We start from the raw sequence: 114,012 nt of genomic DNA on the forward strand, positions 1-114,012 counted from the left end.
CGACATGTACGCTGGTGTTGCCATGGGAGGTGCTCCTTGCGGATAAAGTTAGGGTGCCCGGGAGGCGAAATCGCCCGGTGGGTGGCTGACTGTTATCAAGGAGCGTGCCAGCTTTTGGTGCGTCCCCGGGAGCCGGGGACTTCACCGCTCTGGCTCGCGGGCTTGGGCGTTTTTTGAACAGCGATGAAGGCAAAAGTGCGCAACTTCTTGCGCAGTACTGCGCAAGAAGTTGCGCACTCGGCTACAGGCGACGGTAACCGGGGGCTGTAGCGAAATCAGGCGGCGATTTCGCGAAACAAGTGCGCAAGAAGTTGCGCACAATGGCACATGGCTACCGTGCCTGCAGATCATCTAAACCCGAAATGGCTAATCCATCGCCCCTTTTTGCCATTGCGTCACTGGCACGCCACCCTCCGATTCCTTGAAAGTCCCTGTCCAGAGCCCACCCCGTTTAATACCGGAAGGCCAGAGCGCGGCAAACCGTCTTATAAATGAAACACCGCCCTCAGCTATACTCCCCCGCATTTCGACCCGCCCCGAGGACTGACTGTGAAGAACTGGACGTTGCGCCAACGCATTTTGGCGAGCTTTGCGGTGATTATCGCCATCATGCTGCTTATGGTGGTCGTCTCGTATTCGCGGCTGCTGAAGATCGAAGCCAGTGAAAACAGCGTGCGTGACGACGCGATTCCCGGCGTCTATTACAGCTCGATGATTCGTGGCGCGTGGGTCGACAGTTACCTGCAGACCCAGGAACTGCTGGGCCTCAAGGAGGGGCAGGGCGTCAGCAGTGAAGATGCGGCCGATTACAAGGCTTTCGAATCCCGGCTTCAGGAACAGATGGCCAATTACCGTGGCACGGTGGTGACGGACGAGGACAAGCTCGAATTCGCGGCGTTCGAGAAATATCACGACGCCTATCTGAAAATTCAGGATGCGGTGCTCGATCTGCACAAACGCAATCTGGAAGCCGACGCCGTCAAGCTGTTCCACGAACAACTGACTCCGACCTGGTACTCGGGCCGGATGAAGCTCAACGACATCATTGGCGAGAACAAGAAAGTCGCTGACAAGGCCATGGCCAACATTGATGAGGCCGTGGCGGCGGCCAAGGTCAGCATGTTCGTCTCGCTGCTGGTGGCCGTGCTGGCCGCCGGGTTCTGCGGTCTGCTGCTGATGCGCGCGATCATGGCGCCGATGAACCGCATCGTGCAGATCCTCGACATCATGCGCACCGGCGATCTGAGCAGCCGCTTGAACCTCGACCGCAAGGACGAGTTCGGTGCCGTGGAAACTGGCTTCAACGACATGATGACCGAGCTCACTTCGCTGGTGTCCCAGGCCCAGCGCTCGTCGGTGCAGGTCACCACCTCGGTGACCGAGATTGCGGCCACTTCCAAACAACAGCAAGCCACCGCCACCGAAACCGCTGCGACCACCACTGAAATCGGCGCGACGTCTCGCGAGATCGCGGCGACCTCTCGCGACCTTGTACGCACGATGACTGAAGTCTCCACCGCCGCCGATCAGGCCTCGGTGCTGGCCGGTTCCGGGCAGCAAGGTTTGGCGCGCATGGAAGACACCATGCATTCGGTGATGGGCGCAGCGGATCTGGTGAACGCCAAACTGGCGATCCTCAACGAGAAGGCCGGCAACATCAATCAGGTGGTCGTCACCATCGTCAAGGTCGCCGACCAGACCAACCTGCTGTCCCTGAACGCCGCGATTGAAGCGGAGAAGGCTGGTGAATATGGCCGTGGTTTCGCGGTGGTCGCCACTGAAGTGCGGCGTCTGGCGGATCAGACGGCTGTCGCCACGTATGACATCGAGCAGATGGTCCGCGAGATCCAGTCGGCGGTGTCCGCCGGGGTGATGGGCATGGACAAGTTCTCCGAGGAAGTGCGTCGCGGCATGGCCGAAGTGCAGCAGGTCGGCGAGCAGCTGTCGCAGATCATCCATCAAGTGCAGGCGCTGGCGCCGCGGGTGTTGATGGTCAACGAGGGCATGCAGGCTCAGGCCACCGGCGCCGAGCAGATCAACCACGCGCTGGTGCAGCTGGGTGATGCCAGCAGCCAGACGGTCGAGTCGTTGCGTCAGGCCAGTTTCGCCATTGACGAACTGAGCCAGGTGGCCGTGGGCCTGCGCAGCGGCGTTTCGCGATTCAAAGTCTGATGAGCGAAATCACCGCCAAACGCAGCGCTGCACCGGTGGCGAAGCAGGCGTTGTTCCTGCTGTTTCGCATCGGCAGCGAACGCTACGCCTTGCGCGCTACGGAAGTGGCCGAAGTGCTGCCGCGCCTGCCGTTGAAGCCGATTGCACGGGCGCCGCACTGGGTGGCGGGGGTGTTCGCCTATCGCGGCACGGTGGTGCCGGTGATCGACCTCAGTGCCCTGACGTTCGGCCATCCTGCGGAAGCGCGCACCAGCACGCGTCTGGTGCTGGTGCATTACCGCGCGGACGACTCGCAACCCTCGCAATGGCTGGGGCTGATCCTCGAACAGGCCACCGATACCCTGCGCTGCAACCCGGATGATTTTCAGCCGTACGGCCTCGACAATCGTCAGGCGCCGTACCTCGGCCCGGTGCGTGAAGACGCGCAAGGGCTGGTGCAGTGGGTGCGGGTCAACGACTTGCTCGACGAGTCGGTGCGTACACTGCTGTTCCCGACACCGCCGCTGGATCCGGCGCGGCTTGAGGAGCAGCCATGAGCAGCGACCAGCGCTTCTTCGACTTCCTCAAGGAACGCATCGGCCTCGATGTCGCCTCGGTCGGGCCGGCGATCATCGAACGGGCTGTGCGCCAGCGCATCACCCTGTCGCAAACGGTGAATGCCAATGAGTACTGGCAGACCCTGCAAGGCTCGCGGGATGAACAGCAGGCGCTGATCGAAGCGGTGATCGTCCCCGAGACCTGGTTTTTCCGTTACCCGGAATCCTTCGCCACCCTCGGCAAACTGGCGCGCAAACGCCTGGGCGAGCTGAACAACATGCGTGCGCTGCGCATCCTCAGCCTGCCGTGTTCCACCGGGGAAGAACCCTATTCGATTGCCATGGCCTTGCTCGATGCGGGCCTCAAGCCCCATCAGTTCAAGGTCGATGGCATGGACGTCAGCCCCTTGTCGGTGGACAAGGCGCGGCGTGCGCTGTACGGCAAGAACTCGTTTCGCGGTCAGGAGCTGGACTTTCGTGAGCGGCATTTTTTCGCCGAGAACGAGGGTTATCGAGTAAATGAAATCGTCCGCGAGCAGGTTCGCTTGCATGTCGGCAACGTGCTCGATCCGTCATTGCTGGTCAACGAGCCGCCGTTCGATTTCGTGTTCTGCCGCAACCTGCTGATCTATTTCGATCAGCCGACCCAGCAGCAGGTATTCGCGGTGCTGAAGCGCCTGACCCATGTCGATGGCGTGCTGTTTATCGGCCCGGCCGAGGGTAGTCTGCTTGGGCGGTTGGGCATGCGCTCGATCGGGATTCCACAGTCCTTTGCTTTCAGCCGTCACAGCGATCCACAACCCGAACCGTTGCCGGCGCCGACCGCGATTCCGCTGCCGTTACCTGTGCGCCAACCGCTGCGCAGCACGCCACCACCGCCGGTGCGCAACCGTCCGTTTGCTGGCGTGACGCCGTTGCCCGCGACGGCTAAAAGCACCAACCCCGACGCCGCGACCTTGCTGGCCAACATCGCCGCCCTGGCCAACGAAGGCAGAAGTGCCGAGGCCCGGGCCGCGTGCGAACAGTATTTGCGCAGCCATGAGCCGGTGGCCCAGGTGTTCTACTGGCTCGGCCTGCTGAGCGATGTCGCCGGCAGCGCGCTCGAAGCCCAGGGCTTTTACCGCAAAGCGCTGTACCTCGAACCGCAACACCCCGAAGCCTTGATGCACCTGGCTGCGTTGCTGCAGGCCCAGGGCGACACGGCCGGCGCCAGACGATTGCAGGAGCGCGCCGCCCGCAGCGACCGCACCGCCGACAGTGAGCGTAAACGATGATCCCGTCCGACACCTTGAACGTCACCCACGAAGACGCCCGGGCCATCGACGATTGCTGGAACCGCATCGGCATCCACGGCGACAAGTCCTGTCCGCTGCTGGACGAGCACATCCATTGCCGCAATTGCTCGGTGTATTCCGCCGCCGCCACGCGTCTGCTCGACCGATATGCGTTGCAGCAGGACGAGCGCGACCCGGTGGCGACCCAGGTGGAAACCGAGCTGAAGACCCGTTCGCTGCTGATGTTCCGCCTCGGTGAAGAATGGCTCGGCCTGGCCACCCGCAGTCTGGTGGAGGTCGCGCCGTTGCAGGCGATTCACTCGCTGCCGCACCAGCGCTCCCGGGCCTTGCTCGGCGTGGCGAACGTGCGCGGTGCGCTGGTGGCCTGTCTGTCGCTGGTCGAACTGCTCGACCTCGACAGCAACGCGGCCCCGGTGACCGGCGCGCGGATCATGCCGCGCATGCTGATCATCTCGGCCCAGGGCGGGCCGGTGGTGGTGCCGGTCGACGAAGTCGACGGGATTCACGCCATCGACGAGCGAATTCTCGATGCCGCGTCGCGGTCTGGCGCACAGACCAGCGCCAAATACACCCGAGGCGTGCTGCCTTTCAAAGGTCGCAGCCTGCGTTGGCTGGATGAAGAACAGCTGTTGTCCGCCGTGTCCCGGAGCCTCACATGACCCCCGAGCAAATGCGCGACGCCTCCTTGCTCGAGCTGTTCAGTCTCGAAGCCGAAGCCCAGACCCAGGTGCTCAGCGCCGGGCTGCTGGCGCTGGAGCGCAACCCGACCCAGGCCGATCAGCTCGAATCGTGCATGCGTGCGGCGCACTCGTTGAAAGGCGCGGCGCGGATCGTTGGCATCGACAGCGGAGTCAGCGTCGCCCATGTGATGGAAGATTGTCTGGTCAGCGCCCAGGAAGGGCGATTGTTCCTGCGCCCCGAGCATATCGACGCGCTGTTGCAGGGCACCGATCTGTTGATGCGCATCGCCACTCCGGCCAACGGCCCTCAACCGGCGGACATCGAGGCTTACGTGGCGTTGATGGGCGGTTTGCTCGACCCGACGGCACCGACCGTGGTGCCCGCCGCTCCGAGTGCGCCACCGATGGCCGAGTTGCAGCTTCAGCCACCGCCGGGGGTTGAGCCGGCGCCGGTTGAAATTCCGGTCGAGGTTGCCGAGCCGGAACCCGCGCCTCGCAAGAGCAAACGCACCACCGAAGGTGGCGAGCGGGTGCTTCGGGTCACCGCCGAACGCCTGAACAGCCTGCTCGATCTGTCGAGCAAATCCCTGGTGGAAACCCAGCGCCTCAAGCCGCACCTGGCCACGATGCAGCGCCTCAAACGCATGCAGAACAACGGCCTGCGGGCGCTGGAAAGTCTCAACGTTCATCTCAAGGAACATGCCCTGAGCCTTGAGGCTCAAGAGGCGCTGGAAGACGCGCGTCGTTTGCTCGCCGAATCCCAGCAACTGCTGGCAGAGAAAAACGCCGAACTCGACGAGTTTGCCTGGCAGGCAAGTCAGCGCGCACAAGTGCTCTACGACACCGCGCTGGCCTGCCGCATGCGGCCGTTCGCCGATGTGCTGTCCGGGCAAGTGCGGATGGTGCGCGACCTCGGTCGCAGCCTCGGCAAACAGGTGCGGCTGGAGATCGAGGGCGAGAAGACTCAGGTCGACCGTGATGTGCTGGAAAAACTCGAAGCACCGCTCACGCACCTGCTGCGCAACGCGGTCGATCACGGCATCGAAACCCCGGAAGAACGCCTGCTCAAAGGCAAGTCCGAGGAAGGCCTGATCCGTCTGCGCGCCTCGCATCAGGCCGGTCTGCTGGTGCTGGAACTGAGCGACGACGGCAATGGTGTGGATCTGGAAAAGGTCCGCCGCAGCATCGTCGAACGTCAGTTGTCGCCCGCGGAAACCGCCGCCCAGTTGAGTGAAGAGGAACTGCTGACCTTCCTGTTTCTGCCGGGTTTCAGCCTGCGGGACAAGGTTACCGAAGTGTCGGGTCGTGGCGTCGGTCTCGATGCTGTTCAGCACATGGTCCGCCAGTTGCGCGGTGCGGTGGTGCTGGAGCAGACGGCGGGCGAGGGCAGTCGTTTCTATCTCGAAGTGCCGCTGACCCTGTCGGTGGTGCGCAGCCTGGTGGTGGAGGTCGGCGACGAGGCCTACGCCTTCCCGCTGGCGCACATCGAGCGCATGTGCGATCTGGCGCCGGAGGACATCGTGCAGGTCGAAGGGCGCCAGCATTTCTGGCACGAAGGCCGGCATGTCGGGCTCGTCGCGGCCAGTCAGTTATTGCAACGTCCGGCCAGCCAGAACAGCGGCGAGACCCTGAAAGTCGTGGTGATCCGCGAGCGCGATGCGATCTACGGCGTGGCGGTCGAGCGTTTCATCGGCGAGCGCACGCTGGTGGTGCTGCCACTGGACGAACGGCTGGGCAAGGTGCAGGACATTTCCGCCGGGGCCTTGCTCGACGATGGCTCGGTGGTGCTGATCGTCGATGTTGAAGACATGCTGCGTTCGGTGGACAAACTGCTCAATACCGGGCGTCTGGAGCGTATTGCCCGTCACGGTAATCAGGCCGCGGAAGCCGCGCGCAAACGGATTCTGGTGGTCGACGATTCGCTCACCGTGCGCGAGCTGCAACGCAAGCTGCTGCTCAATCGCGGCTACGACGTGGCCGTTGCGGTGGACGGCATGGACGGCTGGAACGCCCTGCGCTCCGAGGATTTCGATCTGTTGATCACCGACATTGACATGCCGCGCATGGACGGCATCGAACTGGTCTCGCTGCTGCGCCGCGACAACCGTCTGCAATCGCTGCCGGTGATGGTGGTGTCGTACAAGGATCGCGAGGAAGACCGCCGCCGTGGACTGGACGCCGGCGCCGACTATTATCTGGCCAAGGCCAGTTTTCATGACGACGCCCTGCTCGACGCGGTGGTTGAGCTCATCGGAGGAGCGCGGGCATGAAGATCGCAATCGTCAACGACATGCCCCTGGCGGTGGAGGCCCTGCGCCGGGCGCTGGCTTTCGAGCCGGCGCATCAGGTGGTGTGGGTCGCCAGCAACGGCGCCGAAGCGGTGCGCCTGTGCGCCGAAAACACCCCTGACCTGATCCTGATGGACCTGATCATGCCAGTGATGGATGGCGTCGAGGCCACCCGCCGGATCATGGCCGAGAGCCCGTGCGCGATCGTCATCGTCACCGTGGACCGCCAGCAGAACGTGCACCGGGTGTTCGAAGCCATGGGCCACGGCGCGCTGGATGTGGTCGATACCCCGGCCATCGGCGGCGGCAATCCTCAGGAAGCGGCGGCGCCACTGCTGCGCAAAATCCTCAATATCGGCTGGCTGATCGGCGAGAAAACCGCCCGCTCACGCCCGGCACCTGCGACACCACGCAGTACCGCCTCGCGCCAGCGGCTGGTGGCGATCGGCTCTTCGGCCGGTGGCCCGGCGGCGCTGGAAGTCTTGCTCAAAGGCCTGCCGCGCCACTTTTCGGCGGCCATCGTGCTGGTGCAGCATGTCGACCAGGTGTTTGCCGCCGGCATGGCTGAATGGCTGGCCAGCGCCAGCGGCCTGGACGTGCGTCTGGCCCGCGAAGGCGAGCCGCCGCAGGCCGGCGCGGTGCTGCTGGCCGGCACCAACCACCATATTCGTTTGCTCAAGAACGGCACGCTGGCCTACACCGCCGAGCCGGTCAACGAGATCTACCGCCCCTCGATCGACGTGTTTTTCGAAAGCGTCGCCAGTTACTGGAACGGTGACGCAGTAGGGGTTTTATTGACAGGGATGGGACGCGACGGGGCGCAAGGGCTTAAGCTCATGCGTCAACAGGGCTATCTGACCATCGCGCAGGATCAGCAAAGCAGTGCGGTGTACGGCATGCCCAAGGCTGCCGCAGCCATCGACGCGGCCGTAGAAATCCGTCCACTGGAAAAGATAGCGCCACGATTGCTGGAGATTTTCCCCAAATGAACACATCCATCCGCAATCCTGGCCCCCGCAGCACTCAGGTGACCGCCCATGAATGACTTACAGATCGATGACATCAAAACCGACGAGAACGCCGCCATGGTGTTGTTGGTGGACGATCAGGCGATGATCGGCGAAGCCGTGCGCCGTGGGCTGTCGAATGAGGAGAACATCGACTTCCACTTCTGCTCCGACCCGCATCTTGCCGTGGCACATGCGGTGCGGATCAAGCCGACCGTGATCCTGCAGGATCTGGTGATGCCCGGCCTCGACGGCCTGAGTCTGGTGCGCGAATACCGCAATCACCCGGCGACCAAGGACATTCCGATCATCGTTCTGTCGACCAAGGAAGACCCGCTGATCAAGAGCGCGGCGTTCTCCGCCGGGGCCAACGATTACCTGGTGAAACTGCCGGACAACATCGAGCTGGTGGCGCGCATCCGCTATCACTCGCGCTCCTACATGACGTTGCTGCAACGGGACGCGGCCTATCGCGCGTTGCGGGTCAGCCAGCAGCAATTGCTCGACACCAACCTCGTCCTGCAACGGCTGATGAACTCCGACGGCCTGACCGGGCTGTCCAACCGCCGGCACTTCGACGAATACCTGGAACTGGAATGGCGTCGTTCGTTGCGCGACCAGAGCCAGTTGTCGTTGCTGATGATCGACGTCGATTACTTCAAGTCCTACAACGACACCTTCGGCCACGTTGAAGGTGACGAGGCCTTGCGCAAGGTCGCCACGGCAATCCGCGAGGCCAGTGCCCGGCCGTCCGATCTGCCGGCGCGTTATGGCGGCGAAGAATTTGCGCTGGTGCTGCCGAACACTTCGCCTGGCGGGGCCCGACTGGTGGCGGAAAAGCTGCGCCAGACGGTCGCGGCGCTGAAGATTCCGCACAATGCCCCAGCCGAAGGCTCGAGCCTGACCATCAGCATCGGCCTGGCGACCATGGTGCCGGAGTCGGGCAGCGACTGCCGGTTGCTGATCTCGGCGGCGGACCGTGGCCTGTACCTGGCCAAGAACAACGGGCGCAATCAGGTGGGGATCGAATGAACCATCGGGTTCATTCGCCTCAAGAGCCGCCAGACGGGCTGCCGTGACAGCTTGATTACGTTATACTCGCCGGCTTTCAAAAGTTCGCCAACGAGTGCTGCCCGTCATGGAAATCAACCCGATCCTGAACACCATCAAGGACCTGTCCGAGCGCTCCGAAACTATTCGGGGGTATCTTTGACTACGATCAAAAGCATGAGCGTCTGATCGAAGTCAATCGCGAGCTTGAAGATCCTGCAGTCTGGAACAAACCTGAATACGCCCAGGAACTGGGCCGCGAGCGCGCTGCGCTGGCGCAGATCGTCGATACCCTCGACGAACTGAACGGTGGCCTGGCCGATTGCCGCGAGCTGCTGGACATGGCCGTTGAAGAGAACGACGAGGGCGCGGTCAACGACGTCGTCGAAGTCCTTCAAGGTCTCGAAGAGTCCCTGTCCAAGCTCGAATTCCGCCGTATGTTCAGCCACGAGATGGACCCGAACAACGCCTACCTGGACATCCAGGCCGGTTCCGGCGGCACCGAAGCCCAGGACTGGGCCAACATCCTGCTGCGCATGTACCTGCGCTGGGCCGACAAACGCGGTTTCGACGCGACCATCATGGAGCTGTCGGCCGGTGAAGTCGCCGGGATCAAGGGTGCGACCGTGCACATCAAGGGCGAATACGCCTTTGGCTGGCTGCGTACCGAGATCGGCGTGCACCGTCTGGTGCGCAAGAGCCCGTTCGACTCCGGCAACCGTCGCCATACCTCGTTCTCCGCGGTTTTCGTCTCGCCAGAGATCGACGACAAGGTGGAAATCGAAATCAACCCGGCAGACCTGCGGATCGACACCTATCGTTCCTCCGGTGCCGGTGGTCAGCACGTAAACACCACCGACTCGGCCGTACGTATCACCCACGTACCGACCAACACCGTGGTGAGCTGCCAGAACGAACGTTCCCAGCACGCCAACAAGGACACCGCCATGAAAATGCTGCGGGCCAAGTTGTACGAGCAGGAAATGCAGAAGCGCAACGCGGCGTCCCAGGCGCTGGAAGACACCAAGTCGGATATCGGCTGGGGTCACCAGATCCGTTCGTACGTGCTCGATGCGTCGCGGATCAAGGATCTGCGCACCAACATCGAACGCAGTGACTGCGACAAGGTGCTCGACGGCGACATCGACGAATACCTGGAAGCCAGCCTGAAATCGGGCCTGTAAGAAACGCAATACAGGATCGGCTGATTCAACTCGATCTCTGTAGGAGCCAGCCTGCTGGCGATCCCCGGGCCGAAAGGCCCGGGGGCAACGAACCTGTGATGGAATATTTAAAGACATGAGCGACCAACAACTCGACCAGGCCCTGCAACAGGAAGAAAACTCCCTGATCGCCCTGCGCAAGGAAAAGCTTGCTGCCGAGCGCGCCAAGGGCAATGCCTTCCCGAACGACTTCCGCCGCGAAAACTACTGCGAAGCACTGCAGAAACAGTACGCGGACAAGACCAAGGAAGAGCTGGCAGAGGCGGCGATCCCGGTCAAGGTTGCAGGTCGCATCATGCTCAACCGTGGCTCGTTCATGGTGATCCAGGACATGACCGGTCGCATCCAGGTCTACGTCAACCGCAAGACCCTGTCCGAAGAAACCCTGGCCGCGGTGAAAACCTGGGACATGGGTGACATCATCGCCGCCGAAGGCACCCTGGCCCGTTCCGGCAAGGGCGACCTGTACGTCGAGATGACCAGCGTGCGCCTGCTGACCAAATCCCTGCGCCCGCTGCCGGACAAGCACCACGGCCTGACCGACACCGAACAGCGTTACCGTCAGCGCTACGTTGACCTGATCGTCAACGAAGACGTGCGTCAGACCTTCCGCGTCCGTTCGCAAGTAATCGCGCACATCCGCAGCTTCCTGATGAAGCGCGACTTCCTCGAAGTCGAAACGCCGATGCTGCAGACCATTCCTGGCGGCGCCGCGGCCAAGCCGTTCGAAACCCACCACAACGCGCTGGACATGGAAATGTTCCTGCGTATCGCGCCAGAGCTGTACCTCAAGCGTCTGGTGGTTGGTGGCTTCGAAAAAGTGTTCGAGATCAACCGCAACTTCCGTAACGAAGGCGTTTCGACTCGTCACAACCCTGAATTCACCATGTTGGAGTTCTACCAGGCTTACGCCGACTACGAAGACAACATGGACCTGACCGAAGAACTGTTCCGTGAACTGGCGCAGTTGGTTCTGGGCAGCACTGACGTGCCGTACGGCGACAAGGTGTTCCACTTCGGCGAGCCGTTCGTACGCCTGTCGGTGTTCGACTCGATCCTCAAGTACAACCCCGAGCTGACCGCCGATGACCTGAACGACATCGACAAGGCGCGCGCCATCGCCAAGAAGGCCGGCGCCAAGGTGCTGGGTTTCGAAGGTCTGGGCAAGCTGCAGGTGATGATTTTCGAAGAGCTGGTCGAGCACAAGCTGGAACAGCCGCACTTCATTACCCAGTATCCGTTCGAAGTGTCGCCGCTGGCCCGTCGCAACGACGACAACCCGAACGTCACCGACCGCTTCGAGCTGTTCATCGGCGGCCGTGAAATCGCCAACGCCTACTCCGAGCTGAACGACGCGGAAGACCAGGCCGAGCGCTTCATGGCGCAGGTGGCCGACAAGGACGCCGGCGACGACGAAGCCATGCACTACGACGCCGACTTCGTTCGTGCGCTGGAGTACGGCATGCCGCCAACGGCCGGCGAAGGTATCGGCATCGACCGTCTGGTGATGCTGCTGACCAACTCCCCGTCGATCCGCGACGTGATCCTGTTCCCGCACATGCGGCCACAAGCGTAAGTGTTTCAATAAAAAAGCCGCCTGAAATGGGCGGCTTTTTATTGCCTGTCTGGTACAAACGTATCAAATGGTTAATTTTGAAGAAAACAACAGAGGTATGCCTGTCGTGATCGGTGCAATGGCTCAAGAGGGTGCAGCGGGAATCGCCACTGCGGTCGCTGAAAGTGTTCAGTACCAGGGCCGCAAGGCCAGCCGGCAGGGCAGTGAACAGCGTCGACAGGACATTCTCGATGCGGCGATGCGCATTGTCGTACGCGACGGCGTACGCGCCGTGCGTCACCGTGCGGTGGCGGCCGAGGCCGGTGTGCCGCTGTCGGCCACCACGTATTACTTCAAGGACATCGATGACCTGCTCACCGATACCTTCGCCCAGTACGTCGAACGCAGTGCGGCCTACATGGCCAAGCTGTGGATCAACAACGAAGGCCTGCTGCGCGAAATGGTGGTCAGCGGTGACGGCAGCCCGGAGTCGCGCTCACAACTGGCCGACGATATCGCGCGGTTGATGGCTGATTACGTGCATCGGCAACTGGTCAACCGTCGCGAGCATTTGATGGCCGAGCAGGCGTTCCGTCAGGAGGCGCTGCTCAACCCGCGTCTGGCGGAATTGGTGCGTTCCCATCAGCAGATTCTGTTGCAGGGCACCTGCCAGTTGTTCCAGGTATTGGGCTCGCGCGAGCCGCAGCAGGATGCCAAGGTGTTGACGGCGATTATCGGACGGATGGAATATCAGGGCCTGCTCAACGACGCCGAGCCTTTGGCTGAAGAGGACATGCTCGGCATTCTGACGCGCTATATGCACCTGGTACTCGCGTCGGTGTAATTCTCGACCCTGATCGTTCCCTCGCTCTGCGTGGGAATGCCGCCATGGACGCTCCGCGTCCACTGTGACGCAGAACGTCACTGTATGCATTCCCACGCAGAGCGTAGGAACGATCAGAAGAAACGGGTGTTCAAGGGAGTGTCGAATGAAAGCCTGGCGTGGCGTGCTGATCGCCTTGTCGTTCCTGCTGCTCAGCGGTTGTCTGGTGACCTTCCGCGAGCCGCTGCCCGCCAGTGAACCGGCGCCCAAGGGCTTGCTCGGCAAATGGTCGAGCACCAATGCCTGGGGCGAGCCGATGAATCTGGAGCTGACGCGCCTGGGCAACGATCGCTATCAGGCGGTTGCGTACTTCAAGGCCAAACCCCGCGAGCGTGAAGCCTATCCGTTCACGGTGTCGCGCCACGGCAACCGCTGGTATCTGTCGGCGAAGGTGCCGGCGCAATACGGCGGGCACTTCACCATCGCCGGCTTCGAGATCACCGACAAGCGCGAACTGGTGATCTACAACCTCGACCTCGAACAGATCAACCAGGCCATCGCCCAGAAGACCCTCGACGGCCAGGGCTTCCAGACCGATGACGGCGAGGGCGTGCAGGTCGACAGCCCGCTTGAAAAGGTCTTTGCTTACCTCGACGACCCGGCCAATTCCGACGTTTTCGTCGAAGCGGCGCGCTATCAGCATCAGGCCAAAGCCAAATAATTCAGTTCGTCACGTTTTCTACAGGAGTTTCGGGTGGACGATTACCAGCAGACGATACGCATTCTGTCCGATCGCATAGTGCTGGCGCAGACGCCGATCCGCGTGCTCGACGCGGTCAAGTGGGACGAGAACATCCGCAAGGGTTTCCTCAAGGCCAAGGGCAAGGAATTGCCGGCGGTGGATCGCGACTACTACCTCAACCGGCCGCTGTCCTTTGATTCGAGCAAGGTCAAGCTGGAGTTCCAGAACATCGAGCGGGATATCACCCGCCAGCTCGGCCAGTTCAACCCGGTTGGCCAGATCATGCGCCGCATGTGCAAGGAATACCGAATGGTGGTACGCATGCTCGAAGCGCGCGGCACCGAGGATTTCGGCCTGATTTCCCAGGAACTGTACGGCGCCGCGTCCGACGCGTTCCACGCCGGTGACCCGACCCTGGCCGACCTCGGCCTGATGATGTCGGACTATCTGAACAACATCGATGGGCGTGGCGACCTGAAGGACGAACCGAAGACCCTTACCGCCAAGGACGCCGTTCACCTGTTGCAAACCCGCCTGAACAAGGTGTTCGGCGAGGCTGAAGAAACCATCCGCGTGTTCGAGTCCGACGGTATCGTCGCCGATGCGGCGGCGGGTGCCGACTACATCAAGATCCGCACCGACGCGATGTTCAACGACCGCGACGTGCGCGCGCTGGAAGTCCACGAAGGCCTGGTGCACGTCGGCACCACGCTCAACGGCTTGAACCAGCCGATCTGCACCTTCCTGTCCAAGGGCCCGCCCTCGTCGACGGTGACTCAGGAAGGTCTGGCGATCCTGATGGAAATCATCACCTTCGCCTCCTACCCGAGCCGCCTGCGCAAACTGACCAACCGCACCCGCGCCATTCACATGGTCGAGGAGGGCGCGGACTTCCTGCAGATTTTCGAGTTCTTCCGCGAGCAGGGCTTCGAGATGGCGGAAAGCTACGGCAACGCCAGTCGGGTTTTCCGTGGCTCGACGCCGACCGGTCTGCCATTCACCAAAGACTTGTCCTACCTCAAGGGCTTCATCATGGTTTACAACTACATTCAGTTGGCCGTGCGCAAGGGCAAGCTCGAGCAGATCCCGTTGCTGTTCTGCGGCAAGACTACGCTGGAGGACATGCGAACCCTGCGTCAGCTGGTGGACGAAGGCCTGGTGGTGCCGCCCAAGTACCTGCCGGACCAGTTCCGCGACATGAACGCGCTGTCGGCGTGGATGTGCTTCTCCAACTTCCTCAACCACTTGAGCCTGGACCGGATCGAGGCCGATTACTCCAACATCCTGTAGGCCCATTGATCATTCCCGCGCTGCGCGCGGGAATCCGAACCCTGCGAGGTTTCACCGGATGAGAATCCTCGGCATCCTTTGCCTGCTCCTGACCCTCGGCGGTTGCAGCTCCTTGCTGTTCTACCCCGAACCGGGTCAGATCTTCACCCCGGAAAAGGCCAAACTCGAATACCGCACCGTCACCCTGACCACCGCCGACGGCCTCAAGCTGAATGCCTGGTGGCTGCCGGCCAAACCCGGGGTCGAGGTCAAGGGTACGGTCCTGCACCTGCACGGCAACGGCGGGAATCTGCCGATGCACCTGGGCGGAAGCTGGTGGTTGCCGAAAAACGGCTATCAAGTGCTGCTGGTGGACTATCGCGGTTACGGCTTGTCCGAGGGCGAACCGAGCCTGCCGGCGATCTATCAGGACATCGATGCCGCCTTCGCCTGGCTGGACAAGGCGCCTGAGGTCAAAGGCAAACCGCTGGTGCTGCTGGGCCAGAGTCTCGGCGGCGCGATGGCGGTGCATTGGCTGGTGCAACATCCGGAAAGACAAAAACAGCTCAAGGCGCTGGTACTCGACGGCGTGCCCGCCAGTTACCGCAGCGTCGGCCAATACGCCCTCAGCACCTCTTGGCTGACATGGCCGTTTCAGGTGCCGCTGTCGTGGCTGGTGCCGGATGGCGACAGTGCGATCAACGCGATGCCGCAGCTCAACGGCGTGCCGAAACTGATCTTCCACAGCCTCGACGATCCGCTGGTGCCCCTTTCCAACGGCATCCGTCTGTATCAAGCTGCGCCGCCACCGCGCGTGCTGCAACTGACTCGTGGCGGCCATGTGCAGACCTTCGGCGATCCGGTCTGGCGTCAGGTGATGCTGCGTTACCTCGACGACCCCGAACACTTCAACGGCCTGCGCCGCCTCGGCGAGATCCCGAATTATCCGACACCCCCGAATTCTGAAGACGAACCACCAGAGAGTCCGCAATGAGTGAAGAACGTAACGCCATCCCGCTGATCATCACCGGCATCTGCAGCATCCTCGGCACCGTCGGTGCCCTGTGGTACTACGGCTACCTGCACTTCGCCAAACCCGAGGATGCGTTGCTGCTCAACGAATTCACCATGCTCAAGACCGTTCCCGGCGAAGACTACAAAGTTTCCCTGACCCCGGCGCCGCAAGTGGCGCAGTGCATCGATGGCGTGCTGGTGCTGTTCGACACCGAACAGAAAGGCCTGACCGGGGTGCTGGTCAACAGTCAGAAAAAGGCTGTGCGCTGCATGGGCCAAGAGACGCCGCAGAAGCTCGAAGAGTAAATGTGCGACGGACAAAAAAGCCCCGCCTGATCAAATCAGGCGGGGCTTTTCATTTACCGCTCAGCGAATCAGTGCGTGGTCGAGCTCACGGCCGAACGCGGTACCACTGGCTGGTTGTCGTTGGAAATGGTCACTTCCACTCGACGGTTCATCGCACGGCCCGAGACGGAGGTGTTATCCGCTACCGGGTATTCCTTGCCGTAACCTTGAGCGACGATGCGCGATGGGTCGACGCCCATCTTGATCAGTGCAACCTGCACCGAGGTCGCGCGGCGCTCGGACAGCGACTGGTTGTAGCTCGCAGTACCGGTGCTGTCGGTGTAGCCCTCGACGATCACTTTGCGATCAGGGTTTTCCTGAAGGAATTGCGCCAGTTTGTTGATGTTCACCAGACCGCTGGATTTCAGGTCGGCCTTGTTGGTGGCAAACAGCACGTCACCGAAGGTCACCAAAGTACCGCGATCGGTCTGCTTGGCGTTGAGGCTGTCCTGCAGCTGTTTGATCTGCTGATCGCGAGCGTCCAGGCGGGCCTGGGCACGTTGGGCGGCGGCGTTCTTCAAATTGGCTTCAGCGGTACGCAGAGCGATGGTCTGCTTGGCCACTTCCACGCGCTGGTTGGTCAGATAGGCCAGCTGGTCGACCTTGTGCTGGTCTTCCTTGTCCAGATAAGCCTTGTCGGCCTTGTCCAGGTAATCACTGGCATCCTTGGTTTCCAGCGCCGCGACTTTGCTGGCCTGCGGGTTGGCCTGCAGCCCGGCGTAGTTGGTGCGCGCCTGTTCCAGGTTCGGGTTCGGCGGCGTCGAGCAGGCAGCCAGGGCAACGCTTGCGGCCAGGAGAGCGGGGATCATCAGTTGTTTACGCATAATCGTTCGTCCTTTCTATCGATAAGAGTTTCAGCCTTGCGGTCGGGATGCGCGCTTACTGCACGGTGCGCTGACTTTCCTGACGCAGTTCCTGAACACCTTTCTGGGAATCCTTCACAGCTTGTTCGGCTTTCATCGCCTGAGCCTTGCGTTCAGCGACGCGGGCGTCCCACTCGGCCTGTTCGGCGAGGGTGCGGGCCTCATCATATTTCTTGTCGTGCATGGCGATTTCGGCTTGCTTCAGCTTGTCCTGAGCCTGCTTCATCTCCACGGCGGCGAACTCGGTACCGCCGGCGCTGACCGCGCTGTTGACCGCCGATTGAGTCACGGCGTACTGCTCGGTCGGTGGATTGCCAGCGCAACCGGCCAGCACGAAGCTGGTGCCGATGGCGAGAGCGGCCAGTTTCAGACCGCGCAGGTGGGAAAACGAGGTTTGGGTCTTCATGGTCTTCAACTCCATTGGTTAACTCCTTGAAAGCTTCGAAATCCATCCTGGTAGCGGAGCCGCAACCTTCATGTGCAAGTGCGTTTTGAAACGCTCGTTCCAGGCGTGGTTACCTGTTCCGACCGAAGGCATTTTTCAAAAGTTCAGAAAAGATGGCCCATCGCCAAAAAAAACTTTGACCGAACGGACAGGGCTCTAAACCGGGAACTTTGGCGGGGGAGAATGGTACGCGCGGGCGAAAAATGGCGTAAAAGCGGAGGGGAAATACAGTCCCTGTGGGAGCTGGCTTGCCAGCGATGAGGCCATCCAATTCAACCCGTTTGCGGCTGAACTGACGCCATCGAGGGCAAACCGTTTCCCACAGTTTTGAGGGGTCAGGGATCAGTGTTTTTGCTTGCCGGCAGCCGCCGACAAGTCGTGCAGATGACGCCGCGACAACGCGAGAAAACGCGGGGTCGGGCCGACATCTTCATACAGCGGATCGCCTTCCTCGTCAGTGGCGACCACGGTCGAACCTTTCACATACGGCAGGCTCGCTTCGAACTCTTCGAGGGCGGCGCCGATCAGCTCGCCGAGCAGTTCTTCGGCGTGGCGTTTGGGGTACATCTCGGCGATCGCCGCCAGCCGTGCGGCAGCTTCCACATCCAGATGAATCGTGTAGCCGGTATCGGTCAGGCGACCCTTGGCGGTTTCTTCCCAATGCTGGGCGAGTTCACGGATTTTCATAAAAACCTCATGTCGCGCCTGCTCATGGCAGGTCTTGGTGAGTGTCCGGCGTCAGCCGGCGGCAAGCCGTTGTGGGGCTTACCCTTGAGACTAGCTTCAACCCTCAAGGTTTAAAGTCCCTTCGTCGTCTGCTTGTAAGAAGCGTCCCAGAGCGGCACTCTCTGTTCATCCACTCACTTGCGATCCGTCACCGATTACTGCTGGAGAGATGCTGATGACCGATATTGATGCACGCTTGCGCGAAGACGTTCACCTGCTCGGTGAGCTGTTGGGCAACACCATTCGTGACCAGTACGGCGAGGCGTTTCTCGACAAGATCGAGCAGATCCGCAAGGGCGCCAAGGCTGATCGGCGCGGCTCGATGGACGCCGAACTCAGCGCCAGCCTCAATCAATTGAGCGAAGACGAACTGCTGCCGGTGGCGCGGGCCTTCAACCAGTTTCTCAACCTGGCGAACATCGCCGAGCAGTACCAGCTCATCCATCGCCGCGAAGAGACCCAGGCCGCGCCGTTCGAGTCCCGCGTACTGCCGGAATTGCTCGCCCGCCTGCGCAACGAAGGGCACAGCGCCGAATCCCTGGCCCGGCAACTGGCGCGGCTGGAAATCGAACTGGTACTGACCGCGCACCCGACCGAAGTGGCGCGGCGCACGCTGATCCAGAAGTACGACGCGATCGCCGCGCAACTGGCGGCGCAGGATCATCGCGACCTGACTACGGCCGAGCGCGAGCAGATTCACAACACCCTGCAACGTTTGATCGCCGAAGCCTGGCACACCGAAGAAATCCGCCGCACCCGACCAACCCCGGTGGACGAAGCCAAGTGGGGTTTTGCGGTGATCGAACACTCGCTGTGGCAGGCGATTCCCCACCATATGCGCAAGGCCGATCAGGCGCTGTTCGCCGCCACTGGCCTGCGTTTGCCGCTGGAAGCTGCGCCGATCCGCTTCGCTTCGTGGATGGGCGGCGACCGCGACGGCAACCCGAACGTGACCGCTGCCGTGACCCGCGAAGTGCTGTTGCTGGCGCGCTGGATGGCGGCGGATCTGTACCTGCGTGATGTCGATCACCTGGCCGCCGAACTGTCGATGCAGCAGGCCAGCGAGGCGCTCAAGGCCAGGGCCGGGGACAGTGCCGAGCCGTATCGTGCGGTGCTCAAGCAATTGCGCGAAAGGCTGCGCGCCACGCGTAACTGGGCCCATGCATCGCTGACCGCCACCACGCCGGCCCCGGTTGATGTGCTGCACAACAATCGCGACCTGCTCGATCCGCTGGAGCTGTGTTTCAACTCGCTGCACGAATGCGGCATGGGCGTGATCGCCGACGGGCCATTGCTCGATTGCCTGCGTCGGGCCGTGACGTTCGGCCTGTTCCTGGTGCGCCTCGATGTGCGTCAGGACTCGTCCCGCCACAGCGCGGCCATGAGCGAAATCACCGATTACCTCGGCCTCGGCAAGTACGAGGAGTGGGACGAAGAACAGCGCATCAGCTTCCTGACCCGCGAACTGCAAAACCGTCGGCCGTTGCTGCCGGCGCATTTCAAACCCTCGGCCGATACCGCCGAAGTGCTCGCCACCTGCAAGGAAATCGCCGCCGCGCCGGGCGCTTCGCTGGGCTCCTACGTGATCTCCATGGCCGGTGCCGCTTCCGATGTGCTGGCGGTGCAATTGCTGCTCAAGGAGTCCGGCGTACTGCGGCCGATGCGCGTGGTGCCGCTGTTCGAAACCCTCGCCGACCTCGACAACGCAGGACCTGTGATCGAACGTCTGTTGCTGCTGCCGGGTTACCGCGCGCGGCTGCAAGGCCCGCAGGAAGTGATGATCGGCTATTCCGACTCGGCCAAGGACGCTGGCACCACCGCGGCGGCGTGGGCGCAGTACCGGGCGCAGGAGCGGCTGGTGGAAATCTGCCGCGAGCAGCAAGTCGAACTGCTGCTGTTCCACGGTCGCGGTGGCACCGTGGGCCGTGGCGGCGGCCCGGCGCACGCGGCGATCCTGTCGCAGCCGCCGGGTTCGGTGGCCGGACGTTTCCGCACCACCGAGCAGGGGGAAATGATTCGATTCAAATTCGGCCTGCCGGACATCGCCGAGCAAAACCTCAATCTTTATCTGGCGGCAGTGCTGGAAGCGACCCTGTTGCCACCGCCGCCACCGACCCCCGAATGGCGGCATTTGATGGATGAACTGGCCGCTGACGGTGTCGCCGCTTACCGTGCGGTGGTGCGGGAAAATCCGCAGTTCGTCGAGTATTTCCGCCAGTCGACGCCGGAGCAGGAGTTGGGCCGCTTGCCATTGGGCAGCCGTCCGGCCAAGCGCCGCGCTGGCGGGATCGAAAGCCTGCGGGCGATTCCGTGGATCTTCGGCTGGACCCAGACCCGCCTGATGCTGCCGGCCTGGCTCGGCTGGGAAACCGCATTGAGCAAGGCCCTGGAGCGCGGCGAAGGCGAATTGCTCGGGCAGATGCGCGAGCAGTGGCCGTTCTTCCGCACGCGCATCGACATGCTGGAAATGGTGCTGGCCAAGGCCGACGCCGATATCGCGCTGTCCTACGACGAGCGTCTGGTGGAGTCGGACTTGCTGCCTTTGGGTGTGCACTTACGCGACCTATTGTCGCAGGCGTGTTCCGTCGTCCTCGGCCTGACCGGTCAGTCGCAGCTACTGGCACATAGCCCGGACACCCTGGAATTCATCCGTCTGCGCAACACCTACCTCGACCCGCTGCATCTATTGCAGGCCGAGTTGCTGGCGCGTTCGCGGCAGCAGAATGTCGAGCAGGGCAGCCCGGTGGAACAGGCGTTGCTGGTGTCTGTGGCGGGGATTGCCGCCGGTTTGCGAAATACCGGCTAAGGTTTTCTGCGTGGGGCGGGGCACCCGGGGCGAACCTCGGGTGCCGTTTATTGACTGTAGGAAAAATGCGGTCAGGCGACAGTTAATGATGGGGTTGCGACTTGGGGAACCGCGTCGCAAGGTCGCGGCGGGCGCCGGTTTCTCCGACTTTTGGCGTCTTGTGTGGGCGCAGCCTGCTGTGTATCTTGATCAGCCTTTGGCCGTTTGGGCGGCCACGACCCGTTTTATGAGATTGGCCCCACGAGGCGAATCCGTTGTTTTTTATATAAAAAATTGAGGAGCACATCGATGCGCGTCATTCTGCTGGGAGCTCCCGGGGCCGGTAAAGGTACTCAGGCTAAGTTCATCACCGAGAAATTCGGCATTCCGCAAATCTCCACCGGCGACATGCTGCGTGCTGCGGTCAAGGCCGGCACCGAGCTGGGCATCAAGGCCAAGAGCATCATGGATGCCGGCGGCCTGGTGTCGGATGACCTGATCATCGCGCTGGTCAAGGACCGTATAGCTCAGGCTGACTGCGCCAACGGTTTCCTGTTCGATGGCTTCCCGCGCACCATTCCTCAGGCTGAAGCGCTGGTGACTGCCGGTGTCGAGCTGGACGCCGTGGTCGAAATCGCCGTTGAAGACGAAGAAATCGTTCAGCGTATCGCCGGTCGTCGCGTTCACGAGGCCAGCGGCCGCGTTTACCACATCGTCTACAACCCGCCGAAAATTGCCGGTAAAGACGACATCACCGGCGAAGAGCTGGTACAGCGCAAGGACGACACCGAAGAAACCGTGCGTCATCGCCTGTCGGTCTACCACTCGCAGACCAAGCCGCTGGTGGAGTTCTACCAGAACCTGTCCGCCAAGAACGGTGGCAAGCCGAAGTACAGCCATATCCCTGGCGTCGGTTCGGTTGAAGCGATCACCGCCAAGGTGCTTGAAGCGCTGAGCTGAAAAACCTGATCCGCTGCATCATCCACGGCCCGCTTGCGGGCCGTAGTTGTTTATACTGGCGCACTTTTCCCCACCTGATTTACGGACACATCGATGAGCACCTTGCTGGCCCTGGACACCGCGACTGAAGCTTGCTCCGTTGCCTTGCTGCATGACGGCAAGGTCACGAGCCATTACGAGGTGATCCCGCGCCTGCATGCGCAGAAACTGCTGCCGATGATCCAGCAACTGCTCGCCGACGCCGGCACCACCCTGCAAGCGGTGGACGCCATCGCCTTCGGTCGTGGCCCGGGCGCATTCACCGGCGTGCGGATTGCCATCGGCGTAGTGCAAGGCCTGGCGTTTGCACTGGATCGCCCGGTATTGCCGGTGTCGAACCTGGCGGTGCTGGCGCAACGGGCTTACCGCGAGCACGGCGTGAGCCAGGTCGCGGCCGCCATCGATGCGCGGATGGATGAGGTGTATTGGGGCTGCTATCGCGAGACGGCCGGGGAGATGCGTCTGGTCGGCACCGAGGCGGTGCTGCCGCCGGAAGTCGCCGCATTGCCGGACGATGCTTCGGGTGACTGGTTCGGTGCCGGCACTGGCTGGGGTTATGGCGAGCGTATCGCGGTGAATCTGAGCGGTTCCGATGCGGGCATGCTGCCCCATGCCGAAGACCTGCTGACCCTCGCGCGATTTGCCTGGGAGCGTGGCGAAGCGATTCCGGCAGATGACGCCCAGCCGGTTTACCTGCGCGACAAAGTGGCCACCCCGAAAGCCCGCTGAGGCCATTTACCCTGTGGCATTCGCCACAGGGTTCTGCCGTTCCTGCCAATCGTCCGTTTCTAACCCCGCGCTTTAAACCTTTTGTCTTTTATGTGTTCTAGTTATCACTCGGCGATTTGCTAAGTCGGTCAGGTGCCGCTAAATTGCCATCATTGATACCGAGCATGACTTTATGCGTATAGACGGCGTTTCCACTCATTCCTACCCCATCAAGCGCAAGCCTCGCAAAGGCAATCCGGCGCTGGATGAGTCCGTCGACGATATCGACGGCGAGCTGGAATTCCCGACCGAAGAGCAACTGGCTGCCCGTGCCGCCAAAGCCACCGCCCAACGCCTGAGCAATCTGCCCGCCCGTCAACAAGACATGATTTATCACCGCGCGATGAAGAAAAGCGTGGCCATGGCCCTGGCCAGCTACCTGAGCACCGCCGGTTTTGTCGATTGGGATGCAGACGTGCTGGGCCTCGATCTGTACATCTGATGGAACTGCCTTACTACCTCGGTTGCCCGTCCTGGAGCGAAAACGCCTGGCGCGAGTATCTGTATCCGGTAGACGCCAAGACCTCCGATTTCCTCGGACTCTATTCGCAAGTATTCAACGCTGTTGAAGGCAACACGACCTTCTACGCCAGCCCGTCGCCCGTCACCGTGCAGCGCTGGTCCGAGGTGATGCCGGAGCACTTTCGTTTCACCGCCAAGTTTCCCGGTGATATCAGCCACAGCGGCGACTTGCGCGATCAACTGACCGCCGCTGAAACCTTCCTCCAGTTACTCAAGCCGCTCGGTGAGCGCGTCTCGCCAATGTGGCTGCAACTGTCGAAAAGCTTCACGCCGCATCGCTTGCCGGAGCTCGCCGCGTTCATCGATGCGCTGGATTGTCCGCTGGCGGTGGAAGTGCGCCACGAACAATTCTTCGCCAAGGGCGAGAGTGAGCGACTGCTCAATCGGCTGCTGCTGGATCGCGGCGTGGAGCGCATCTGTCTCGATCCCCGCGCGTTGTTCAGTTGCCTGTCGACCGAGTCGTCGGTGATCCACGCCCAATCGAAAAAGCCCCGCGTACCGACGCGTCCGGCAGCATTCACTCAATTCCCGCAGGTGCGCTTCATTGGCCATCCGGAGCTTGAGGCCAACGATCCGTTTCTGGTGCCGTGGGTGGCGAAGATCGCCGAGTGGATCGAAGAGGGGCGCACGCCGTACATCTTCCTGCACACCGCCGACAACATTCTTGCGGCGAAACTGGCGCAACGTTTTCACGCACAACTGATGCAACGTTTGCCTGGCCTGCGACCCTTGCCTGAGCTATACAGAGAACCCGCCGCCGAGCAACTTGGCCTGCTCTGAGGCGGATTTCTTTCCTGCCCTGGAGCCTGCCGATGGACGCCCAAGCCCGTCAACAACAAGCCCGTAAAGCCGAAACCTTCAAAGCCCTGCACGAACGCTCCGGGATATTCGTGATTCCCAATCCCTGGGATGCCGGTTCCGCGAAGATGCTCGCCAGTCTCGGCTATCAGGCGCAGGCGACCACCAGCGCCGGTTATGCATTTTCTCAGGGCAGAGCCGATGGCGGTCTGAGTCTCGACGATACGCTGGCCAATGTCCGGGCGATTGTCGCGGCCACGGATTTGCCGGTGGCGGTGGATCTGGAAAACGGCTTCGCCGACGCCCCGGCCGAATCGGCACAAAGTCTGATCCGCGCAGCCGAGGCGGGCGCCGTGGGTGGCTCGATCGAAGATGCCACCGGCCGGGAAGACTCGCCGATCTACTGCTTCGAACACGCGGTGGCGCGGATCGAAGCCGCCGTCGCTGCGGTGCGCACCTTGCCGTTTCCCTTCACTCTGACGGCCCGTGCGGAAAACTATCTGCACGGCAATCCCGATCTCAACGACACCATCCGCCGCTTGCAGGCCTTTGCCGAAGCCGGCGCCGACGTGCTGTACGCGCCGGGCCTGCGCACCGCCGAAGAAGTCCTGGCGGTGGTGCGCGCGGTGGCGCCGAAACCGGTCAATGTGTTGATGTCCGGCGGCTTGAAACTGACCGTGCAGCAGCTGGAAGAAATGGGCGTGAAGCGCATCAGCACCGGTTCGGCGCTGGCCCTGGCGGCGTTCGGCGAGTTTTTCCGCGCGGCGGAAGAGATCCAGCAATCCGGCACGTTCACCTTCACCTCCCGCTCGATGCCGTACGCAAAGGCCAATCAATTCTTCAAGGGATAAGCATGGGGCGCTGGCTGCTGTTGGCAGGGCTGCTAATCATCGGTGGCAGCCTGATCGGCGTCTGGCGCGGCTGGCTCGATGTGCCGCCGCAGTGGAACCCGTGGGCGCCGCTGGACGTGCAGGCGACGCCCAACTGGCTCACGGGCTACAAGTTGATGCGCCTGCGCAGCGATCCGGCCTTGTGCGAGCAGGCATTGGGTAGCTCCGGCCTGCGGGTTTCGCCACAGGCCGACAGCCCCGATGCCAAATGCCCGCTGATCGGCGCCTTGCGCGTGCAGGGCGGCGGGGTGGGGCTCAGCAGCAGCTTTCTCGCCAGTTGTCCCTTGGCCGTGGCGTTTGCGATGTTCGAGCGCCATACGCTGCAACCGGCGGCGCAGCAGGTCTACGGTCAATCGGTGGCTCGGGTCGATCACCTCGGCAGTTTCGCCTGCCGCAACGTCTACAACCGTGAGAACGGCGCGCTCAGCCGCCATGCCAGTGCCGATGCGCTGGACATCGCCGGCTTCCGCCTGGCTGATGGTCGCGCGATCAGCGTACTCAAGGACTGGCCGAAGCAAAATCAGGACGCGCAGTTTCTACGTCAGGTGCGCGACGGTGCCTGCGATGCGTTCAGTGTGGTGTTGAGTCCGGACTACAACACCGCCCATCGCAATCACTTTCATGTCGATGTCGGGCGCTGGAGCGTGTGTCGCTGAGGGATCAGGCGGCGATGCGCAGGTTCTGCTGAACGATCGGGCGCACCCAGCCGTTATCGAAGTCCAGGGCTTTCTGCTGCTCGACGATTTCTTCCGGTGGGAACGGCGGGTACGGCTGCAGCAGATCCAGATCGAATTCGGCAATCGGCAGGTACAGCGGTTTTTTCTGCGGGGCAGGGCCTGGCTCCGGAATCGGCTGGCCGTTGTTGATCACGACCGGACGAACCCAGCTGCTGTCGAAATCCTGCTGCTTTTGCTGAGTCTTGATTTCTTCTGCCGGGAACGGAGGGTACGGCTCGGCCAGTGTCATGTCGATTTCGGCGATCGGCAGAAACAGCGGCTCCGGCGGACGCACCTCGGTTTCAACCACATCGCATTCGCGCTGGCTGACGATGTGCGCGTGCAGTTCGCTGCCGACGGTCGGTTCTTCAGGGCTTTCCAGGTCAACCGGTGGGAACGTGCCACAGGCCGGCACCACATCACTCGATTGCTCGGCCAGTGCCTGGGCAAAAAAATCCTGCCACAGGTGGCTGACGCCGCCCAATGCTTGAGTGTTATGACGGCTGAAATCGCCTGTGGGCGAAATGTAGCCAATCGATGTGGGAAGAATGCCTGACATTTTTTTCGGTTGACGCTCAGCTCTGGCAAAATGCGCGTTGATTGGGTTATCGGCGGTTTTTGCCGATCCTTAACTTTTTTGAGCGTGTTTTCCATGATTGAGCAACCCGCGGCCTGCCGCATCCATGTCGAGGCCCTCGGCCCGACGTTCGAAGCGCAGGCCGAGCAGTGGGCGCAGCGCCTGAACCTGCCGTTGCAGGTAGCTGATGGCGAGTTTGCCCTGCAGGTCGGCGAGCAGGGTTTGCAGCTGCAACAGCTGGGGCCGGATGCGCCGGGTCCGGTGCGGGTCGACTTCGTCGAGGGCGGTGCGGCCCATCGCCGGTTGTACGGCGGTGGCAGCGGGCAGATGATCGCCAAGGCGGTCGGCATCGCCCAAGGCGTGCGTCCACGGGTGCTGGATGCCACGGCAGGGCTGGGCAAGGATGCGTTCGTGCTGGCCAGTCTCGGTTGCGAGATGAACCTGATCGAGCGCCAGCCATTGATCGGCGCGTTGCTGGAAGATGGTCTGGCCCGTGCGGCTGAAGACTTCGAGGTGGAGCCGATCGTGGCACGGATGAAGCTGCTCAAGGGCAACTCCATCGAGGTGATGCGCAATTGGGAGGGCGAGCCGCCGCAGGTGATCTACCTCGACCCGATGTTCCCGCACCGTGAGAAAACCGCGCTGGTGAAGAAGGAAATGCGCCTGTTCCGCCCGCTGGTAGGCGATGATCCGGATGCACCGGCGTTGCTGGAAGCGGCGTTGGCGCTGGCCACGCACCGGGTGGTGGTCAAGCGCCCGCGCAAGGCGCCGTGCATCGAAGGGCCGAAGCCGAGTCATGCGCTGGACGGCAAATCCAGCCGCTATGACATCTACCCGAAGAAAGCGCTCAAGGCCTGAGCCGTCGCATAAGAAAATCCCACGCATGGCGTGGGATTTTTGTTTTCAGGGTCGAAAGGCCCGCATGAACAGCCCGACCACTTCCTGCACATGACTTTCCGCCGCCTCGCCGGTCAGCGGCTCACCGCAGCCGTACAACAGGCGAAAATTCCCGGCGCCCTTTATCAGGCAAAAGAAGTGCTCGGCGGCGTTGTGCGGGTTGTCGATGCTCAGCACGCCGGTTTCGTGGATCCGCCGCAGCAAACGTTCCATGCCCTGCACCATGCGCTGAGGGCCGGCCTCGAAGAAGATCAGTGACAGGTTGGGATCCTGACTGCCCAAGGCCATGATCAGACGATGCAGGTTCACCGATTCATCGCTGTTGATCAGGTGGTGAAAGCCTCGCGCAATGTTCAGCAACACATTTTCCACCGCGATGCCGTCCGGCAATTCGAAAAACAGTGGCGGCAATTGCTCCTCGCATTTGGCCACCACGGCGGCGGAGAACAGCGTCTCCTTGCCGTTGAAATGGCTGTAGACCGTCAGCTTCGACACGCCAGCCTCGGCGGCCACCGCGTCCATGCTGGTGTTGGCATAGCCATGACTCAGAAACAGGATTTTCGCCGCCTCGAGGATCGCCTGGCGCTTGGCCGGATCCTTCGGGCGGCCGGGGCCGTTTGGAGCTGAAAGATTGTTCGACATTCTTCGCTTTTAATACTGGACTGGTGAGTTTGCTATTAATAACATACCGGCCAGTATAATTATTCCAAGCCTCCTTAGCGAAAGGTCCTTCACCATGTTCCGCCATGCGTTGTCCTTTGCGGTGCCAGTCAGTCTGGCTTTTTTATTGTCGGCGTGTGGCAAGGAAGAGGTGACGCAAGTCAACGTGCGACCGGCCATGGTGGTGCAGCCAGAGCCTTCGGCGCAGGCGATGGAAAGTTATCCGGGCGAGGTTCGCGCCCGCTACGAACCCGATCTGGCGTTCCGCATCGGCGGCAAAGTCAGCCGACGACTGGTCGAGGAAGGCCAGCGCGTGAAGGCCGACCAACCACTCGCCGAACTCGATCCGCAAGATGTACGCCTGCAACTGGAAGCCACCCGGGCCCAGGTCGCGGCCGCCGAAGCCAACCTGAACCTGGTGCGCGCCGAGCGTGACCGCTACAAGACCCTGATGGAACGGCAGATGGTCAGCCGCTCGGCCTACGACAATGCCGAGAACCTCTACCGCTCCGGCGAAGCCCGCCTCAAACAGATCAAAGCCGAATTCAACGTCTCGACCAATCAGGCCAGTTACGCCGTGCTGCGTGCGCCTCAGGATGGTGTGGTCGCCAAACGCTCGGTAGAAGTCGGGCAAGTGGTCGCCGCCGGGCAAACCGTTTTCACCCTCGCCACTGACGGCGAGCGGGAAGTGCTGATCAGCCTGCCGGAGCAGAGCTTCGGCCGCTTCAAGGTCGGCCAACCCGTCTCGGTGGAGCTGTGGACGCAACAGAACCAGCGCTTCGCCGGGCAGATCCGTGAGCTGTCGCCGGCCGCCGATCCGAAATCCCGCACCTTCGCTGCACGCATTTCGTTCACCTCCGGCAAGGTTCCGGCAGAACTGGGCCAGAGCGCGCGGGTCTTCGTGCAGACCGCAGATGTCATCCCGCTGTCGGTGCCGCTCTCGGCGCTGACGGCCGAAAACGGCGCGACCTACGTCTGGGTCGTCAGCGCCAACAACACCCTGAAAAAGACCCCGGTGCGCACCGGCCCTTTCGGTGAGAAAACCGTGCCGGTGCTCGAAGGCCTGAACGCCAGCGACTGGGTGGTCGCCGCTGGTGTGCATGTGCTGCTGGAAGGGCAGCAGGTGCGTCCGGTGGATCGCTCCAACCGCGTGGTCAATCTGGCGGACAAGGAGTAATCCCCGATGGGTTTCAATCTTTCCGCCTGGGCGCTGCGCAATCGCCAGATCGTACTGTTCCTGATGCTTTTGCTGGCGATCGTCGGCGCCTTGTCCTACACCAAGCTCGGCCAGAGTGAAGACCCGCCGTTCACCTTCAAGGCGATGGTTATTCAGACCCGTTGGCCCGGCGCCACGGCTCAGGAAGTCTCGCGTCAGGTTACCGAACGCATCGAAAAGAAACTGATGGAAACCGGCGAGTACGAGCGCATCGTTTCGTTCTCCCGCCCCGGCGAATCCCAGGTCACGTTCATTGCCCGCGACTCGATGCATTCGGTGGAGATTCCGGATCTCTGGTATCAGGTGCGCAAGAAAGTCAGCGACATTCGCCAGACCTTGCCGCCGGGGATTCAGGGGCCGTTTTTCAACGATGAGTTCGGCACCACTTTCGGCAATATCTATGCGCTGACCGGCGACGGTTTCGACTACGCGGTGCTCAAGGATTACGCCGACCGCATCCAGATCCAGCTGCAACGGGTCAAGGACGTGGGCAAGGTCGATCTGCTCGGTTTGCAGGACGAGAAGGTCTGGGTCGAATTGTCCAACGTCAAACTCGCCACCCTCGGCTTGCCGCTGGCAGCCGTGCAGCAGGCGCTGGAGGAACAGAACACGGTTTCCACCGCAGGGTTTTTCGAAACCGGCAGCGAGCGTTTGCAACTGCGGGTGTCGGGGAATTTTCAGACAGTCGACGAGATCAAGAACTTCCCGATCCGGGTCGGGGATCGTACGTTCCGCATCTCCGATGTTGCCGATGTGCGGCGCGGTTTCAACGATCCCCCGGCGCCGCGCATGCGCTTCATGGGCGAGGATGCGATCGGCCTGGCGGTGGCGATGAAGGACGGCGGCGACATTCTGGTGCTGGGCAAGGCTCTGGAAATCGAGTTCGCCCGGATCCAGAAAAACCTGCCGGCCGGCATGCAATTGCGCAAGGTCTCCGATCAGCCCGCAGCTGTGAAAACCGGCGTCGGCGAGTTCGTCCAGGTGCTGGTCGAAGCGCTGGCCATCGTGTTGCTGGTGAGCTTCTTTTCCCTCGGCGTGCGCACCGGCATGGTGGTGGCGCTGACCATTCCGCTGGTGCTGGCGATGACGTTCGCCTGCATGTATTACCTCGGCATCGGCCTGCACAAGATTTCCCTCGGTGCGTTGGTACTGGCGCTGGGTTTGTTGGTGGACGACGCGATCATCGCCGTGGAAATGATGGCGATCAAAATGGAGCAGGGTTTCGACCGGATCAAGGCTGCCAGTTATGCCTGGACCAGCACCGCGTTCCCGATGCTCACCGGTACGCTGATTACGGCCGCAGGCTTCCTGCCGATTGCCACGGCGCAGTCCGGCACCGGCGAATATACCCGCTCGATCTTCCAGGTGGTGACCATCGCCTTGCTCGCATCCTGGGTAGCGGCGGTGGTGTTCGTGCCGTATCTGGGGGAAAAACTCCTGCCGGATCTGGCGAAAATTCATGCGGCCAAACATGGTGCGGCTGACGGCCAAACCGATCCCTATGGCACGCCGTTCTACCAACGGGTGCGGCGTCTGGTGGAGTGGTGCGTACGTCGGCGCAAAACCGTGATCGTGCTCACCGTGCTGCTGTTCGTGGCGTCGGTGGCGTTGTTCCGGTTTGTGCCGCAGCAGTTCTTCCCGGCTTCCGGGCGACTGGAGTTGATGGTCGATCTGAAGCTTGCCGAAGGCGCCTCGCTGGCCAATACCACGGGTGAGGTCAAACGGCTGGAAGCGATGCTCAAGGATCACGCCGGCATCGATAACTACGTCGCTTACGTCGGCACCGGTTCGCCGCGTTTCTACCTGCCGCTGGATCAACAGCTGCCGGCGGCTAGCTTCGCCCAGTTCGTCGTGCTGGCGAAAACCATTGAGGAGCGCGAAGCGCTGCGCACGTGGCTGATCGACACCTTGAACGAGCAGTTCCCGTCCCTGCGCTCGCGGGTCACGCGTCTGGAAAACGGCCCGCCGGTTGGCTATCCGGTGCAGTTCCGCGTCACCGGCGAGCACATTGAGGAAGTGCGTGCACTGGCCCGGAAAGTCGCGGCCAAGGTGCGCGAGAACCCGCATGTGGTGAACGTGCATCTGGACTGGGAAGAGCCGAGCAAGGTCGTGTACCTGAACATCGATCAGGATCGCGCCCGGGCGTTGGGCGTGAGCACGGCGAATCTGGCGAAATTCCTCCAGAGTTCGCTGACCGGTTCCAGCGTCAGCCAGTACCGCGAGGACAACGAACTGATCGAAATCCTCCTGCGCGGCACCGTGCACGAGCGCACCGAGCTGTCGTTGCTGCCGAGTCTGGCGGTGCCGACCGACAACGGTCGCAGCGTCGCGCTGTCGCAGATTGCCACGCTGGAATATGGCTTCGAGGAAGGCATCATCTGGCACCGCAATCGCCTGCCGAACGTGACCGTGCGCGCCGACATCTATGGCAAGGAGCAGCCGGCGACGCTGGTGAAGCAGATCATGCCGACGCTTGATCCGATTCGTGCCGAATTGCCGGACGGCTATTTGCTGGATGTCGGCGGTACGGTGGAGGATTCGGAGCGTGGGCAGAAGTCGGTGAACGCCGGGGTGCCGATGTTCATTGTCGTGGTGCTGACGTTGCTGATGGTGCAGTTGCGCAGTTTTTCGCGCACGGCGATGGTGTTTCTGACCGCACCGCTGGGGTTGATCGGGGTGACGCTGTTTCTGCTGGTGTTCCGTCAGCCGTTCGGGTTTGTGGCGATGCTCGGGACGATCGCGCTGTCGGGGATGATCATGCGTAACTCGGTGATTCTGGTGGATCAGATCGAGCAGGATATCGCCGCCGGGCTCAAGCCGTGGCAGGCGATAATCGAGGCGACTGTGCGGCGGTTCCGGCCGATTGTGTTGACGGCTTTGGCGGCGGTGTTGGCGATGATTCCGCTTTCTCGCAGTGTGTTTTTTGGGCCGATGGCGGTGGCGATTATGGGGGGGTTGATTGTTGCTACTGCTTTGACGCTTTTGTTTTTGCCGGCGTTGTATGCGGCTTGGTTCAGGGTGCGTAAGGAGGCTTGAGGCTCTTTGAGCGTGGCGGCCTTTGGGCCGACCAGGCTCTGGGTGTTTTGGGTACATATCCGTTGCAGCGGTAACGGCTTCTTATGGTTCCGCCCTTACGGCGGGTCACTTTTGCAGACGCCCAAAAGTAACCAAAACGCTGGGCCCCGGCGTTCGGCCCCTCGCTGGGGCTCGGGGTTCCTTCGTTCCGGGATTCATCCGGGGGCATCGCCTCCGGTTTGCTTCGCTGCACCTCCTCTCGATGTGTTCGACTTCGTCGAACGGCGCTACGCGCCTACCCCCGGATAAATCCCTCCACTCAGCCGGCCGAAGGGGCCGGCACGTCAAGAGCGGTACTCGAGCTAACGCTCATCGTGTTGAGTGGGGTGGCTATGCCACATTTTTGGGGAGCACGTTTCAACTGTGGGAGCTAGCTTGCTAGCGATGGGGGGCTGGGGGCACCCCATTTCTTTTGGGAGCAAGCAGCTTTGTAGGACCTTGCGCCGTCTCCTACGTTTTTTTCAGACGGCTCCGATATTGAGTCGCTGTGTTGGCGGTGCTGTACTCGAGGCTGTTTTTCAGCCTTGTTTGAGTCAGCGTTGATGAAGAAACCGCCGGTATTGAAGGGTCGGGCCGATCCAGTCTTTGAGTTGTTGATGCGCGCGCCTCACAAGCAGCGTCTGGCGGATTATCTTGCGTTGCTCAAGCCGCTGGATGATCAGGGGCGGTATCTGCCTTTTGAGGATTTGCGGTATCGCTGGGCCAGCGGGCTGGATTCGCGTTTGTGTTGGGCGTTGGTCAAGAAGGCGCGGGTCGCTCAGTACATTCATCTTCTGCCTTTGGGGGAACCGGCGCAGTGGGGGAAGTTTGTGCCGACGCCCACCGCGCAGAAGGCACTTTCAGTGGTTGATCGGCAAACTACGACGGCGTCGCTGGAGTACATGACCAGCCAGATAGGCGAGCGGGCGCATTTCAGTTATTTGCTTAACGGTCTGATCGAGGATGAGGCGATCAGCAGCAGTCAGTTGGAGGGCGCCGCGACCACTACCCGTGTGGCCAAGGACATGCTCAAGCAACGGCGTCAGCCGCGTACGCCGGATGAGCGGATGGTCATGGGTAATTACCGGATGATGAATTTCGCCTGGGAAAAACGTTACGAGCCATTGAGCGTGGAGTTGATAGCGTCGATCCATCGAGTCGGTGTCGAAGGTATTGATGACGAGCGGTATGACCCCGGGCTTTTCAGGACCAACGATGAAGTGGTGGTGCAGGATGGCGAAGGGAATACCGTGCACACGCCTCCGCCTGCCGCCGGATTGGGGAGGCGGCTGGATTTGCTCTCGCAGTGGATCAATCAATCACAGGGCTCACCTCGGCAAAAAAACTACCTGCATCCGCTGATCAAGGCGATCACGCTGCACTTTGCCCTGGGTTACGAACATCCGTTTCGCGACGGTAACGGGCGGGTCGCCAGGGCGCTGTTTTACTGGTTCATGTTCAAGCATGATTTTTCGGCCTTCCGTTATATCGCGATCAGTCTTTTACTGCGCAACGCGCCGGTGAAGTACGGGCGGTCGTATTTGCACAGCGAAGCCGATGAGCTCGATCTGACGTACTTCATCGAGTTTCAGTGTTCGGTGATTCTGCGGGCGGTGGAGGGGTTTACCGAGGTGTATCGCAAGAGTGTGGCGTACAGCGAAAACTTCGAGCACTGGCTGACCTGTTCGGGCTTTTTTGATCGGCTGACAGAGCGGCAGCGAGCGATTTATCAGGTGGCCAGAAGTGGGGTGGCGAAGGAGTTCACGGCGGGGAACGTCAAGGAGCAACTTGGTTGTGCCTACAACACAGCGGTGTCGGCGTTGAGCGGGTTGGTTGAACTGCAGGTTTTCGAGAAGAAGAAAATGGGGCGCGAGTGGGTGTACTTTTTACGTGTATCTGCTGGTGGCGGATTGAACAACGGGAGTGAGACAGCTCACTCCCGTGCCGTGTCGGCTTAGAGCGTACCAAACACTTTTTTCGCCAGACTCGTCGCTGCAGCGGCCGGGTTCTTGCGGATGGTTTCTTCCTGTTTGCCGATCATTTCGAACAGGCCGTTGAGCGCTTGTTCGGTCACGTAGCTTTCGATGTTGGCGCTCTTCGCATCCACCACGCCGAAGGTCGCGGCCTGGCCGGCGAAGGCGTTGTATTTCTGGGCTACGCCGACTTTGTCGGTCGCCTGTTTGACGATGGGCAGGAACTTGGTGCGGATCTGTTCGCGGCTGGATTTGTCCAGGTATTGGGTGGCGGAGTCGTTGCCGCCGCTGAGGATGCCTTTGGCGTCTTCCACGCTCATTTTCTTCACGGCGTCGACGAGGATCGGCTGGGCCTGGGTGACGGCGGTTTCCGCGGCCTTGTTCATGGCGGTTTCCAGTTCTTCAACTTGAGCGCCCATGCCGAAGGCTTTCATCTTGCCGGCGACTTTGCCGAGTTTGCCCGGCAGTTCGATTTTCACGTCCGGATTGTTGCTGAAGCCGCCCGGGGTGCCGAGTTGTTTGACGGCCAGTTGCGCGCCTTGGGTCAGGGCATCCTTGAGGCCGCCGGTGGCGTCGCCTTGCGACAGGTCGCTGAGGGACAGAGCCAGTGCGTTGGCGGAGATCATCAGGCCCGCGCACAGGCCGGCGAAGCGAAGGGTAGGGCGGAGCATGGCGGCTTCCTTGTTCGGAGAGGGTTAGCGGGCGGCGTCGACGCGGATCTTCAGCGGCTGCGGATCCTTGCCATCGAGCTGCACGGCATGGTTTTCGGTGGTGATGAACATCAGCTCGCCGTTGACTTCGATGCGTGCGCTGACCGAGTAGCGGTGGCCGGGTTTGACCTGGGCCGGATCGTAGCTCAAGTGGAACGGCAGCGGCACCTGGCCTTTGACCGGGCCTTTCTGTTCGTCGAGTACCACGGCCGGAGCGTCGGCCAGCGAAACGTCCTGCAGGCTCACGCTCAAGGTCGCACTGGGCGGCAGGGCGATGCGTTGCAGGTAGAACACTTCGCCGTCGAGGCTGACTTTGCCGGCCGGTGAGGTCGACTGGCAGGCGCTGAGCAGGGTGACGGCGGCAAGAAGGGAAAGTTTTTTCATCGGAGATCTCCGTATCGACGGCGCCAGAAGAAGCCTGGCGCCTGTAGGAATTTAGTCGCTTTGCACAGGGGCGGCGGGCTGATCGGCCGCATCTTCGCTGCGATGCAGTGCCACCTGACGGATCGACAGGCGAATCTCCGCTGGCAGCACCCGTTTGGCTGCGCCCTCCGCCAGTTCGCCGAGCAGTTCGTGGTAGCTCAACTTGCCGGCTTCGTCGCGACGCAACACGTCGAGGTCGAGCATGGTCTGGATGAAGTGGCGGAACAGGCTCTTGTCGAAGAATTCCGGGGCGTTGAGGCCATGCAGGATCGACAGGCGCTGGGCCATCACTGTGCACAGGTCTTCCAGCTCTTCGGCGCTGACAGTGTTCTGGCCTGCGTTGAGCAGCAGGGAAACGGTCATGTAGAAGCGTTGCAGGGTCTGGGCGATGCTCTTCGACAGCAGGGTCAGCAGCACAAAATGCCGCGAGCTCGGTGCCGGGCGCAGGTACACCTCTTTCTCGAAACGCAGCAGGCCTTGTTCGACGAACGCTTCCAGCCACTGATCGATCACCGCATCCAGTTCGTCCAGGGGCCAGCGGATGAACAGTTCCGATTGCAGGTACGGATACAGCGCGCGGGTGTAGCGCAGGATCTGTTCGCGGCTCATGCGCGAAGTGCTCTGGAAGAAACTCGCCAGCAGCGCCGGCAGGGCGAAGATGTGCAGCACGTTGTTGCGGTAGTAGGTCATCAGGACGGCGTTCTGCTCGTCCAGATACAGAATCTTGCCCAGCGCATCGTTCTGCTCGGACAGCAGATCCATGTCCTTCACGTGTTCGATCAGCGCCCGGCCATCGCCTTCCGGCAAGGTGGTATGCGGCGAGTACGGAACCTTGCGCAGCAATGCCAGATACAGATCCAGCACTCGCGCCATGGCGCGATCATCGAGTGCCAGGCGAGTGGTCGACAGCAGCGCCAGCGCCACCAGGTTGACCGGGTTGATCGCTGCGGCTTCGTTGAGATGCTGCGCGACTTTCTCGCCGAGACGGTTGGTGGTTTCGTTGAGCCAGGCCGGCTTGTACTGCGGGCCGAGTTCCTGCTGGCGCCAGTCCGGCTGTTCGCTGTCGAGGAATTCCGCGAGTTTGATCGGCTCGCCGAAGTTCACCGCCACCTGGCCGAAACGCTGCTTGAGCGCGCCGATGACTTTGAAGATGTCGAAGATCGATTCTTTCTTCTTGCTCGCGCCACGCAGTTCACCAAGGTAGGTGCGGCCTTCGAGCACGCGCTCATAACCGATGTACACCGGCACGAACACGATCGGCATCCGCGACGAACGCAGGAAACTGCGCATGGTGATCGCGAGCATCCCGGTTTTCGGTTGCAGCATGCGCCCGGTACGCGAGCGGCCGCCTTCGACGAAGTACTCGACCGGGAAGCCTTTGGTGAACAAGGTGTGCAGGTATTCGTTGAACACCGAGGTGTACAGCGGATTGCCCTTGAACGTGCGGCGCATGAAGAACGCACCGCCACGGCGCAGCAGGCTGCCGATCACCGGCATGTTCAGGTTAATCCCGGCGGCGATGTGCGGCGGGGTCAGGCCGTTGCGAAACAGCAGGTACGACAGCAGCAGGTAGTCGATGTGGCTGCGGTGGCACGGCACGTAGATCACTTCGTGACCCTGGGCGACCTTCTGCACGCCTTCGATGTGGTTGACCTTGATCCCGTCGTAGATCTTGTTCCAGAACCAGCTCAGCACCACTTCCAGAAAACGGATCGCGGTATAGGTGTAATCCGAGGCGATCTCGTTGCCGTAGCGCAGGGCCTGGGCCTTGGCTTTTTCCGGGGAGATGTTTTCGCGCTCGGCTTCGTCGAGGATCGCTTGCTTGACCAGCGGCTGGTTGAGCAGGCCTTTGACCAGGTTACGGCGGTGGGAAATGTCCGGGCCGATCACCGCAGCCTTGAGGTTGCGGAAGTGCACCCGCAGGATTCGCTGGGCCATGCGCACGGTGCGTTCGTGGCCCTTGTTGTGCTCGATCAGTTCCCGCAGGTGGATCGGTGCGGAGAATTGCACGCGGGTCTTGCGCCCCAGAATCATGATGCTCAGCAGGCGACGCAGGCGCCCGGTGACGGCCCAGCTGTCGGCGAACAGCAGTTTCCACGGGCTGTTTTCGCTGTCCGGTGATTGGCCCCAGAACACGCTGACCGGAATGATCTGCGCGTCTTCGGCAGCGTTCTGGCTCAGGGCGCTGACCAGTCGGGTCAGGGTCGGCGGCGCACCGCGTTTGTCCTGGCGGCCGAGCCAGTCCGGATCCGGCGTCAGGTAGAAAAACGCCGCGGGTTCGATCAGTGAACCCACGGACACCGGCAGCACCGGGCGCGGCAGGCCGGCCTTGGTGCACTCGGTGTCGACCACCGCCAGATCAGTCAGCGATGGGTTTTGCAGGACGTAGAACACCGGACGACTGCGGTCGAGGTTGAGGGTGAACGACGACTGGTTGATCGTCTCGGAGCGAACCCAGAGATACAACAGTCGGCGCAAGGTGCCAAACACAAGACGGCGGAACGGGGAACGGGTCATACGGCTTCTGCGTGAGTGGATAAACCGAGCGTTTGCTCGGGCGGTCGATAGTGTGCCGGATTCATGGAAAATCGGCAAAAAAGCGGCGAAGTAATCTCCTGTTGAGAGTTTTGCCGCCTGTCATATACTCGGCGATCTGTCGCCGGGGCCCTTTTATGGACGTCGGACGCAGGCTGACGTTCCTCAAAGGCTTTCCTGCGAAAAGCCTGTTCAATAATAAAAAAGGAGTATGAACAGATGGCAACACGTGAAACCGGCAACGTGAAGTGGTTCAACGACGCCAAGGGCTACGGCTTCATTCAGCGCGAAGACGGGGTGGACGTGTTCGTGCACTACCGCGCGATCCGTGGCGAAGGCCACCGTTCGCTGACCGAGGGTCAGCAGGTTGAATACGCGGTGGTGGAGGGGCAGAAGGGGTTGCAGGCTGAAGACGTTGTAGGCCTGTAACGCAAATCTTCAGAACACCAAAAGCACTGTGGGAGCGAGCTTGCTCGCGATGGGGTCCTTTCAGTCAACATTGATGTTGAATGTCCGACCGCAATCGCGAGCAAGCTCGCTCCCACAGGTTTTGTGCATTGTCTGTTACGCAGTTTTCCAGGTGATTTCTTCTTCACCATCGGCGCTGATCCGGATCCAGCGATCCGCCGTCTCTTCACCTTCTTCCTCGACCCACGTCCCCGGTGCGCAGCGCACTTCGACGTTCAGCGCGGCAAAGGCTGCGCGGGCGCAGGCGATGTCGTCGTCCCATGGGGTCGCATCACTTTCCAGATACAGGCTGTTCCACTTGCCCACGGCTTTCGGCAGCCAGGTCACCGGGATGTTGCCGGCCTTGCACTTGTAAGTCTGGCCTTTCTGTACCCAGTCGCTGCACGGGCCGAGCGCGGCGCCCAGCCAGGCGGAAATGGCCTTGTGGTCGACGTCGGCGTCTTTCAGGTAAATCTCGATGTCCGGTTGGCGCATGGATGTCCTCACTGCGGGTCTGAAAAATCCATTCGCGGATTTAGCCGGCCCCGGGTCGTTGCCCGAGACCAAAAGTTATTGAAGAACGAAATAATCGTAGCGCATCGAGACAGTGGTCACGAACGGCTCTGGCTGTTCGATCACCGCCGCGCGGCGCTCGGCACTGGCGCGCCAGCCGTGGGGTGTCATCGCCAGCAGGTTGGCGCGATCCTCGGGCTTGTCCAGCGTCAGCTTGAATTCCAGGGTTTCACTGTGCGCCAGCGCCATGCCTTCCGGCACCAGGGCCAGATGCTTGTCGTCGGTGTATTCGCGCACTTCGTCGTACAGGCGTTCGCGCAGTTCCATCAGATGGCCGCTGGTCGGGCCGACTTTCATCAGGCCGCCGCCGACGCTGAGCAGGCGCTTGGCTTCTTCCCAGTCCAGTGGACTGAAGACACTGGCCAGAAACTGGCAGCTGCCGGAAGCCAGTGGCACTCGGGCCATGCTCGCAATCAACCATGTCAGCGAAGGATTGCGTTTGCAGGCGCGTTTGACCGCTTCCTTCGAGATGTCCAGTGCGTAACCGTCAGCGTCCGGCAAAGCCTCGGCGATCTGCGCGGTGTAGTAACCCTCGCCACAACCGATATCGACCCAGCGCGCCGGCGCATAACCCGCCGCCAGCTCCGCCAGGCGCTTGGCCACCGGCGCGTAATGCCCGGCGTTCAAAAAGTCGCGGCGGGCCTCGACCATCGCCTGATTGTCGCCTGGGTCGCGGCTGTTCTTGTGCTGCACTGGCAGCAGGTTCAGGTAACCCTGACGCGCGCGGTCAAAGCGGTGGCCGGCGGGGCAGACCACGCCGTTGTCCACCGCGTTCAGCGGTTCACTGCAGATCGGGCACGCAAGCATCAGGCGAGCAACTTGATCAGGGTCTGGTAGTAGATCTCGGTCAGCACGTCGAGATCGGCCGCCAGTACGCGCTCGTTGACCTGGTGGATGGTCGCGTTGACCGGGCCCAGCTCAACAACCTGCGTACCCATGGTCGCGATGAAACGACCGTCGGAGGTGCCGCCGCTGGTGGATGCCTTGGTCTCGCGGCCGGTGATGTCCTTGATGCTCGAAGACACCGCGTCGAGCAGTGCGCCCGGTTCGGTGAGGAACGGCAGACCGGACAGCGCCCAGTCGATGTGCCAGTCCAGGCCGTGCTTGTCGAGGATGTCGGCGACGCGTTTCTGCAGGCCTTCGACGGTCGATTCGGTGGAGAAACGGAAGTTGAACACCGCCACCAGGTCGCCCGGAATCACGTTGGTCGCGCCGGTGCCGGAGTTGACGTTGGAAATCTGGAAACTGGTCGGCGGGAAGAAATCGTTGCCGTGATCCCAGTGCTCGGCAGCCAGCTCGGCCAGGGCCGGGGCGGCGAGGTGGATCGGGTTCTTCGCCAGGTGCGGATAGGCCACGTGGCCCTGCACGCCGCGCACGGTCAATTTGGCGCCGAGGGAGCCGCGACGACCGTTCTTCACCACGTCGCCCACCAGCGTGGTGCTCGACGGTTCGCCGACGATGCACCAGTCCAGACGCTCGTTACGGGCTGCCAGACGCTCGACCACGGCCTTGGTGCCGTGATGCGCCGGGCCTTCTTCGTCGCTGGTGATCAGGAACGCGACCTTGCCCTTGTGATCCGGGTAGTCGGCGACAAAACGCTCGGCGGCGACGGTCATCGAAGCCAGGCTGCCTTTCATGTCCGCCGCGCCACGACCGCAAAGCATGCCGTGCTCGTCGATCACCGCGTTGAACGGGTCGATCTGCCAGGCAGTCACCGGGCCGGTCGGCACCACGTCGGTGTGACCGGCGAAGCACAGCACCGGGCCGTCGCCTTTACCGTGAGTCGCCCAGAAGTTATCTACATCTTCGATGCGCATCGGTTCCAGCTGGAAACCGGCATCGCCCAGGCGCTGCATCATCTGCTTCTGGCAATCGGCGTCGACCGGCGTCACGGACGGACGGCGGATCAGGTCGATGGCGAGTTGGAGGGTCGGCGAAAGGTCGGCGTGGGCCGTCATGGAAAACTCCGAAAGCTGGGGGGCAAGGCGCGCAAAATGGCGGTTATCTTAAAGCAAAACGGCGACCATTGGCCGCCGTTTAGTGCATCCGGAAGGATTTAGACCACCGGTGCCGGTTCAGGCGCAGCCGCAGGTTTTGGCAGCGACGACAGGAACGCCATGATCAGCGCCGCCACGTACGGCAGCGACTGTACCAGCAGCATGGCCACCCAGAAGCGCATGTCGTTGCTCGGAATGCCCTGCACCAGGAAGATCCCCAGCGCCGCGCCCCACAACAGCAGCATGATGAACAGCTCTTCCCGGGCCTCGGAAATCGCCACCCAGAAACCATGGTTGTCGGCGTTTTTCGGGGTGCGGAAGAACGGAATGCTGCTGGTGAAGAAGCCGTACAGCACCGCTTTGGCGATGGTGTGCGACAACGCCAGTCCGGCCAGGGCCGCGCAGAACGCATCCTTGAGGTTCACGCCCACGGCGCGACGGTAGAGGAAGATGATCTTGCCGACCTTGAACACGAACAGCGCCAGCGGCGGGATCGCGAAAATCAGCAGCGGCGGATCGACCCGTTGCGGCACGATGATCATCGCCGCCGACCACAACAGCGCGCCGACGGTGAAGAAGATGTTCATGCCGTCCGCGACCCACGGCAGCCAGCCGGCGAGGAAGTGGTAACGCTGGCCGCGAGTCAGCTCGGTGTCCTTGCCGCGCAGCAGGCTGCGGGTGTGACGCTTGATGATCTGGATCGCACCGTAGGCCCAGCGGAAACGCTGCTTCTTGAAGTCGATGAAGGTGTCCGGCATCAGACCCTTGCCGTAACTGTCGTGGTAATACGCCGCCGACAGGCCTTTCTCGAATACCCGCAGACCGAGCTCGGCGTCTTCACAGATGCACCAGTCGGCCCAGCCCAGTTCTTCCAGAACCGAGCGACGGGTCATGGTCATGGTGCCGTGCTGGATGATCGCGTCACGGTCGTTGCGGGTGACCATGCCGATGTGGAAGAAGCCTTTGTATTCGGCGTAGCAAAGCTTCTTGAAGGTGCTTTCGTTCTGGTCGCGATAGTCCTGTGGCGACTGCACCACGGCGATTTTCGGATCGGCGAAGTGCGGCACCATATGCTTGAGCCAGTTCGGGTGCACGCAGTAGTCCGAGTCGATCACCGCGATCACTTCGGCGTCCTGGGCGGTGTGCGGGATCAGGTAGTTCAGCGCACCGCCCTTGAAACCGGCCAGGGGCGAGACGTGGAAGAACTTGAAGCGCGGGCCGAGGGTTTCGCAGTAGTCGCGCACCGGTTCCCAGACCGCCGGGTCTTTGGTGTTGTTGTCGATGATCAGGACTTCGAAGTCCGGATAGTCGAGGTTGGCCAGGGCGTTGAGGGTCTGTTTGACCATCTCCGGCGGCTCGTTGTAGCAGGGCACGTGGATCGAGACTTTCGGGCGGTAGTCCGAATCGCCGACCACCGGCAGGAATTCACGGCGACGCTTGTGAATCCACACCGCTTCGGCCAGTTCGTGGGCCTCGGTCAGCAACACGATGAACACCCCGAGCGCACCGAGCGCCAGCAGGAAACCCACTGTCAGGCTGAACCACGTGCTGTATTGCTGGCTGTAGTCGTAGCCGATCCACACCAGCACCGAACCGCACAGGAACGCGATAAAGGTCAGGAAGGTACGGCCGCGCTGACGCAGGGCCGAGCCGTCGATCATCAGCAGCGTCAGCGACAACAGCGCCAGCACCACCGAACCGATGGCCAGCACGCGCCATTGCGGGATCGCCACCACCGGGCCTTCGAAGTTGAATTTCTGCTGGCGCGCGGCGTTGAACACGCCCCAGTAAGCGCCGACCGAACCTTCGTCACTCGCCTTCCACGGCTGGTCGAACGCTTCGATCACGAAGTAGTTGAAGCCCTGGCGGTTGAGTTTGTTGACCAGCGTGCGCAGGTAGATCGCCTGATCCGCCGGCGACGCATCGGCGCCACCGCGCATGCGGCCGTTGCTCGGCCAGCCCACTTCGGACAGCAGCAGCGGTTTTTTCGGGAACATCTTTTTCAGGTCGCGGGCGCGGTCGAAAACGAACTGCCCGGCCTTGTCCACCGGAATGAATTCCCAGTACGGCAGCACGTGCGCGGCGATCAGGTCGACGTGCTTGGCCAGCTCCGGGTGCTCTTCCCAGACGTGCCACTGTTCGGAGGTGGTCACCGGCACTTTCACGGCCGCGCGCACGCGGTCGAGCAACACGCTGAGTTCCTGGGCAGTGATTTCCTTGCGGAAGATCGCTTCGTTACCGACCACCACGCGAACCACGCTGCGCGAAGTGTTGGCCAGCTCGATGGCGCGGGTGATTTCCCGCTCGTTGCGCTCCTGGTCGGGGCTGATCCAGATCCCCAGGGTCACGCGCAGGCCGAATTCTTCCGCCAGTTTCGGGATGTCCTGCAGGGAGCCGTCGACCGAGTAGATGCGGATGTTGTCCGTCAGCTTGCTCATGATCTCCAGGTCGCGGCGCATTTCATCGTCGGACGGATACTGATCCTTCTGTGGGAACTGTCCTTGCTGGAATGGTGAATAGGAAAAACCGGAGATCTGCTCCGGCCAGTTCGGCGCGGAGACGGGGCGGTTGATCAGCGCCCAAAAACCGGTGAACAGGGCGGCGATTGCCAGAACCACCACCAGGTTGAGTCCAAATTTACGCGATGACATAGCTGTGTCGGGTTCCAAAGGCTGTGGAACGGAGGGTCGGCTGGTTGACGCCAAGAGGGCGCGCATCCTACACCGGCAGTTCGCCAAGTCCTACAAGAGACAGGGAAATGCCGGACGTTGGGCAATCCAACCTGACTTAAGTTCTTTCGTTTCAGTGTGTAAGACAAATCTTTGTTACGTGCAGCTTTAATTAAAGCAGGCGCGTTCGCCGTTCATAGCGCAAAGATGCTCTTGGCCGCCGACGGCCCTATAATGCGCGCCGGTTTTTAGGGTAATGGTCATGAGTACAGAAGATCCGCGGTTTGCAGGCATCGCCCGTTTGTATGGCATCGAGGGCCTCGAACGCCTGCGCGCAGCCCACGTGGCGATTGTCGGCGTTGGCGGCGTCGGCTCCTGGGCGGCGGAAGCCATGGCCCGTTGCGGGGTGGGCGAGATTTCGCTGTTCGACCTCGACGACGTCTGCGTCAGCAACGCCAACCGTCAGTTGCATGCGCTGGACAGCACCGTCGGCAAGCCCAAGGTGGAGGTGATGGCCGAGCGTCTGCGCGGGATCAACCCGGACTGCAAGGTGCACGCCGTGGCGGACTTCGTCACCCGCGACACCATGGCCGAATACATCACGCCGAACATCGACTGCGTGATCGACTGCATCGATGCGGTCAACGCCAAGGCTGCGCTGATCGCCTGGTGCAAACGGCGCAAAATCCAGATCATCACCACCGGCGGCGCCGGCGGGCAGATCGATCCGACGCTGATTCAGGTCTGCGACCTCAACCGTACGTTCAATGATCCTTTGGCCTCGAAAGTGCGCTCGACGCTGCGCCGCGACTACGGCTTCTCGCGTACCGTGACCCGCCATTACAGCGTGCCGTGCGTGTTCTCCACCGAACAGCTGCGCTATCCGAAACCGGACGGCAGCATTTGCCTGCAGAAGAGTTTTGTCGGCGACGGTGTGAAGCTGGACTGCGCCGGCGGGTTTGGCGCGGTGATGATGGTGACGGCGACGTTCGGCATGGTCGCGGCGACCAAGGCGGTGGACAAGATTGTGGCGGGCGTTCGGCGCCCGGCGGATCGGGTCAAGCCTCAGGCCTGACCAGTGACCGATCGTTCCCACGCTCTACGTCGCCGATCGTTCCCACGTCGAGGCGTCGAACCGTCTGCGTGGGAATGCCTCATTGGACGCTCTGCGTCCGCTTCGGCATGGGACGCAGAGCGTCCCGGGCTGCATTCCCACGCGGAGCGTGGGAACGATCAGTTCGGGGCGAGTTCACGCATCCGCTGCAACACGGCATTCAGGCCATTGCTGCGCGACGGCGACAACTGCCGCGATAGCCCCAACTGATTGAACCAGTCCGGCAGGTCCAACTGTTGCAACTCGCCAGCGGTCAAACCGTTGACCCGCAACAGCAACAACGCCACCAACCCGCGAATCATCCGTGCATCGCTGCTCGCCGCGAATTGCCAGCGGTCGTCGCGCAATTCGCCAACCAGCCACACCTGACTTTCACAGCCGCGCACTCGATTGGCCTCGCACTTGTCCGCATCGCTCAACGGCGGCAGACGATCGCCAAACTGCATCAACAATCGCGCCCGCTGTTCCCAGCCGGCGGCGTTCTGAAATGTTTGCAGCGCCTCGGCGGCCTCGACCGGCAGGCTCATCGCAACAACTCCAGCGCCTGATCCAGCGCTTCAAAGAACCGCTCCAGATCCTCGGAATCGTTGTACAGCGCCAGCGACACACGAATAGCCCCGGCCAGTTCGAAACGCTTGAGCAGCGGCATCGCACAGTGATGCCCGGCACGTACGGCGATGCCCTGTTCGGTCAGCAAGTGCGCCAGATCGGCGTTATGCACACCCTCCACGACAAAACTCGCCAGCGCCAATTGCGGCTTGCCCAACAGACGAATGCCATTGCGGGCGGCGAGGCCACGTAACAGGTAATCGTGCAGCGCCGCTTCGTGGGCGGACACCGCGTCCTGATCCAGACCGGCCAGATAGTCGAGGGTCGCACCAAGTCCGATCACACTGGCAATCGGCGGCGTTCCCGCTTCGAATCCCAAGGGAGCGGGGCGGAAACGCGCGTCGTGGTAATTGGCTTCCAGCACCATCTCACCACCGAATTGCCACGGGCGCAGTTGTTCGAGCGCTGCGTTGCGCCCGAACAGCACGCCGAGGCCATCGGGGCCGTACAACTTGTGGCTGGAAAACACGTAAAAGTCGCAACCAAGGGCCTGGACGTCATGCCGACCGTGGACCACACCTTGAGCGCCATCGACCACGGTCAGCGCGTTGTGTGCCTTGGCCATCGCCAGCAGCGCCGGCAATGGTTGCCATGCACCAAGCACGTTGGACAACTGGCTGACCGCCAGCAAGCGAGTGCGCGGGCCAATCAGGTGAACGGCAGCGGCGAGGTCGATCACACCGTCATCGTCCAGCGGCAGGATTATCAGCTTCAAGTCGCGACGTTGTGCCAGTTGCTGCCAAGGCAGCAGGTTGGCGTGATGCTCCAGGGCGCTGATGACAATTTCATCGCCCGGATGGAAAAGATGTTCCAGGCCATAAGCCAGGAGATTCAGCGCACTGGTGGCGCCGTGGGTGAAGATGATCTGCCCGCTGTCACCGGCATTCAGCCACTGGGCGACCTTCAGGCGGCTGTCCTCGAACGCCTGCGTGGCGTGGGCGCCGGGCAGATGCTGGGCACGATGCACGTTGGCCGCGCCATTGGCGTAGTAATGCGCCAGCGCGTCGAGCAGGGCCTGGGGTTTTTGCGTGGTGGCGGCGTTGTCCAGGTAAGTCTGGTCTTGCCGTTGCAGGGCGGCGATGGCCGGGAAGTCGGCGCGCCAGGGGGAGGGAATCATCACGGTTTCAAGCCCTGGTGAAGATGGGCGGGTTAACGCCGAACCCTGTGGGAGCGGGCTTGCCCGCGATGGCGATCTTTCGAACGCCATGGCAAACAGGCCGGCTCCCTCAGGTGAGCTTCTGGCGCTTAGTTGTGAGCGTGCAGTGCTTCGTTCAGTTCGATCGCCGATTTGTGGGTCTTGCATTCCACAGCGCCGGTTTCCGAATTGCGACGGAACAGCAGGTCGGTCTGACCAGCCAGTTCACGGGCCTTGACCACTTTGACCAGTTTGTTGTGCTCGTCCAGCAGCGCCACCTTGGTGCCGGCGGTCACGTACAGGCCCGACTCGACGGTGTTGCGGTCGCCCAACGGGATACCGATACCGGCGTTGGCACCGATCAGGCAGCCTTCGCCGACCTTGATCACGATGTTGCCGCCGCCCGACAGGGTGCCCATGGTCGAGCAGCCGCCGCCCAGGTCCGAACCCTTGCCGACGAATACGCCAGCGGAAACGCGGCCTTCGATCATGCCCGGGCCTTCGGTGCCGGCGTTGAAGTTGATGAAACCTTCGTGCATCACGGTGGTGCCTTCGCCCACGTAGGCGCCCAGACGCAGACGCGCCGCGTCAGCGATACGCACGCCGGCCGGTACTACGTAGTCGGTCATTTTCGGGAATTTGTCCACCGAGAACACTTCCAGCAGCTCGCCGCGCAGACGGGCTTCGAGTTGCAACTCGGCCAGTTCGCTCAGGTCGATCGCGCCCTGGCTGGTCCAGGCCACGTTCGGCAGCAGCGGGAAGATCCCGGCCAGGCTCACGCCGTGCGGCTTGACCAGACGATGGGACAGCAGGTGCAGCTTCAGGTAAGCCTCAGGGGTCGAGGTCAGTTGCGCGTCTTCGGCCAGCAGGGTGGCGACCAGCGGCTTGTGGCTTTCAGCCAGACGGGTCAGCAGCTTGCCTTGTACCGCGTCGATGCCTTTCACGGCTTCGGCCAGTTGGGCGGCTTGTGCGGTGGTGAAGGTGATCGCCTGGTTGCCTTCGGTGTAGCCGAGGATCGGTGCAACAGCGGCAACCAGTTCGGCCGAAGGGTTCAACAGCGGCTGGGCGTAGAACACTTCCAGCCAAGCACCTTGACGGTTCTGGGTGCCGACGCCGAAGGCAATACTGAACAGGGAGTTGGACATGTGAATACCTCTACAAAAAGTGACGGGCTGCTTACTTGAGGGCGGCCGCGTAGATATCTGGCTTGAAGCCAATCAGGGTTCGGTCACCGAGATCGAGCACCGGGCGCTTGATCATCGAGGGTTGAGCGAGCATCAGTTCGATGGCTTTCGACTGGTCGAGATCGGCTTTGCGTTCGTCGTCGAGTTTGCGAAAGGTCGTGCCTGCGCGGTTCAACACCGTTTGCCAGCCATGTTCGTCGCACCATTGGGTCAGGTGCTCACGGTCAATGCCGGCGGTCTTGTAATCGTGGAAGTCATAGCTGACAGCGTGTTCATCGAGCCAGGTGCGCGCCTTTTTCATGGTGTCGCAGGCTTTGATGCCGAAAAGGTGCAACGTTTTGCTTGAAACGGTCAAGGAATTGCCCCCTTTACAGGTGCTGGAAAAAAATGGTGTCGGATTATGCCATGACCAGACGGTTTCGCGGCGCCGAGGTTGCTTTTACGGAGGGGGCCTGCGACATAGGTGCAACGGTCAGCCACAGCCTAAGCGGCTAATATGGCAGTTCAACGCTGTCGATTGTCCGGGATTTCCGCTTTATGCAAACCGCTTATACCGTCCTGATCCTGCTGATGCTGGTCAGTGTCTCGCGCCTGGTAGGACGGGTGATTCCGCTGCCGCTGCCACTGGTACAGATCGCCGCCGGCGCCTTGCTGGCCTGGCCGACCCTCGGCCTGCACGTGGCCCTCGATCCTGAACTGTTCCTGTTTCTGTTCCTGCCGCCGCTGCTGTTTTCCGATGGCTGGCGCATGCCCAAGCGCGAATTGTGGCGCCTTCGCGGGCCGGTGCTGACGCTGGCAGTCGGGTTGGTGCTGTTTACCGTGGTCGGCGCCGGTTACTTCATTCATTGGCTGCTGCCGACGATTCCTTTACCGGTGGCCTTTGCGCTGGCGGCGGTGCTGTCGCCGACGGATGCCGTGGCGGTTTCGGCCATCGCGCAAAACCGTTTGCCGACGCCGCTGATGCACATGCTGCAAGGCGAGGCGTTGATGAATGATGCCTCGGGCCTGGTGACATTCAAATTCGCCTTGGTTGCCGCGGTGACCGGTGCGTTTTCCCTGGCCAATGCCAGTCTGACCTTCGTGCTGGTGGCAGTCGGCGGGTTGGCGGTCGGTGTGGCACTGAGCTGGCTGGTCGGCCGGTTGCGCGCCTGGATGATCGCCCGGGGCTGGGACGATCCGGCGACCCACGTGGTGTTCATGTTGCTGCTGCCGTTTGCCGCTTACGTGCTGGCCGAACGGCTTGGCGCGTCGGGCATCCTTTCGGCAGTGGCGGCGGGGATGATGCAGAGCTGGCTCGATCTGCTGCCGCGCCAGACCAGCACGCGTTTGCTCAACCGCAGTGTCTGGTCGTTACTGGAATTCGCCTTCAATGGCCTGATCTTCCTGCTGCTGGGGCTGCAACTTCCGGACATCATCAAAGCGGTGGTCAGCCACGAGACCTCGTTGTGGCCGACCCTGTTCTATCGCTGTCTCGATGTGGTGGCGATCTTCCTGGCGCTTGTACTGTTGCGTTTCATCTGGGTACAGAGCATCTGGCGCCTGTCGGTGTTGCTGCGCCGCCTGCGGGGCAAGGGAGATCTGACGCAAGTGCCGACCGCCCGTTCCTGCTGGCTGCTGACCGTCGGTGGCGTACGCGGTGCGGTGACCCTGGCAGGCGTGATGTCGGTGCCGATGCTGATGGGCAGCGAGGCGTTCCCCGAGCGCGATCTGCTGATCTTCATCGCCGCCGGGGTGATCCTGTTGTCGCTGGTGGCGGCGTGCATTGCGCTGCCGTTGCTGTTGCGCGGCATCGAAAAGAGCCCGGACGACAAACGCCGTCAGGAAGTGCGCGACGCCTGGCGCAAGACGGCGGAAGCAGCGATTCATGCGCTGGAGACCGAAGAGGTCAACCCGCAGGATGCCGCGCAAGCCGCGCTGGCAGCGGAGCTCAAGGCCCGGATCATGTCCGAGTATCGTCATCAACTGGAGGTGTTCAACGATTCGGCCGAAGCCCAGGCGCTGGCGTTCCAGATGGATCTGCTGGAGCGCCGCCTGCGACTCAAGGCGCTGCGCGCGCAACGCCTCGAGTTGTACAGCCTCAGCCGTCAGCACCAGATCGGTGATGATGTGTTGCGTGAAGTGTTGGGCGAGCTCGACTTGAGTGAGGCCAACCTGGGACAGGTCAAATAGGCAAAGCGTTACCTGGGATAGAGCAATCTCATCAGGCGTTTGTCTTTCTTGCTGATCGTGCGGTTGATCGGCACCTCCCAGTTGCCCACCGTCAAGGTGTTGGCCACGGGGTGGTGCATGATCGACCTGCGGTCGTAGGCGGTGTAGATCGCGTCCAGCGTGTCGAAGGAAGCGAACAGGTTTCTGTCGACCTGCTCCTCGGTCAGCGGGTTCATCTCGCGATTTTTGTAGAACTCGTACACCTTCGGTTTATCCCACGGAATTTTTGCCTGTGGGTGTTGGTGTTCATGCAGCGCGCCCAGCGCATGACCGAACTCGTGCATCACGATCACTTCAAAGTCCTGGTGATCCGGCTTTACGCCCAGGTTCATGGTCGGATAGTCCGGATGAATCAGCAGCGCATCGGTGCCGAGCATCGAACTGTTGTCGTTGTTTTTAGTAGCGATGCGGATGTCGCCCAACAGGTCATCGACGAATTCAAACGTGAGGTTGATGTACGGCAACCACTGGCTGGCGGCATCGATGATCTTCTTCTTGTGATCGGTATCGGGCGCGTCCATGAAGGCGATTTTCAGTGTGCGGCCGTTAGCCCACAGTTTTGAGTAGTTGACGACGGAGCGCTTGCGGCGAGTGCCGGTCGCGGTGCCGGCATTGGCCGGGTTTTCGTTGATGGCGGCTATATACGCCGCCTGATCGTCGGGCCATTGGTTGAGTTGGCAATCGAGCAGTTCTGTCATTTTCACTTCTTCCATGAAGTCAAAGATCGGTTTTTAGTAAGGCGCAGCGAATGGCGCCGCTCAAGACTAACGTCTGGCGGGCGGGGGAGTGGGGTAGAAAAGAAGGGGAACTGTTACGTGATATTTGACCACCCGTGCCGGATTGCCCGGCACGGGCGTTCAGGCATTACTTGTGGCGCAGGACGAAATCGCGGATGCGCTCGGCAGCCTCGACGCATTCCGCCAGCGGCGCAACCAGCGCCATGCGCACGCGCCCGGCACCCGGATTGACGCCATCGACGTCACGGGACAGGTACGAACCCGGCACCACGGTCACGTGTTCTTCGGCAAACAGATCGCGGCAGAACGCGGCATCGTCGCCTTGCACATTCGGCCACAGGTAGAAGCTGCCATCCGGACGCTGCACATCCATCACCGGGCTGAGGATCGCCAGTACGGCATCGAACTTCTCGCGATACAGCGCTCGGTTGGCGCGCACGTGCACTTCGTCATTCCACGCGGCGACGCTGGCCAGTTGGGTCTGAACCGGCATCGCGCAGCCGTGGTAGGTGCGGTACAGCAGGAAACCTTTGAGGATGTCGGCATCGCCGGCAACGAAACCGGAGCGCAGGCCCGGCAGGTTCGAACGCTTGGACAGGCTGTGAAACACCACGCAGCGTTTGAAATCCTTGCGACCCAGTTCGGCACAGGCGCTGAGCAGGCCCGGCGGCGGAGTCTGTTCGTCGAAGTACAGCTCGCTGTAGCACTCGTCGGCGGCGATAACGAAATCATATTCGTCGGCCAGGGCAATGAGCTTTTTCAGCACGTCGACCGGGATCAGCGCGCCGGTCGGGTTGCCTGGCGAGCACAGGAACAGGATCTGGCAGCGTTTCCAGATGTCCGGCGAAACCGCGTCGAAATCCGGGTTGAAGCCGTTCTCGTCCAGGCACGGCAGGTAATGCGGCTTGGCGCCGGCGAGGAACGCCGCGCCTTCGTAGATCTGATAGAACGGGTTCGGGCTGACGACCAAGGCGTCATCGCCACGGTTGACCACGGTCTGGGTGAAGGCGAACAGCGCTTCACGGGTGCCGTTGACCGGTAGCACGTTGCGCGCCGGGTCGATCCAGCCGCTCGGCACGCTGAAGCGACGCTCGCACCAGGCGGCGATGGCTTCGCGCAGGGCCGGAACGCCGAGGGTGGTCGGGTACACCGCCATCTGATCCAGATTGTTCGCCAGCGCCTCGGCGACAAAGCTTGGCGAGCGATGCTTCGGTTCGCCGATGGACAGCGCGATCGGGCGTTTGTCCGGGTTTGGCGTGACGCTGCCGAGCAGGGCGCGGAGCTTTTCGAACGGGTAGGGCTGAAGCTGGGACAGAGCGTTGTTCATCGGTGCGGGATCTCGTGCAAAGCGGTTGAATCCGGGCGCGCAATCAAATGCTGATGCGCGACAGTTTGATATCGGGTTCCTGATTGACGCTCAGCTGTTCGACGATGGCATCCTGCAAACGGCTGCACAGCAGCGGGTCGGACAGCGGTTGATTGTGGGCGTCGGTGATGAAGAACACGTCTTCCACCCGCTCGCCCAGGGTGGCGATCTTGGCGTTCTGCAGCGACAGGTCGAATTCGAGGAAAATCCCGCCGACCCGTGCCAGCAGGCCCGGGCGATCGGGTGCCGTGAGTTCCAGCACCGTCACCGGGCGCTGGGCATCGTTGTGGATCGTCACCTGCGGGGCGAACGCGAAATGCTTGAGCTGGCGCGGCACCCGACGCTGGATGATCGTCGGGTAGTCGGCCGGGTTGCGCAGGGCTTCGGTCAGGCCGTCGCGAATCTGCTTGACCCGGACCGGATTGTCGCCGATCGAGTCGCCATCGGTGTCGAGCACGATGTAGGTGTCGAGGGTGAACTGGCTGCTGGACGTGATGACCCGGGCGTCGTGAATGTTCAGGTTGAGCTGGTCCATCGCCGCCACGGTCACGGCGAAGAAGTCGTGCTGGTCCGGCGCGTAGATGAAGATCTGCGTGCCGCCCTCGAACTCGCGCTGGGTGGTTTCCTTGATCAGCACCAGCGGACCGCCGTCGGCCGGTTGCTGAAGGATGGCGTCGGTGTGCCAGGCCACGTCGCCGGCGGTGTGGCGCAGGAAGTAGTCATCGCCCAGTTGCGCCCACAATTGCTCGACGTCATCCGGATCGGTGCCGCCGCGCACCAGAATGTCCAGTGCCGCACTCTGGGTCTGGCGGATCTGCTCTTCGCGATCCACCGGATTCTCCAGGCCACGGCGCAGGGCGCGCTTGGTCTCGGTGTAGAGCTGGCGCAGCAGGCTGGCGCGCCACGAGTTCCACAGAGTCGGGTTGGTCGCGTTGATGTCGGCCACGGTCAGCACGTACAGGTAGTCGAGACGGGTTTCGTCACCGACCGCCAGCGCGAAGTCGTGGATTACCTGCGGGTCGGACAGGTCCTTGCGCTGGGCGGTGGTCGACATCACCAGGTGGTTTTGCACCAGCCACACGATCAGGCGGCTGTCCCACACCGGCAGCTGGTGACGCTGGCAGAACGCCTCGGCATCCACCGCGCCGATCTCCGAGTGATCGCCATGCCGGCCCTTGCCGATGTCGTGGTACAGGCCGGCCATATAAATCAGTTCAGGCTTGGGCAGTTTCGCCATGAGCTTGGCGGCCAGCGGGAATTTCTCCGACACCTGCGTGTACTGCAACTTGCGCAGGTGTTTGATCAGGTTCAGCGTGTGCGCATCGACCGTATAGATGTGGAACAGGTCGTGCTGCATCTGCCCGACGATGAAGCCGAACTCCGGCAGGTAGCGCCCGAGAATGCCGTAGCGGTTCATTCGCCGCAGGTTGCGGTGGATGCCGATCTTGCACTTGAACAGCTCGATGAACAGGCTGGTATTGCGGATGTCGTTGCGGAAGTTGTCGTCGATCAGGTGGCGGTTTTCCCGCAGCAGACGAATCGTGTCGGCGCGTACACCTTTGATTTCCGGCTGCTGGGCCATCAGCACGAAAATCTCGAGCATGGCAAACGGCGTGCGGCGGAATACGTTGTCGTTGCGAGCTTCGATGTAGCCGTCGTGCAGTTGGAAACGCGAGTTGATCGGCTGCGGCGGTGCTTCGTCTTCCGGGGCGAGGATGACTTCCTCGAAGTGCTGGATGATCAGGTCGCTGAGCTGGGCGATGCTCATCACCACCCGGAAATACTGCTGCATGAAGTTTTCGACGGCCTGTTTGGCGTCGTCACCTTCAAAACCCAGCAGCCCGGCGATGGTGCGCTGGTGATCGAACAGCAGGCGGTCCTCGGAGCGACCGGCGAGCATGTGCAGGGCGTAACGCACCTTCCAGAGGAATTCCTGAGAGGAGGCCAGCAAGGTGTTTTCGCTCTCGACCAGAAAGCCTTCGCCGGCCAGGGCGCGCAGGTTCAGGGTGCCGTACTGACGACGGGCCACCCACAGAATCGTCTGAATATCCCGTAGTCCGCCAGGCGAGCCTTTAACGTTGGGTTCCAGGTTGTATTCGGTGTCGTTGTATTTGTGGTGGCGAGCCTTCTGCTCGGCGCGCTTGGCCAGGAAGAAATCCTTGCTCGGCCACATGTGCTCAGTGCTGGTGACATCAAGCATGCGCTGGCGCAGGCGCTCGGGGCCGCAGATGGTGCGGCTTTCCATCAGGTTGGTGACCACCGTCAGGTCGGCGCGGGCCTCTTCGGCGCATTCGTCGACGGAGCGAACGCTCTGACCGACTTCCAGGCCGATGTCCCACAGCAGCGTCAGAAAACGCTCGATGGAATCGCGGAAAATTTCGTGGTCGGCGCTGTCCAGCAGGATCAGCAGGTCGATGTCGGAATAGGGGTGCAATTCGCCGCGACCGTAGCCGCCGACCGCGACCAGCGCGATGTCGGCGTCTTCGCTCCAGTCGAACTGGTCCCAGGCCTTTTGCAGGATGTTGTCGACGAACCAGGCCCGGTCTTCGATCAGCCGTCGGATATCGCGACCGGCCCGAAAACGTGCATCGAGCACCTCGCGGGCCTGGCGGATCGCCTTTTTGAACGCCGCGATGGGACTCGCTTTCAGGGCCAGTTCAGCCTGGAACTGGCCGCGGTCGAAGAGTTCGGGATCCACCTGCGGCATCGATTGGCTTTCCTTCTATAGGCTGGGAACGGTGTCTGGATCAGGCCGAGATGCGCGGGATGGTGTCGTCGCTGCGCAGGGTGAAAATCTCGTAGCCGGTGTCGGTGACAAGCAAAGTGTGTTCCCACTGCGCCGACAGCTTGCGATCCTTGGTGATCGCGGTCCAGCCGTCGCCCAGTACTTTGGTGTCGGCCTTGCCCTGGTTGATCATCGGCTCGATGGTGAAGGTCATGCCGGCCTTCAGTTCCATGCCGGTGCCGGCGCGGCCGTAGTGCAGGATCTGCGGTTCTTCGTGGAACACCTTGCCGATGCCATGGCCGCAGAACTCACGCACTACCGAGAAGCCGTTCTTTTCAGCGTGCTTCTGGATGATTTCGCCGATGTCGCCGAGGCGGCAGCCGGGTTTGACGATTTCGATCGCCTTGTACATGCATTCCTGGGTGACCTGCGACAGGCGCTCGGCCCAGACCGGCACGGTGCCGACGTGGAACATGCGGCTGGTGTCGCCGTGATAGCCGTCCTTGATCACGGTGACGTCGATGTTCAGGGTGTCGCCGTTTTTCAGCGGCTTGTCGTTCGGGATACCGTGGCAGACCACGTGGTTGATCGAGGTGCAGATCGACTTCGGGTAGCCCTTGTAGTTGAGCGGGGCAGGGATGGCCTGCTGCACGTTGACGATATAGTCGTGGCAGATCTGGTTCAGCTCATCGGTGGTCACGCCCGGCTTGACGTGTTCGGCAATCATTTCCAGCACATCGGCGGCCAGTTTGCCGGCGACACGCATGCCAGCGATGTCCTCGGGGGTTTTGAGGGTGACGGTCATACAGACTCTCTCTGCGCTCGGCGGCGCTTGCTGATACGAACAGGGGCGCGGCTGTTGGTTTGGCGGCCCCGAAAAACGCGATTCTAACAGACCAAAGGCGCAAATCCGCGCCTGCGTGCATCGCTTCTCTCTATACAATGCGGTGCATTATCCCGATTCCAAGGGCCTGGCGCGCATGTCCCTGACGCGATTGCAGATTCCGGGTTCCGTTTGCGTCGTCCCTGTGGTATAAAATGCGCCGCTTTCCGGGGATAGCTCCGGGAGCATTAACCCACACACGTGTCGACACGATGGCCTGGGTGCCTTTGATCCTCGGATCAATGGTTGGTCATTGGGATACGTGGAGGCCCAACCCGACTTATCAAGGAACTATCATGTCCCAAGTCAACATGCGCGATATGCTGAAGGCCGGTGTGCACTTCGGTCACCAAACCCGTTACTGGAATCCGAAAATGGGTAAATACATTTTCGGCGCGCGTAACAAGATTCACATCATCAACCTTGAAAAAACCCTGCCAATGTTCAACGAAGCTCTGACTTTCGTAGAGCGTCTGGCCCAGGGCAAAAACAAGATTCTGTTCGTCGGCACCAAGCGTTCCGCTGGCAAGATCGTTGCTGAAGAAGCAGCACGTTGCGGTTCGCCGTACGTCGATCACCGCTGGTTGGGCGGCATGCTGACCAACTTCAAGACCATCCGTGCTTCCATCAAGCGTCTGCGTGACCTTGAAGTACAAGCCGAAGACGGTACTTTCGCCAAGCTGACCAAGAAAGAAGCGCTGATGCGCACTCGCGATCTTGAGAAGCTGGATCGCTCCCTGGGCGGCATCAAGGACATGGGCGGTCTGCCAGACGCACTGTTCGTGATCGACGTTGACCACGAGCGCATCGCGATCACCGAAGCCAACAAGCTGGGCATCCCGGTCATCGGCGTTGTCGATACCAACAGCAGCCCGGAAGGCGTTGACTACATCATCCCAGGCAACGATGACGCAATCCGCGCTATCCAGCTGTACATGGGTTCGATGGCTGACGCAGTCATCCGCGGTCGCAACAACGTTGCTGGCGGTACTGTAGAATTCGCAGCTGAAGAAACTCAGGCTGCAGCTGAGTAATTGACGCCCTGGCGTTGACTCAGTAAGCAAAAAGGGGGCTTGGCCCCCTTTTTGCCACCTCGAAAACCATTTGTCGGCAGCGCAGCTACAGCATCTGTAACGTGCAGCGGCTACAAGGTGTCTCGGGAAGAATTGAACGCCCGTTCGATCGGGTGGAATGGTTGAAAACCTATCCAAGAGGAATTTGAAAATGGCAGCAATTACTGCAGCGTTGGTCAAAGAACTGCGCGAGCGTACCGGCGAAGGCATGATGGATTGCAAGAAAGCCCTGGAAAAGGCTGGCGGCGACATCGAAAAAGCCATTGATGACATGCGTGCTTCGGGCGCGATCAAGGCTGCCAAGAAAGCTGGCAACGTTGCCGCTGAAGGCGCTATCGCAATCAAGGACGACGGCAAGGCTGCCGTTCTGATCGAAGTCAACTCGCAGACCGACTTCCTGGCTCTGCAGGACGACTTCAAAAACTTCGTTGCTGCCAGCGTTGACAAAGCATTCGCTGACAAGCTGACCGACGCAGCTCCGCTGATCGCTGCTCAAGAAGCCGCTCGCGAAGCACTGGTTGCCAAAGTAGGCGAGAACGTCAACATCCGTCGCCTGGTGCGCGTAGAAGGCGACGTAGTCGGCACCTACCTGCACGGCAACAAGATCGGTGTTGCTGTTGTCCTGAAAGGCGGCGACGTCGAGCTGGCCAAAGACATCGCAATGCACGTTGCTGCAAGCAACCCTGAGTTCCTGCTGCCTTCGCAAGTCTCCGACGAAGCGATCGAGCGTGAAAAAGCTGTGTTCCTGCAGCTGAACGAAGAAAAAATCAAAGGCAAGCCAGAAAACATTGTTGAGAACATGGTCAAAGGCCGTATCAGCAAGTTCCTGGCAGAAGCAAGCCTGGTTGAGCAGGCGTTCGTCAAGAACCCTGAAATCAAGGTTGGCGAGCTGGCCAAGAAAGGCGGCGCTGAAATCGTTTCCTTCACCTACTTCAAAGTAGGCGAAGGCATCGAGAAGCCGGTCGACAACTTCGCTGAAGAAGTTGCTGCCCAGCTGGCTGCCGCCAAGCAATAAGACGGTTTTTCAACTGTCGCCCGAAAGAGGCTGCCCGCTCACGCGCGCAGCCTCTTTTCAGATAGGGTTACCAATTTTTAATTGGTTTCCCCTTGGAACTGACTTACAAAGCCATGTTCCGATGGCGCTGAAGCAGCGCCAAGCTAGAGTGAACGCCAGCTGTAAACAGCTCGCAAAGAATTTTTAAAATACGCCGCAGGAGAGATTCGCAATGGCTCAGCAGGGCAGTGGTTATCAGGCTCGCTATAAACGCATTCTACTCAAGCTTAGCGGCGAGGCCCTGATGGGCTCGGAAGAGTTCGGGATCGATCCTAAGGTGCTGGATCGCATGGCGCTGGAAGTCGGCCAGCTGGTCGGTATCGGCGTCCAGGTTGGTCTGGTGATTGGCGGTGGCAACCTGTTCCGCGGTGAAGCGCTGAGCAAGGCCGGCATGGATCGGGTCACGGGCGACCACATGGGCATGCTGGCCACTGTGATGAACGCCCTGGCCATGCGCGATGCGCTGGAACGTGCCAATATCTCGGCGATCGTGATGTCGGCCATCTCCATGGTCGGTGTGACCGATCACTATGACCGTCGCAAGGCCATGCGCCACCTGAACTCCAAGGACGTGGTGATCTTCGCGGCCGGTACCGGCAATCCGTTCTTTACCACGGATTCGGCAGCCTGCCTGCGCGCCATTGAAATCGACGCCGATGTCGTGCTCAAGGCGACCAAGGTCGATGGCGTCTACACCGCTGACCCGTTCAAAGACCCGCATGCCGAGAAGTTCGATCATCTGACTTACGATGAAGTACTGGATCGCAAGCTGGGCGTAATGGATCTGACGGCCATCTGCCTGTGCCGCGATCACAAGATGCCGCTGCGCGTATTTAACATGAACAAGCCCGGCGCCCTGCTGAACATCGTGCATGGTGGCGCAGAAGGGACTTTGATCGAGGAAGGCCAACAATGATCAACGAAATCAAGAAAGACGCCCAAGCGCGTATGCAGAAATCCCTGGAGTCTCTGAACCACGCGTTCGGTCAGATTCGTACCGGCAAGGCTCACCCGAGCATCCTCGGCAGTGTCATGGTGCCTTACTACGGCACTGATACTCCGCTGAGCGGCGTTGCCAACGTCACCGTGAAAGACTCGCGCACCCTGCAGGTCGTGGCGTTCGAGCGCAACATGCTCGCTGCTGTCGACAAGGCAATCCAAAGCGCTGGTCTGAACCTCAACCCGACCAACCTGGGTGAGTTGCTGTTGATCCCTATGCCGGCCCTCACCGAGGAAACGCGTAAAGGCTTCACCAAGCAGGCGCGTAGCGCTGCTGAAGACGCGCGTGTTGCCGTGCGCAATATTCGTCGTGATGCCTTGGGCGAGCTCAAGAAACTGGTCAAGGACAAGGAAATCAGCGAAGACGAAGAGCGTCGTGCCATCGCTGATATCGATAAGCTGACCAAAGAATCCGAGGCCCAGATCACCAAGGCCACGGACGAGAAAGAAAAAGACCTGATGGCCGTATAAGGGTCGAGTTTTAAATGGACAAGACCAAGCAGACTGCGCCGTCCGCGGTGCCGCGCCATGTCGCGATCATCATGGATGGCAATAATCGCTGGGCGAAAAAACGCTTCATGCCGGGTGTCGCCGGGCATAAGGCGGGCGTAGACGCTGTGCGGGCGGTGATCGAGGTGTGTGCCGAGGCCAAGGTCGAGGTGCTCACCCTGTTCGCCTTTTCCAGTGAAAACTGGCAGCGCCCGGCCGATGAGGTCAGCGCCTTGATGGATCTGTTCTTCAAGGCGTTGCGTCGCGAGGCAAAGCGCCTGAATGACAACAACATCAGTCTGCGCATCATCGGTGACCGTACGCGGTTCCATCCGGAGCTTCAGGCCGCCATGCGTGAAGCGGAAGCGATGACCGCCGGTGCCAACCGTTTCATCCTGCAGATCGCCGCCAACTACGGCGGTCAGTGGGACATTGCGCAAGCGGCGCAGCGTCTGGCGCGTGAAGTTCAGGCTGGTCATCTGCGGCCGGAAGACATCACGCCGGATCTGCTGCAGACCTGCCTGGTTACCGGTGATCTGCCGTTGCCCGACTTGTGCATCCGCACCGGCGGCGAGCACCGCATCAGCAATTTCCTCTTGTGGCAGCTGGCTTACGCCGAGCTGTACTTCTCCGACCTGTTCTGGCCGGACTTCAAACACGAAGCCATGCGCAATGCGCTGGCCGATTTCGCTTTGCGCCAGCGCCGCTTCGGTAAAACGAGCGAGCAGGTCGAAGCTGGAGCCCGGGTTTAATGCTTAAACAACGCATCATCACTGCACTGATTCTGCTGCCGATCGCCCTGGGCGGTTTTTTCCTGCTCGAGGGTTCCGGTTTTGCTCTGTTCATCGGGCTGGTCGTAAGTCTGGGCGCCTGGGAATGGGCGCGTCTGGCCGGCTTCACCGCACAGGCATTTCGTGTCGGCTACGCGGCGGTGGTCGCGCTGATGCTGTTCGTCATGTACATCCTGCCGGGGCTGGCGCCTTGGGTGTTGGGTGCTTCGGTGATCTGGTGGGCATTGGCGACCTGGCTGGTGCTGACTTACCCGCGCTCCAGCGAGCATTGGTCCAGCGCCGCCGCCAAGCTGGTGATCGGTCTGTTGATTCTGTTGCCTGCCTGGCAAGGTTTGGTGCAGATCAAGCAGTATCCGCTGGGCAACTGGCTGATCATGGCGGTGATGGTGCTGGTGTGGGGCGCTGATATCGGTGCCTATTTCTCCGGTCGCGCGTTCGGCAAGCGCAAGCTGGCGCCGCAAGTCAGTCCCGGCAAAAGCTGGGAGGGCGTGTATGGCGGTCTGGCGCTGAGCCTGGTCATCACCACCCTGGTCGCGCTGGTCCGTGACTGGACGGTGGCACAACTGTTCAAGGGCTTGATCGGCGCTGCGGTGATCGTCTTCATCTCGGTGGTGGGTGACCTGACCGAAAGCATGTTCAAGCGTCAGTCCGGCATCAAGGACAGCAGTAATCTGCTGCCCGGTCATGGTGGTGTACTGGATCGCATCGACAGCCTGACGGCGGCGATCCCGGTCTTCGCGGTGCTGTTGTGGATGGCGGCGTCGTGAGTCGCCCACAGCAGATTACCGTCCTGGGGGCGACCGGTTCGATCGGTCTGAGCACCCTGGATGTCATCGCCCGGCATCCGGAGCGTTATCAGGCTTTCGCCCTGAGCGGTTTTACCCGTCTGAGCGAACTGTTTGCCCTGTGTGTTCGCCATCTCCCGAAATATGCGGTAGTGCCGGAAGCCGGCGCTGCCCGCAGCCTGCAGGACGATTTGCGTGCTGCGGGCCTGTCGACGCAGGTGCTGGTCGGCGAAGAAGGCTTGTGCCAGGTCGCTGCTGCACCGGAGGTGGATGCTGTCATGGCCGCCATCGTCGGCGCTGCCGGCTTGCGCCCGACTTTGGCGGCAGTTGAGGCGGGCAAGAAGATTCTTCTGGCCAACAAGGAAGCGCTGGTCATGTCCGGCGCCTTGTTCATGCAGGCCGTGCGCAAGAGCGGTTCGGTCCTGTTGCCGATCGATAGCGAGCACAACGCGATTTTCCAGTGCATGCCACAGGACTTTGCTCGCGGGTTGAGCAACGTTGGGGTCCGCCGGATTTTGCTCACGGCCTCTGGTGGCCCTTTCCGGCAGACGCCGATGGCCGAGCTGGCACATGTTTCACCCGATCAGGCGTGTGCGCACCCGAACTGGTCGATGGGTCGCAAGATCTCGGTCGATTCGGCCAGCATGATGAACAAAGGGCTCGAATTGATCGAGGCCTGCTGGTTGTTCGATGCCAAGCCATCGCAAGTCGAGGTGGTGATTCATCCGCAGAGCGTGATTCATTCGCTGGTCGATTACGTGGACGGTTCGGTGCTGGCGCAGTTGGGCAATCCCGACATGCGCACGCCGATTGCCAACGCCCTGGCCTGGCCTGAGCGCATTGACTCGGGCGTGGCGCCGCTGGATCTGTTCGCTGTAGCACGCCTGGATTTCGAAGCACCCGACGAAGAGCGCTTCCCGTGCCTGCGTCTGGCGCGCCAGGCTGCCGAGGCGGGAAACAGCGCCCCGGCCATGCTCAATGCGGCGAATGAAGTGGCGGTCGCCGCGTTTCTCGACGGACGGGTTCGCTACCTGGAAATCGCGAGTATCATCGAGGAAGTCTTGAACCTCGAACCTGTGGTGGCCCTGGACAATCTCGATGCGGTGTTCACCGCTGACGCGACTGCCCGGACATTGGCCGGGCAGTGGTTAAGTCGTCACGGCCGATAGGTCTTGCAACACATGGCTTCACGCGGCACTGGACAGGATTGCGGAGAAAGTAGATGAGCGCGCTCTATATGATTGCCGGCACCCTGATCGCTTTGGGTGTGCTGGTCACCTTTCACGAATTCGGCCATTTCTGGGTCGCGCGTCGCTGTGGCGTGAAGGTTCTGCGTTTCTCCGTGGGCTTCGGCATGCCGCTGCTGCGCTGGCACGATAAGCAGGGCACTGAGTTCGTGGTCGCGGCCATTCCGCTGGGTGGCTACGTCAAGATGCTCGACGAGCGCGAGGGCGAAGTACCGGCCGATCAGCTTCATCAATCATTCAATCGCAAGTCCGTTCGTCAACGCATCGCGATCGTCGCCGCCGGTCCTGTGGCCAACTTTCTGCTTGCGCTGGTGTTCTTCTGGGTGCTGGCCATGCTCGGCAGCGAGCAGATTCGCCCGGTCATCGGTTCGGTGGAGTCCGGCAGCATCGCTGCAACGGCCGGACTGAGCGCCGGTCAGGAAATCGTCGCGATCGACGGTGAGCCGACCTCGGGCTGGGCGGCAGTCAACCTGCAACTGGTGCGACGTCTCGGGGAAAGCGGTTCCTTGCAGGTGCTGGTGCGCGAGCAGGGCTCTACGGCTGATACGCCTCGTGAACTGGCACTCGATAAATGGCTCAAGGGGGCTGACGAGCCGGATCCGATTCGCTCTCTCGGCATTCGCCCTTGGCGTCCGGCATTGCCGCCAGTGCTGGCCGAACTCGACCCGAAAGGTCCGGCCCAGGCAGCCGGGCTGAAAACCGGCGATCGTCTGCTGACGCTCGATGGCAAGGCGCTGGATGACTGGCAGCAGGTGGTCGACACCGTTCGTACGCGTCCTGATACCAAAATCGTGCTGCGCGTCGAGCGCGACGGTGTTCCAATCGACGTCCCTGTCACACTGGCCGCGCGGGGCGAGAAGAAGTCACCAAGCGGTTACCTGGGCGCGGGCGTGAAGGCTGTCGACTGGCCGCCGGAGATGATCCGCGAGGTCAGTTACGGGCCTTTGGCAGCAATTGGCGAGGGTGCCCGTCGTACCTGGACCATGAGCGTCCTGACGCTGGATTCACTGAAGAAAATGCTCTTCGGCGAGCTCTCGGTAAAAAACTTGAGTGGACCGATAACCATTGCTAAAGTGGCGGGCGCTTCTGCCCAGTCGGGCGTCGCTGATTTCCTGAATTTCCTTGCTTATCTGAGTATTAGCCTGGGGGTTCTGAATTTGCTGCCCATTCCTGTACTGGATGGGGGGCATTTGTTGTTTTATCTGATCGAGTGGGCGCGTGGTCGTCCCTTGTCGGATCGGGTGCAAGGTTGGGGGATACAGATCGGTATCAGTTTGGTGGTCGGGGTGATGTTGCTTGCTCTGGTCAACGATCTGGGTCGACTGTAACGCTTCGCTGAATTGCGAATCTGCCGCATTTTGCGGCAGTTTGTTTATTGCCAGTTGGAATAAGAAAGGACTTCATGAAACGTCTGCTGCTAACTGCGGTTCTCACCGTATTGATGATCGCCGAAGTTCACGCCGAGTCCTTCACTATCTCTGATATTCGCGTCAATGGCCTCCAGCGGGTCTCCGCGGGTAGCGTCTTTGGTGCCTTGCCGTTGAACGTCGGCGAGCAGGCGGATGATCGTCGCCTGGTGGAATCCACTCGTGCGTTGTTCAAAACCGGTTTCTTTCAAGATATCCAGCTGGGCCGCGAAGGCAACGTTCTGGTGATCACCGTCGTCGAACGTCCCTCGGTCGCCAGCATCGAGATTGAAGGCAACAAGGCGATCTCCACCGAAGACCTGATGAAAGGCCTCAAGCAATCCGGTCTGGCCGAAGGCGAGATCTTCCAGCGCGCGACCCTCGAAGGCGTGCGTAACGAGCTGCAACGTCAATACGTTGCACAAGGTCGTTACTCGGCTACCGTCGATACCGAAGTGGTTTCGCAGCCGCGCAACCGTGTCGGCCTGAAAGTGAAGATCAACGAAGGCACCGTTGCTGCCATTCAGCACATCAACGTGGTTGGCAACACGGTTTTCCCCGAAGAAGACCTGACCGACCTGTTCGAACTGAAAACCACCAACTGGCTGTCGTTCTTCAAGAACGATGACAAGTACGCCCGTGAAAAACTGTCCGGTGACCTGGAGCGTCTGCGTTCCTACTACCTGGACCGCGGCTATATCAACATGGATATCGCTTCGACCCAGGTGTCCATCACCCCGGACAAGAAGCACGTCTACATCACCGTCAACGTCAACGAAGGCGAGAAGTACACCGTTCGTGACGTCAAACTCAGCGGTGACCTGAAGGTTCCTGAAGACCAGGTCAAGTCGCTGTTGCTGGTGCAGAAAGGCCAGGTGTTCTCGCGCAAGCTGATGACCACCACCTCCGAACTGATCACCCGTCGTCTGGGTAACGAGGGTTACACCTTCGCCAACGTCAACGGCGTACCGCAACCGCACGACGAAGATCACACCGTCGATATCCTGTTTGCTGTCGATCCAGGCAAGCGTGCCTACGTCAATCGCATCAATTTCCGTGGCAACACCAAGTCCGAGGACGAAGTGCTGCGTCGTGAAATGCGTCAAATGGAAGGTGGCTGGGCTTCGACCTACCTGATCGACCAGTCCAAGACCCGTCTGGAGCGTCTGGGCTTCTTTAAAGAAGTCAACGTCGAAACCCCGGCCGTGCCAGGTGTCGACGACCAGGTTGACGTGAACTACAGCGTTGAAGAGCAGGCTTCCGGTTCGATCACCGCCAGCGTCGGTTTCGCCCAGAGCGCCGGTCTGATCCTCGGTGGTTCGATCACCCAGAACAACTTCCTCGGTACCGGTAACCGCGTCAGCGTCGGCCTGACCCGCAGCGAATACCAGAGCCGCTACAACTTCGGCTACGTTGACCCCTACTGGACCGCCGATGGCGTGAGCCTGGGTTACAACGCGTTCTACCGTACCACCGACTACAAAGACCTCGACGTCGATGTGGCGAGCTATGCGGTAGACAGCCTGGGCGCCGGCGTGAACGTGGGCTACCCGATCAGCGAGACTTCGCGTCTGACCTTTGGTCTGTCCGTTCAACAGGACGAGATCAAGACCGGTACCTACACCGTTGACGAGATTTTCGACTTCGTTAACAGGGAAGGCGACAAGTACCTGAACTTCAAGGCCTCGGCCGGCTGGTCCGAGTCCACCTTGAACAAAGGTGTACTGCCGACCCGTGGTCGCTCCCAGAGCCTGACGCTGGAAACTACCGTTCCAGGCAGCGATCTGTCGTTCTTCAAGCTCGATTACCGCGGTCAGCTGTTCCAGCCGATCACCGATAACTACACTCTGCGCCTGCACACTGAACTGGGCTATGGCGACGGTTACGGTTCGACCGACGGCTTGCCGTTCTATGAAAACTACTATGCTGGTGGTTTCAACTCGGTGCGTGGCTTCAAGGACAGCACCCTTGGCCCGCGAAGCACGCCAAGTACGGGGAGTAACCCGGGCACGGCGAGAGACCCGGACCAGGATCCGCTGCCGTTCGGTGGTAACGTCCTGATCCAGGGCGGTGTCGAGGTTCTGTTCCCGCTCCCGTTCGTCAAGGATCAGCGTTCGCTGCGTACTTCGGTATTCTGGGATGTCGGTAACGTGTTCGACTCCAAGTGTTCCGATACTACGAACGCCAACGGTACGAAGTCGAATACCCAATGCAACGACATCAGTCTTAGCAACATGGCCAGCTCCGTCGGTGTCGGCGTGACCTGGGTCACCGCACTGGGTCCGCTGAGTTTTGCACTGGCTATGCCGATCAAGAAACCGGATGACGCTGAAACTCAAGTGTTCCAATTCTCCCTCGGTCAGACGTTCTAAGCGTTTGACCCAAGATAACGACAATGGATTTTGTAGGAGTGCATCGTGCGTAAGTTGACTCAATTGGTTCTCCTGGCCTCCGTACTGGTGGCAGGCCCGGCATTTGCCGACATGAAAATCGCCGTTCTGAACTATCAGATGGCGCTGCTGGAATCCGACGCGGCCAAGAAGTACGCCGTGGATGCCGAGAAGAAATTCGGCCCTCAACTGACCAAGCTCAAGACCCTGGAAAGCAGCGCCAAGGGCATTCAGGATCGCCTGATGGCCGGTGGCGACAAGATGCAGCAAGGCGAGCGCGAGCGTCTGGAGCTTGAGTTCAAGCAAAAGGCTCGTGACTTCCAGTTCCAGTCCAAGGAACTGAACGAAGCCAAGGCCGTTGCCGACCGCGAAATGCTCAAGCAACTGAAGCCGAAGCTGGATAGCGCAGTGGAAGAAGTCATCAAGAAAGGTGGTTTTGACCTGGTGTTCGAGCGTGGCGCAGTGATCGATGTCAAACCTCAGTACGACATCACGCGCCAGGTTATCGAGCGCATGAATCAGCTGAAGTAACCCATGACCGTGACTATCAAGCTCGGCCAGTTGGCCGAGTTCCTCGGCGCCACCCTGAGTGGCGACCCCGAGAAGCAAATCACTGGGCTAGCCACCTTGCAGGAGGCTGGCCCAGCTCAGTTGAGCTTTCTGGCAAACCCCCAATACCGTAAATACCTGGCAGGCTCGCAAGCCGCAGCCCTGTTGCTCAAGGCTGCCGACGCGGAAGGTTATGCCGGTGATGCGTTGGTGGTGCCGGATCCTTACCTGGCTTACGCGCGCATTTCCCATCTGTTCGATCCAAAGCCCAAGGCAACTGCCGGCGTTCATCCAACAGCGGTGATTGCCGAGGATGCCGTGGTTGATCCGAGCGCCAGTGTCGGTCCCTTCGTGGTGATCGAAGCCGGGGCTCGAATCGGTGCAGGCGTGACACTCGGCGCGCATTGCGTTGTCGGTGCCCGCAGCGAAATCGGCGAGGGCGGCTGGCTGGCCCCGCGGGTCACGCTGTATCACGATGTGCGGATCGGCAAGCGTGTGGTGATCCAGTCCGGTGCTGTGCTCGGCGGTGAAGGCTTCGGCTTTGCCAACGAGAAGGGCATCTGGCAAAAGATCGCCCAGATCGGTGGCGTGACCATCGGCGACGATGTGGAGATCGGCGTGAATACCGCCATCGACCGCGGTGCGTTGGCCGATACCGTGATCGGCAATGGCGTGAAGCTCGACAACCAGATTCAGATCGCCCACAACGTGCAGGTCGGTGACCACACCGCCATGGCGGCGTGCGTGGGGATTTCCGGCAGCACCAAAATCGGCAAGCACTGCATGCTCGCCGGCGGTGTTGGCCTGGTAGGGCACATCGATATTTGCGACAACGTATTCCTGACCGGGATGACCATGGTGACCCACTCGATTACCGAGCCGGGTGCCTATTCTTCCGGCACAGCTATGCAACCTGCGGCCGAATGGCGCAAAAGCGCGGCCCGTATTCGTCAGCTCGATGACATCGCGCGACGTTTGAAACAGCTGGAAAAGCGGTCCGGGGAAGTGACCCCCGACGGTAATGCTTCATCTGAAGGCTGATACCATTTCCATATCAAGTGTGCACAGCCTCTGGACTGCCTCCTTGATTTGCTAGAGGAGTGCGCGTCAGTCGCGCTCCCAATCTTTACATAGGCTTCCCCCCGAAATGATGGACATCAACGAGATTCGCGAATACCTGCCTCACCGTTACCCGTTCCTGCTGGTGGACCGGGTAGTGGAGCTGGATACGGAAGGCAAGCGCATTCGCGCCTACAAGAATGTCAGCATCAACGAACCGTTCTTCAATGGTCACTTCCCTGCGCACCCGATCATGCCGGGCGTGCTGATCATCGAAGCCATGGCTCAGGCTGCCGGGATCCTCGGTTTCAAGATGCTTGACGTGAAACCGGCCGACGGCACCCTTTACTACTTCGTCGGTTCCGACAAGCTGCGCTTCCGCCAGCCAGTGCTGCCGGGTGATCAGTTGATCCTTGAAGCCAAGTTCATCAGTTGCAAGCGTCAGATCTGGAAGTTCGAATGCCAGGCTTCGGTCGATGGCAAACCGGTCTGCTCGGCTGAAATCATTTGTGCGGAACGCAAGCTATGAGTTTGATTGACCCTCGCGCAATCATCGATCCGTCGGCCGTCCTGGCTGATGGCGTCGAGGTCGGCCCGTGGTCGATCATCGGTGCAGGTGTGGAAATCGGCGAGGGAACGGTCATCGGGCCACACGTGATCCTCAAAGGTCCGACCCGTATCGGCAGGCACAATCGCATCTACCAGTTTTCCTCTGTAGGCGAAGACACGCCGGACCTGAAATACAAGGGCGAAGAAACGCGCCTGGTGATCGGTGACCATAATGTCATCCGTGAAGGCGTGACGATTCACCGTGGCACCGTGCAGGATCGTTCCGAAACGACCTTGGGTGATCACAACCTGATCATGGCCTATGCCCACATCGGACATGACAGCGTCATCGGCAACCACTGCATCCTGGTCAACAACACCGCGTTGGCCGGCCATGTGCACGTTGATGACTGGGCGATCCTGTCCGGTTTCACCCTGGTGCATCAGTATTGCCACATTGGCGCCCACAGCTTTTCCGGTATGGGCACGGCCATCGGCAAGGATGTTCCGGCGTTCGTCACTGTATTTGGCAACCCGGCCGAAGCGCGCAGCATGAACTTCGAGGGCATGCGCCGTCGCGGTTTCAGCGAAGACGCCATTCACGCCCTGCGCCGTGCATACAAAACGGTGTATCGCCAGGGACTGACTGTCGAGCAGGCGCTGGCCGAACTCGCCGAACCGTCCGCCCAGTTCCCGGAAGTCGCGGTGTTCCGTGACTCCATTCAGTCGTCGTCTCGCGGCATCACCCGCTGATCATGGCCAATCTTCGTATTGCGCTGGTGGCGGGGGAGGCTTCCGGTGACATTCTGGGTGCCGGTCTCATGCGTGCGCTCAAGGCACAGCATCCCGCGGTGGAGTTCATCGGTGTCGGCGGTCCGCTGATGCAGGCCGAAGGCCTGACTTCCTATTTTCCGATGGAGCGTCTGTCGGTCATGGGGTTGGTTGAGGTCCTGGGGCGGTTGCGTGAGCTGCTCAAGCGCCGCAAGGACCTGATTGCTACCCTGATTGCCGAGAAGCCAGACGTATTCATCGGTATCGACGCGCCGGACTTCAACCTCAATATCGAACTCAAGCTACGTCAGGCCGGAATCAAGACCGTGCATTACGTCAGCCCGTCGGTGTGGGCGTGGCGGCAGAAGCGGGTCTTGAAGATCCGCGAAGGCTGCGACCTGATGCTTACGCTGCTGCCGTTCGAAGCCAGATTCTACGAAGAGAAGGGCGTACCGGTGCGGTTCGTCGGCCATACGCTGGCCGACACCATTCCGCTGGAGGCTGATCGCTCTGCTGCGCGCGCCGAACTCGGTTTGCCGGATGGTCCGCTGGTGGCTTTGATGCCCGGCAGCCGGGGCGGTGAAGTCAGTCGTCTGGGGGCGCTGTTCCTCGATACTGCCCAGCGCGTGCGGGCCATGCGCCCAGGCGTGCGTTTCGTCATACCGTGCGCCAACCCCGAGCGTCGTGCCCAGCTCGAAGAGCTGCTGGCCGGCCGCGACCTGCCGGTGACCCTGCTCGATGGCAAATCCCATCTGGCGCTGGCGGCGTGCAATGCGGTCCTGATCGCGTCGGGTACGGCAACCCTTGAAGCGCTGTTGTACAAGCGCCCGATGGTCGTGGCCTATCGTCTTGCTCCGCTGACGTTCTGGATTCTCAAACGCATGGTCAAGAGCCCGTACGTGTCCCTGCCGAACCTGTTGGCCCAACGATTGCTGGTCCCGGAATTGTTGCAGGATGATGCGACGGTCGAGGCGCTTGCCCAGACCCTGTCGCCGTTGATCGACGGTGGCGAAGAGCAGACCCGCGGCTTCGACGAGATCCACCGCACCCTGCGCCTGGACGCTTCCAATCAGGCGGCTGACGCCGTTCTGAACCTGATCGGTCAAACACGATGAGCAAGACAAGCATGCAGATGGGCCTGGATTTCACCTTGGTCGCCGAAGTCGAAGAGCTGGTCGCCGGCGTCGATGAAGTCGGTCGCGGCCCGTTGTGCGGCGCGGTCGTTACGGCAGCGGTGATCCTCGATCCGAACCGTCCGATTCTCGGCCTCAACGATTCGAAGAAACTTACCGAAGCCAAGCGCGAAAAGCTCTACGACGAAATCTGCGAGAAGGCGCTGAGCTGGTGCATCGCCCGCGCCGAAGTCGAAGAAATCGACGAACTGAACATCCTTCACGCCACCATGCTGGCGATGCAGCGCGCGGTCGCTGGCCTGCATATCCAGCCGAAACTGGCAATGATCGACGGCAACCGCTGCCCGAAACTGCCGATGCGTTCCGAAGCGGTGGTGCAGGGCGACGGCAAGGTGCCGGCGATTGCAGCGGCATCGATTCTGGCCAAGGTCAGCCGCGACCGCGAGATGGCGGCGTTCGAATTGATCTACCCGGGTTACGGCATCGGCGGCCATAAAGGCTATCCGACCCCCGTTCATCTGGAAGCGCTGTCACGCCTCGGGCCGACGCCGATTCACCGGCGTTCTTTTGCCCCGGTACGGCAGGCTTATGAAGCACTGGAAGGTCTCGCGCAGGTTTAGCGGCGAGGCTGATGTTTTGTTCGGGGCCCGGTACAATCCGGGCCTTGTTGTCTCTATGTAACTGGACAGGATCACTATGCCGGCTTCATTCGTTCATCTACGCCTGCACACTGAATACTCCCTGGTCGACGGGCTGGTGCGGATCAAACCGCTGGTCAAGGCCCTGACCGGCATGGGCATGCCGGCCGTTGCGGTGACCGACCAGAACAACATGTGTTCGCTGGTCAAATTCTATAAAAACACCATGGGTGCCGGGATCAAGCCGATCTGCGGCGCCGACCTGTGGCTGTCGAACAAGGACCCGGACGGGCCGCTGAGCCGGATCAGCCTGCTGGTCATGAATGCCCAGGGCTATCGCAACCTGACCGAGCTGATTTCCCGTGGCTTCATCGACGGTCAGCGTAACGGCATGGTCATCATCGAGCGCGAGTGGGTCGCCGAGGCCAACGAAGGCCTGATCATGCTGTCCGCCGCGAAAGAAGGCGAGATCGGTATGGCCATGATCGGCGGCAACCCCGCCGAAGCCGAGGCGCTGGCCCGCGAATGGATGGCGGTGTTCCCGGATCGTTTCTATCTGGAAATTCAGCGTACCAACCGTCCGAACGACGAAGAACAGTTGCACGGTGCCGTGGCCCTTGCCGACAAGCTCGGCGCGCCGTTGGTAGCTACGAACGACGTACGCTTCATCAAGCAGGAAGACTTCGCCGCCCACGAAACCCGTGTCTGCATCGGTGAGGGCCGGGCCCTCGACGACCCACGGCGATCCAAGAACTACAGCGACCAGCAGTACCTGAAAAGCGCCGAGGAAATGGCCGAGCTGTTCAGCGACCTGCCCGATGCGATCGAGAACACCGTCGAGATCGCCAAGCGCTGCAACATCGACGTGAAGCTGGGCAAGCACTTCCTGCCCGACTATCCAATTCCCGATGGCATGACCATTGACGAATATTTCCGCAAGGTCTCGTTCGATGGTCTGGAAGAGCGCCTCAGCGTGCTGCTGCCCAAGGACACCACCGAGGACTACGAGGCCAAGCGTCAGGTCTACGTCGACCGGCTGAATTTCGAGCTGGATATCATCATCCAGATGGGGTTCCCCGGTTACTTCCTGATCGTGATGGACTTTATCCAGTGGGCCAAGAACAACGGTGTTCCGGTGGGCCCAGGCCGGGGGTCGGGTGCCGGATCGCTGGTGGCCTATGTACAGAAGATCACCGACCTCGACCCGCTGGAATATGACCTGCTGTTCGAACGTTTCCTCAACCCGGAACGGGTATCGATGCCCGACTTCGACGTCGACTTCTGCATGGACGGTCGCGACCGGGTGATCGACTACGTGGCCGAAAAGTACGGCCGCAACGCGGTGAGCCAGATCATCACCTTCGGTTCCATGGCGGCGAAGGCTGTGGTGCGGGACGTGGCGCGGGCCCAGGGCAAGTCGTTCGGCCTGGCGGATCGCCTGTCGAAGATGATTCCGTTCGAAGTCGGCATGACCCTTGAAAAAGCCTACGAGCAGGAAGAAATCCTGCGCGACTTCATCAAGGTCGATGAGGAAGCGGCGGAAATCTGGGAGATGGCGCGCAAGCTCGAAGGCGTGGTGCGTAACGTCGGTAAACACGCCGGTGGTGTGGTGATCGCGCCGACCAAGCTGACCGACTTCTCGCCGATCTATTGCGACGAGGCCGGCGACGGTCTGGTGACCCAGTTCGACAAGGACGACGTCGAGGCGGCCGGTCTGGTGAAGTTCGACTTCCTCGGCCTGCGGACCCTGACGATCATCGACTGGGCGCTGAAAACCATCAACCGCGACCGCGCCAAGGTCAACGAGCCGCCGCTGGACATCGCGTTCATCCCGCTGGATGACAAGCCGACCTATCAGTTGCTGCAAAAAGCTGAAACCACGGCGGTATTCCAGCTCGAATCCCGCGGCATGAAAGAGCTGATCAAAAAGCTCAAGCCCGACTGCCTCGAAGACTTGATCGCACTGGTGGCCCTGTTCCGTCCGGGCCCCCTGCAGTCCGGCATGGTGGATGACTTCATCAACCGTAAGCACGGTCGCGCAGAACTTGCTTATCCGCACCCGGATTACCAATACGAAGGTTTGCAGCCGGTACTGGCGCCGACCTACGGCATCATCCTGTATCAGGAACAGGTGATGCAGATCGCCCAGGTCATGGCCGGTTACACCCTCGGTGGTGCGGACATGCTGCGTCGGGCGATGGGTAAAAAGAAACCCGAGGAAATGGCCAAGCAGCGCGGCGGTTTCATTGAGGGTTGTGCGTCGAACAATATCGACGCGGATCTGGCCGGTAACATTTTCGACCTGGTGGAAAAATTCGCCGGTTACGGCTTCAACAAATCCCACTCCGCCGCCTACGGCCTGGTGTCGTACCAGACTGCCTGGCTGAAAGCCCACTACCCGGCGCCGTTCATGGCCGCGGTACTGTCGGCGGATATGCACAACACCGACAAGGTTGTGACCTTGATCGAGGAAGTGCGCACGATGAAGCTGCGCCTCGACGCGCCGGACGTGAACACCTCTGAGTTCAAGTTTACGGTGAACGACGAAGGCCGCATCGTGTACGGCCTGGGCGCGATCAAAGGCGTCGGCGAAGGCCCGGTGGAAGCGATCACCGAAGCCCGTCAGGCCGGTCCGTTCAAGGATTTGTTCGACTTCTGCGCCCGGGTCGACCTCAAGCGCATCAACAAGCGCACGCTGGACGGTCTGATTCGCAGCGGCGCGCTGGATCGCCTCGGCCCGTACTTCCACGACGAGCAGAAGGCGTATCAGGCCAACATTGACCGCAACCGCGCCGTGCTGCTGGCGGCGATGGAAGAGGCGATCAAGTCGGCCGAGCAGACCGCGCGCACCCGTGACAGCGGCCACGCCGACCTGTTTGGCGGGCTGTTCGTCGAGGAAGACGCGGACGTTTACGCGATCCACCGCAAGGCGAAGGAGCTGACGCTCAAGGAACGCCTCAAAGGTGAAAAAGACACCTTGGGCCTGTACCTGACCGGTCACCCGATTGATGAGTACGAAGGTGAGATCCGCCGTTTCGCCCGTCAGCGCATCATCGACCTGAAACCGGCCCGGGATACCCAGACCGTGGCGGGGATGATCATTGCCCTGCGGGTGATGAAGAACAAAAAGGGCGACAAGATGGGGTTCATCACCCTCGATGATCGCTCCGGACGGATCGAGGCGTCGCTGTTCGCCGATGCGTTCCACTCCGCGCAATCGCTGCTTCAGACCGATGCGATGGTGGTGGTCGAAGGCGAGGTCAGCAACGATGACTTCTCCGGCGGCCTGCGGCTGCGGGTCAAGCGGGTGATGAGCATGGAAGATGCGCGCACCAACCTGGCCGAGAGTCTGCGCCTGAAGTTGCAAACCCAGGACCTGAAAGGCGATCAGCTACGCTGGTTGGGTGATTTGCTCAAGCGTCATCGCGGGGCGTGCCCGATCACCATGGAGTACACCAGTCCCGATGCGAAGACCTTGCTGCAGTTTGGCGAGACCTGGCGGATCGACCCGGCGGATGCCTTGATTCAAGCCCTGCGTGACCAGTTCGGGCGAGACAACGTCTTCCTCCAATACCGTTGACCGGGAGGTGCCATCAAAGCGCCAGCCCACAACCTGAATTTTTAATCTCGACCTCAGCGCGCCTCTCCCTTAAGGTAGGGCGCGAATAGACAACCGGCCGGCCCAAGCTCATTTGGGACACGACCCAAGACGGACGCCTATGAACCCGAATTTTCTAGATTTCGAACAGCCGATCGCCGACCTGCAAGCCAAGATCGAAGAGTTGCGCTTGGTCGGTAATGACAATTCGCTGAATATCGGCGATGAGATCTCCCGCCTGCAGGACAAGAGCAAGACGCTGACCGAAGACATTTTCGGCAAGCTGACCAGCTGGCAGATCGCTCGTCTGGCGCGTCACCCGAAACGTCCTTACACCCTGGACTACATCGAGCACATCTTCACCGAGTTCGACGAACTGCACGGTGACCGTCACTTCTCCGACGACGCGGCCATTGTGGGCGGCGTGGCACGTCTGGAAGACCAGCCAGTGATGGTGATCGGTCACCAGAAGGGCCGTGAAGTGCGTGAAAAGGTACGCCGCAACTTCGGCATGCCGCGTCCGGAAGGCTACCGCAAGGCTTGCCGCCTGATGGAAATGGCCGAACGTTTCAAGATGCCGATCCTGACCTTCATCGACACCCCGGGCGCCTACCCTGGCATCGACGCCGAAGAGCGCAACCAGAGCGAAGCGATCGCCTGGAACCTGCGCGTCATGGCTCGCCTGAAAACCCCGATCATCGCCACCGTGATTGGTGAAGGTGGTTCCGGCGGTGCACTGGCGATCGGCGTGTGCGATCAGTTGAACATGCTGCAGTACTCGACCTACGCGGTGATCTCGCCGGAAGGTTGCGCGTCGATTCTGTGGAAAACCGCAGAGAAAGCGCCGGATGCTGCTGAAGCGATGGGCATCACCGCCGAGCGTCTGAAAGGCCTGGGCATCGTCGACAAGGTGATCGGCGAGCCTCTGGGTGGCGCTCACCGCGATCCGGCCGCTGCCGCAGCATCGATTCGCGCCGAGCTGAGCTCGCAACTGGCGATGCTGAAGAAGTTCGACAACGAAGCGCTGCTCAAGCGTCGTTACGATCGACTGATGAGCTACGGCCTCTAAGTCGAGCCGTTTCGGCCAACGATGCAGAACACTGTGGGAGCGGGCTTGCCCGCGAATGCGATGTAACATTCAACGACTGTGTTGGCTGTTTCACCGCTTTCGCGAGCAAGCCCGCTCCCACATTTGGTTTGTGAAAAGGTAGAAAAATGGGTCAGCCCTCGATTGATTTGCCTTCCAGGCTTCTGCGCAATCTCAAGCCCTGGCTCGGCGCTTCCCATTGGCGCATCGCCTTCTCCGGTGGCCTCGATTCCACCGTTCTGCTGCACCTCCTCGCCAATCTTGCCAAAACCCATTCCCTTCCCGCGCTAAGTGCCATCCATGTCCATCACGGCCTTCAGACTGTGGCCGACGCGTGGCCGGCGCATTGTCAGGCTGTCTGCGATGAACTGGCGGTGCCGTTGCAAGTGGTGCATATGCAGGTGCAGCCGGGGGCGAGTGTGGAGCGCGCGGCGCGGGATGCGCGCTATGCGGCGTTCAGTGAGGCGACACAGGCCAATGATGTGCTACTGACCGGGCAGCATCGCGATGATCAGGCTGAAACGCTGTTGTTTCGCCTGTTGCGTGGCGCTGGCGTGCGTGGGTTGTCCGGTATGCCAGTTCAGCGCGTGCTGGGGCAGGGCAGTCTGGTTCGGCCGTTACTCGATGTTACGCGGGCCGAGCTGGAAGCCTATGCGCACGACCATGGTCTGCGTTGGATTGAGGACCCTTCCAATCAGGATCGACAGTTCTCGCGCAACTATCTGCGCCATCAGGTCATGCCGTTGCTGACCGGCCGCTGGCCTCAGGCTCACGCCAGCATGGCCCGCAGTGCGGCGCATCTGCGTGAGGCGCAAGGTTTGCTCGATGAGCTGGCTCAAATCGATCTGGCTCAAGCAAGCTTGCCCGCCGAGTTCGAATGGTCGGGATTGCCATCATTGGAGTTTGCGGCCATCGCGGGGTTGTCCGATGCCCGTCAGCGAAACGCACTCAGTCACTGGCTTGAACCTTTGACCCGACTGCCGGATACCGACCATTGGTCGGGTTGGGCGGACCTGCGCGATGCCGGCAACGATGCCTCGCCGATCTGGCGTCTGGCGGATGGCGAGTTGCATCGAAGCGCCGGTCGCTTGTGGTGGCTCAGCGGGCAATGGCTACGCGCACCGGTGGTCAGCGGCGACTGGCACGAGCCGTCGCTGGCGCTACGCTTGCCCGATAACGGACGTGTCATGTTCATCGGCCAGACTCCCGCCGGGCCGCTGCAAATCCGCTACCGGCAGGGCGGCGAGGTGATGCATCTGGCGGATCGCGGTCATCGCGATCTCAAGCGCCTGCTCAATGAGCGCGCGGTGCCGGGCTTCGTGCGTGGCAGATTGCCGCTGCTGTTTCGCGGTGAAGAATTGCTCGCCGTGGCGAACCTGCCGGGGCTCGACGGCAATGCGCTGGAAGGCTGGCGATTGCATTGGCAGCCTTCGGACGAAGATCAAGGTTTGAGATGAAGGGGGCATTCCGGTAGACTACGCTCCCTTCTTGATACAACTTCTGTGGATTCGCCTGAATTGCAGGAGTTGCCGATTACCAAGCAGTCTTTGCTGGGCGATTCCAAAAAATGTGTAGCGAGCAACGTACCGGTGTTTTCACTTCCGGTCTGTCCCAACGCGGCGGTTTTTTTGAAAGGTGCACTGTGATTAATGCAGGTGATCGGGGGCTTCGGCCTTCCTTCGCTTTCCCCGGCGGCTCGGACCGCTTTAACGCAGACTTCTAGGGTTTTTCATGACGCGCTACATATTCGTCACGGGCGGTGTTGTTTCTTCTTTGGGGAAAGGCATTGCATCGGCTTCATTGGCGGCCATCCTGGAGGCGCGGGGGCTTAAGGTCACCATGCTGAAGCTGGATCCGTACATCAACGTCGACCCGGGCACAATGAGCCCGTTCCAGCACGGTGAAGTGTTCGTCACCCACGACGGCGCCGAGACCGACCTGGACCTGGGCCACTACGAGCGGTTCATCCGCACGACCATGACCCAGAACAACAACTTCACCACCGGCCGTGTCTACGAACACGTGCTGCGCAAAGAGCGCCGTGGTGACTACCTGGGTGCAACCATCCAGGTGATTCCGCACATCACCGACGAAATTAAGCGTCGCATCATCAAGGGCGCCGGCGATGCCGACGTGGCCCTGGTGGAAATCGGTGGCACCGTTGGCGACATCGAATCGCAACCGTTCCTCGAAGCCATCCGCCAGCTGCGTGTGGAAGTCGGTTCCAAGCGCGCGATGCTGATGCACCTGACCCTGGTTCCGTATATCGCCACCGCAGGCGAAACCAAGACCAAGCCGACCCAGCACTCCGTGAAGGAACTGCGTTCGATCGGCCTGCAGCCAGACGTTCTGATCTGCCGTTCCGACCATCCGGTGGATGTGTCGTCGCGTCGCAAGATCGCTCTGTTCACCAACGTTGAAGAGCGTGCGGTGATCTCCCTGGAAGACGTCGACACCATCTACAAGATCCCGGCCGTGCTGCACGCTCAGGGTCTGGACGATTTCGTCGTCGAGCGTTTCGGTCTGCAATGCAATGGCGCCGACCTGTCCGAGTGGGAAAAGGTCGTTGATGCCAAGCTCAATCCAGAGCACGAAGTCACCATCGCGATGGTCGGCAAGTACATGGAGCTGCTGGACGCCTACAAGTCGCTGATCGAAGCGATGAGTCACGCCGGCATCACCAACCGTACCAAGGTCAACCTGCGCTACATCGATTCCGAAGACATCGAGAACCAGGGCACCGCGCTGCTGGAAGGCGTCGACGCGATCCTCGTACCGGGCGGCTTCGGTCTGCGTGGCGTGGAAGGCAAGATCACTGCCGTTCAATACGCTCGCGAAAACAAGGTTCCATACCTGGGGATCTGCCTGGGCATGCAAGTGGCGGTCATCGAGTTCGCCCGTAACGTGCTGGGCTGGAAAGACGCCAACTCCACCGAGTTCGATCGTGCCAGCGGCCATCCGGTTGTCGGTCTGATCACCGAGTGGGAAGACGCTACCGGTGCAGTCGAAACCCGTACCGAAGCGTCCGATCTGGGCGGCACCATGCGCCTCGGCGCTCAGGAATGCCTGCTCGAAGCCGGCTCCAAGGTGCACGACTGCTACGGCAAGGATGTGATTGTCGAGCGTCACCGTCACCGTTACGAAGTGAACAACAACCTGCTGCCGCAAATCATCGAGGCTGGCCTGAAAATCTCCGGTCGCTCTTCCGATGCTGCGCTGGTTGAAGTGGTCGAAGCTCCGGATCATCCATGGTTCGTCGCTTGCCAGTTCCACCCAGAGTTCACCTCGACGCCACGCGATGGCCATCCGCTGTTCAGCGGCTTCGTCAAAGCGGCATTGGCTCAACACCAGAAGAAGGCGTAACCCCGATGGCACAGAAGATCATCCGCGTCGGCGACATCGAGATTGCCAACGACAAACCCATGGTGCTGTTCGGCGGCATGAACGTGCTGGAAAGCCGTGACATGGCCATGCAGGTTTGCGAAGAGTACGTGAAGGTCACCGAAAAACTCGGCATCCCTTACGTGTTCAAGGCCAGCTTCGACAAGGCCAACCGTTCTTCTGTGACCTCCTATCGCGGTCCTGGCCTGGAAGAGGGCATGCGCATCTTCCAGGACATCAAACAAGCCTTCGGCGTGCCGATCATCACCGACGTCCACGAGCCTGACCAGGCCGCGGTCGTCGCCGAGGTCTGCGACATCATCCAGCTGCCGGCCTTCCTGTCGCGCCAGACCGATCTGGTCGTCGCGATGGCCAAGACCAACGCTGTGATCAACATCAAGAAAGCCCAGTTCCTCGCGCCTCAGGAAATGAAACACATCCTGAACAAGTGCGTGGAAGCGGGTAACGATCAGTTGATCCTCTGCGAGCGCGGTTCGAGCTTCGGCTACAACAACCTCGTGGTCGACATGCTCGGCTTCGGCATCATGAAGCAGTTCGAGTACCCGGTATTCTTCGACGTGACCCATTCGCTGCAAATGCCTGGCGGTCGTTCCGACTCTGCCGGCGGTCGCCGCGCCCAGGTCACCGACCTGGCCAAGGCTGGCATGAGCCAGTCGCTGGCGGGCCTGTTCCTCGAAGCGCACCCGGATCCGGACAACGCCAAATGCGACGGCCCTTGCGCCTTGCGTCTGGACAAACTGGAGCCATTCCTGGCCCAGCTCAAAGCCCTGGACGAACTGGTGAAGAGTTTTCCGACGGTAGAAACCGCGTAAACCTCAATTCTCCGGTAAAGTACCGCACGATTTGTCGCTCATGCCCTCGGGTATGAGCGTTGTCGTCTGCAAGCTGCCCGCTGCACACCACTTGCCGACGGTAAAAAGATTTCCTCTAGCTGCGTCGTTTTCGTCAACTTTGGAGTGTTTACAACAATGGCAAAAATCGTCGACATCAAAGGTCGTGAAGTTCTCGACTCCCGTGGCAATCCCACCGTGGAAGCGGACGTGCTTCTCGACAACGGCATCATCGGCAGCGCTTGCGCGCCGTCCGGTGCATCCACTGGCTCGCGTGAAGCGCTCGAGCTGCGTGATGGCGACAAGAGCCGTTACCTGGGCAAGGGCGTGCTCAAGGCGGTAGCCAACATCAACGGTCCGATCCGCGATCTGCTGCTGGGCACCGACCCAAGCGACCAGAAAGCGCTGGATCACGCGATGATCAAGCTGGACGGTACTGAAAACAAAGCGACCCTGGGCGCCAACGCCATCCTCGCCGTTTCTCTGGCTGCGGCCAAGGCGGCTGCACAGGATCAGGATCTGCCGCTGTACGCTCACATCGCCAACCTGAACGGCACCCCGGGTGTGTACTCGATGCCGGTTCCGATGATGAACATCATCAACGGTGGCGAACACGCCGACAACAACGTCGACATCCAGGAATTCATGGTTCAGCCGGTTGGCGCCAAGTCTTTCTCGGAAGGTCTGCGCATGGGCACCGAGATTTTCCATCACCTGAAAGCCGTGCTGAAGGCCCGTGGCCTGAGCACTGCTGTCGGTGACGAAGGCGGTTTCGCGCCGAACCTGGCTTCCAACGAAGACGCACTGAAAGTGATCTCCGAAGCAGTCGCCAACGCCGGTTACAAGCTGGGCACCGACGTGACCCTGGCTCTGGACTGCGCGGCCAGCGAGTTCTTCGAAGACGGCAAGTACAACCTGTCCGGCGAAGGCCAGGTGTTCACCGCTGAAGGTTTCGCCGACTACCTTAAAGGTCTGACCGAGCGTTACCCGATCATCTCGATCGAAGACGGTCTGGACGAGTCCGACTGGGCTGGCTGGAAGATCCTCACCGACAAGATCGGCGAGAAGACCCAACTGGTCGGCGACGACCTGTTCGTGACCAACACCAAGATCCTGAAAGAAGGCATCGATAAAAAGATCGCCAACTCGATCCTGATCAAGTTCAACCAGATCGGCACCCTGACCGAAACCCTGGAAGCCATCCAGATGGCCAAGGCTGCCGGTTACACCGCCGTGATCTCGCACCGTTCCGGCGAAACCGAAGATTCGACCATTGCCGACCTGGCTGTGGGTACTTCGGCTGGCCAGATCAAGACCGGTTCGCTGTGCCGTTCCGACCGCGTTTCCAAGTACAACCAACTGCTGCGTATCGAAGAGCAGTTGAATGGCAAGGCCAAGTACAACGGTCGCTCCGAGTTCCGCGGCTAAGTTGTAAATGGTAAAAAGACACCGGATTGTGTCGGAAAAGTCGTGACAGCGATGGATTTGCCACTAATCTGATGCCTTATATGCACAAGCCTGGATATTCCAGGCTTCGTGCTATCAGATGCTTCAAAGTTTTGGCGTGGCTGTCTTTTTTCACTGGATACCTGATATTCGATGCGCAGTCCTTACTGGTTGTTTCTCGTTTTGCTCTTGCTGCTGGCCGGTCTGCAGTACCGCCTGTGGGTGGGCAATGGCAGTCTGGCGCAAGTCGCCGAACTGAATCAGCAGATTGCTGATCAACACGCCGAGAACGAAGCCTTGCTGGAGCGCAACCGGGTGATGGACGCTGAAGTCAGCGAGTTGAAAAAAGGCATGGAGACCGTTGAAGAGCGGGCTCGTCACGAACTGGGCATGGTCAAGGACGGCGAAACCCTTTACCAGTTGGCCCAATGATCGATTCCCTGCCGGCCTTCTGGGCCGTGATTCCTGCCGCGGGCGTCGGTGCCCGTATGGCCGCGGACCGTCCCAAGCAATATCTGCAACTGGGCGGGCGCACAATTCTCGAACACAGCCTCGGCTGTTTCCTCGATCACCCGAGCCTCAAGGGCCTGGTGGTCAGTCTTGCCGTTGATGATCCTTATTGGCCGAACCTGGCCAGCGCCAGTGATCCGCGCATTCAACGGGTTGACGGTGGTGCCGAACGTTCCGGCTCGGTGCTCAACGCCTTGCTTCATCTGCATGCCCAAGGTGCCGACGACGAGGACTGGGTGCTGGTGCACGATGCGGCGCGGCCTAATCTGAGCCGTGACGATCTCGACAAACTGCTCGCTGAGCTGGCGAACGATTCGGTCGGCGGCCTGTTGGCCGTGCCGGCGAAGGACACTCTTAAGCGGGTCGACAAGCACGGTCGAGTGGTGGAAACCGTTGATCGCAGTGTGATCTGGCAAGCCTATACGCCGCAGATGTTCCGCCTCGGTGCACTGCACCGCGCGCTGGCAGACAGTCTGGTGGCGGATGCAGTGATCACCGATGAAGCCTCGGCGATGGAGTGGGCCGGCATGGCGCCACGCCTGATCGAAGGCCGTGCGGATAACCTGAAAGTCACCCGCCCCGAAGACCTCGAATGGTTGCGCCAGCGCTGGGCCAATCGACGTTAAGCCCGATATTCCGGCCGTTCGGCCAAGCCTTCCTTGAGAAAGTCCACCAGTTTGCGCACCTTCGGCGACAAGTGCCGCTGCTGTGGGTACAGCGCCCACACCGCCGTATTCGGCGGTTGATGCGCTTCCAAAAGCGAAACCAATGCACCGCTGTGCAGATGTTCCAGCACGTAATAGTCCGGCAACTGACACAGTCCGACGCCTTGTAGCGCCGCATCCAGCACCGCTTGCCCACTGTTGCAGCGCCAGTTTCCCTGCACCCGCTGGGAAAATTCCCGCCCATTTTGTTCAAGCTGCCAGATGTCCGAGCTGCCGATCAGGCAATTGTGCCGTCCCAGCTCCGACAAACTGTGTGGGCGCCCGTACCGTTCAAGGTAGGAAGGCGATGCGCACAGATACATGCGTCGCGGTGCCAGCCGGGTCGCCACCAGCCGGGAATCCTGAAGCCGGCCAAGACGGATCGCCAGGTCCAGGCCTTCATGCACCAGATCGAGTTGCCGGTTGGTCAGTTCGATATCGATGCGCAGTTGCGGGTAATGCCCCATGAAACGGGTCACCAGCGGCACGATGAAGCGTTCGCCGTAAGCCACGGCGCAGGTCATGCGCAGCATGCCTTTGGGTTCGCTGGTCAGGTCGCCGACTGCGCGCAGCGCTTCTTCGCGACCGTCCTGTAGACGCTGGCAATGTTGCAGAAAGGTCTGGCCGGCTTCGGTCAGGGTGACGCGCCGGGTACTGCGGTACAGCAGTCGCGTCTGCAAGCGCTCTTCCAGTCGTACGATTTGTCGACTGATGTGCGAGGAAGAAACGCCCAGGCGTTCGGCAGCCGCAGTGAACTGGCTGCATTCGGCAACGGCGACGAACTCGTCGATGCCTTCCCAGCGGTTTTCGGACATGGGGATTATCCCTGTATGGCAATAATGTTTTGCTTTTGCCAGGATTATTCATCAAGCAGCGCTGAACTACACTGACTGTCTGGTTTTTTATTCAATCGATTCACTGGAGAGTCAGCATGATCAAGTCGCGCGCCGCCGTTGCCTTCGAGGCCAAGAAGCCGCTGGAAATCGTAGAAGTCGATGTCGCCATGCCCAAGGCCGGTGAAGTGCTGCTGCGCGTGGTGGCTTCCGGGGTTTGCCACACTGACGCTTACACCCTGTCCGGCGCTGATCCGGAAGGTATCTTCCCGTCGATCCTCGGTCACGAAGGCGGTGCCATAGTCGAAGCGATCGGCGAAGGCGTGACCTCGGTGGCCGTCGGCGACCACGTGATTCCGCTGTACACCCCGGAATGCGGCCAGTGCAAATTCTGTAAGTCGGGCAAAACCAACCTGTGTCAGGCGATCCGCGCCACCCAGGGCAAGGGCCTGATGCCGGACGGCACTTCACGCTTTTCCTACAAGGGCCAAACGATTTTCCACTACATGGGCACTTCGACGTTCTCCGAGTACACCGTGCTGCCGGAAATCTCCGTGGCCAAGATCTCCAAAGATGCCCCGCTGGAAAAGGTCTGTCTGCTCGGCTGCGGCGTGACCACCGGTATCGGCGCAGTGATCAACACCGCTAAAGTCAAACCGGGTGACACCGTGGCCATCTTCGGTCTCGGCGGCATCGGTCTGTCGGCCGTGATTGGTGCAGTGAAGGCCAAGGCCGCGCGCATCATCGCCATCGACATCAACCCGGCCAAGTTCGAAATCGCCAAACAATTGGGTGCTACCGACTGCGTGAACCCGAAAGACTTCGATCGTCCGATCCAGGAAGTGATCGTGGACATGACCGATGGCGGCGTCGACTTCTCTTTCGAATGCATCGGCAACGTGCAACTGATGCGCGCAGCCCTCGAGTGCTGCCATAAAGGCTGGGGCGAGTCGGTGATCATCGGTGTGGCCGGTGCCGGCCAGGAAATCTCCACCCGTCCGTTCCAGCTGGTGACCGGTCGCGTCTGGCGTGGTTCGGCGTTCGGTGGCGTGCGTGGTCGTACCGAATTGCCAAGCTACGTCGATATGGCGCAAAGCGGCGAAATCCCGCTGGATACTTTCATCACTCACACCATGGGCCTGGAAGATATCAACAAAGCTTTCGACCTGATGCACGAAGGCAAGAGCATCCGCACCGTCATTCATTTCTGATCAGTCGCGATGCCACGGCTGCCGATATGTAGCCGTGGCTGCGTAGGAGCCCTACATGAGTCTGGAAAACATCTCCTGTCAGAAAAGTTTCGGCGGTTGGCACAAGCGCTATCGCCATCGTTCCGAAGTGCTGGGCTGCGACATGGTGTTTGCCGTGTATCTGCCGCCGCAGGCAGAGCAGGGCGGCAAGTTGCCGGTGCTGTACTGGCTGTCGGGCCTGACCTGCACGGACGAGAACTTCATGCAGAAGGCCGGTGCCATGCGCATGGCGGCTGAATTGGGGCTGATTATCGTGGCCCCGGACACCAGTCCTCGCGGCCCGGATGTACCGGGCGATCCTGACGGAGCCTGGGATTTCGGCCTCGGTGCCGGGTTTTATCTGAATGCCACGCAGGAACCCTGGTCGCGGCACTATCGGATGCATGACTACGTCGTGCAGGAATTGCCTTCACTGGTTGAGGCGCATTTCCCGGCCTCGGACAAGCGCAGCATCAGTGGCCACTCCATGGGCGGCCACGGTGCATTGGTTTGTGCGTTGCGCAATCCGGGTCGTTACCAGTCGGTTTCGGCGTTTTCGCCAATCAACAATCCGATTGATTGCCCGTGGGGCCAGAAGGCATTCACCCGCTATCTCGGCGAAGACCGTTCGAAGTGGCGCGAGTGGGATGCCTGTGCACTGATCGCCGAAGCGGACGAGAAACTGCCACTGCTGGTCGATCAGGGTGACCGCGACGATTTCCTCGCCACCCAGCTCAAACCGGAAGCCCTGCAACAAGCGGCAAAACAAGCGGGCCACCCGCTGACGTTGCGCCTGCAACCGGGCTACGACCACAGCTATTTCTTCATCGCGAGCTTCATTGACGACCACTTGCAGCATCACGCACGCGCTCTAGGCGCCTAACGCCTGACAAAGCAGGTAGAATCACGCCCTGACAAAATTCGGGGCGTTTTTTTATGCGTATTGGCCACGGCTATGATGTGCACCGTTTCGCTGAAGGCGATTTCATTACTCTGGGCGGCGTGCGAATCGCACACGGCTTCGGGCTGCTCGCTCACTCCGACGGTGACGTCCTGCTGCATGCCTTGAGCGACGCCTTGCTCGGCGCGGCTGCGCTGGGTGATATCGGCAAGCATTTCCCGGATACCGACCCGCAATTCAAGGGTGCCGATAGCCGAGTGTTGCTGCGTCATGTGGTCAGCCTGATCCACGCCAAAGGCTGGAAGGTCGGCAATGTCGACAACACCATTGTTGCCCAGGCCCCCAAAATGGCCCCCCATATCGAATCGATGCGCGCGCTGATTGCCGCGGATCTGCAAGTAGAACTGGATCAAGTGAACGTGAAAGCCACCACCACTGAGAAGCTTGGCTTCGTCGGTCGCGAAGAAGGTATTGCCGTGCATTCCGTTGCCTTGTTGCTGCGCGCATGAACGAACTGCAACTGCTCGGCCCGCGGGCCTATGGCGATGCACTCGGCACTGCGGTACTCAAAGCCATCGCCGAAGATTTCCAGGTCGATGAAGTCCTCGACATTCCGTTCAGCGGTGACGGCGAGCACCTGTGGATCTGGGTGGAAAAGCGCGGCCTGAATACCGAAGAAGCGGCTCGACGCATCGCCAAGGCGGCCGGTGTGCCGCTGCGTACGGTCAGTTACGCTGGGCTCAAGGATCGTCAGGCGCTGACCCGCCAGTGGTTCAGCGTGCAGTTGCCGGGCAAGGCCGATCCGGATCTGTCGGCGGCGGAAAACGACACGCTGAAAATCCTCAAGACCACCCGCCACAAGCGCAAGCTGCAGCGCGGTGCGCATTCGGCCAACGGTTTCACCCTGCGCCTGACTCAGTTCAATGGTGACAAGGCCGCTATCGACGAGCGTCTGCAACTGATCGCCAAACAAGGCATCCCGAATTACTTCGGCGCCCAACGTTTCGGTCATGACGGTGGCAACGTGGTCGATGCCCGTTCGTGGGCCGCGCGCAAGGCACTGCCGGAGCAGCGCAATGTGCGCTCGCGCCTGCTGTCGACCGCGCGCAGTTTTCTGTTCAATCAGGTGCTCGCGGCGCGGGTCGCCGATGGCACCTGGCAGCGTGCCCAGGTCGGCGATCTGCTGGCCTTTACCGACAGCCGCAGCTTTTTCCCGGCCGGTGAGGCCGAGTGCAGCGACCCACGCCTGGCGATTCTCGACCTGCATCCGACCGGCCCGCAGTGGGGCGAAGGTGACTCGCCGGCGGCCGGGGTTGTCCATGATCTGGAGCAGGGGATTGCCGCACGCGAGGCGGATCTGCGCGATTGGTTGATTAATGCCGGTATGAGCCACGAACGTCGCATCCTGCGGCTGCCCATTGGCGGGTTGACGTGGCATTATCCCGAGCCTGACATTCTGCAACTGGAATTCGTCCTCCCGGCCGGATGCTTCGCCACCGTATTGGTGCGCGAACTCGTTGATCTGGTGCCGGTGGGGCAGACGGACAGCCCATGCGTATTCTGATTTCTAACGACGATGGGGTGACTGCGCCCGGTCTTGCCGCGCTTTATGCTGCGCTGGCGGATTACACCGAGTGCGTGGTTATCGCCCCGGAACAGGACAAGAGCGGTGCCAGCAGTTCGCTGACACTCGACCGTCCGCTGCACCCGCAATACCTGGCCAACGGCTTTATCAGCCTCAATGGCACACCGACCGACTGCGTTCATCTGGGACTCAACGGCTTGCTCGAACGCCAGCCGGACATGGTGGTTTCGGGTATCAACCTGGGCGCCAACCTGGGGGATGACGTGCTGTATTCCGGAACGGTGGCAGCCGCCCTTGAGGGCCGCTTTCTCGAGCGCCCGTCGTTTGCCTTCTCACTGGTTTCGCGGCAGGTCGACAACCTGCCCACGGCCGCCTACTTTGCGCGCAAACTGGTCGAGGCCCACGCCGGGCTTGATCTGCCACCGCGCACGGTGCTGAACGTGAACATTCCGAATCTGCCGATCGATCACATTCGCGGCATTCAACTGACCCGTCTCGGTCATCGCGCCCGTGCGGCTGCACCGATGAAAGTCGTCGACCCGCGTGGAAAGGCCGGCTACTGGATCGCAGCGGCAGGTGATGCGGAAGATGGCGGGCCTGGCACCGATTTCCATGCGGTGATGCAAGGTTACGTATCCATCACTCCGTTGCAGCTCGATCGCACCTTCAATGATGCCTTCCGAAGTCTCGACGGCTGGCTGGAGGGGCTCAACTGATGGCTCGTGAACAAGACGACAGGCTGCGCAGCGGCATCGGGATGACGTCCCAGCGAACCCGTGAGCGCCTGATCCAGCGTCTGTACGAAGAGGGCGTTTCCAACGCCAGCGTGCTGGAAGTGATCCGCCGCACCCCACGACACCTGTTCGTCGATGAAGCGCTGGCGCACCGTGCCTATGAAGACACCGCGCTGCCGATCGGCAACAACCAGACTATTTCCCAGCCTTATATGGTGGCGCGTATGAGCGAGCTGCTGCTGGAGGCCGGGCCGCTGGATAAAGTACTGGAGATCGGCACCGGTTCCGGTTACCAGACGGCGGTGCTGTCGCAACTGGTCGAGCGGGTGTTTTCGGTGGAGCGCATCAAGGTTCTGCAGGATCGGGCCAAGGAACGCCTGGTCGAGCTCAACCTGCGCAACGTGGTGTTTCGTTGGGGCGATGGCTGGGAAGGCTGGCCGGCGCTGGCGCCGTACAACGGCATCATTGTCACGGCAGTCGCCACCGATGTGCCTCAGGCTTTGCTTGATCAACTGGCACCGGGCGGGCGGATGGTGATCCCGGTCGGCTCGGGTGAAGTGCAGCAATTGATGCTGATCGTGCGCGAAGAAAACGGCTTCTCCCGACACGTTCTGGGGGCAGTGCGTTTCGTGCCATTGCTGAACGGTCCGCTGGCCTGAGCATTTGTTTCACGATGCTGAATTCCTGTCGAGTGCGCCTGTCTTACAGCGGCAGCGAATGTTTAAACAGGATGGATCGTCTACAAGCAAACGTGTGCGCCGAGCCATAGCGCTTCTATAAAGGTAAAGCCGGTTGCGCCCGTTATACTTGCGAAGTTTCATGCCGGAATCGGCATTCCACATTTTTCAGCCACCACAAAGGGAGCGGCGGGTGAGTCTCACAGTCATTGCGCAGCGTATGGGTAACACGAGCTTTCAGCGCCTGGTGACTGGCCTTGTCTTGAGCACCTTGCTGGTCGGTTGCTCCAGCACAAAATCGAGCAACGTTCGGGTCGTCGATCGCAACAATGCGGTGGCCCAGCGTCCGGTCGTGACGACCGGGCAGTATGTAGTCCGTCCGGGCGATACTTTGTTTTCCATCGCTTTTCGCTACGGCTGGGACTACAAAGCCCTCGCCGCCCGGAACAATATTCCTACGCCATACACGATCCATCCGGGTCAGACGATTCGCTTCGATGGCCGCACCGGTTCAACGTCGACGGCGGTCGTCACCAACTCCGGCTCTTCAGCGTCTTCGTCCAGCAAAACCACGGTTATCCGGCGCCAGGCAAATGGCACGACAACCACCACGACCACGGGTTCCGGTGCGGCTTCCACGGCGGTTGTACCGTCCGTCGCCAACAAGCAAACCCCCGCTCCGTTGCCTCCACCGGGCCCGGCCCCGACCGGCTGGGGATGGCCATCTAATGGCATTCTGATTGGAAAATTCTCTTCAAACGGTAGTTTGAATAAAGGAATTGATATCGCCGGAGATTTGGGACAGCCTGTTTTAGCTGCGTCTGATGGGACGGTGGTATACGCCGGGAGTGGCTTAAGGGGCTACGGCGAATTGGTCATCATCAAACACAGCGAAACCTACGTCAGTGCTTACGGACACAACCGTCGGCTGTTGGTACGGGAGGGGCAGCAGGTCAAGGTCGGACAGACAATTGCCGAAATGGGGTCAACGGGTACAGACCGGGTGAAACTGCATTTTGAGATTCGCCGACAAGGTAAACCTGTAGATCCGCTGCAGTTCCTGCCAAGACGTTGATTTGCAGACCAGCCTGTTCCGTCGCGTAGAGGGGACAGGCTCCAGCGTTGCCAAGGATAAAGGCGCCGCTTGAGCTTGGGGTCGAACTCACCAAAGGACTATAACAATGGCTCTCAGTAAAGAAGTGCCGGAGTTTGACATCGACGATGAGGTTCTCCTGATGGAGACCGGCATCGATTCGGATTCGATGTCGAATGATGAAGGGGCTGCTCCACCTTCCGTTCGTGCCAAATCCAAACACTCCGCTTCACTTAAACAACATAAGTACATCGATTACACTCGGGCACTCGATGCCACGCAGCTGTACCTCAACGAAATCGGCTTTTCCCCACTGCTCTCCCCGGAAGAAGAAGTTCATTTTGCGCGCTTGTCGCAAAGTGGCGACCCTGCCGGGCGCAAGCGCATGATCGAAAGTAACCTGCGGCTGGTGGTCAAAATCGCCCGGCGTTACGTCAATCGGGGGCTGTCGCTGCTGGATCTGATCGAAGAGGGCAACCTCGGATTGATCCGCGCGGTGGAAAAGTTCGATCCGGAGCGTGGCTTCCGCTTCTCGACCTACGCGACCTGGTGGATTCGTCAGACCATCGAACGCGCGATCATGAATCAGACCCGGACCATCCGGTTGCCGATCCATGTGGTCAAGGAGCTCAACGTGTACCTGCGGGCTGCACGGGAGCTGACGCAAAAGCTCGACCACGAACCTTCACCCGAAGAAATCGCCAACCTGCTGGAAAAACCGGTGGGCGAAGTCAAGCGCATGCTGGGCTTGAACGAGCGGGTTTCTTCGGTCGACGTCTCGCTGGGTCCGGATTCGGATAAAACCCTGCTGGACACCCTGACGGATGACCGTCCGACCGATCCATGTGAACTGCTGCAGGATGACGACCTGTCGCAGAGCATCGATCAATGGCTCTCGGAGCTGACCGACAAGCAACGCGAGGTGGTCGTGCGCCGCTTCGGCCTGCGCGGCCATGAGAGCAGCACGCTGGAAGATGTAGGCCTGGAGATCGGCCTGACCCGGGAACGGGTGAGACAGATCCAGGTAGAAGGCCTCAAGCGCCTTCGGGAAATTCTCGAGAAAAACGGCCTGTCGAGCGAGTCGCTGTTTCAATAAGCCACCCGCATGACCGCTATACAGAAAGCCCCGACTGGTTCGGGGCTTTTTGTTGGCGCACTGAAAGCGGGAGGCGTTCCCACCTTGTAGGTTTGCGTTGTAAGCCTTTGCTGACTGTATCGTAAGTGTTCGTTATTTTTACACTGCCGCTGAAGGCGATTGCGCTCATGGACGAATCGTAACGCAATGATTTATATGGTTATTTTTTAATGTGAAGGGCTTATGACAGCAGGTTAGTGCGCTGGAGGCCAGTTGCCCCCGGCGGGGAAATCTCTAGTATCTGGGTTGTGTCGACGGATAGACACGCCCTTCAAGGAAGAGGGGAACGGACATCGCAGGAAGCGATTCATCAGGACGATGAAAAGGAACACAGGGAATAGGGAAAAAATGTGGGCGGGTCAAACCGCCCCTTTTTTTTGCCTGAAATAAAGCAAAACCCGAAAAAGCAAAAAGGCCCGCAAGGGGCCTTTTCTTCAACCGCGGGACAGATCAGCGTTCGAGGTCTTTGATCTTGCCTTTGACGCCATCCCACTCTTCGGCATCCGGCAGCGATTCTTTCTTTTCGGTGATGTTCGGCCAGATCTCGGCCAGTTCTACGTTCAGCTGAATGAATTCCTGCATCTCTTCCGGAACTTCGTCCTCGGAGAAAATGGCCACGGCCGGGCATTCCGGCTCGCACAGGGCGCAGTCGATGCACTCGTCCGGGTGAATCACCAGGAAGTTCGGGCCTTCGTAAAAGCAGTCCACCGGACAGACTTCTACGCAGTCGGTGTACTTGCACTTGATGCAGTTGTCGGTGACGACGAAGGTCATTTCTAATTTTCTCCTCAGGCGGCGGCAGCGTTGCCCCTTCACGGTTGGGGTCGCCAGGTTCGGGAGCGATGTCTGCCAGCCAGGCTATTAGCCAGCAGCATCCCAAACCGCGCGAGATTCTAACAGCTTGAAGCCGTTTGCGTTATATCCGGTTCGTCGGTGCTTAGATCCGGTTCTTTAGTGCATAGAGCATTTCGAGTGCACGACGCGGTGTCACGTCATCCAGATCCAGCTTGGCCAACTCATCCAGCACCGGGTGCGGCAGGCTGGCGAACATGTCGCTCTGCTGCGGCGTCGCCGGTTTGCCCTTGACGGCCGGTTTTGGCGCCTCATGCGGCAGCGCGGTATCTTCCAGGCGGCTCAAGTGCTCACGAGCACGTACGATCACTTCGCTTGGCACACCGGCCAACTGCGCGACCGCAAGGCCGTAGCTCTGGCTCGCGGGCCCTGGCAGCACATGGTGCAGAAACACGATGCGCTCGTTGTGTTCGGTGGCGTTGAGGTGCACGTTGGCCACCAGTGGTTCGGCTTCCGGCAACACGGTCAGTTCGAAATAGTGCGTCGCAAACAGAGTATAGGCGCGCAGCTGCGCCAGACGCTCCGCCGCCGCCCACGCCAGGGACAGACCGTCAAAGGTGCTGGTGCCGCGACCGACTTCGTCCATCAGCACCAGGCTGCGCTCGGTGGCGTTGTGCAGGATGTTCGCGGTCTCGCTCATTTCCACCATGAAGGTCGAGCGCCCGCCGGCGAGGTCGTCGCTGGAACCGATCCTGGTGAAAATCCGGTCCACCAGCGACAGTTCGCAACTGGCCGCCGGCACGAAGCTGCCGATGTGTGCCAGCAGCACGATCAGAGCAGTCTGGCGCATATAGGTGGATTTACCGCCCATGTTCGGACCAGTGATCACCAGCATGCGGGTGTTGTCGTCCAGGCTCAGGTCGTTGGCCACGAACGGCGTGGTCAGCACTTGCTCGACCACCGGGTGACGGCCCTGGGAGATACGCATGCACGGTTCGCTGACGAATGTCGGGCAATTCAGGTCGAGATTCAGCGCACGTTCGGCGAGGTTGCTCAGCACGTCCAGCTCAGCCAGGGCGCCAGCGGTGTCCTGCAACGGCGGCAACTGGCTGATCAGGTCTTCCAGCAACGCCTCGTAGAGCATTTTCTCGCGAGCCAGAGCGCGGCTCTTGGCCGACAGTGCCTTGTCTTCAAACTCTTTCAGTTCCGGGGTGATGAAGCGTTCGGCACCTTTGAGGGTCTGACGGCGGATGTAGTCTGCCGGCGCCGATTCAGCCTGCTTGCTTGGCAATTCGATGAAGTAGCCATGAATGCGGTTGTAGCCGACTTTGAGATTGGCGAGGCCGGTGCGGGCCTTTTCACGGGCTTCCAGATCGATCAGGAACTGGCCGGCGTTCTCGCTCAGCGATTGCAGTTCGTCTAGCTCGCTGTCGTAACCGGTTTTCAGCACGCCGCCGTCACGGATGACCGCTGGCGGGTTGTCGATGATGGCTTTTTCCAGCAGCGCCGCCAGTTCCGGGTAAGTGCTGGTGGTGGTCGCCAGACGTTGCAGGTGCGGCGCCTCGAGATCCATCATCGCCACTTGCAGTTCAGGCAGCGCACCGAGCGCATCACGCAGGCGAGCGAGGTCGCGAGGGCGAGCATTGCGCAGGCCGATCCGCGCCAGAATCCGCTCGATGTCGCCGATCTCCTTGAGTTGCGGTTGCAGGTTTTCAAAACGATAGCGGTCGAGCAGGCAAGTGATCGAGGTCTGGCGAGCCAGCAGCACAGTCAGGTCGCGCAGCGGACGGTTGAGCCAACGGGTCAGCAAACGGCTGCCCATGGCCGTCTGGCAACGGTCGACCACCGATTGCAGGGTGTTGTCGCGGCCACCGGCCAGGTTGGTGTCGAGTTCGAGGTTGCGGCGGCTGGCGCCGTCCAGCACCACGGTGTCGTCTAGCCGCTCATGGCGCAAGCTGCGCAAGTGGGGCAGGGCGGTGCGCTGGGTTTCCCTGGCATACGCCAGCAGGCAACCGGCGGCGCCGATCGCCAGGGTCAGGGTTTCGCAGCCGAAGCCTTTCAGGTCCTGGGTGGAGAATTGCTGACAGAGGCTTTTCAGCGCCGAGTCGCGCTCGAAATCCCACGGTGCACGACGACGTACCCCACGGCGTTTTTCCGCCGGCAAATCCTTCGGCCAATCATCCGGGATCAGCAACTCGACCGGGTTGACCCGCTCCAGCTCCGCCAGCAGGTTTTCCCAGCCCTTGATCTCCAGCACGGTGAAATTGCCGCTGGTGATGTCCAGCACAGCCAGGCCGAACAGGCGCTCGTCGCCCAGCACCGCCGCGATCAGGTTATCGCGACGCTCATCCAGCAACGCCTCGTCACTGACCGTACCCGGGGTGATGATCCGCACCACCTGACGTTCCACCGGGCCTTTACTGGTGGCCGGGTCGCCGACCTGCTCGCAGATCACCACCGACTCGCCGAGCTTGACCAGCTTCGCCAGGTAGCCTTCCGCCGCGTGATACGGAATCCCGCACATCGGAATCGCCTGCCCTGCCGACTGCCCGCGCGCGGTCAGGGTGATGTCCAGCAACTTGGCCGCCTTCTTCGCGTCCTCGTAGAAGATCTCGTAGAAGTCGCCCATGCGGTAGAACATCAGCTGGTCCGGGTGCTGATTTTTCAGGCGCCAGTACTGCTGCATCATCGGAGTGTGGGAGGACAGGTCGGAGACGGCTTTATTCATCGGATTGTCAGGCAACTCGTTCAAAGGTATGGGGCAAAAGCGCGTCAGTGGCCGGGCTTTTCCGCGATGGGCGCAAGGTTACCATGGGCGGTCTGTCGGACGCAGGCATCGCGGTCGGGTGACATGCATCGGTGGTAAAAAGGTCGACTATGCACGATTTATGCAAATCAGCATTTGTCTTCCCGAAAAACTTCAAGCACTATGCGCGTTATGCAAAAACGCAACGTATCTACCGTCTTAAGAGCACTGCTCGACCAGCACGGGATCTCCCCCACGGAGCTCCACCGTCGCACCGGCGTGCCTCAATCCACGCTCTCGCGGATTCTCAGCGGGAAGATCGTCGATCCTTCGGATAAACATATCTCGAAGATCGCCGAGTACTTCGCCGTGAGCACCGATCAGTTGCGCGGGCGCGCGGATGTTGCGCCTGCCGCCAACGGCGGACGCGACGAGTTGCATTCTGAACTCAAGGACATAAGCCTGTGGGACGACGACACCCCCGTCGATGACGATGAGGTGTCGGTGCCCTTTCTTCGCGAGGTTGAATTGGCTGCTGGATCAGGAAGATTCGTCATCGAAGAGAGCGAACGCTCCAGCCTGCGCTTCGGCAAGCGCAGCCTGCGCCATAACGGTGTGCAGTTCGATCAGGCCAAATGCGTGACGGTACGCGGCAACAGCATGTTGCCGGTACTGCGCGACGGTGCCACGGTCGGCGTCAACGCCGGCAAATGCGGGATCGGCGACATCATCGATGGCGACCTCTACGCCATCAACCACAACGGTCAACTTCGGGTGAAACAGCTCTATCGCCTGCCTACCGGAATCCGTCTGCGCAGCTTCAACCGCGATGAACATCCGGACGAGGACTACAGCTTCCAGGATATGCAGGAAGAGCAGATCGTCATCCTCGGTCACGTCTTCTGGTGGGGCATGTACGCCCGTTAACCCGATCCCTTTCAGATAAAACCCGCCTCGGCGGGTTTTTTTTCGCCTGTAGAAAACCGGGCAACCCTTGATTGGCGGGGCTTCCATGCATCCGCGCATTTCTCGTGCATAAATAAATGCATTTACGCATTGACTGTGTATGCATCCATGCATATTCTTGCCATCAAGCCGCTCGACAAAGCGGCTGGCAACAACAGCTCTTTAGTTCCACAAGAACAGGCAGCGATGAACCGGCCTCAACGGTTCAGAGGGTTGGCAACTGACCCGGGTGTGCAGCGTAAAGCACCAGAAGCAGTTATCCGGCGGGCAGGGACCGCGGTCGGAAAAACAATTTGAATGGACTCGTACCGCGCCAGTAGCGCCGAAAAGTCAGCTTCCTTCACGAACACAGGATTGAAGGAAGGCAAAGGAGTGCATCACTGAAAAGCCCGGCGGATTGCCGGGCTTTTTGGAATGCCTTCTGGGCAGAAACAGAAATGCCGGGAGGCCGGCAATCAAAAAGGATGATGACCATGAAGAAGTACGTGCGTGTTGTGGATGGCAAAGTCGACAACATCTTCGAAACCAACAACCCGATCACCGACGATTTTCCGGCGAGTCAAGTCTGGGTGGATGTCACCGCATTGCCAAAGATCGACTACTCCTGGAACGCGGTGAATACCGATGGCGTCTGGACCTTTACCGACAGCGATATGTGGGGGCAGCCATCGCAGTTGTCCATGCAGCTGCGCGCCGAACGCTCCCGCCGATTTGATCGAGTCAACGCCACTCTGCTGGCTACCGCCCTGGAGCAGAAGGTTGAGCTGGGTCTGGCGACGCCTGCCGATATCGCGGGGTTGCAGGCTTACAAGCAGTTTTTCGTTGATATGAGCAACGTCAACAAACAGCCAGGTTACCCGCTGGCAATCACCTGGCCTGAAGTTCCATAAATCACCGTTTCATGACTCTGCATAAGGACCGCATGACTGAATGACCCGGCGTATAGCCGGGCTTTCTGGATTGCCTGTCCGGCAGGAACGGAAATGCCGGGATTCCGGCAATCAAAAAGGACGATAAGAATGAATCGATACGTTTTCATCACGATGCCCAATTCCAAGGTATATCGGGTGGTTGATACCGACGAAGGGATGCCGGTCAGCTTTCCTGACGGATTGGGGGGGCTGTGGGTGGATGCCACAGGAAACACGGAAGTCGTGGTCGGATGGAATGCCCGACTGGTCAACAACCAGTGGGAGTTGCATGCACCCACTTTCGAAGAGGTGGCAAGCCAGGTCAAGTTCCTCGCCACTGAGAAGCTATCGAATGCCAAAGGTTGGCTGACGTTCAACCCGCTGGATTACAAGCAGGATCTGGGCATTGCAACGCCGGAGGAAGAAGCGGCGTTGCTGGCTTACAAGCAATACGTCATCGCCGTGTGCGATTACAGGAATCAACCGGGTTACCCGTACACCATGATTTGGCCGACAGAGCCTTTTTCGCTGGTTTGAATCGACGACCTGATTGTTCTGGTCTGTATGACCGAAAAGCCCGGCCCCTGCGCCGGGCTTTCTGGAATGCCTGCCTGAGGCAGGCGCTTCAACAAGGTTTCGCGGCATGAGCAAGGCCACGCAGAGAATCAAAAGGATTTGTCGATGTTGAAAGAGTGCCGCTGCGGCCATTGCAAAAGACTGCTCGCCCGGGTGGGCGAGTACACAGAACTCCAGATCAAATGTTCCCGCTGCGGAACGTTGAATCATGTGAAGGCCGCGAGCCCCGAGCGATCGCCTGTGAGCGACATGCGTGCTGCATCGTCAGCACAACCTGATCAATCTCCTCATAGGTAAAGACATGAACATTCTCAAGAAATACGTAGCACCGTTTCTCGCTGTTGCACTGCTGGGCAATGGCGGCAGCGCAATTGCCGCCAACCTCCTGGTGAACGGCAGCTTTGAACAATCGACATGCGGTGGTGGCTGCATTCTGGACACCCCGGCAAAAACCAATGCCATCACAGGCTGGACGACGTTCCTGTCCGGTGCCGAATACTTCAACATGCCCAATGCCATCGGCGGTTCTGTGGCAGCAGATGGCGTGATGATCGTCGACCTGGCCAACTACGTTTATGGCAACGGTGGCGGGATTCAGCAGAATTTCGCGACCACTCCGGGCGCCAAGTACCGTCTGACTTTCAGTGCCGGCAACTCCCGATTCGCCAGCCGCTCCGGCGACGGTGTCATTCAGGTGAAAGTGGCCGGGCAAACCGCTACGTTCAACACACCGACAGCCAAAGGCGTCGCGGTCGAGTGGAGCACCGTCACTTACGAGTTCACCGCGATTACCGCGCAGACAACTCTGGCGTTTTCCAACGAGCAGAACCCGTACGCCAACTACGCCTTCATCGACAACGTCATTGTCGAGCGCCTGTAACTGCTGAATGCGCGGAACCTGTCGCTGTTCTTCCCCGCATCAGAGGCGACACCCGTCCGGTGTCGCCTCTTCACTTCTCTTCATTCATCAACGCTTTCAGGAGGCGTGACATGACAAACGAGCAACAAGCGTTGCTGGACATGCCAATCTGGCTGGTCATCCTCCTTGCCGTGGCGGGCGGGGTGTCCGGCGAAATGTGGCGCGCCGACAAGGAGGGCGCCCGCGGCTGGCCGCTGCTGCGGCGGCTTGCCTTGCGCTCCGGTGCCTGCATGATCTGCGGCGTGTCGGCAATCATGCTGCTTTACGCCGCCGGCATGTCGATCTGGGCCGCCGGGGCATTTGGTTGCCTCACTGCAATGGCCGGTGCCGACGTCGCCATCGGCCTTTACGAACGCTGGGCTGCCAAGCGCATCGGCGTCTGCGAAGTTCCGCCGCGCGACCCGCAATAACCCATTCACTTTCCTGTCTCGCTGCACGCCGTGCGGCGGGACTTCGCGTGGACATCAGAAAAAGGAGGTCAAGCATGCCCACACCGATCCAGCAGCCTTCGCAGTTGTTCACGGCGATGGCGACAGCCTTGCGCAACAGCTCCGAGCTGAACGTGCAGGTCGGTAATCACGATGACTTCACGGCCCCCGGCGACAAGGCCTGGGTGTTGATCGATATCGAACGCAATGCATCGGGAGAGCGCGCCGCCAACGGACGGATTGCCCATGTGCTGACGCTGTCGCTGCAAGTCATTCCGGCGCTGTCCGCCACGGCATTTGCCGCCTGTGATCTGATCGCCGCGCTGAAGAACCTGATCACCGACAACCGCTGGGGCTTGCCCGGCGAGCAATGCGATCTGCCGATGAACATCGATGGAATGCCGTCATTGCTCGTCCGCGCCGATCAGCCGAACAAAGCCTGGACGCTGTCGTTCAACCAGACCCTCTACCTGGGCCCGACCCTGCTGGACGACCCACTCGGCACACCGAAATTCGCCCGCACCTGGGAAGTCAGCGACATCGACGATCCCGACCAATACACCTCGCTGGAGGCCTGATCAATGTTCGACGCATTACTGCGAATGCACATGGCACCGATCATCGAGCGCCTGGCGGAAATGGAAGCGGAGATTGAAGACCTGCACCGGCGTGCCGAGAGTTATTGCCGCATCGGCATCTGTCAGGAAGTGGATGCCGCGAGCAACACCTGCCGGGTCAGTCACGGTGGTTTGCTCACCCCGGCCATCAAATTCTTCAACCCCAGCGCCGGCGCGCAGAGCGAGTCGCGGATCCCGACGGTGGGCGAACAGTGTCTGCTGTTCAACTACGGCAGTGGCGAAAGCGGTGCGCAGAGCGTGGCGTTGTTCGGCCTGAACAGCGACCGCTTTCCGCCTACCTCGACGGTGCCGACGTTGACTCGTCGCGTCCATCAGGACGGCAGCGAAAGCGGCTACGACGACGCCACGCACACCCTGCACTGGCAAAACGGTCCGGCAGCTTTCAACGGTTCTCGCGAATCGCTTGAGCTGAGCATCGGCCCCGCGCGGCTGGCGATGACGCCCCAGTTGATCAACCTGCAACTGGGTGCTGTCGGGCTGACCATCGACGCCTCGGGCGTGCATTTCAGCGGCCCGCTGGTGGATCACCAGGGTCGCGTCATCAGCCCCTGAATCAAGAGCTTCCCATGATCGGAATCGATAGAGACAGCGGGGCCACGGTCGACGACTGGCTGCAATTCGTGCAGCGCGCGACACGAGCCCTGACCACGCCGCTGGGCACCCGGCAAAAAAGGCCCCTTTATGGTTCGTTGATACCCACGCTGCTAGGGCAAAACCTGGGCGACGACATCCTGTTGCTCGCCCAGAGCCACGCAGCTCAAGCGTTCTACAACCCGCAAAACGGCATCAGCGATTTTCAGCCCGGCGTGATCGTCGCCACCCGACAGGGCGCGGGTTTGCTGTTGCGATTTGCCGGCACCTGGAAAAACCGCCAACAGACTTTCGAGGTCGTGACATGAGCATGTTGATCCCTGGCCAGAACCAGTTGGCCGAACCGTCGCTGATCACCGTCGACGTTTTCGAAGACTTGCTCGCCGAGTTCAAGACGTTCGTCGTCGAGTATGTCGGCGCGCGTTCGCCGCAGAGCGCGGCCAAACTCAAGGCCAGCCTGGAGAACGAAAGCGAACTGCTGACACTGGCGCTTGAGGCTTTCTGCGTTCGATTGCAAACCCATGAACGCAAATACAACGCCCGGATCAAGCAGATGCTGGCGTGGTGGGCAACGGGCAGCAATCTAGATGCGCGGTTGGCGGACATGGGCCTGGAGCGACAGTTGCTCGATCCGGGCGACCCGGCGGCATTCCCGCCGGTGCCGGCGATATACGAGAGCGACGACGACGCGCGGCTGCGTTATTACCTGGCGCCCCACGCTCCGGCGGCGGGTTCGCGGATGCAATACCGCCGCGAGGTGTTCACCTTGGGCGAACGTCCGACGGTAAAAGTCGAATCCACCGATGCCGGTGTCGTGAACGTCACTTATACCTTCGCCCGGGACGGTCTTGCCGCGCAGGTCAAGGACGGCAACGGTCGCCGCACGGCGCCTGGCGAAGTGCAAGTCACCGTGCTTGCCCGCGAGGGCGACGGTACGCCGTCCCCGACCTTGCTTGAAGGCGTGCGCCAACACTTTTCCCGGCCCGACGTCTGTCCGGAAACCGACAAGGTCACGGTCAAAGGCGCAGAGATTCAGCGCTACACAATCCGCGTCGTGGCCAAGATCAATTCCGGTCCGGATTCAGGCCTGACCAAGGTCGCCGCGCAGCAACACTTGCAGGCCTACGCCGACAGCTGCCATCGCCTGGAAGGCCGGGTCGATCCGAGCTGGATCGACTACACGCTGCACAGCGCCGGCGCCGTGCAATTGCAGATTCTTGAACCGCTGACGCCGATCGTCTGCAGCGCATTTCAAGCACCGTACTGCACCGAAGTTGAAGTCGAGGTGCAGACGCTATGACCGATCAGACACTGCGTCCGACCCTGCTGCCGGTCAACAGCTCGGCGCTGGAACGGGCACTCGACGTCGGCTTTGGCGCGTTGCTTGACCGCATCGCACCGCCGTTTCCCGAACTGATGAATCCGGCCTCCACACCCGTCGCGTTCCTGCCGTATCTCGCAGCGGATCGCGGGGTGGCCGAATGGAGCACCGACGCACCGGAAGCGGAAAAACGCCTGACCGTCGAACTGGCTTGGCCCACCGCGCGCCAGGCCGGCACTCGCAAGGCGCTGGAGAACGCCGCCAAGGGTTTGCAACTCAGGCCGGAAATCCGCGCCTGGTACGAACAGATCCCGCCCGGCGAGCCTTACAGCTTTTCCGTGCGGGCCTTCACCGAACAACCCTACAGCGAAGCCATCGACGCCCGTCTCGACCGACGCCTGGCCGATGCCAAGAGCGAGCGGGACCTGCTGTCGGTGTCGGTCGGCCTCAGCGCCTTCGGCAATCACGTCATCGGTGCCGCGACCTTCTGCGGTGAGCTGACCACGGTGTATCCGGTGTTCCTCGAAGGGCTCGAGACATCCGGTGAGGCCTTCATGGCGGCGGCGCTATACACCGTCGAAACATCCACTATTTATCCTCAGGGGGCCTGAATGGCTGACTATTACACCCTGCTCACCAACGCAGGGATTGCCTACGAAACCGCCTGCAAGGCGGCGGGCGTACCGATCAAGCTGACGCAGATTTCCGTCGGCGACGGCGGCGGCGCGGTCTACAACCCGGCCGCGACGGCTACTGCGCTTAAACGCGAAGTCTGGCGCGGTCCGCTCAATGCGCTGTTCCAGGACGAGAAGAATCCGAGCTGGCTGCTCGCCGAAGTCACCATCCCGCCGGACGTCGGCGGCTGGTATGTGCGTGAAGCCGGGCTTTGGACCGACACCGGCATTCTCTACGCCATCGTCAAATACCCGGAGTCGTTCAAGCCGGTATTGGCCACCTCGGGCTCGGGCAAAGAGTTCTACATCCGCTCGATTTTCGAGACCAGCAATGCCTCGCTGGTGACGCTGCTGATCGATGACACGGTGGTCAAGGCCACTCGGGCGTGGGTGGCTGGTTACGTGGCGGATGAACTGGCTAAGCTCGACAAAAAACAGTCGGTACGGGTCGCAACCAAGGCAAATATTGTTTTGAGCGGCGCCCAAATGATTGACGCGGTTGCTGTCATTTCAGGCGATCGCGTGCTCGTTAAAAACCAGACGCAAGCAAAAGACAACGGAATTTACATTGCGGCAAACGGTGCCTGGATTCGGGCGAAAGATGCCGATACCAGTGCGAAGGTAACGCCTAATCTAGAGGTTACGGTGGAAGCAGGGGCAACCCTCGCTGATACGATCTGGCAGCTGATAACAGATGGCCCGATAGTACTTGATACAACCCCATTGACGTTCCAGGACGTGACGGCGGGTTTTGCTCGTTTGATGTCGCCCGCGTTTGAGGGTGTGCCGACTTGTCCGACACCGGCGCAATTCGATGGTAGTCAGTTGCTGGTCAACGCGGAGTTTGTGCGGCGCCAGGGATTGCAATACTCGTCGTTCAAGTCGGTTGGAACCAGTTACGTCGTGACGCTGGCTGACATTGGTGGACTGGTCAGTCTTTCGAATGCCGGTCCGATCAATTGCACCCTCCCGCCGACCTCGTCGGTTCCCGCTACCGCAACTGCGATCATCACAATAGTCAGCGCTGGTACCGGGGCTGTAACGATTTCCGCAAACGCTGGTGGAGACACCCTGAATACGTCGACCGGGGTCGTTGGGCCAATTGTTCTTGGTCTGGGGGATACGGCAGAGTTCATCAGGTTAAATGGACAATGGCGTTTGATAGGTGGAAGCGTCGCTGTCCGCTATTCAAGTGTTATGAGCGCACCGGTATTCACCACTCAGCCACAGTTCGACACGAGCAAGGCACTTGCCACCACTGAGTTCGTTCAGCGTGCGGCAGGAAATTTCAGCGGTCAGACGAATATCGTGACTCTGCCGGCTTCGCTGACTCCGGCCATGGCCGGGCGCAGAATCGTTATTACCGGGCCGGGAGCCGTGACATTGCCTCCATTGGTAGCCAGCCCTGTTGGGACTAAGTTCTACATTCTCAACATCGGAGCGGCTGACGTGACACTGAATCGTCAGGGCAATGACACCATCGTAGCGCTCGCTAAAACGCTTACAAGCATTACGATTCAGAGCGGTTCCAATCTTGTCGTTACTTGCGGCGATAACAATTATGTCGTTGAGGAAGGAGTTTCTTCGCTGAAGTACTCGAATGAGTTCTCTGCGTTGCTGTCAGCGAACGGCTATCAGCGACTGCCCTCCGGTTTGATCATTCAGTGGATGACAGCAAATTTTTCAAAGGCGGCACTTTCAACACCTTTTAATTTGCCGACTGCTTTCCCGAACATGAACTTTGGCTGCACGGTATCGCTCACCGACAGCACAATTTATGCCCCTGATGGAGCGCCGGTTGTTGCGGGTATGGCAAATGGTCGAGGGCAGGTGATTTTGCAGTCGAACTACGCATTCAGTTCATCGGCAGTTCGAGTACTTGCGTTCGGAATTTAAAGAGGTGAAACATGATTTATTGCAGCAAGGAAACCGGTCTTTTTCACGATTCTGATTTGGGTGGCGATCTGCCGTCGGATGCCATCGAAATATCGCGCGAACTACATGCTGAGCTTTTGAACGGTCAGTCACAGTTTCTGAGGATCAGTTTTGATACATATCCTCCTGCGTTGATTGAACGGCCACCCCTTCAAGCTGAACAATTGGCTGAGCTTGAGCGAGTATGGCGTAATGCACAATTGTTAAAGACCGATGGAGTCGTTGCACGCCAGCGCGACGAACTGGAGGCCGGCGGAGCAACTACGTTCACCGCTGAGCGATATGCAGAACTCCAAGCCTATCGCCAGGAGTTGCGTACTTGGCCTCAAGGCGCGCTCTTTCCAACGCTTGAACATCGCCCGGTAGCACCTGACTGGCTAACTGACCAAACCTGATAAACGCCCCGCACCCCGGGGCGTTTTCTTTGACGCCCAATTCATTCAACACCCGCCAAGCCCCTCCCAACGAGGAGCTTTCCCGTTTATGGAGAAACGAAAAATGGCAACCCGCCAAACCTACACCGTGCTCGTTCCATTCCCCACCGGGGGTGGTCACTGGTCGAGCGTCGGCCAGGAACTCGATCTGCTCGACGTCGAAGCCAGCGCATTGCACAGCGCCGGTCGACTGGAGCTGAAAACATCTACCACCAAGGCCGTGAAGGCCGCTGCCAAGAAGGCTGACTGACTATGGCTGAGGTTCTGAACTTCGAGCACAACGGCATTACCGTCAATGCCACCGAATCCCCCGAGGCCATGGGTGGCCTGGGCGACAACGTCATCGGTCTGGTCGGCACCGCGCCGAAAGCCGATCCGCTGATTCCGCGCAACGCACCGTTTCGCATCAACAGCTTCACCACCCACGCGCTGCTCGATCCGACTGGCTCGGAAGAGGGCACCCTGTACCACGCCGTTTACCAGATCCTCAAAGTGGTCAAGGTGCCGGTATATGTAGTGATCGTCGAAGCGGGCGCGACCCCGGCCGATACCGTCAACGCGGTAATCGGCGGTGTTGAACCGGCCACCGGCCGCAAGCTTGGTCTGGCCGCATTGGGAAGCGTCCCGGAAGACCTGACCATCATCGGCGCGCCGGGCTTCACCGGCACCAAGGCGGTGGCCAGCGAGTTCGCCTCGTTCGGCAAGCGCATCAAGGCCCGTGTGGTGCTGGACGGCAAGGACGCTTCGGTCGCCGATCAGGTGCTGTACAGCCAGGAGCTGGGCGGTGCGGATCTGGGTTTCGACCGTTGCCTGGTGGTGCACAACATGCCGGCCGTGTACTCGAAAGCCGCTAAGAAAAACGTGTTCCTCGCGCCATCCAGTCTGGCAATTGCCGCGCTGGCCAAGGTCAAACAATGGGAAAGCCCGGGCAACCAGGTGACCTACGCCGAAGACGTGTCCCGCGTTGTTGAATACAACATCCTCGACACCTCCACCGAAGGCGATCTGCTCAACCGCTACGGCGTCAGCTATTACGCCCGCACCATCCTTGGCGGCTTCTCGCTGCTGGGCAACCGCTCGATCACCGGCAAGTTCATCAGCTACGTCGGTCTGGAAGACGCGATCAGCCGCAAGCTGGTGAAGGCCGGCCAGAAAGCCATGGCGAAGAACCTGACCAAGTCGTTCATGGATCAGGAAGTCAAACGCATCAACGACTGGCTGCAAACCCTGGTCGCCGACGAAACCATTCCCGGCGGCAGCGTGTACCTGCACCCGGAACTCAACAGCGTCGAGAAGTACAAGAACGGCACCTGGTACGTGGTCATCGACTACGGCCGCTACGCGCCGAACGAACACATGGTTTATCAACTCAACGCCCGCGATGAAATCATCGAGCAGTTCCTGGAGGACGTTCTCTAATGTTTACCAACCGCGTAAGACAGGCCATCGCGGCCACCCTGCAAGGCCTGCCGTTGTCGGCAACCGTGGAGGAATTCACTCCGCCGAAAATCGATTTCGACATGGAAAGCATGACGGGCGGTCGCTTCATCGTCGAGGAAATGGCCAAGAGCGCCAAGGCGCTGAATGCCACGCTCAAGCTGCAAGGCACCGGCGCTGAAGTGCTGCTGGCGATGGGAGTGAAACTGGGCGACGACATTCTGCTGAACGTGCGTGAAGCCGGTCAGGACCAGGACGGCAACACCTGGTTCACCTATCACACCATCGGCGGCAAGCTCAAAACCATGGGTGAAGAAGCAATCAAAATGGGTAGCAAAGCCCTGACGACGCTTGAGTTCTCCTGCCGCACCTACAACCGCCTGGAAAACGGCGTGCCGGTGATCGACATCGACGTGCGCACCCAGAAGTTCGTGCTCAACGGCGTCGACATCCTCGGTGATGCCCGTCGTGCGGTGCTGATGCCGTAAGCCTTTCGGCAGATCAGGCACAAAACCTGTGGGCGTTCATGCCCACAGGAATCTTCAAGAACACCCAAGGAATTCCTTTCATGTCGTGGATGCCACCCAAGCATGTTCTGTTGTCGCCGATCACCGGTGACGACGGCTCGCAGATCGAATCGATCCAGCTCAAGCCGCTGTTTTACGCCGCCCAGAAAGAAGCGCTGGAACGCGCAGGCGACGATGAAGACGACCAGTTCTTCGAACTGGCGCTGCTGGCCACCGGCTTGTCGGTCAAGGAACTCGACCAGCTCAAGCGCCCGGACTACGTGACCATCGCGCAGTACGTGCACGAATTCTCGACCCGGCCGGCGTCGTACTTTCTCGACCAGGTCGAAGACGCGGAACAGTCCGACGATCCCGATCAGGTGCAACTGCTGTTGCCGCTCGCCGTCACCGGCCGCACCGTGACTTCGCTGAGCCTGGAAATGCCGGCGCTGCGGGCCACCAAAGTGATGAAGAAACTGAAAACGGCCAAGGAACGCGCCGAGTTCATCACCGCCCATTGCACCGGTCTGATGATCCCCGATCTGGCCCTGTTGAGCGTGCCGGACTGGACGCAATTGCAGGTGCGCATCGACGATTTTTTAAACCAGCCGGCGGCCTTCTTTCAGAACGCGACATCGAAGTAATCCTCGACATCGTGCCGCTCATTTACCCGGTAAGTGAGGCGGAAATTCTGGAGTGGGACGCCGAAAAGGCGTTGCGCCGCTACGACATAGCGATCACTCGCCTTGGCGTGAAAAAGGAGTAGAGCGGCATGGCAGATACATCGTTTTCGCTGATGTACGCCGCGCAAACCACAGGCGCGGGTTCCGGTTTGTCGGCAGGGGGATCGGCCACGGACAGCCTGATCAAACCACTGTCCGAACTGAAAGAGGCGCTGCTCACGGCCAGCCTGGACATCCGCAGTCTGGTGCGTGAGCAGATCAAACTCGGCGCCGTTGTCCTGGGGCTGAACACGGCCATGGCATCGTTCAAGGTGCCAGTTGTAACTGCCGCGCCGGCGGCAGGCGGCGAGAGCAAGTCAAAGCTCAAGGCTGAGATTGAACAACGCTCGCCGCCGGCCTACCTGCAATCGGACATGGCCCTGGAAACCGCCATGGCCCAGCTCAAGCAGGTTCAAGGCCTGAGTGGCGACCTCGACACGCTGTCGAAAGCCAACCTCAAACTGGCCACCGACAAACGGGTTGCCGGCAGTGGGGCGACGGTCGTGGATCTGGTGCAGGTCGAGGTCGCGGCTGGCAGATCCGGGATTGGCGCCGGTCTCAAGGGCGCCGACAAGGAACAAGTGCTGCTGGACTTTGCCCAGGATGCAGCGGTCAATGCGTCGGCGTTCGGCATCAGCCTGAAGTCGGCCGGTGAAATGCTGTCGGCCTGGCAAGTTTCGATGAAACTGGATCGCGCTCAAGGTCAACTGCTGGCCGATGCGACTCAGCAACTGGGCAACAGCGGACTGAATGCGACGGCTGCCGATATCGGTTCGGTCGTGCAGCAATCCGGCGAGTCGGCCGTTGCAGCGGGGATTCTGCCCGAGCAGTTGGCGGCGCTGTCAGCCGCGTTGCTCAACGCTGACGTCGACAAGGCCGGGGCCGGGGCAGCGGTGAAAAGCATCAGCGCAGCCCTGGGCAAAGGCACCCAAGGCTCGGCGGCCGAGCAGTCGGCGTGGAAGGCGTTGGGGCTTGATCCCGGCAAGCTGACCGAAAACGTACCGGACAACCTTGTCAAAGCGTTGGCGACATTGAAGCAACAACCGGCAGAGCAGCAAGCGGCGCTGGTCAAGACACTTTTCAGTGGCGACGACGGTGTACGCAAACTGCTGGCGAAACCTGAAGACCTGCAAAAAGCATTTGCGCTGGTCGCTCCGGCCAAACTGGAAGGAACGTCGACGCTTGTGTCCTCGCAAGCGGCCCAGAGCAGCCTGGCATCGTCATTCGCGGGTCTGGGAGGCTTGCGTCAGTGGATGGGCAAACCCGGCGAGGCACAGACGCCAATTTCATTGCTCAAGCCCGATGATCCACTGACACCGGCATACAGCGGCGCGATTGAACGCAGCGCCGAGCCTGCGGGCAAAGACCCGCAGCGAAGCTGGAACGCGTTCGATGCCAGTCTCAATCGTCTGATCACGGCGTTGGCGCCGGATGCGACCGGCACGCTGGACTCGCTGACGAATATGACCAATGGCGTGGCCGATATGGCCGAAGCCCATCCCAAGACCTCGACGGCATTGGCCGTTGCGGGCGCTGGGCTGTCGGCCATCGTAGTGGCGGTGATGGCCAAGGCATTCGGCAATTTCACCGACAAACTGCTCAAGGGCGTCGCTTCAAAATTGCCGTTCGGTCTTGGCGGTCTGATTGCCGATATTGAAGACCCGAAAGCGAAGAAAACGTCCGCCGGAAATAGCGCGGGCCATGACTGTTGCTGCTGCAAACCGCTGGGTGGCGGGACAGGCGGCAAGCTCAAGCCTCGCCAGTCAAGCATCAGGGCTCGAGTCGGACGTGAAAAAATCGGTCGGGTGACCCCTCGGGCACCACGGATCAGTGCACCGTCGGCACCGCTCGCGCCGCCGACTCGACCCGTTTTGCCCCTCATGTCCGGCACGCCCATGCCGGGAACCATGACGGCATTTGCAGGCTCGTCAGCCGTCAGTTCTGCACCGGCCGCTCCACTGTCCGGTTCTTACGCCAGGGCAGGCAGACTGCTTGCCAGACGGGCACCGCCGCTGCGGTTGCTCAGCGCCGGATACGAAATGGTCACCGGCGTCATGAAGGGCGATAAGCGTGCCGTCGTGTCGTCGGGTGCATCGTTAGCGGGGTCGTCTGCCGGTGCCGCTGTCGGTGCTGCACTGGGTACGTTGATTCTGCCGGGTGTGGGCACCATGGTCGGCGGCTGGCTGGGGAGCATGGCGGGCGGGGCCATCGGTGATTCCCTGGGCGACAAGCTAGGGAAACAAGTCGATCGTCTCGGCACTCCTGCACAGGTCAGTAAAGACCTGATCGCGACCTCGGCGACCTCCACGATCCCCGCGGCGCTTGCCACCACAGCCTCTACAGCCGCGAGCCAGCCTGTCACGTTCAACTCCACCATCCACATCAACGGTCAGGATCAGGGCAGCGCCCAGGCACTGGCCAATCTGGTGGTGCAGACAACGATGAGTCAGTTGGGCCAGATCATGCCGACCAATCCTCTCGCCACACGACGTGACGCAGCCCTGACCGATGGAGTCGCCACATGAAACAACAAATGGCACTGGGCAGTTTCATCTTCGGTTTGTCCCGGGATTTTGCCTACAGCACGCTGGCGCGAAAGTCCGATGGCGGCTGGACTGACCTGCAGATTCTCAACAGCAAACCCAGATCCCACCAGACAGGACAGAAGCCCGAATCCCTGACCATCTCCGGCACCTCGATGTACGCCGTGGGGATGGAACGGCTCGATGAACTGCGTGCGCTGCAAGCACTGCGTGCACCGTTGCCGTTGATTGACGGCATCGGCCGCAACTGGGGTTTGTGGCGGATCAACAGCATCGACGAAAACCAGAGCGAGGTCATCGATGACGGCACCGCGATGGTGATCAAGTGGGTCATCGGATTGTCGGAGTTCAACAATGCGTAAGGTACGAAGCGTGGCCGGTGACTCGGTGAATCTTTTGCTGTACCGCGAAACCGGTCGCAGCGATGACAGCGCCGAAGAAGCCCTGTGGACACTCAGCCCGACCCTGGCCGAGCACGGCCCGATACTGCCGGCAGGTGTCTGGGTGACGCTGCCGGAGCTCGACTCGAAACCGGCTGCAATCAAACCGGTTCTGGCTTGGGATTAAGGAGGCTGCATGGCACAGGGATTTACGCCGGCGATCGAAATCTACGGCGCCCACAAGGACCTGCTGAACCAGCGCCTGATCAGTTGGGAACACATCGATGCCGCCGGCATGGAGTCCGATCAACTGACGCTGGTGCTCGACTTGGAAGGCCTCGAAGGCTTGCCGAGCCTGGGCGGAACCATCGGCCTGCGGGTGGGTTATCTGGAGACCGGACTGGTGGAAAAGGGCCAGTTCAAGGTGACCCGACTGACGCCGACGCTGTTCCCGCTGCGCCTGACGCTGGTCGCGACCGCCGCGCCTTTCAGCGGCAAGGACGACACCGGATTCAAGGAACGGCGCACGGCCAGTCATGGCCCTACAACCCTTGGCGGACTGTTTCGCGAGCTGGTCTCGAGACACGGATTCTCGCCGCGCGTCGACCCCGAGCTGGCGCTGATCAGGATCGCCCATGTCGACCAGTCGAACGAAACCGACATGGGCTTCATCACACGCCTGGCGAAAAAGTACGACGCGGTGGCCAAGCCGTTCAACGACCTCTACGTGCTGGCGAAACCGGCGCAACTGAAAAACCTGTCGGGACAGGTCATACCGGACGTCAGGCTGTCGGTCACCCATAACAATCGACCGGGCGATCACGCCTTCATCAGCGCCACGCTGGAAGAAACCGCCCGAACCCAGAATCAGGGTTGCAAAACCTCCTTTTGGGACAGTGCGCTCGGCAAACTGCGCGAAGTGGTCACCGGTTCCGAACCCTACAAGGTCATCCGCCAGAGACTGGCCAGCGAAGAAGAAGCCAAAGCCATCGGCGAGGCCGAAGTGCGCAAGATGCTGCGCGAGAAATACAAGCTGAAGGTCACCTGTCCGGGCGATCCGTTGCTGGCGGCCGAAGGTCTGCTGGTGCTCGACGATACCTGGCCGGATTTCATGCGCGGGCGCTGGTCGATTGAAAAGGTCACGGCCAGCGGCAAGCGCGAGGAAAGCTATCGCTGTCTGATCGAAGCAAACGGCCGGGATCCCGAGGCAAAAGCCAGGGACTGATCCCCCGATCTCACCGCCACACACCTCACTGTGGCCACTCACACCTCCTGGAACGCTCCCCATGAAGATCTCCCCGATCCTCACGCAGCTGCGTGCGCAATGCCCAAGCCTTGCCGGCCATATCGCGACAGGTGTCGACCTGGTGCTTCTGCAAGGCGACCCGAATCTGCCGATGCCCTCGGCCCATGTTTTACCGCTGGCTGACGTAGCCAGCGCCAGCACCGCACAGAACTCCCTCAGCCAGCCGATCCGCGACCGCTTCGAAATCATCCTGGCACTGGATGCCACGGACGCCACAAAAGCGCTGGATCTGTTGCACGACCTGCGCGCCGAACTGTGGCGTGCGCTGGTGGGGTTCAAACCCGATTCCAACTACAGCGCCATCGTTTACGACGGCGGCGAAACGGTCTCGATCAACAGCAGCCGCGCGTTCTACCGGCTGCGCTTTTTTGCCGAGTTCCAGCTGGGCCGCAATCTGCCAAGTCAGCCTGCGGAGAGCTGGCACGAACGCGAACTGGACGGTTTGTCGTCCTTTACCGGGGCCACTGTGCGGGTCGATGCGATCGACCCGGCCGACCCCAACCTGAAACGCCCGGGCCCTGACGGGCGCGTGGAACTGACTTTCTCTGGAGACGTAATCCCATGAGCAACCGCATCACCGTAGTGCCGGCTGCCGGCCGTGCCGTGCCGGACCCGGAAGCAGGCGACCTGCTGCCACTGGAAGGCCGTGAAGTGCTGGACAGCGCCTGGTGGCGCCGGCGTCTGGCCGACGGCGATATCACCCTCAAAACCGCAACAGCTAAACAAAAGGGAGCCAAATAATGGCGATCGGATTCAGCAACATCCCTGCGGACATTCGTGTACCGCTGTTCTATGCCGAAATGGACAATTCGGCCGCCAATAGCGCGACCTCGTCCATGCGTCGCCTGATCGTGGCGCAGGTCAACGACGACATCGCTCCGGGCGAAGTCGGCAAACTGGTGCTGGTTTCCAGCGTGGCGCTGGCCAAGAGCATTGGCGGCCAGGGCTCGATGCTCGCGTCCATGTACGAAACCTTCCGCAAGGCTGACCCGATCGGCGAGATCTGGTGCCTGCCGCTGCACAACGCAACCGGCGCCATCGCCAAAGGCGTAGTGACCTTGACCGGCACCGCGACCCAGGCTGGCGTGCTCAACCTGTATGTCGGCGGCGTCCGCGTACAGGCCACTATCGCCAACGGCGCCACCGCCGCACAAGCGGCCACTTCGCTGGCGCAGAAAGTCAACGCCACCGCCGATCTGCCGGTGAGCGCGACCGTCGCAGAGGGTGTCGTAACGCTCAACGCCAAATGGACTGGCGACAGCGGTAACGACATCAGTCTGCAATTCAATCGCCTGGGCAAGAGCAACGGCGAAGAAACGCCGGCCGGCCTGGTCACCGCGATCACGCCGATGATCGGTGGCGTCGGCGTGCCGGATCAGGTGGCAGCGGTTGCTGCGCTGGGTGACGAGCCATTCGAGTTCATCGCTCTGCCATGGTCCGACCTGGCCACCCTCAACACCTGGCAAGCGGTGATGGACGACAGCACCGGTCGCTGGTCGTGGGCCAAGCAACTGTTCGGTCACGTGTACAGCGCCAAGCGCGGCACCGTCGGCACTCTGGTGGCAGCCGGTCAGGCGCGTAACGACCAGCACGTGACCATTCAGGCGCTGGAGCAGGGCGTTCCGCAACCGGTCTGGGTGCAAGCCGCCGCATTGACTGCGCGCACCGCCGTGTTCATTTCCGCCGACGCCAGCCGTCCGACCCAGAGCGGCAGCCTGCCGGGTGTCGATCCGGCCCCGGCCAGCGAGCGCTTCACCCTGACCGAGCGTCAGTCGCTGCTCAACTACGGCATCGCCACCGCGTACTACGAAGGCGGCTACGTGCGCATCCAGCGCTCGATCACCACCTACCAGAAGAACGCCTACGGCCAGGCTGATAACTCGTACCTGGACAGCGAAACCATGCACCAGTCGGCGTTCATCGTGCGTCGTCTGCAAAGCGTGATCACCAGCAAATACGGTCGCCACAAGCTGGCCTCCGACGGCACCCGCTTCGGCGCCGGCCAGCCGATCGTCACGCCGGCAACCATTCGCGGTGAGCTGATCGCCCAGTACGCCAAGCTCGAACTCGAAGGCCACGTGGAAAACGCCGAGCTGTTCGCCGAGCACCTGATCGTCGAGCGCGACGTGCAGGACCCGAGCCGCGTGAACGTGCTGTTCCCGCCGGATTACATCAACGGTCTGCGCGTGTTCGCACTGCTCAACCAGTTCCGACTGCAGTACGACGACGTCGCCTGATCGGCGCGTTTGACACTGTGATTTCAGCCCACCTTGCGTGGGCTTTTTATTTGAAGGGAGTAACACCATGGGTCAACTGATTGCAGGCACCTGCTACGTCAAGGTCGACGGTGCACAACTGACTATCAATGGCGGCTGCGAAGCCCCGCTGATGGCCGTCAAACGCGAAACCGTCGTGCCGGGTTTCTACAAGGAAACCGACGTCGCGCCGTCGTTCAAGGTGACCGCGCTGCACACCGCCGACTTCCCGTTGAAGAAGCTGATCGAAGGCACCGATATCACCGTCACCTGCGAATTCAGCAACGGCAAAGTCTACGTACTGGCCGGCGCCTACCTGGTCGAAGAGCCCGTCTCCAAAGGCGATGACGCCACCATCGAACTCAAATTCGAAGGCATCAAGGGGACTTGGCAATGAGCGGCGCCGTGAAGCTTCAAGTTGCGATCGAAGCTCACGGCGAGCCCCTGACCGAACTCGTCCTGCGCCGTCCGACGGTGCAGGAGGTGCGAGCGATCAAGGCGCTGCCGTACAAGATCGACAAAAGCGAAGAGGTCAGCCTCGACATGGACGTGGCGGCCAAATACATCGCCGTGTGCGCCGGCATTCCGCCGTCGTCGGTCAACCAGCTGGATCTGGCTGACCTCAACGCGCTGAGCTGGGCCGTTGCAGGTTTTTTCATGAGTGCGGCGTCGGAACCATCACCGACCTGATTTCGGTCGCCTATGACCTGGCCTGGTTCTGGAAGGTTGACCCCGAACAGATGATGGCCAGGCCACTGGATGTGCTTCGCGAATCGCTGGAGCACGCGCAACGGATCAATGCGATGCAGCAGGTGCAGTGATGGCTAATACACAATTGAGCCTGATCCCGCAGAACTTCCCCGTCACGGTCAACATGCTCGTGGTGCTCAAGGGCGCCGAGAAAATGGAGGCCGAGATGAAGGGGCTGCGCGGCAAGGTCGCAGCATTCAAGAAAAGCATGGAAGACAGCGGCCTGGAGCCGCTGGATGTCGCCGGATTCATTTCCGAAGGTGGCCTGCTCAAGCCGTTTCAAGACGGCATCAAGAAGGCCATCGAAGCGCAGGATGCGCTGGCGAAGAAAGTCCGGGCGAACAAGGGGCTGAAAGTGCCCAAGGTTGTGCACGGAGAAACCTCGGCCAACCTTGAGAAGTTCAACAAGGCACTGGACAAGGTATCGCTGAAGATCGGTCAGGCGCTGTTGCCGGCAGTCAACAGCATCGTCACCGCTATCACGCCGGTGATCACCTCGATTGGTCAGTTCCTCGCGAACAATCCGTACCTCGTCGAGGGACTGGCTGCCGCGGCGGTGGCGTTCACGGTGGTGACGGTCGGTGCAATGGGGCTCGTCGCAGTGCTGGGCATCCTGGCTTCACCGATCGGCCTGGTTGCTGCGGCCATCGCCGGGGCTGTGGCGCTGATTGTGATTGGTGCGCGCCTGATCACCAACAACTGGTCTTCGATTTCCGGGGTCTTCAGCAAAATGTGGACTTCCACCCGTGAAGCCTTCGATAGCGGAGTCACGGCGGTGAAGGAGGGGCTGGCTTCGATGGGCGCCTCGATCGGCAAAACGTGGGATGAGACGCGTGAGCTGTTCTCCGCTGGCGTCGACACCGTCACGAAGTTCTTCGACGAGACCGTGGCGAGCGCGACGGCGGGTATCGAGGCACTCAGTACGAAGTTCTCTTTCTCGCCTCGCGATGTGATGGACAAGGCGCTGGCAACCGCCGGTACAGTCATCAGTGACTTCTTTGACAGTACGATCGCCAGGACGAAGGCGGGTATCGAAGCACTCAGTGCGAAGTTCTCTTTCTCGCCTCGCGAGGTGATGGACAAGGCGCTGAAAACCGCCAGTACGGTCGTCAGTGATTTCTGGGACAGTGCGGTCGCCAATGCAACGACCGGCATCGAAAAACTCAAGGCCTCGTTCTCGTTTTCGCCCCGTGAAGTGCTGAGCCAGGCGCTGGCCACTGCCAGTGGTGTGGTCGGTGATTTTTACAACGGCGTGGTAGCCAGCGCAGGGGCGGGTGTGGAG

109 protein-coding genes (1 of these 109 only partly in view) are annotated in these 114,012 nt (G+C 60.7%); 86 read left to right on the forward strand and 23 right to left on the reverse strand.

All coding sequences use genetic code 11. The features are described from left to right. The first annotated feature begins 549 nt into the window (after positions 1–549). The 14 genes from CAF74_RS24735 to CAF74_RS24795 all read left to right on the forward strand — a co-directional run bounded on the left by CAF74_RS24735 (position 550) and on the right by CAF74_RS24795 (position 15,960). Positions 550–2,172, forward strand: a complete 1,623-nt coding sequence (locus tag CAF74_RS24735) for a methyl-accepting chemotaxis protein (RefSeq protein WP_039769604.1) — start codon at positions 550–552, stop codon at positions 2,170–2,172. Beyond that, entirely contained in the window at positions 2,172–2,708 is a 537-nt protein-coding gene (locus CAF74_RS24740) for a chemotaxis protein CheW (protein WP_085748077.1), read from the forward strand. Before CAF74_RS24735 ends, CAF74_RS24740 begins: the two co-directional genes overlap by 1 nt. After that, positions 2,705–3,982 carry a protein-glutamate O-methyltransferase CheR gene (locus CAF74_RS24745; RefSeq protein WP_085748078.1) on the forward strand — a complete coding sequence of 426 codons (1,278 nt, stop codon included), beginning with the start codon at positions 2,705–2,707 and terminating at the stop codon, positions 3,980–3,982. Before CAF74_RS24740 ends, CAF74_RS24745 begins: the two co-directional genes overlap by 4 nt. Next, the gene (locus CAF74_RS24750; protein ID WP_085748079.1) at positions 3,979–4,662 is read left to right on the forward strand and encodes a chemotaxis protein CheW; all 684 of its coding nucleotides are present in this window, start codon (positions 3,979–3,981) and stop codon (positions 4,660–4,662) included. The genes CAF74_RS24745 and CAF74_RS24750 overlap by 4 nt, the downstream gene beginning before the upstream one ends. After that, positions 4,659–6,953, forward strand: a complete 2,295-nt coding sequence (locus CAF74_RS24755) for a hybrid sensor histidine kinase/response regulator (protein WP_085748080.1) — start codon at positions 4,659–4,661, stop codon at positions 6,951–6,953. The genes CAF74_RS24750 and CAF74_RS24755 overlap by 4 nt, the downstream gene beginning before the upstream one ends. Then, positions 6,950–7,960 carry a chemotaxis response regulator protein-glutamate methylesterase gene (locus CAF74_RS24760; protein ID WP_085748081.1) on the forward strand — a complete coding sequence of 337 codons (1,011 nt, stop codon included), beginning with the start codon at positions 6,950–6,952 and terminating at the stop codon, positions 7,958–7,960. The genes CAF74_RS24755 and CAF74_RS24760 overlap by 4 nt, the downstream gene beginning before the upstream one ends. Before the next feature lie 48 nt (positions 7,961–8,008). Next, positions 8,009–9,010: a PleD family two-component system response regulator gene (locus tag CAF74_RS24765; RefSeq protein WP_011332645.1), complete on the forward strand. Its 1,002-nt coding sequence runs from the start codon at positions 8,009–8,011 to the stop codon at positions 9,008–9,010. 106 nt (positions 9,011–9,116) lie between these two features. Continuing rightward, positions 9,117–10,212 (forward strand): peptide chain release factor 2 gene (gene prfB / locus CAF74_RS29115; RefSeq protein WP_102621447.1). Its coding sequence is split into 2 segments (ribosomal slippage): positions 9,117–9,188 and positions 9,190–10,212, totalling 1,095 coding nucleotides; the frame shifts between segments, so codons are not numbered across the junction. Positions 10,213–10,327: 115 nt separating this feature from the next. After that, positions 10,328–11,827: a lysine--tRNA ligase gene (gene lysS / locus CAF74_RS24770; protein ID WP_085748082.1), complete on the forward strand. Its 1,500-nt coding sequence runs from the start codon at positions 10,328–10,330 to the stop codon at positions 11,825–11,827. Positions 11,828–11,945: 118 nt separating this feature from the next. Beyond that, positions 11,946–12,650 (forward strand): TetR/AcrR family transcriptional regulator, encoded by a 705-nt coding sequence (locus CAF74_RS24775; protein WP_011332647.1) that lies wholly within the window; start codon positions 11,946–11,948, stop codon positions 12,648–12,650. A 145-nt stretch (positions 12,651–12,795) separates the two neighbouring features. Then, on the forward strand, positions 12,796–13,350 hold the full coding sequence (locus CAF74_RS24780) for a hypothetical protein (protein WP_011332648.1): 555 nt from the start codon (positions 12,796–12,798) through the stop codon (positions 13,348–13,350). Positions 13,351–13,383: 33 nt separating this feature from the next. Further along, positions 13,384–14,661, forward strand: a complete 1,278-nt coding sequence (locus CAF74_RS24785) for a flavohemoglobin expression-modulating QEGLA motif protein (protein ID WP_011332649.1) — start codon at positions 13,384–13,386, stop codon at positions 14,659–14,661. 58 nt (positions 14,662–14,719) lie between these two features. After that, entirely contained in the window at positions 14,720–15,634 is a 915-nt protein-coding gene (locus CAF74_RS24790; protein WP_085748083.1) for an alpha/beta hydrolase, read from the forward strand. After that, positions 15,631–15,960: a hypothetical protein gene (locus CAF74_RS24795; protein WP_085748084.1), complete on the forward strand. Its 330-nt coding sequence runs from the start codon at positions 15,631–15,633 to the stop codon at positions 15,958–15,960. Before CAF74_RS24790 ends, CAF74_RS24795 begins: the two co-directional genes overlap by 4 nt. Positions 15,961–16,028: 68 nt before the next feature. Here CAF74_RS24795 and CAF74_RS24800 read toward each other — a convergent pair whose 3' ends face one another. From CAF74_RS24800 to CAF74_RS24810, 3 genes are all read right to left on the reverse strand, one after another. Continuing rightward, on the reverse strand, positions 16,029–16,823 hold the full coding sequence (locus CAF74_RS24800) for an OmpA family protein (RefSeq protein WP_085748085.1): 795 nt from the start codon (positions 16,821–16,823) through the stop codon (positions 16,029–16,031). Positions 16,824–16,878: 55 nt separating this feature from the next. Continuing rightward, positions 16,879–17,283, reverse strand: coding sequence for a DUF4398 domain-containing protein (locus CAF74_RS24805; protein WP_085697302.1), 405 nt, complete (start codon positions 17,281–17,283; stop codon positions 16,879–16,881). Positions 17,284–17,649: 366 nt separating this feature from the next. Then, the gene (locus CAF74_RS24810) at positions 17,650–17,994 is read right to left on the reverse strand and encodes a hypothetical protein (protein ID WP_011332654.1); all 345 of its coding nucleotides are present in this window, start codon (positions 17,992–17,994) and stop codon (positions 17,650–17,652) included. 214 nt (positions 17,995–18,208) lie between these two features. On the opposite strand from CAF74_RS24810, the gene ppc reads away from it, so the two are divergent. The 7 genes from ppc (at position 18,209) to CAF74_RS24845 (ending at position 25,451) form a co-directional block, all read left to right on the forward strand. Next, positions 18,209–20,839 (forward strand): phosphoenolpyruvate carboxylase, encoded by a 2,631-nt coding sequence (ppc, locus tag CAF74_RS24815; protein ID WP_085748219.1) that lies wholly within the window; start codon positions 18,209–18,211, stop codon positions 20,837–20,839. Between the two features lie 288 nt (positions 20,840–21,127). Continuing rightward, positions 21,128–21,778: an adenylate kinase gene (adk, locus tag CAF74_RS24820; protein WP_085748086.1), complete on the forward strand. Its 651-nt coding sequence runs from the start codon at positions 21,128–21,130 to the stop codon at positions 21,776–21,778. 93 nt (positions 21,779–21,871) lie between these two features. Next, complete coding sequence (gene tsaB / locus CAF74_RS24825) at positions 21,872–22,546, forward strand: tRNA (adenosine(37)-N6)-threonylcarbamoyltransferase complex dimerization subunit type 1 TsaB (protein ID WP_085748087.1); 675 nt, start codon at positions 21,872–21,874, stop codon at positions 22,544–22,546. A gap of 172 nt (positions 22,547–22,718) precedes the next feature. Further along, positions 22,719–23,027, forward strand: coding sequence for a hypothetical protein (locus tag CAF74_RS24830; RefSeq protein ID WP_007954720.1), 309 nt, complete (start codon positions 22,719–22,721; stop codon positions 23,025–23,027). After that, positions 23,027–23,887: a DUF72 domain-containing protein gene (locus tag CAF74_RS24835; RefSeq protein WP_085748088.1), complete on the forward strand. Its 861-nt coding sequence runs from the start codon at positions 23,027–23,029 to the stop codon at positions 23,885–23,887. Before CAF74_RS24830 ends, CAF74_RS24835 begins: the two co-directional genes overlap by 1 nt. 32 nt (positions 23,888–23,919) lie before the next feature. Continuing rightward, positions 23,920–24,756, forward strand: a complete 837-nt coding sequence (locus CAF74_RS24840; RefSeq protein WP_085748089.1) for an oxaloacetate decarboxylase — start codon at positions 23,920–23,922, stop codon at positions 24,754–24,756. Between the two features lie 2 nt (positions 24,757–24,758). Further along, complete coding sequence (locus CAF74_RS24845; protein WP_085748090.1) at positions 24,759–25,451, forward strand: extensin family protein; 693 nt, start codon at positions 24,759–24,761, stop codon at positions 25,449–25,451. 4 nt (positions 25,452–25,455) lie between these two features. Here CAF74_RS24845 and CAF74_RS24850 read toward each other — a convergent pair whose 3' ends face one another. Continuing rightward, a complete protein-coding gene (locus tag CAF74_RS24850) occupies positions 25,456–26,070 on the reverse strand; it encodes an energy transducer TonB (RefSeq protein WP_085748091.1) in 615 nt (204 codons plus the stop codon). Between the two features lie 93 nt (positions 26,071–26,163). Here CAF74_RS24850 and CAF74_RS24855 point away from each other — a divergent pair, with 93 nt between their 5' ends. Next, on the forward strand, positions 26,164–26,946 hold the full coding sequence (locus tag CAF74_RS24855) for a class I SAM-dependent methyltransferase (protein ID WP_085748092.1): 783 nt from the start codon (positions 26,164–26,166) through the stop codon (positions 26,944–26,946). Between the two features lie 45 nt (positions 26,947–26,991). On the opposite strand, the gene CAF74_RS24860 is transcribed toward CAF74_RS24855, so the two are convergent. After that, complete coding sequence (locus CAF74_RS24860; RefSeq protein WP_085748093.1) at positions 26,992–27,627, reverse strand: TetR/AcrR family transcriptional regulator; 636 nt, start codon at positions 27,625–27,627, stop codon at positions 26,992–26,994. Positions 27,628–27,721: 94 nt separating this feature from the next. Between CAF74_RS24860 and CAF74_RS24865 the strand changes: the two genes are divergently transcribed. The 3 genes from CAF74_RS24865 (at position 27,722) to CAF74_RS24875 (ending at position 33,873) form a co-directional block, all read left to right on the forward strand. Then, entirely contained in the window at positions 27,722–28,822 is a 1,101-nt protein-coding gene (locus CAF74_RS24865; RefSeq protein ID WP_085748094.1) for an efflux RND transporter periplasmic adaptor subunit, read from the forward strand. Positions 28,823–28,828: 6 nt separating this feature from the next. Next, positions 28,829–31,897 (forward strand): efflux RND transporter permease subunit, encoded by a 3,069-nt coding sequence (locus tag CAF74_RS24870; protein ID WP_085748095.1) that lies wholly within the window; start codon positions 28,829–28,831, stop codon positions 31,895–31,897. Between the two features lie 581 nt (positions 31,898–32,478). Next, positions 32,479–33,873 (forward strand): Fic family protein, encoded by a 1,395-nt coding sequence (locus CAF74_RS24875; RefSeq protein WP_085748096.1) that lies wholly within the window; start codon positions 32,479–32,481, stop codon positions 33,871–33,873. On the opposite strand, the gene CAF74_RS24880 is transcribed toward CAF74_RS24875, so the two are convergent. From CAF74_RS24880 to plsB, 3 genes are read right to left on the reverse strand one after another with little or no spacing between them, the layout of a single operon-like run. After that, a complete protein-coding gene (locus CAF74_RS24880) occupies positions 33,870–34,559 on the reverse strand; it encodes a DUF4197 domain-containing protein (protein ID WP_011332665.1) in 690 nt (229 codons plus the stop codon). The two genes, CAF74_RS24875 and CAF74_RS24880, sit on opposite strands and share 4 nt — an antisense overlap. Positions 34,560–34,583: 24 nt before the next feature. Next, a complete protein-coding gene (locus CAF74_RS24885) occupies positions 34,584–34,982 on the reverse strand; it encodes a YbaY family lipoprotein (RefSeq protein WP_085748097.1) in 399 nt (132 codons plus the stop codon). A 51-nt stretch (positions 34,983–35,033) separates the two neighbouring features. Continuing rightward, positions 35,034–37,538, reverse strand: a complete 2,505-nt coding sequence (plsB, locus tag CAF74_RS24890; protein ID WP_085748098.1) for a glycerol-3-phosphate 1-O-acyltransferase PlsB — start codon at positions 37,536–37,538, stop codon at positions 35,034–35,036. 237 nt (positions 37,539–37,775) lie between these two features. Between plsB and CAF74_RS24895 the strand changes: the two genes are divergently transcribed. Then, positions 37,776–37,985, forward strand: coding sequence for a cold shock domain-containing protein (locus CAF74_RS24895; protein ID WP_007954750.1), 210 nt, complete (start codon positions 37,776–37,778; stop codon positions 37,983–37,985). A 135-nt stretch (positions 37,986–38,120) separates the two neighbouring features. On the opposite strand, the gene CAF74_RS24900 is transcribed toward CAF74_RS24895, so the two are convergent. The 4 genes from CAF74_RS24900 to CAF74_RS24915 form a co-directional block, all read right to left on the reverse strand. Next, positions 38,121–38,498, reverse strand: a complete 378-nt coding sequence (locus CAF74_RS24900) for a hypothetical protein (RefSeq protein ID WP_039769649.1) — start codon at positions 38,496–38,498, stop codon at positions 38,121–38,123. Between the two features lie 75 nt (positions 38,499–38,573). Continuing rightward, the gene (locus CAF74_RS24905) at positions 38,574–39,383 is read right to left on the reverse strand and encodes a putative RNA methyltransferase (RefSeq protein ID WP_085748099.1); all 810 of its coding nucleotides are present in this window, start codon (positions 39,381–39,383) and stop codon (positions 38,574–38,576) included. Next, positions 39,383–40,534, reverse strand: coding sequence for a succinyl-diaminopimelate desuccinylase (gene dapE / locus CAF74_RS24910; RefSeq protein ID WP_011332670.1), 1,152 nt, complete (start codon positions 40,532–40,534; stop codon positions 39,383–39,385). Before dapE ends, CAF74_RS24905 begins: the two co-directional genes overlap by 1 nt. 98 nt (positions 40,535–40,632) lie before the next feature. Then, positions 40,633–43,224 (reverse strand): glycosyltransferase, encoded by a 2,592-nt coding sequence (locus CAF74_RS24915; protein WP_085748100.1) that lies wholly within the window; start codon positions 43,222–43,224, stop codon positions 40,633–40,635. Positions 43,225–43,498: 274 nt separating this feature from the next. Between CAF74_RS24915 and tcdA the strand changes: the two genes are divergently transcribed. Next, a complete protein-coding gene (gene tcdA, locus CAF74_RS24920; protein ID WP_039769652.1) occupies positions 43,499–44,317 on the forward strand; it encodes a tRNA cyclic N6-threonylcarbamoyladenosine(37) synthase TcdA in 819 nt (272 codons plus the stop codon). A gap of 158 nt (positions 44,318–44,475) precedes the next feature. On the opposite strand, the gene CAF74_RS24925 is transcribed toward tcdA, so the two are convergent. The 4 genes from CAF74_RS24925 to CAF74_RS24940 form a co-directional block, all read right to left on the reverse strand. Beyond that, positions 44,476–44,883, reverse strand: a complete 408-nt coding sequence (locus CAF74_RS24925) for a SufE family protein (RefSeq protein ID WP_085748101.1) — start codon at positions 44,881–44,883, stop codon at positions 44,476–44,478. Next, positions 44,880–46,085, reverse strand: coding sequence for an aminotransferase class V-fold PLP-dependent enzyme (locus CAF74_RS24930; protein ID WP_085748102.1), 1,206 nt, complete (start codon positions 46,083–46,085; stop codon positions 44,880–44,882). Before CAF74_RS24930 ends, CAF74_RS24925 begins: the two co-directional genes overlap by 4 nt. A gap of 125 nt (positions 46,086–46,210) precedes the next feature. After that, positions 46,211–47,245: a 2,3,4,5-tetrahydropyridine-2,6-dicarboxylate N-succinyltransferase gene (dapD, locus tag CAF74_RS24935; RefSeq protein WP_085748103.1), complete on the reverse strand. Its 1,035-nt coding sequence runs from the start codon at positions 47,243–47,245 to the stop codon at positions 46,211–46,213. 31 nt (positions 47,246–47,276) lie between these two features. After that, positions 47,277–47,639, reverse strand: coding sequence for an ArsC family reductase (locus CAF74_RS24940; RefSeq protein ID WP_003222107.1), 363 nt, complete (start codon positions 47,637–47,639; stop codon positions 47,277–47,279). A gap of 182 nt (positions 47,640–47,821) precedes the next feature. Between CAF74_RS24940 and CAF74_RS24945 the strand changes: the two genes are divergently transcribed. Next, complete coding sequence (locus tag CAF74_RS24945) at positions 47,822–49,453, forward strand: Na+/H+ antiporter (RefSeq protein WP_085748104.1); 1,632 nt, start codon at positions 47,822–47,824, stop codon at positions 49,451–49,453. A gap of 8 nt (positions 49,454–49,461) precedes the next feature. Here CAF74_RS24945 and CAF74_RS24950 read toward each other — a convergent pair whose 3' ends face one another. From CAF74_RS24950 to map, 4 genes are all read right to left on the reverse strand, one after another. Beyond that, positions 49,462–50,190: a M12 family metallopeptidase gene (locus CAF74_RS24950; RefSeq protein ID WP_085748220.1), complete on the reverse strand. Its 729-nt coding sequence runs from the start codon at positions 50,188–50,190 to the stop codon at positions 49,462–49,464. Between the two features lie 166 nt (positions 50,191–50,356). Beyond that, complete coding sequence (gene dapC, locus CAF74_RS24955) at positions 50,357–51,556, reverse strand: succinyldiaminopimelate transaminase (protein WP_085748105.1); 1,200 nt, start codon at positions 51,554–51,556, stop codon at positions 50,357–50,359. Positions 51,557–51,599: 43 nt separating this feature from the next. Continuing rightward, a complete protein-coding gene (locus CAF74_RS24960; protein WP_085748106.1) occupies positions 51,600–54,302 on the reverse strand; it encodes a [protein-PII] uridylyltransferase in 2,703 nt (900 codons plus the stop codon). Between the two features lie 40 nt (positions 54,303–54,342). Further along, a complete protein-coding gene (map, locus tag CAF74_RS24965; protein WP_039769663.1) occupies positions 54,343–55,125 on the reverse strand; it encodes a type I methionyl aminopeptidase in 783 nt (260 codons plus the stop codon). Positions 55,126–55,499: 374 nt separating this feature from the next. Between map and rpsB the strand changes: the two genes are divergently transcribed. The 23 genes from rpsB (at position 55,500) to ispD (ending at position 81,635) form a co-directional block, all read left to right on the forward strand. Further along, the gene (gene rpsB, locus CAF74_RS24970; protein ID WP_008052780.1) at positions 55,500–56,237 is read left to right on the forward strand and encodes a 30S ribosomal protein S2; all 738 of its coding nucleotides are present in this window, start codon (positions 55,500–55,502) and stop codon (positions 56,235–56,237) included. A gap of 190 nt (positions 56,238–56,427) precedes the next feature. Continuing rightward, entirely contained in the window at positions 56,428–57,291 is an 864-nt protein-coding gene (gene tsf, locus CAF74_RS24975) for a translation elongation factor Ts (RefSeq protein ID WP_011332682.1), read from the forward strand. Positions 57,292–57,502: 211 nt separating this feature from the next. Then, positions 57,503–58,246, forward strand: a complete 744-nt coding sequence (pyrH, locus tag CAF74_RS24980) for a UMP kinase (RefSeq protein ID WP_003222124.1) — start codon at positions 57,503–57,505, stop codon at positions 58,244–58,246. Then, on the forward strand, positions 58,243–58,800 hold the full coding sequence (frr, locus tag CAF74_RS24985; protein ID WP_007954771.1) for a ribosome recycling factor: 558 nt from the start codon (positions 58,243–58,245) through the stop codon (positions 58,798–58,800). The genes pyrH and frr overlap by 4 nt, the downstream gene beginning before the upstream one ends. 14 nt (positions 58,801–58,814) lie before the next feature. After that, positions 58,815–59,570 (forward strand): polyprenyl diphosphate synthase, encoded by a 756-nt coding sequence (uppS, locus tag CAF74_RS24990; RefSeq protein ID WP_007954779.1) that lies wholly within the window; start codon positions 58,815–58,817, stop codon positions 59,568–59,570. Further along, positions 59,570–60,376 carry a phosphatidate cytidylyltransferase gene (locus CAF74_RS24995; protein WP_085748107.1) on the forward strand — a complete coding sequence of 269 codons (807 nt, stop codon included), beginning with the start codon at positions 59,570–59,572 and terminating at the stop codon, positions 60,374–60,376. Before uppS ends, CAF74_RS24995 begins: the two co-directional genes overlap by 1 nt. Then, positions 60,373–61,563: a 1-deoxy-D-xylulose-5-phosphate reductoisomerase gene (gene ispC / locus CAF74_RS25000; RefSeq protein ID WP_085748108.1), complete on the forward strand. Its 1,191-nt coding sequence runs from the start codon at positions 60,373–60,375 to the stop codon at positions 61,561–61,563. Before CAF74_RS24995 ends, ispC begins: the two co-directional genes overlap by 4 nt. 53 nt (positions 61,564–61,616) lie before the next feature. Continuing rightward, positions 61,617–62,969, forward strand: a complete 1,353-nt coding sequence (gene rseP, locus CAF74_RS25005) for a sigma E protease regulator RseP (protein WP_085748109.1) — start codon at positions 61,617–61,619, stop codon at positions 62,967–62,969. 74 nt (positions 62,970–63,043) lie between these two features. After that, a complete protein-coding gene (gene bamA / locus CAF74_RS25010; protein WP_085748110.1) occupies positions 63,044–65,419 on the forward strand; it encodes an outer membrane protein assembly factor BamA in 2,376 nt (791 codons plus the stop codon). 45 nt (positions 65,420–65,464) lie between these two features. Continuing rightward, the gene (locus CAF74_RS25015) at positions 65,465–65,968 is read left to right on the forward strand and encodes an OmpH family outer membrane protein (protein ID WP_003222140.1); all 504 of its coding nucleotides are present in this window, start codon (positions 65,465–65,467) and stop codon (positions 65,966–65,968) included. Between the two features lie 3 nt (positions 65,969–65,971). Further along, positions 65,972–67,027 carry a UDP-3-O-(3-hydroxymyristoyl)glucosamine N-acyltransferase gene (gene lpxD / locus CAF74_RS25020; protein WP_085748111.1) on the forward strand — a complete coding sequence of 352 codons (1,056 nt, stop codon included), beginning with the start codon at positions 65,972–65,974 and terminating at the stop codon, positions 67,025–67,027. 106 nt (positions 67,028–67,133) lie between these two features. Further along, complete coding sequence (gene fabZ / locus CAF74_RS25025; protein WP_003222142.1) at positions 67,134–67,574, forward strand: 3-hydroxyacyl-ACP dehydratase FabZ; 441 nt, start codon at positions 67,134–67,136, stop codon at positions 67,572–67,574. Further along, on the forward strand, positions 67,571–68,347 hold the full coding sequence (gene lpxA / locus CAF74_RS25030; protein WP_085748112.1) for an acyl-ACP--UDP-N-acetylglucosamine O-acyltransferase: 777 nt from the start codon (positions 67,571–67,573) through the stop codon (positions 68,345–68,347). The genes fabZ and lpxA overlap by 4 nt, the downstream gene beginning before the upstream one ends. 2 nt (positions 68,348–68,349) lie before the next feature. Continuing rightward, on the forward strand, positions 68,350–69,480 hold the full coding sequence (lpxB, locus tag CAF74_RS25035) for a lipid-A-disaccharide synthase (RefSeq protein ID WP_085748113.1): 1,131 nt from the start codon (positions 68,350–68,352) through the stop codon (positions 69,478–69,480). A gap of 11 nt (positions 69,481–69,491) precedes the next feature. After that, the gene (gene rnhB / locus CAF74_RS25040) at positions 69,492–70,118 is read left to right on the forward strand and encodes a ribonuclease HII (RefSeq protein ID WP_085748114.1); all 627 of its coding nucleotides are present in this window, start codon (positions 69,492–69,494) and stop codon (positions 70,116–70,118) included. A gap of 76 nt (positions 70,119–70,194) precedes the next feature. Continuing rightward, complete coding sequence (dnaE, locus tag CAF74_RS25045; protein ID WP_085748115.1) at positions 70,195–73,716, forward strand: DNA polymerase III subunit alpha; 3,522 nt, start codon at positions 70,195–70,197, stop codon at positions 73,714–73,716. 139 nt (positions 73,717–73,855) lie between these two features. Continuing rightward, positions 73,856–74,803 carry an acetyl-CoA carboxylase carboxyltransferase subunit alpha gene (locus CAF74_RS25050; protein WP_085748116.1) on the forward strand — a complete coding sequence of 316 codons (948 nt, stop codon included), beginning with the start codon at positions 73,856–73,858 and terminating at the stop codon, positions 74,801–74,803. A 146-nt stretch (positions 74,804–74,949) separates the two neighbouring features. Further along, on the forward strand, positions 74,950–76,278 hold the full coding sequence (tilS, locus tag CAF74_RS25055) for a tRNA lysidine(34) synthetase TilS (RefSeq protein ID WP_085748117.1): 1,329 nt from the start codon (positions 74,950–74,952) through the stop codon (positions 76,276–76,278). A gap of 274 nt (positions 76,279–76,552) precedes the next feature. After that, positions 76,553–78,184, forward strand: a complete 1,632-nt coding sequence (locus CAF74_RS25060) for a CTP synthase (RefSeq protein WP_007954805.1) — start codon at positions 76,553–76,555, stop codon at positions 78,182–78,184. A 5-nt stretch (positions 78,185–78,189) separates the two neighbouring features. After that, positions 78,190–79,035 (forward strand): 3-deoxy-8-phosphooctulonate synthase, encoded by an 846-nt coding sequence (gene kdsA, locus CAF74_RS25065; RefSeq protein WP_007954807.1) that lies wholly within the window; start codon positions 78,190–78,192, stop codon positions 79,033–79,035. Positions 79,036–79,191: 156 nt separating this feature from the next. After that, the gene (gene eno, locus CAF74_RS25070) at positions 79,192–80,481 is read left to right on the forward strand and encodes a phosphopyruvate hydratase (RefSeq protein WP_007954808.1); all 1,290 of its coding nucleotides are present in this window, start codon (positions 79,192–79,194) and stop codon (positions 80,479–80,481) included. 171 nt (positions 80,482–80,652) lie between these two features. Further along, positions 80,653–80,931 carry a cell division protein FtsB gene (ftsB, locus tag CAF74_RS25075; protein ID WP_003222158.1) on the forward strand — a complete coding sequence of 93 codons (279 nt, stop codon included), beginning with the start codon at positions 80,653–80,655 and terminating at the stop codon, positions 80,929–80,931. Then, the gene (gene ispD, locus CAF74_RS25080) at positions 80,928–81,635 is read left to right on the forward strand and encodes a 2-C-methyl-D-erythritol 4-phosphate cytidylyltransferase (protein WP_085748118.1); all 708 of its coding nucleotides are present in this window, start codon (positions 80,928–80,930) and stop codon (positions 81,633–81,635) included. The genes ftsB and ispD overlap by 4 nt, the downstream gene beginning before the upstream one ends. Here ispD and CAF74_RS25085 read toward each other — a convergent pair. Next, positions 81,632–82,528, reverse strand: coding sequence for a LysR substrate-binding domain-containing protein (locus CAF74_RS25085; RefSeq protein WP_085748119.1), 897 nt, complete (start codon positions 82,526–82,528; stop codon positions 81,632–81,634). The two genes, ispD and CAF74_RS25085, sit on opposite strands and share 4 nt — an antisense overlap. A 116-nt stretch (positions 82,529–82,644) precedes the next feature. Here CAF74_RS25085 and CAF74_RS25090 point away from each other — a divergent pair, with 116 nt between their 5' ends. From CAF74_RS25090 to rpoS, 8 genes are all read left to right on the forward strand, one after another. Continuing rightward, positions 82,645–83,757 carry an S-(hydroxymethyl)glutathione dehydrogenase/class III alcohol dehydrogenase gene (locus CAF74_RS25090; RefSeq protein ID WP_085748120.1) on the forward strand — a complete coding sequence of 371 codons (1,113 nt, stop codon included), beginning with the start codon at positions 82,645–82,647 and terminating at the stop codon, positions 83,755–83,757. Between the two features lie 55 nt (positions 83,758–83,812). After that, positions 83,813–84,658 carry an S-formylglutathione hydrolase gene (gene fghA, locus CAF74_RS25095; RefSeq protein WP_085748121.1) on the forward strand — a complete coding sequence of 282 codons (846 nt, stop codon included), beginning with the start codon at positions 83,813–83,815 and terminating at the stop codon, positions 84,656–84,658. Positions 84,659–84,711: 53 nt separating this feature from the next. Then, positions 84,712–85,185: a 2-C-methyl-D-erythritol 2,4-cyclodiphosphate synthase gene (gene ispF, locus CAF74_RS25100; protein ID WP_007954821.1), complete on the forward strand. Its 474-nt coding sequence runs from the start codon at positions 84,712–84,714 to the stop codon at positions 85,183–85,185. Next, on the forward strand, positions 85,182–86,240 hold the full coding sequence (gene truD / locus CAF74_RS25105) for a tRNA pseudouridine(13) synthase TruD (protein ID WP_011332702.1): 1,059 nt from the start codon (positions 85,182–85,184) through the stop codon (positions 86,238–86,240). Before ispF ends, truD begins: the two co-directional genes overlap by 4 nt. Beyond that, a complete protein-coding gene (gene surE, locus CAF74_RS25110) occupies positions 86,228–86,977 on the forward strand; it encodes a 5'/3'-nucleotidase SurE (protein ID WP_085748122.1) in 750 nt (249 codons plus the stop codon). Before truD ends, surE begins: the two co-directional genes overlap by 13 nt. A 41-nt stretch (positions 86,978–87,018) precedes the next feature. Further along, positions 87,019–87,654: a protein-L-isoaspartate(D-aspartate) O-methyltransferase gene (locus CAF74_RS25115; RefSeq protein ID WP_170844894.1), complete on the forward strand. Its 636-nt coding sequence runs from the start codon at positions 87,019–87,021 to the stop codon at positions 87,652–87,654. Between the two features lie 211 nt (positions 87,655–87,865). Further along, positions 87,866–88,747: a peptidoglycan DD-metalloendopeptidase family protein gene (locus tag CAF74_RS25120; RefSeq protein ID WP_085748123.1), complete on the forward strand. Its 882-nt coding sequence runs from the start codon at positions 87,866–87,868 to the stop codon at positions 88,745–88,747. A gap of 106 nt (positions 88,748–88,853) precedes the next feature. Then, positions 88,854–89,861, forward strand: a complete 1,008-nt coding sequence (gene rpoS, locus CAF74_RS25125; protein ID WP_007954831.1) for an RNA polymerase sigma factor RpoS — start codon at positions 88,854–88,856, stop codon at positions 89,859–89,861. A gap of 489 nt (positions 89,862–90,350) precedes the next feature. Here rpoS and fdxA read toward each other — a convergent pair whose 3' ends face one another. Then, a complete protein-coding gene (gene fdxA / locus CAF74_RS25130) occupies positions 90,351–90,674 on the reverse strand; it encodes a ferredoxin FdxA (protein WP_007908827.1) in 324 nt (107 codons plus the stop codon). Between the two features lie 163 nt (positions 90,675–90,837). Continuing rightward, positions 90,838–93,420, reverse strand: a complete 2,583-nt coding sequence (gene mutS / locus CAF74_RS25135) for a DNA mismatch repair protein MutS (protein WP_085748124.1) — start codon at positions 93,418–93,420, stop codon at positions 90,838–90,840. A gap of 210 nt (positions 93,421–93,630) precedes the next feature. Between mutS and CAF74_RS25140 the strand changes: the two genes are divergently transcribed. The 27 genes from CAF74_RS25140 to CAF74_RS25270 all read left to right on the forward strand — a co-directional run. Next, complete coding sequence (locus CAF74_RS25140; protein WP_085666844.1) at positions 93,631–94,365, forward strand: XRE family transcriptional regulator; 735 nt, start codon at positions 93,631–93,633, stop codon at positions 94,363–94,365. A gap of 512 nt (positions 94,366–94,877) precedes the next feature. Beyond that, positions 94,878–95,294, forward strand: coding sequence for a tail fiber assembly protein (locus CAF74_RS25145; RefSeq protein ID WP_085748125.1), 417 nt, complete (start codon positions 94,878–94,880; stop codon positions 95,292–95,294). Positions 95,295–95,423: 129 nt separating this feature from the next. Beyond that, on the forward strand, positions 95,424–95,852 hold the full coding sequence (locus CAF74_RS25150) for a tail fiber assembly protein (protein WP_085748126.1): 429 nt from the start codon (positions 95,424–95,426) through the stop codon (positions 95,850–95,852). A gap of 144 nt (positions 95,853–95,996) precedes the next feature. Next, positions 95,997–96,188, forward strand: coding sequence for a Com family DNA-binding transcriptional regulator (locus CAF74_RS25155; RefSeq protein WP_085748127.1), 192 nt, complete (start codon positions 95,997–95,999; stop codon positions 96,186–96,188). Between the two features lie 4 nt (positions 96,189–96,192). Then, positions 96,193–96,771, forward strand: a complete 579-nt coding sequence (locus CAF74_RS25160; protein ID WP_085748128.1) for a DUF642 domain-containing protein — start codon at positions 96,193–96,195, stop codon at positions 96,769–96,771. A 110-nt stretch (positions 96,772–96,881) separates the two neighbouring features. Continuing rightward, positions 96,882–97,220 (forward strand): phage holin family protein, encoded by a 339-nt coding sequence (locus CAF74_RS25165; protein ID WP_007954843.1) that lies wholly within the window; start codon positions 96,882–96,884, stop codon positions 97,218–97,220. 74 nt (positions 97,221–97,294) lie between these two features. Next, on the forward strand, positions 97,295–97,816 hold the full coding sequence (locus CAF74_RS25170; RefSeq protein WP_085748129.1) for a hypothetical protein: 522 nt from the start codon (positions 97,295–97,297) through the stop codon (positions 97,814–97,816). Positions 97,817–97,819: 3 nt separating this feature from the next. Next, the gene (locus CAF74_RS25175; RefSeq protein WP_085748130.1) at positions 97,820–98,428 is read left to right on the forward strand and encodes a phage baseplate assembly protein V; all 609 of its coding nucleotides are present in this window, start codon (positions 97,820–97,822) and stop codon (positions 98,426–98,428) included. 14 nt (positions 98,429–98,442) lie between these two features. Then, complete coding sequence (locus CAF74_RS25180; protein WP_085683341.1) at positions 98,443–98,775, forward strand: phage baseplate protein; 333 nt, start codon at positions 98,443–98,445, stop codon at positions 98,773–98,775. Beyond that, on the forward strand, positions 98,772–99,767 hold the full coding sequence (locus CAF74_RS25185) for a baseplate J/gp47 family protein (RefSeq protein ID WP_085748131.1): 996 nt from the start codon (positions 98,772–98,774) through the stop codon (positions 99,765–99,767). Before CAF74_RS25180 ends, CAF74_RS25185 begins: the two co-directional genes overlap by 4 nt. Beyond that, positions 99,764–100,399 (forward strand): phage tail protein I, encoded by a 636-nt coding sequence (locus CAF74_RS25190; RefSeq protein ID WP_085748132.1) that lies wholly within the window; start codon positions 99,764–99,766, stop codon positions 100,397–100,399. The genes CAF74_RS25185 and CAF74_RS25190 overlap by 4 nt, the downstream gene beginning before the upstream one ends. After that, positions 100,400–102,358, forward strand: coding sequence for a phage tail protein (locus CAF74_RS25195; protein ID WP_085748133.1), 1,959 nt, complete (start codon positions 100,400–100,402; stop codon positions 102,356–102,358). 11 nt (positions 102,359–102,369) lie between these two features. After that, positions 102,370–102,792, forward strand: a complete 423-nt coding sequence (locus CAF74_RS25200) for a phage tail assembly chaperone (RefSeq protein ID WP_085748134.1) — start codon at positions 102,370–102,372, stop codon at positions 102,790–102,792. Positions 102,793–102,895: 103 nt separating this feature from the next. Beyond that, complete coding sequence (locus CAF74_RS25205; RefSeq protein ID WP_085612311.1) at positions 102,896–103,081, forward strand: hypothetical protein; 186 nt, start codon at positions 102,896–102,898, stop codon at positions 103,079–103,081. Between the two features lie 2 nt (positions 103,082–103,083). Beyond that, on the forward strand, positions 103,084–104,250 hold the full coding sequence (locus tag CAF74_RS25210; RefSeq protein ID WP_074691321.1) for a phage tail protein: 1,167 nt from the start codon (positions 103,084–103,086) through the stop codon (positions 104,248–104,250). Continuing rightward, positions 104,250–104,756 carry a phage major tail tube protein gene (locus CAF74_RS25215; protein ID WP_074691323.1) on the forward strand — a complete coding sequence of 169 codons (507 nt, stop codon included), beginning with the start codon at positions 104,250–104,252 and terminating at the stop codon, positions 104,754–104,756. Before CAF74_RS25210 ends, CAF74_RS25215 begins: the two co-directional genes overlap by 1 nt. Before the next feature lie 80 nt (positions 104,757–104,836). Beyond that, positions 104,837–105,418: a phage tail assembly protein gene (locus tag CAF74_RS25220; protein ID WP_085748135.1), complete on the forward strand. Its 582-nt coding sequence runs from the start codon at positions 104,837–104,839 to the stop codon at positions 105,416–105,418. 128 nt (positions 105,419–105,546) lie between these two features. Next, on the forward strand, positions 105,547–108,021 hold the full coding sequence (locus CAF74_RS25225; protein ID WP_085748136.1) for a phage tail tape measure protein: 2,475 nt from the start codon (positions 105,547–105,549) through the stop codon (positions 108,019–108,021). Continuing rightward, positions 108,018–108,401 carry a phage tail protein gene (locus CAF74_RS25230; protein WP_085748137.1) on the forward strand — a complete coding sequence of 128 codons (384 nt, stop codon included), beginning with the start codon at positions 108,018–108,020 and terminating at the stop codon, positions 108,399–108,401. Before CAF74_RS25225 ends, CAF74_RS25230 begins: the two co-directional genes overlap by 4 nt. Beyond that, positions 108,394–108,606, forward strand: a complete 213-nt coding sequence (locus CAF74_RS25235) for a tail protein X (protein WP_085748138.1) — start codon at positions 108,394–108,396, stop codon at positions 108,604–108,606. Before CAF74_RS25230 ends, CAF74_RS25235 begins: the two co-directional genes overlap by 8 nt. A 9-nt stretch (positions 108,607–108,615) precedes the next feature. After that, positions 108,616–109,644: a phage tail protein gene (locus tag CAF74_RS25240; protein WP_085748139.1), complete on the forward strand. Its 1,029-nt coding sequence runs from the start codon at positions 108,616–108,618 to the stop codon at positions 109,642–109,644. A 61-nt stretch (positions 109,645–109,705) separates the two neighbouring features. Continuing rightward, a complete protein-coding gene (locus CAF74_RS25245) occupies positions 109,706–110,290 on the forward strand; it encodes a hypothetical protein (protein WP_085748140.1) in 585 nt (194 codons plus the stop codon). Continuing rightward, positions 110,287–110,466: a DUF2635 domain-containing protein gene (locus CAF74_RS25250; protein ID WP_007954893.1), complete on the forward strand. Its 180-nt coding sequence runs from the start codon at positions 110,287–110,289 to the stop codon at positions 110,464–110,466. The genes CAF74_RS25245 and CAF74_RS25250 overlap by 4 nt, the downstream gene beginning before the upstream one ends. Next, a complete protein-coding gene (locus CAF74_RS25255) occupies positions 110,466–111,962 on the forward strand; it encodes a phage tail sheath subtilisin-like domain-containing protein (protein ID WP_085748141.1) in 1,497 nt (498 codons plus the stop codon). The genes CAF74_RS25250 and CAF74_RS25255 overlap by 1 nt, the downstream gene beginning before the upstream one ends. Positions 111,963–112,029: 67 nt before the next feature. Further along, a complete protein-coding gene (locus CAF74_RS25260; RefSeq protein ID WP_085697365.1) occupies positions 112,030–112,377 on the forward strand; it encodes a phage tail tube protein in 348 nt (115 codons plus the stop codon). After that, positions 112,374–112,670 carry a phage tail assembly protein gene (locus CAF74_RS25265; protein ID WP_085748142.1) on the forward strand — a complete coding sequence of 99 codons (297 nt, stop codon included), beginning with the start codon at positions 112,374–112,376 and terminating at the stop codon, positions 112,668–112,670. Before CAF74_RS25260 ends, CAF74_RS25265 begins: the two co-directional genes overlap by 4 nt. Before the next feature lie 130 nt (positions 112,671–112,800). Continuing rightward, positions 112,801–114,012, forward strand: the 5' portion of a protein-coding gene (locus tag CAF74_RS25270) for a hypothetical protein (protein ID WP_085748143.1). The gene runs 660 nt beyond the window's last position; 1,212 of the gene's 1,872 nt are visible here — the first part of the coding sequence; it begins with the start codon at positions 112,801–112,803; its stop codon lies beyond the right edge, outside the window.

Source organism: Pseudomonas sp. R45(2017) (genome assembly GCF_002112305.1).
Classification (GTDB): Bacteria; Pseudomonadota; Gammaproteobacteria; order Pseudomonadales; family Pseudomonadaceae; genus Aquipseudomonas; species Aquipseudomonas paraglycinae.

Excerpts from the sequence above, each read along its gene's own strand:
- CAF74_RS24740 (WP_085748077.1), top strand. The coding sequence starts at position 2,172 with ATGAGCGAAATCACCGCCAAACGCAGCGCTGCACCGGTGGCGAAGCAG.
- CAF74_RS24745 (WP_085748078.1), top strand. The coding sequence starts at position 2,705 with ATGAGCAGCGACCAGCGCTTCTTCGACTTCCTCAAGGAACGCATCGGC.
- CAF74_RS24750 (WP_085748079.1), top strand. The coding sequence starts at position 3,979 with ATGATCCCGTCCGACACCTTGAACGTCACCCACGAAGACGCCCGGGCC.
- CAF74_RS24755 (WP_085748080.1), top strand. The coding sequence starts at position 4,659 with ATGACCCCCGAGCAAATGCGCGACGCCTCCTTGCTCGAGCTGTTCAGT.
- CAF74_RS24760 (WP_085748081.1), top strand. The coding sequence starts at position 6,950 with ATGAAGATCGCAATCGTCAACGACATGCCCCTGGCGGTGGAGGCCCTG.
- CAF74_RS24765 (WP_011332645.1), top strand. The coding sequence starts at position 8,009 with ATGAATGACTTACAGATCGATGACATCAAAACCGACGAGAACGCCGCC.
- lysS (WP_085748082.1), top strand. The coding sequence starts at position 10,328 with ATGAGCGACCAACAACTCGACCAGGCCCTGCAACAGGAAGAAAACTCC.
- CAF74_RS24775 (WP_011332647.1), top strand. The coding sequence starts at position 11,946 with ATGGCTCAAGAGGGTGCAGCGGGAATCGCCACTGCGGTCGCTGAAAGT.
- CAF74_RS24780 (WP_011332648.1), top strand. The coding sequence starts at position 12,796 with ATGAAAGCCTGGCGTGGCGTGCTGATCGCCTTGTCGTTCCTGCTGCTC.
- CAF74_RS24790 (WP_085748083.1), top strand. The coding sequence starts at position 14,720 with ATGAGAATCCTCGGCATCCTTTGCCTGCTCCTGACCCTCGGCGGTTGC.
- CAF74_RS24795 (WP_085748084.1), top strand. The coding sequence starts at position 15,631 with ATGAGTGAAGAACGTAACGCCATCCCGCTGATCATCACCGGCATCTGC.
- CAF74_RS24800 (WP_085748085.1), bottom strand. The coding sequence starts at position 16,823 with ATGCGTAAACAACTGATGATCCCCGCTCTCCTGGCCGCAAGCGTTGCC.
- CAF74_RS24805 (WP_085697302.1), bottom strand. The coding sequence starts at position 17,283 with ATGGAGTTGAAGACCATGAAGACCCAAACCTCGTTTTCCCACCTGCGC.
- CAF74_RS24810 (WP_011332654.1), bottom strand. The coding sequence starts at position 17,994 with ATGAAAATCCGTGAACTCGCCCAGCATTGGGAAGAAACCGCCAAGGGT.
- ppc (WP_085748219.1), top strand. The coding sequence starts at position 18,209 with ATGACCGATATTGATGCACGCTTGCGCGAAGACGTTCACCTGCTCGGT.
- adk (WP_085748086.1), top strand. The coding sequence starts at position 21,128 with ATGCGCGTCATTCTGCTGGGAGCTCCCGGGGCCGGTAAAGGTACTCAG.
- tsaB (WP_085748087.1), top strand. The coding sequence starts at position 21,872 with ATGAGCACCTTGCTGGCCCTGGACACCGCGACTGAAGCTTGCTCCGTT.
- CAF74_RS24830 (WP_007954720.1), top strand. The coding sequence starts at position 22,719 with ATGCGTATAGACGGCGTTTCCACTCATTCCTACCCCATCAAGCGCAAG.
- CAF74_RS24835 (WP_085748088.1), top strand. The coding sequence starts at position 23,027 with ATGGAACTGCCTTACTACCTCGGTTGCCCGTCCTGGAGCGAAAACGCC.
- CAF74_RS24840 (WP_085748089.1), top strand. The coding sequence starts at position 23,920 with ATGGACGCCCAAGCCCGTCAACAACAAGCCCGTAAAGCCGAAACCTTC.
- CAF74_RS24845 (WP_085748090.1), top strand. The coding sequence starts at position 24,759 with ATGGGGCGCTGGCTGCTGTTGGCAGGGCTGCTAATCATCGGTGGCAGC.
- CAF74_RS24850 (WP_085748091.1), bottom strand. The coding sequence starts at position 26,070 with ATGTCAGGCATTCTTCCCACATCGATTGGCTACATTTCGCCCACAGGC.
- CAF74_RS24855 (WP_085748092.1), top strand. The coding sequence starts at position 26,164 with ATGATTGAGCAACCCGCGGCCTGCCGCATCCATGTCGAGGCCCTCGGC.
- CAF74_RS24860 (WP_085748093.1), bottom strand. The coding sequence starts at position 27,627 with ATGTCGAACAATCTTTCAGCTCCAAACGGCCCCGGCCGCCCGAAGGAT.
- CAF74_RS24865 (WP_085748094.1), top strand. The coding sequence starts at position 27,722 with ATGTTCCGCCATGCGTTGTCCTTTGCGGTGCCAGTCAGTCTGGCTTTT.
- CAF74_RS24870 (WP_085748095.1), top strand. The coding sequence starts at position 28,829 with ATGGGTTTCAATCTTTCCGCCTGGGCGCTGCGCAATCGCCAGATCGTA.
- CAF74_RS24875 (WP_085748096.1), top strand. The coding sequence starts at position 32,479 with ATGAAGAAACCGCCGGTATTGAAGGGTCGGGCCGATCCAGTCTTTGAG.
- CAF74_RS24880 (WP_011332665.1), bottom strand. The coding sequence starts at position 34,559 with ATGCTCCGCCCTACCCTTCGCTTCGCCGGCCTGTGCGCGGGCCTGATG.
- CAF74_RS24885 (WP_085748097.1), bottom strand. The coding sequence starts at position 34,982 with ATGAAAAAACTTTCCCTTCTTGCCGCCGTCACCCTGCTCAGCGCCTGC.
- plsB (WP_085748098.1), bottom strand. The coding sequence starts at position 37,538 with ATGACCCGTTCCCCGTTCCGCCGTCTTGTGTTTGGCACCTTGCGCCGA.
- CAF74_RS24895 (WP_007954750.1), top strand. The coding sequence starts at position 37,776 with ATGGCAACACGTGAAACCGGCAACGTGAAGTGGTTCAACGACGCCAAG.
- CAF74_RS24900 (WP_039769649.1), bottom strand. The coding sequence starts at position 38,498 with ATGCGCCAACCGGACATCGAGATTTACCTGAAAGACGCCGACGTCGAC.
- CAF74_RS24905 (WP_085748099.1), bottom strand. The coding sequence starts at position 39,383 with ATGCTTGCGTGCCCGATCTGCAGTGAACCGCTGAACGCGGTGGACAAC.
- dapE (WP_011332670.1), bottom strand. The coding sequence starts at position 40,534 with ATGACGGCCCACGCCGACCTTTCGCCGACCCTCCAACTCGCCATCGAC.
- CAF74_RS24915 (WP_085748100.1), bottom strand. The coding sequence starts at position 43,224 with ATGTCATCGCGTAAATTTGGACTCAACCTGGTGGTGGTTCTGGCAATC.
- tcdA (WP_039769652.1), top strand. The coding sequence starts at position 43,499 with ATGGTCATGAGTACAGAAGATCCGCGGTTTGCAGGCATCGCCCGTTTG.
- CAF74_RS24925 (WP_085748101.1), bottom strand. The coding sequence starts at position 44,883 with ATGAGCCTGCCGGTCGAGGCCGCCGAGGCGCTGCAAACATTTCAGAAC.
- dapD (WP_085748103.1), bottom strand. The coding sequence starts at position 47,245 with ATGTCCAACTCCCTGTTCAGTATTGCCTTCGGCGTCGGCACCCAGAAC.
- CAF74_RS24945 (WP_085748104.1), top strand. The coding sequence starts at position 47,822 with ATGCAAACCGCTTATACCGTCCTGATCCTGCTGATGCTGGTCAGTGTC.
- CAF74_RS24950 (WP_085748220.1), bottom strand. The coding sequence starts at position 50,190 with ATGACAGAACTGCTCGATTGCCAACTCAACCAATGGCCCGACGATCAG.
- dapC (WP_085748105.1), bottom strand. The coding sequence starts at position 51,556 with ATGAACAACGCTCTGTCCCAGCTTCAGCCCTACCCGTTCGAAAAGCTC.
- CAF74_RS24960 (WP_085748106.1), bottom strand. The coding sequence starts at position 54,302 with ATGCCGCAGGTGGATCCCGAACTCTTCGACCGCGGCCAGTTCCAGGCT.
- map (WP_039769663.1), bottom strand. The coding sequence starts at position 55,125 with ATGACCGTCACCCTCAAAACCCCCGAGGACATCGCTGGCATGCGTGTC.
- rpsB (WP_008052780.1), top strand. The coding sequence starts at position 55,500 with ATGTCCCAAGTCAACATGCGCGATATGCTGAAGGCCGGTGTGCACTTC.
- tsf (WP_011332682.1), top strand. The coding sequence starts at position 56,428 with ATGGCAGCAATTACTGCAGCGTTGGTCAAAGAACTGCGCGAGCGTACC.
- pyrH (WP_003222124.1), top strand. The coding sequence starts at position 57,503 with ATGGCTCAGCAGGGCAGTGGTTATCAGGCTCGCTATAAACGCATTCTA.
- frr (WP_007954771.1), top strand. The coding sequence starts at position 58,243 with ATGATCAACGAAATCAAGAAAGACGCCCAAGCGCGTATGCAGAAATCC.
- uppS (WP_007954779.1), top strand. The coding sequence starts at position 58,815 with ATGGACAAGACCAAGCAGACTGCGCCGTCCGCGGTGCCGCGCCATGTC.
- CAF74_RS24995 (WP_085748107.1), top strand. The coding sequence starts at position 59,570 with ATGCTTAAACAACGCATCATCACTGCACTGATTCTGCTGCCGATCGCC.
- rseP (WP_085748109.1), top strand. The coding sequence starts at position 61,617 with ATGAGCGCGCTCTATATGATTGCCGGCACCCTGATCGCTTTGGGTGTG.
- bamA (WP_085748110.1), top strand. The coding sequence starts at position 63,044 with ATGAAACGTCTGCTGCTAACTGCGGTTCTCACCGTATTGATGATCGCC.
- lpxD (WP_085748111.1), top strand. The coding sequence starts at position 65,972 with ATGACCGTGACTATCAAGCTCGGCCAGTTGGCCGAGTTCCTCGGCGCC.
- fabZ (WP_003222142.1), top strand. The coding sequence starts at position 67,134 with ATGATGGACATCAACGAGATTCGCGAATACCTGCCTCACCGTTACCCG.
- lpxA (WP_085748112.1), top strand. The coding sequence starts at position 67,571 with ATGAGTTTGATTGACCCTCGCGCAATCATCGATCCGTCGGCCGTCCTG.
- lpxB (WP_085748113.1), top strand. The coding sequence starts at position 68,350 with ATGGCCAATCTTCGTATTGCGCTGGTGGCGGGGGAGGCTTCCGGTGAC.
- rnhB (WP_085748114.1), top strand. The coding sequence starts at position 69,492 with ATGCAGATGGGCCTGGATTTCACCTTGGTCGCCGAAGTCGAAGAGCTG.
- dnaE (WP_085748115.1), top strand. The coding sequence starts at position 70,195 with ATGCCGGCTTCATTCGTTCATCTACGCCTGCACACTGAATACTCCCTG.
- CAF74_RS25050 (WP_085748116.1), top strand. The coding sequence starts at position 73,856 with ATGAACCCGAATTTTCTAGATTTCGAACAGCCGATCGCCGACCTGCAA.
- tilS (WP_085748117.1), top strand. The coding sequence starts at position 74,950 with ATGGGTCAGCCCTCGATTGATTTGCCTTCCAGGCTTCTGCGCAATCTC.
- CAF74_RS25060 (WP_007954805.1), top strand. The coding sequence starts at position 76,553 with ATGACGCGCTACATATTCGTCACGGGCGGTGTTGTTTCTTCTTTGGGG.
- kdsA (WP_007954807.1), top strand. The coding sequence starts at position 78,190 with ATGGCACAGAAGATCATCCGCGTCGGCGACATCGAGATTGCCAACGAC.
- eno (WP_007954808.1), top strand. The coding sequence starts at position 79,192 with ATGGCAAAAATCGTCGACATCAAAGGTCGTGAAGTTCTCGACTCCCGT.
- ftsB (WP_003222158.1), top strand. The coding sequence starts at position 80,653 with ATGCGCAGTCCTTACTGGTTGTTTCTCGTTTTGCTCTTGCTGCTGGCC.
- ispD (WP_085748118.1), top strand. The coding sequence starts at position 80,928 with ATGATCGATTCCCTGCCGGCCTTCTGGGCCGTGATTCCTGCCGCGGGC.
- CAF74_RS25085 (WP_085748119.1), bottom strand. The coding sequence starts at position 82,528 with ATGTCCGAAAACCGCTGGGAAGGCATCGACGAGTTCGTCGCCGTTGCC.
- CAF74_RS25090 (WP_085748120.1), top strand. The coding sequence starts at position 82,645 with ATGATCAAGTCGCGCGCCGCCGTTGCCTTCGAGGCCAAGAAGCCGCTG.
- fghA (WP_085748121.1), top strand. The coding sequence starts at position 83,813 with ATGAGTCTGGAAAACATCTCCTGTCAGAAAAGTTTCGGCGGTTGGCAC.
- ispF (WP_007954821.1), top strand. The coding sequence starts at position 84,712 with ATGCGTATTGGCCACGGCTATGATGTGCACCGTTTCGCTGAAGGCGAT.
- truD (WP_011332702.1), top strand. The coding sequence starts at position 85,182 with ATGAACGAACTGCAACTGCTCGGCCCGCGGGCCTATGGCGATGCACTC.
- surE (WP_085748122.1), top strand. The coding sequence starts at position 86,228 with ATGCGTATTCTGATTTCTAACGACGATGGGGTGACTGCGCCCGGTCTT.
- CAF74_RS25115 (WP_170844894.1), top strand. The coding sequence starts at position 87,019 with ATGACGTCCCAGCGAACCCGTGAGCGCCTGATCCAGCGTCTGTACGAA.
- rpoS (WP_007954831.1), top strand. The coding sequence starts at position 88,854 with ATGGCTCTCAGTAAAGAAGTGCCGGAGTTTGACATCGACGATGAGGTT.
- fdxA (WP_007908827.1), bottom strand. The coding sequence starts at position 90,674 with ATGACCTTCGTCGTCACCGACAACTGCATCAAGTGCAAGTACACCGAC.
- mutS (WP_085748124.1), bottom strand. The coding sequence starts at position 93,420 with ATGAATAAAGCCGTCTCCGACCTGTCCTCCCACACTCCGATGATGCAG.
- CAF74_RS25140 (WP_085666844.1), top strand. The coding sequence starts at position 93,631 with ATGCAAAAACGCAACGTATCTACCGTCTTAAGAGCACTGCTCGACCAG.
- CAF74_RS25145 (WP_085748125.1), top strand. The coding sequence starts at position 94,878 with ATGAAGAAGTACGTGCGTGTTGTGGATGGCAAAGTCGACAACATCTTC.
- CAF74_RS25150 (WP_085748126.1), top strand. The coding sequence starts at position 95,424 with ATGAATCGATACGTTTTCATCACGATGCCCAATTCCAAGGTATATCGG.
- CAF74_RS25155 (WP_085748127.1), top strand. The coding sequence starts at position 95,997 with ATGTTGAAAGAGTGCCGCTGCGGCCATTGCAAAAGACTGCTCGCCCGG.
- CAF74_RS25160 (WP_085748128.1), top strand. The coding sequence starts at position 96,193 with ATGAACATTCTCAAGAAATACGTAGCACCGTTTCTCGCTGTTGCACTG.
- CAF74_RS25165 (WP_007954843.1), top strand. The coding sequence starts at position 96,882 with ATGACAAACGAGCAACAAGCGTTGCTGGACATGCCAATCTGGCTGGTC.
- CAF74_RS25170 (WP_085748129.1), top strand. The coding sequence starts at position 97,295 with ATGCCCACACCGATCCAGCAGCCTTCGCAGTTGTTCACGGCGATGGCG.
- CAF74_RS25175 (WP_085748130.1), top strand. The coding sequence starts at position 97,820 with ATGTTCGACGCATTACTGCGAATGCACATGGCACCGATCATCGAGCGC.
- CAF74_RS25180 (WP_085683341.1), top strand. The coding sequence starts at position 98,443 with ATGATCGGAATCGATAGAGACAGCGGGGCCACGGTCGACGACTGGCTG.
- CAF74_RS25185 (WP_085748131.1), top strand. The coding sequence starts at position 98,772 with ATGAGCATGTTGATCCCTGGCCAGAACCAGTTGGCCGAACCGTCGCTG.
- CAF74_RS25190 (WP_085748132.1), top strand. The coding sequence starts at position 99,764 with ATGACCGATCAGACACTGCGTCCGACCCTGCTGCCGGTCAACAGCTCG.
- CAF74_RS25195 (WP_085748133.1), top strand. The coding sequence starts at position 100,400 with ATGGCTGACTATTACACCCTGCTCACCAACGCAGGGATTGCCTACGAA.
- CAF74_RS25200 (WP_085748134.1), top strand. The coding sequence starts at position 102,370 with ATGATTTATTGCAGCAAGGAAACCGGTCTTTTTCACGATTCTGATTTG.
- CAF74_RS25205 (WP_085612311.1), top strand. The coding sequence starts at position 102,896 with ATGGCAACCCGCCAAACCTACACCGTGCTCGTTCCATTCCCCACCGGG.
- CAF74_RS25210 (WP_074691321.1), top strand. The coding sequence starts at position 103,084 with ATGGCTGAGGTTCTGAACTTCGAGCACAACGGCATTACCGTCAATGCC.
- CAF74_RS25215 (WP_074691323.1), top strand. The coding sequence starts at position 104,250 with ATGTTTACCAACCGCGTAAGACAGGCCATCGCGGCCACCCTGCAAGGC.
- CAF74_RS25220 (WP_085748135.1), top strand. The coding sequence starts at position 104,837 with ATGTCGTGGATGCCACCCAAGCATGTTCTGTTGTCGCCGATCACCGGT.
- CAF74_RS25225 (WP_085748136.1), top strand. The coding sequence starts at position 105,547 with ATGGCAGATACATCGTTTTCGCTGATGTACGCCGCGCAAACCACAGGC.
- CAF74_RS25230 (WP_085748137.1), top strand. The coding sequence starts at position 108,018 with ATGAAACAACAAATGGCACTGGGCAGTTTCATCTTCGGTTTGTCCCGG.
- CAF74_RS25235 (WP_085748138.1), top strand. The coding sequence starts at position 108,394 with ATGCGTAAGGTACGAAGCGTGGCCGGTGACTCGGTGAATCTTTTGCTG.
- CAF74_RS25240 (WP_085748139.1), top strand. The coding sequence starts at position 108,616 with ATGGCACAGGGATTTACGCCGGCGATCGAAATCTACGGCGCCCACAAG.
- CAF74_RS25245 (WP_085748140.1), top strand. The coding sequence starts at position 109,706 with ATGAAGATCTCCCCGATCCTCACGCAGCTGCGTGCGCAATGCCCAAGC.
- CAF74_RS25250 (WP_007954893.1), top strand. The coding sequence starts at position 110,287 with ATGAGCAACCGCATCACCGTAGTGCCGGCTGCCGGCCGTGCCGTGCCG.
- CAF74_RS25255 (WP_085748141.1), top strand. The coding sequence starts at position 110,466 with ATGGCGATCGGATTCAGCAACATCCCTGCGGACATTCGTGTACCGCTG.
- CAF74_RS25260 (WP_085697365.1), top strand. The coding sequence starts at position 112,030 with ATGGGTCAACTGATTGCAGGCACCTGCTACGTCAAGGTCGACGGTGCA.
- CAF74_RS25265 (WP_085748142.1), top strand. The coding sequence starts at position 112,374 with ATGAGCGGCGCCGTGAAGCTTCAAGTTGCGATCGAAGCTCACGGCGAG.